The 113,706-nt window shown below is 71.0% G+C and carries 110 protein-coding genes (1 of these 110 only partly in view); 35 read left to right on the top strand and 75 right to left on the bottom strand.

Annotated features, from left to right (window positions below; all coding sequences use genetic code 11):
- The 9 genes from ACGFIM_RS21380 to ACGFIM_RS21340 all read left to right on the top strand — a co-directional run.
- On the top strand, positions 1-175 hold the 3' end of the coding sequence (locus ACGFIM_RS21380) for an SDR family NAD(P)-dependent oxidoreductase (protein WP_393202773.1). The gene continues 716 nt to the left of window position 1, outside the view; the window shows 175 of its 891 coding nt (coding positions 717-891); its start codon lies off the left edge, out of view; it ends in the stop codon at positions 173-175.
- Positions 176-396: 221 nt separating this feature from the next.
- Entirely contained in the window at positions 397-1,782 is a 1,386-nt protein-coding gene (locus tag ACGFIM_RS21375; protein WP_393202771.1) for an AMP-binding protein, read from the top strand.
- Positions 1,779-2,843 (top strand): acyl-protein synthetase, encoded by a 1,065-nt coding sequence (locus tag ACGFIM_RS21370; RefSeq protein ID WP_393202769.1) that lies wholly within the window; start codon positions 1,779-1,781, stop codon positions 2,841-2,843. The genes ACGFIM_RS21375 and ACGFIM_RS21370 overlap by 4 nt, the downstream gene beginning before the upstream one ends.
- A complete protein-coding gene (locus ACGFIM_RS21365; RefSeq protein WP_393202767.1) occupies positions 2,843-4,108 on the top strand; it encodes an acyl-CoA reductase in 1,266 nt (421 codons plus the stop codon). The genes ACGFIM_RS21370 and ACGFIM_RS21365 overlap by 1 nt, the downstream gene beginning before the upstream one ends.
- Positions 4,105-6,222, top strand: a complete 2,118-nt coding sequence (locus ACGFIM_RS21360; protein ID WP_393202765.1) for a hypothetical protein — start codon at positions 4,105-4,107, stop codon at positions 6,220-6,222. Before ACGFIM_RS21365 ends, ACGFIM_RS21360 begins: the two co-directional genes overlap by 4 nt.
- A 241-nt stretch (positions 6,223-6,463) precedes the next feature.
- Positions 6,464-7,600, top strand: coding sequence for a glycosyltransferase (locus ACGFIM_RS21355; RefSeq protein WP_393202763.1), 1,137 nt, complete (start codon positions 6,464-6,466; stop codon positions 7,598-7,600).
- 4 nt (positions 7,601-7,604) lie between these two features.
- The gene (locus ACGFIM_RS21350; protein WP_393202761.1) at positions 7,605-8,303 is read left to right on the top strand and encodes a class I SAM-dependent methyltransferase; all 699 of its coding nucleotides are present in this window, start codon (positions 7,605-7,607) and stop codon (positions 8,301-8,303) included.
- A 133-nt stretch (positions 8,304-8,436) separates the two neighbouring features.
- Positions 8,437-9,117, top strand: coding sequence for a polysaccharide deacetylase family protein (locus tag ACGFIM_RS21345; protein WP_393202759.1), 681 nt, complete (start codon positions 8,437-8,439; stop codon positions 9,115-9,117).
- Between the two features lie 27 nt (positions 9,118-9,144).
- Positions 9,145-10,692 (top strand): hypothetical protein, encoded by a 1,548-nt coding sequence (locus ACGFIM_RS21340; RefSeq protein WP_393202757.1) that lies wholly within the window; start codon positions 9,145-9,147, stop codon positions 10,690-10,692.
- Here the strand turns inward: ACGFIM_RS21340 and ACGFIM_RS21335 are convergent.
- On the bottom strand, positions 10,653-11,087 hold the full coding sequence (locus ACGFIM_RS21335) for a winged helix-turn-helix transcriptional regulator (RefSeq protein ID WP_393202755.1): 435 nt from the start codon (positions 11,085-11,087) through the stop codon (positions 10,653-10,655). The two genes, ACGFIM_RS21340 and ACGFIM_RS21335, sit on opposite strands and share 40 nt — an antisense overlap.
- A gap of 81 nt (positions 11,088-11,168) precedes the next feature.
- Between ACGFIM_RS21335 and ACGFIM_RS21330 the strand changes: the two genes are divergently transcribed.
- Positions 11,169-12,605 (top strand): MFS transporter, encoded by a 1,437-nt coding sequence (locus tag ACGFIM_RS21330; RefSeq protein ID WP_393202753.1) that lies wholly within the window; start codon positions 11,169-11,171, stop codon positions 12,603-12,605.
- A gap of 124 nt (positions 12,606-12,729) precedes the next feature.
- Here the strand turns inward: ACGFIM_RS21330 and guaA are convergent, their stop codons facing one another.
- Positions 12,730-14,277, bottom strand: a complete 1,548-nt coding sequence (gene guaA / locus ACGFIM_RS21325; RefSeq protein WP_393202751.1) for a glutamine-hydrolyzing GMP synthase — start codon at positions 14,275-14,277, stop codon at positions 12,730-12,732.
- 99 nt (positions 14,278-14,376) lie between these two features.
- Here guaA and ACGFIM_RS21320 point away from each other — a divergent pair, with 99 nt between their 5' ends.
- Entirely contained in the window at positions 14,377-15,318 is a 942-nt protein-coding gene (locus ACGFIM_RS21320) for a hypothetical protein (protein ID WP_393202749.1), read from the top strand.
- Here the strand turns inward: ACGFIM_RS21320 and ACGFIM_RS21315 are convergent.
- Together ACGFIM_RS21315 and ACGFIM_RS21310 are read right to left on the bottom strand one after the other, a co-directional pair.
- Positions 15,309-16,130 carry an SDR family NAD(P)-dependent oxidoreductase gene (locus ACGFIM_RS21315; RefSeq protein WP_393202747.1) on the bottom strand — a complete coding sequence of 274 codons (822 nt, stop codon included), beginning with the start codon at positions 16,128-16,130 and terminating at the stop codon, positions 15,309-15,311. The genes ACGFIM_RS21320 and ACGFIM_RS21315 overlap by 10 nt on opposite strands.
- Before the next feature lie 56 nt (positions 16,131-16,186).
- Positions 16,187-17,680 (bottom strand): DUF885 family protein, encoded by a 1,494-nt coding sequence (locus ACGFIM_RS21310; RefSeq protein WP_393202745.1) that lies wholly within the window; start codon positions 17,678-17,680, stop codon positions 16,187-16,189.
- A gap of 89 nt (positions 17,681-17,769) precedes the next feature.
- On the opposite strand from ACGFIM_RS21310, the gene ACGFIM_RS21305 reads away from it, so the two are divergent.
- A complete protein-coding gene (locus ACGFIM_RS21305) occupies positions 17,770-18,513 on the top strand; it encodes an N-acetyltransferase (RefSeq protein WP_393202743.1) in 744 nt (247 codons plus the stop codon).
- A 17-nt stretch (positions 18,514-18,530) separates the two neighbouring features.
- On the opposite strand, the gene ACGFIM_RS21300 is transcribed toward ACGFIM_RS21305, so the two are convergent.
- Positions 18,531-19,511: a PLP-dependent cysteine synthase family protein gene (locus tag ACGFIM_RS21300; RefSeq protein WP_393202741.1), complete on the bottom strand. Its 981-nt coding sequence runs from the start codon at positions 19,509-19,511 to the stop codon at positions 18,531-18,533.
- A gap of 145 nt (positions 19,512-19,656) precedes the next feature.
- Here ACGFIM_RS21300 and ACGFIM_RS21295 point away from each other — a divergent pair, with 145 nt between their 5' ends.
- The 3 genes from ACGFIM_RS21295 to ACGFIM_RS21285 all read left to right on the top strand — a co-directional run bounded on the left by ACGFIM_RS21295 (position 19,657) and on the right by ACGFIM_RS21285 (position 25,304).
- Positions 19,657-21,816 (top strand): protein kinase, encoded by a 2,160-nt coding sequence (locus tag ACGFIM_RS21295; RefSeq protein WP_393202739.1) that lies wholly within the window; start codon positions 19,657-19,659, stop codon positions 21,814-21,816.
- A 31-nt stretch (positions 21,817-21,847) separates the two neighbouring features.
- A complete protein-coding gene (locus ACGFIM_RS21290) occupies positions 21,848-23,887 on the top strand; it encodes a beta-propeller domain-containing protein (RefSeq protein WP_393202737.1) in 2,040 nt (679 codons plus the stop codon).
- A 157-nt stretch (positions 23,888-24,044) separates the two neighbouring features.
- Positions 24,045-25,304, top strand: coding sequence for a S8 family serine peptidase (locus tag ACGFIM_RS21285; RefSeq protein ID WP_393202735.1), 1,260 nt, complete (start codon positions 24,045-24,047; stop codon positions 25,302-25,304).
- A 76-nt stretch (positions 25,305-25,380) separates the two neighbouring features.
- On the opposite strand, the gene glpD is transcribed toward ACGFIM_RS21285, so the two are convergent.
- On the bottom strand, positions 25,381-27,117 hold the full coding sequence (gene glpD / locus ACGFIM_RS21280; RefSeq protein WP_393202733.1) for a glycerol-3-phosphate dehydrogenase: 1,737 nt from the start codon (positions 27,115-27,117) through the stop codon (positions 25,381-25,383).
- A gap of 109 nt (positions 27,118-27,226) precedes the next feature.
- A complete protein-coding gene (locus ACGFIM_RS21275; RefSeq protein ID WP_393202731.1) occupies positions 27,227-27,997 on the bottom strand; it encodes a DeoR/GlpR family DNA-binding transcription regulator in 771 nt (256 codons plus the stop codon).
- A gap of 128 nt (positions 27,998-28,125) precedes the next feature.
- Here ACGFIM_RS21275 and ACGFIM_RS21270 point away from each other — a divergent pair, with 128 nt between their 5' ends.
- The 4 genes from ACGFIM_RS21270 to ACGFIM_RS21255 are packed head-to-tail and all read left to right on the top strand — an operon-like array spanning position 28,126 to position 31,875.
- A complete protein-coding gene (locus ACGFIM_RS21270) occupies positions 28,126-29,001 on the top strand; it encodes an SIS domain-containing protein (protein ID WP_393202729.1) in 876 nt (291 codons plus the stop codon).
- The gene (nagA, locus tag ACGFIM_RS21265) at positions 28,998-30,131 is read left to right on the top strand and encodes an N-acetylglucosamine-6-phosphate deacetylase (protein WP_393202727.1); all 1,134 of its coding nucleotides are present in this window, start codon (positions 28,998-29,000) and stop codon (positions 30,129-30,131) included. Before ACGFIM_RS21270 ends, nagA begins: the two co-directional genes overlap by 4 nt.
- Positions 30,131-31,036 (top strand): 1-phosphofructokinase family hexose kinase, encoded by a 906-nt coding sequence (locus ACGFIM_RS21260; RefSeq protein ID WP_393202725.1) that lies wholly within the window; start codon positions 30,131-30,133, stop codon positions 31,034-31,036. Before nagA ends, ACGFIM_RS21260 begins: the two co-directional genes overlap by 1 nt.
- An 11-nt stretch (positions 31,037-31,047) precedes the next feature.
- Complete coding sequence (locus ACGFIM_RS21255) at positions 31,048-31,875, top strand: ketose-bisphosphate aldolase (protein ID WP_393202724.1); 828 nt, start codon at positions 31,048-31,050, stop codon at positions 31,873-31,875.
- A 311-nt stretch (positions 31,876-32,186) separates the two neighbouring features.
- Here the strand turns inward: ACGFIM_RS21255 and ACGFIM_RS21250 are convergent, their stop codons facing one another.
- The 4 genes from ACGFIM_RS21250 to guaB form a co-directional block, all read right to left on the bottom strand.
- On the bottom strand, positions 32,187-32,360 hold the full coding sequence (locus ACGFIM_RS21250; protein WP_393202722.1) for a hypothetical protein: 174 nt from the start codon (positions 32,358-32,360) through the stop codon (positions 32,187-32,189).
- Between the two features lie 6 nt (positions 32,361-32,366).
- Positions 32,367-32,618 (bottom strand): hypothetical protein, encoded by a 252-nt coding sequence (locus tag ACGFIM_RS21245; protein WP_393202720.1) that lies wholly within the window; start codon positions 32,616-32,618, stop codon positions 32,367-32,369.
- Positions 32,619-33,113: 495 nt separating this feature from the next.
- Positions 33,114-34,223 (bottom strand): GuaB3 family IMP dehydrogenase-related protein, encoded by a 1,110-nt coding sequence (locus tag ACGFIM_RS21240; RefSeq protein WP_393204158.1) that lies wholly within the window; start codon positions 34,221-34,223, stop codon positions 33,114-33,116.
- Between the two features lie 16 nt (positions 34,224-34,239).
- Entirely contained in the window at positions 34,240-35,721 is a 1,482-nt protein-coding gene (gene guaB / locus ACGFIM_RS21235; protein ID WP_393202718.1) for an IMP dehydrogenase, read from the bottom strand.
- Between the two features lie 561 nt (positions 35,722-36,282).
- On the opposite strand from guaB, the gene ACGFIM_RS21230 reads away from it, so the two are divergent.
- Positions 36,283-37,278: a helix-turn-helix domain-containing protein gene (locus tag ACGFIM_RS21230; RefSeq protein ID WP_393202716.1), complete on the top strand. Its 996-nt coding sequence runs from the start codon at positions 36,283-36,285 to the stop codon at positions 37,276-37,278.
- A 39-nt stretch (positions 37,279-37,317) separates the two neighbouring features.
- A complete protein-coding gene (locus ACGFIM_RS21225) occupies positions 37,318-37,695 on the top strand; it encodes a DUF5319 domain-containing protein (RefSeq protein WP_043623573.1) in 378 nt (125 codons plus the stop codon).
- 109 nt (positions 37,696-37,804) lie between these two features.
- Here the strand turns inward: ACGFIM_RS21225 and ACGFIM_RS21220 are convergent, their stop codons facing one another.
- The 4 genes from ACGFIM_RS21220 to groES all read right to left on the bottom strand — a co-directional run bounded on the left by ACGFIM_RS21220 (position 37,805) and on the right by groES (position 42,763).
- Positions 37,805-38,440, bottom strand: coding sequence for a sigma-70 family RNA polymerase sigma factor (locus tag ACGFIM_RS21220; protein ID WP_132334441.1), 636 nt, complete (start codon positions 38,438-38,440; stop codon positions 37,805-37,807).
- Between the two features lie 1,348 nt (positions 38,441-39,788).
- Positions 39,789-40,496, bottom strand: a complete 708-nt coding sequence (locus ACGFIM_RS21215) for a hypothetical protein (protein ID WP_393202714.1) — start codon at positions 40,494-40,496, stop codon at positions 39,789-39,791.
- Positions 40,497-40,758: 262 nt separating this feature from the next.
- Positions 40,759-42,378, bottom strand: a complete 1,620-nt coding sequence (gene groL / locus ACGFIM_RS21210; protein WP_393202712.1) for a chaperonin GroEL — start codon at positions 42,376-42,378, stop codon at positions 40,759-40,761.
- 70 nt (positions 42,379-42,448) lie between these two features.
- The gene (gene groES, locus ACGFIM_RS21205) at positions 42,449-42,763 is read right to left on the bottom strand and encodes a co-chaperone GroES (protein WP_219545199.1); all 315 of its coding nucleotides are present in this window, start codon (positions 42,761-42,763) and stop codon (positions 42,449-42,451) included.
- A gap of 484 nt (positions 42,764-43,247) precedes the next feature.
- Between groES and ACGFIM_RS21200 the strand changes: the two genes are divergently transcribed.
- On the top strand, positions 43,248-44,441 hold the full coding sequence (locus ACGFIM_RS21200) for a methyltransferase domain-containing protein (protein WP_393204155.1): 1,194 nt from the start codon (positions 43,248-43,250) through the stop codon (positions 44,439-44,441).
- Between the two features lie 194 nt (positions 44,442-44,635).
- Entirely contained in the window at positions 44,636-46,576 is a 1,941-nt protein-coding gene (locus ACGFIM_RS21195; protein ID WP_393202710.1) for a hypothetical protein, read from the top strand.
- 181 nt (positions 46,577-46,757) lie between these two features.
- Here the strand turns inward: ACGFIM_RS21195 and tsaD are convergent, their stop codons facing one another.
- The 11 genes from tsaD to ACGFIM_RS21140 form a co-directional block, all read right to left on the bottom strand.
- Positions 46,758-47,789, bottom strand: coding sequence for a tRNA (adenosine(37)-N6)-threonylcarbamoyltransferase complex transferase subunit TsaD (tsaD, locus tag ACGFIM_RS21190; protein WP_393202708.1), 1,032 nt, complete (start codon positions 47,787-47,789; stop codon positions 46,758-46,760).
- Entirely contained in the window at positions 47,782-48,213 is a 432-nt protein-coding gene (gene rimI, locus ACGFIM_RS21185; RefSeq protein ID WP_364068769.1) for a ribosomal protein S18-alanine N-acetyltransferase, read from the bottom strand. The genes tsaD and rimI overlap by 8 nt, the downstream gene beginning before the upstream one ends.
- Positions 48,214-48,224: 11 nt before the next feature.
- Complete coding sequence (tsaB, locus tag ACGFIM_RS21180) at positions 48,225-48,872, bottom strand: tRNA (adenosine(37)-N6)-threonylcarbamoyltransferase complex dimerization subunit type 1 TsaB (RefSeq protein ID WP_393202706.1); 648 nt, start codon at positions 48,870-48,872, stop codon at positions 48,225-48,227.
- A 27-nt stretch (positions 48,873-48,899) separates the two neighbouring features.
- Entirely contained in the window at positions 48,900-49,949 is a 1,050-nt protein-coding gene (locus ACGFIM_RS21175; protein WP_393202704.1) for a hypothetical protein, read from the bottom strand.
- A 5-nt stretch (positions 49,950-49,954) separates the two neighbouring features.
- Positions 49,955-50,500 carry a class F sortase gene (locus ACGFIM_RS21170; RefSeq protein WP_393202702.1) on the bottom strand — a complete coding sequence of 182 codons (546 nt, stop codon included), beginning with the start codon at positions 50,498-50,500 and terminating at the stop codon, positions 49,955-49,957.
- Positions 50,501-50,504: 4 nt separating this feature from the next.
- Positions 50,505-51,131: a hypothetical protein gene (locus tag ACGFIM_RS21165; RefSeq protein ID WP_393202700.1), complete on the bottom strand. Its 627-nt coding sequence runs from the start codon at positions 51,129-51,131 to the stop codon at positions 50,505-50,507.
- Between the two features lie 210 nt (positions 51,132-51,341).
- Positions 51,342-51,800 carry a tRNA (adenosine(37)-N6)-threonylcarbamoyltransferase complex ATPase subunit type 1 TsaE gene (tsaE, locus tag ACGFIM_RS21160; RefSeq protein ID WP_393202698.1) on the bottom strand — a complete coding sequence of 153 codons (459 nt, stop codon included), beginning with the start codon at positions 51,798-51,800 and terminating at the stop codon, positions 51,342-51,344.
- A complete protein-coding gene (locus tag ACGFIM_RS21155; RefSeq protein ID WP_393202696.1) occupies positions 51,801-52,877 on the bottom strand; it encodes an alpha/beta fold hydrolase in 1,077 nt (358 codons plus the stop codon).
- 45 nt (positions 52,878-52,922) lie between these two features.
- The gene (gene alr / locus ACGFIM_RS21150; RefSeq protein ID WP_393204153.1) at positions 52,923-54,044 is read right to left on the bottom strand and encodes an alanine racemase; all 1,122 of its coding nucleotides are present in this window, start codon (positions 54,042-54,044) and stop codon (positions 52,923-52,925) included.
- Between the two features lie 68 nt (positions 54,045-54,112).
- Positions 54,113-55,576: an NAD(P)H-hydrate dehydratase gene (locus tag ACGFIM_RS21145; protein ID WP_393202694.1), complete on the bottom strand. Its 1,464-nt coding sequence runs from the start codon at positions 55,574-55,576 to the stop codon at positions 54,113-54,115.
- A gap of 9 nt (positions 55,577-55,585) precedes the next feature.
- Positions 55,586-55,936 carry a holo-ACP synthase gene (locus ACGFIM_RS21140; RefSeq protein ID WP_393202692.1) on the bottom strand — a complete coding sequence of 117 codons (351 nt, stop codon included), beginning with the start codon at positions 55,934-55,936 and terminating at the stop codon, positions 55,586-55,588.
- Positions 55,937-56,260: 324 nt separating this feature from the next.
- Here ACGFIM_RS21140 and coaA point away from each other — a divergent pair, with 324 nt between their 5' ends.
- From coaA to ACGFIM_RS21115, 5 genes are all read left to right on the top strand, one after another.
- Complete coding sequence (gene coaA / locus ACGFIM_RS21135; protein WP_393204151.1) at positions 56,261-57,163, top strand: type I pantothenate kinase; 903 nt, start codon at positions 56,261-56,263, stop codon at positions 57,161-57,163.
- Positions 57,164-57,453: 290 nt separating this feature from the next.
- Positions 57,454-58,362, top strand: a complete 909-nt coding sequence (locus ACGFIM_RS21130) for an ABC transporter ATP-binding protein (protein WP_393202690.1) — start codon at positions 57,454-57,456, stop codon at positions 58,360-58,362.
- Positions 58,355-59,215: an ABC transporter permease gene (locus ACGFIM_RS21125; RefSeq protein ID WP_393202688.1), complete on the top strand. Its 861-nt coding sequence runs from the start codon at positions 58,355-58,357 to the stop codon at positions 59,213-59,215. Before ACGFIM_RS21130 ends, ACGFIM_RS21125 begins: the two co-directional genes overlap by 8 nt.
- Positions 59,212-60,126, top strand: a complete 915-nt coding sequence (locus tag ACGFIM_RS21120) for an ABC transporter ATP-binding protein (RefSeq protein ID WP_393202686.1) — start codon at positions 59,212-59,214, stop codon at positions 60,124-60,126. The genes ACGFIM_RS21125 and ACGFIM_RS21120 overlap by 4 nt, the downstream gene beginning before the upstream one ends.
- Positions 60,127-60,129: 3 nt before the next feature.
- On the top strand, positions 60,130-60,846 hold the full coding sequence (locus ACGFIM_RS21115; protein WP_393202684.1) for an ABC transporter permease subunit: 717 nt from the start codon (positions 60,130-60,132) through the stop codon (positions 60,844-60,846).
- A 120-nt stretch (positions 60,847-60,966) separates the two neighbouring features.
- Here the strand turns inward: ACGFIM_RS21115 and glmM are convergent, their stop codons facing one another.
- Genes glmM through rplM form a run of 3 tightly spaced genes read right to left on the bottom strand, consistent with a single transcriptional unit; the run spans position 60,967 to position 63,310 of the window.
- A complete protein-coding gene (gene glmM / locus ACGFIM_RS21110; RefSeq protein WP_393202682.1) occupies positions 60,967-62,316 on the bottom strand; it encodes a phosphoglucosamine mutase in 1,350 nt (449 codons plus the stop codon).
- Between the two features lie 2 nt (positions 62,317-62,318).
- Positions 62,319-62,840 carry a 30S ribosomal protein S9 gene (rpsI, locus tag ACGFIM_RS21105; protein ID WP_364068596.1) on the bottom strand — a complete coding sequence of 174 codons (522 nt, stop codon included), beginning with the start codon at positions 62,838-62,840 and terminating at the stop codon, positions 62,319-62,321.
- Positions 62,841-62,866: 26 nt separating this feature from the next.
- Positions 62,867-63,310, bottom strand: coding sequence for a 50S ribosomal protein L13 (gene rplM, locus ACGFIM_RS21100; protein ID WP_393202680.1), 444 nt, complete (start codon positions 63,308-63,310; stop codon positions 62,867-62,869).
- A gap of 309 nt (positions 63,311-63,619) precedes the next feature.
- Between rplM and ACGFIM_RS21095 the strand changes: the two genes are divergently transcribed.
- The 3 genes from ACGFIM_RS21095 to ACGFIM_RS21085 all read left to right on the top strand — a co-directional run bounded on the left by ACGFIM_RS21095 (position 63,620) and on the right by ACGFIM_RS21085 (position 69,908).
- Complete coding sequence (locus tag ACGFIM_RS21095) at positions 63,620-64,384, top strand: CAP domain-containing protein (RefSeq protein ID WP_393202678.1); 765 nt, start codon at positions 63,620-63,622, stop codon at positions 64,382-64,384.
- A 24-nt stretch (positions 64,385-64,408) separates the two neighbouring features.
- Positions 64,409-65,848, top strand: coding sequence for a hypothetical protein (locus tag ACGFIM_RS21090; protein WP_393202676.1), 1,440 nt, complete (start codon positions 64,409-64,411; stop codon positions 65,846-65,848).
- Between the two features lie 355 nt (positions 65,849-66,203).
- A complete protein-coding gene (locus ACGFIM_RS21085; RefSeq protein WP_393202674.1) occupies positions 66,204-69,908 on the top strand; it encodes a hypothetical protein in 3,705 nt (1,234 codons plus the stop codon).
- Positions 69,909-70,113: 205 nt separating this feature from the next.
- Here ACGFIM_RS21085 and truA read toward each other — a convergent pair whose 3' ends face one another.
- From truA to ACGFIM_RS20860, 45 genes are all read right to left on the bottom strand, one after another.
- A complete protein-coding gene (gene truA / locus ACGFIM_RS21080) occupies positions 70,114-70,974 on the bottom strand; it encodes a tRNA pseudouridine(38-40) synthase TruA (RefSeq protein ID WP_393202672.1) in 861 nt (286 codons plus the stop codon).
- Between the two features lie 74 nt (positions 70,975-71,048).
- Positions 71,049-71,564 (bottom strand): 50S ribosomal protein L17, encoded by a 516-nt coding sequence (gene rplQ, locus ACGFIM_RS21075; RefSeq protein ID WP_393202670.1) that lies wholly within the window; start codon positions 71,562-71,564, stop codon positions 71,049-71,051.
- Between the two features lie 94 nt (positions 71,565-71,658).
- Positions 71,659-72,675: a DNA-directed RNA polymerase subunit alpha gene (locus ACGFIM_RS21070; protein WP_055506403.1), complete on the bottom strand. Its 1,017-nt coding sequence runs from the start codon at positions 72,673-72,675 to the stop codon at positions 71,659-71,661.
- A 97-nt stretch (positions 72,676-72,772) separates the two neighbouring features.
- Positions 72,773-73,399: a 30S ribosomal protein S4 gene (gene rpsD, locus ACGFIM_RS21065; protein ID WP_393202668.1), complete on the bottom strand. Its 627-nt coding sequence runs from the start codon at positions 73,397-73,399 to the stop codon at positions 72,773-72,775.
- A 23-nt stretch (positions 73,400-73,422) separates the two neighbouring features.
- Positions 73,423-73,827 carry a 30S ribosomal protein S11 gene (gene rpsK / locus ACGFIM_RS21060; RefSeq protein ID WP_020542285.1) on the bottom strand — a complete coding sequence of 135 codons (405 nt, stop codon included), beginning with the start codon at positions 73,825-73,827 and terminating at the stop codon, positions 73,423-73,425.
- A gap of 117 nt (positions 73,828-73,944) precedes the next feature.
- Positions 73,945-74,325, bottom strand: a complete 381-nt coding sequence (gene rpsM, locus ACGFIM_RS21055) for a 30S ribosomal protein S13 (RefSeq protein ID WP_393202666.1) — start codon at positions 74,323-74,325, stop codon at positions 73,945-73,947.
- A 212-nt stretch (positions 74,326-74,537) separates the two neighbouring features.
- Positions 74,538-74,651, bottom strand: coding sequence for a 50S ribosomal protein L36 (gene rpmJ, locus ACGFIM_RS21050; RefSeq protein ID WP_003956441.1), 114 nt, complete (start codon positions 74,649-74,651; stop codon positions 74,538-74,540).
- Positions 74,652-74,675: 24 nt separating this feature from the next.
- Positions 74,676-74,897: a translation initiation factor IF-1 gene (infA, locus tag ACGFIM_RS21045; protein ID WP_012887858.1), complete on the bottom strand. Its 222-nt coding sequence runs from the start codon at positions 74,895-74,897 to the stop codon at positions 74,676-74,678.
- Between the two features lie 621 nt (positions 74,898-75,518).
- Positions 75,519-75,950: a DUF1707 domain-containing protein gene (locus ACGFIM_RS21040; protein ID WP_393202664.1), complete on the bottom strand. Its 432-nt coding sequence runs from the start codon at positions 75,948-75,950 to the stop codon at positions 75,519-75,521.
- A gap of 18 nt (positions 75,951-75,968) precedes the next feature.
- Positions 75,969-76,778: a type I methionyl aminopeptidase gene (gene map, locus ACGFIM_RS21035; protein ID WP_393202662.1), complete on the bottom strand. Its 810-nt coding sequence runs from the start codon at positions 76,776-76,778 to the stop codon at positions 75,969-75,971.
- A gap of 112 nt (positions 76,779-76,890) precedes the next feature.
- Positions 76,891-77,541: an adenylate kinase gene (locus tag ACGFIM_RS21030; protein WP_364068622.1), complete on the bottom strand. Its 651-nt coding sequence runs from the start codon at positions 77,539-77,541 to the stop codon at positions 76,891-76,893.
- A complete protein-coding gene (secY, locus tag ACGFIM_RS21025; protein WP_393202660.1) occupies positions 77,541-78,845 on the bottom strand; it encodes a preprotein translocase subunit SecY in 1,305 nt (434 codons plus the stop codon). The genes ACGFIM_RS21030 and secY overlap by 1 nt, the downstream gene beginning before the upstream one ends.
- A 171-nt stretch (positions 78,846-79,016) precedes the next feature.
- Complete coding sequence (gene rplO / locus ACGFIM_RS21020) at positions 79,017-79,484, bottom strand: 50S ribosomal protein L15 (RefSeq protein WP_393202658.1); 468 nt, start codon at positions 79,482-79,484, stop codon at positions 79,017-79,019.
- A gap of 2 nt (positions 79,485-79,486) precedes the next feature.
- Positions 79,487-79,669, bottom strand: coding sequence for a 50S ribosomal protein L30 (gene rpmD / locus ACGFIM_RS21015; RefSeq protein ID WP_080043226.1), 183 nt, complete (start codon positions 79,667-79,669; stop codon positions 79,487-79,489).
- 2 nt (positions 79,670-79,671) lie between these two features.
- Positions 79,672-80,301: a 30S ribosomal protein S5 gene (gene rpsE, locus ACGFIM_RS21010; protein ID WP_364068628.1), complete on the bottom strand. Its 630-nt coding sequence runs from the start codon at positions 80,299-80,301 to the stop codon at positions 79,672-79,674.
- 49 nt (positions 80,302-80,350) lie between these two features.
- Positions 80,351-80,734, bottom strand: coding sequence for a 50S ribosomal protein L18 (gene rplR, locus ACGFIM_RS21005; protein ID WP_364068630.1), 384 nt, complete (start codon positions 80,732-80,734; stop codon positions 80,351-80,353).
- A gap of 2 nt (positions 80,735-80,736) precedes the next feature.
- Positions 80,737-81,279 (bottom strand): 50S ribosomal protein L6, encoded by a 543-nt coding sequence (gene rplF, locus ACGFIM_RS21000; protein ID WP_364068632.1) that lies wholly within the window; start codon positions 81,277-81,279, stop codon positions 80,737-80,739.
- 16 nt (positions 81,280-81,295) lie between these two features.
- The gene (gene rpsH / locus ACGFIM_RS20995) at positions 81,296-81,694 is read right to left on the bottom strand and encodes a 30S ribosomal protein S8 (RefSeq protein WP_364068634.1); all 399 of its coding nucleotides are present in this window, start codon (positions 81,692-81,694) and stop codon (positions 81,296-81,298) included.
- 176 nt (positions 81,695-81,870) lie between these two features.
- Positions 81,871-82,056, bottom strand: coding sequence for a type Z 30S ribosomal protein S14 (locus ACGFIM_RS20990; protein WP_364068636.1), 186 nt, complete (start codon positions 82,054-82,056; stop codon positions 81,871-81,873).
- A 2-nt stretch (positions 82,057-82,058) separates the two neighbouring features.
- Positions 82,059-82,634 (bottom strand): 50S ribosomal protein L5, encoded by a 576-nt coding sequence (gene rplE / locus ACGFIM_RS20985; protein ID WP_393202655.1) that lies wholly within the window; start codon positions 82,632-82,634, stop codon positions 82,059-82,061.
- Complete coding sequence (rplX, locus tag ACGFIM_RS20980; protein ID WP_393202653.1) at positions 82,634-82,936, bottom strand: 50S ribosomal protein L24; 303 nt, start codon at positions 82,934-82,936, stop codon at positions 82,634-82,636. Before rplX ends, rplE begins: the two co-directional genes overlap by 1 nt.
- A complete protein-coding gene (gene rplN / locus ACGFIM_RS20975) occupies positions 82,936-83,307 on the bottom strand; it encodes a 50S ribosomal protein L14 (RefSeq protein ID WP_364068642.1) in 372 nt (123 codons plus the stop codon). The genes rplX and rplN overlap by 1 nt, the downstream gene beginning before the upstream one ends.
- A gap of 192 nt (positions 83,308-83,499) precedes the next feature.
- Positions 83,500-83,796, bottom strand: a complete 297-nt coding sequence (rpsQ, locus tag ACGFIM_RS20970; protein WP_364068644.1) for a 30S ribosomal protein S17 — start codon at positions 83,794-83,796, stop codon at positions 83,500-83,502.
- Positions 83,789-84,025, bottom strand: a complete 237-nt coding sequence (gene rpmC / locus ACGFIM_RS20965; protein WP_355425606.1) for a 50S ribosomal protein L29 — start codon at positions 84,023-84,025, stop codon at positions 83,789-83,791. The genes rpsQ and rpmC overlap by 8 nt, the downstream gene beginning before the upstream one ends.
- Complete coding sequence (gene rplP, locus ACGFIM_RS20960) at positions 84,025-84,444, bottom strand: 50S ribosomal protein L16 (protein WP_364068647.1); 420 nt, start codon at positions 84,442-84,444, stop codon at positions 84,025-84,027. Before rplP ends, rpmC begins: the two co-directional genes overlap by 1 nt.
- A gap of 2 nt (positions 84,445-84,446) precedes the next feature.
- A complete protein-coding gene (gene rpsC / locus ACGFIM_RS20955) occupies positions 84,447-85,271 on the bottom strand; it encodes a 30S ribosomal protein S3 (RefSeq protein WP_364068649.1) in 825 nt (274 codons plus the stop codon).
- Positions 85,271-85,624 carry a 50S ribosomal protein L22 gene (rplV, locus tag ACGFIM_RS20950; protein WP_364068651.1) on the bottom strand — a complete coding sequence of 118 codons (354 nt, stop codon included), beginning with the start codon at positions 85,622-85,624 and terminating at the stop codon, positions 85,271-85,273. Before rplV ends, rpsC begins: the two co-directional genes overlap by 1 nt.
- Positions 85,625-85,648: 24 nt before the next feature.
- The gene (rpsS, locus tag ACGFIM_RS20945; protein ID WP_364068653.1) at positions 85,649-85,927 is read right to left on the bottom strand and encodes a 30S ribosomal protein S19; all 279 of its coding nucleotides are present in this window, start codon (positions 85,925-85,927) and stop codon (positions 85,649-85,651) included.
- 11 nt (positions 85,928-85,938) lie between these two features.
- Positions 85,939-86,775, bottom strand: coding sequence for a 50S ribosomal protein L2 (rplB, locus tag ACGFIM_RS20940; protein ID WP_364068655.1), 837 nt, complete (start codon positions 86,773-86,775; stop codon positions 85,939-85,941).
- 105 nt (positions 86,776-86,880) lie between these two features.
- A complete protein-coding gene (gene rplW, locus ACGFIM_RS20935; RefSeq protein ID WP_393202648.1) occupies positions 86,881-87,183 on the bottom strand; it encodes a 50S ribosomal protein L23 in 303 nt (100 codons plus the stop codon).
- On the bottom strand, positions 87,183-87,830 hold the full coding sequence (rplD, locus tag ACGFIM_RS20930) for a 50S ribosomal protein L4 (protein WP_393202646.1): 648 nt from the start codon (positions 87,828-87,830) through the stop codon (positions 87,183-87,185). Before rplD ends, rplW begins: the two co-directional genes overlap by 1 nt.
- Positions 87,827-88,480, bottom strand: coding sequence for a 50S ribosomal protein L3 (gene rplC / locus ACGFIM_RS20925; RefSeq protein WP_393202644.1), 654 nt, complete (start codon positions 88,478-88,480; stop codon positions 87,827-87,829). Before rplC ends, rplD begins: the two co-directional genes overlap by 4 nt.
- Before the next feature lie 14 nt (positions 88,481-88,494).
- Complete coding sequence (gene rpsJ, locus ACGFIM_RS20920; RefSeq protein ID WP_012887830.1) at positions 88,495-88,803, bottom strand: 30S ribosomal protein S10; 309 nt, start codon at positions 88,801-88,803, stop codon at positions 88,495-88,497.
- A 297-nt stretch (positions 88,804-89,100) separates the two neighbouring features.
- Positions 89,101-90,294: an elongation factor Tu gene (tuf, locus tag ACGFIM_RS20915; protein ID WP_393202642.1), complete on the bottom strand. Its 1,194-nt coding sequence runs from the start codon at positions 90,292-90,294 to the stop codon at positions 89,101-89,103.
- A gap of 154 nt (positions 90,295-90,448) precedes the next feature.
- On the bottom strand, positions 90,449-92,497 hold the full coding sequence (gene fusA, locus ACGFIM_RS20910; RefSeq protein ID WP_393204149.1) for an elongation factor G: 2,049 nt from the start codon (positions 92,495-92,497) through the stop codon (positions 90,449-90,451).
- Between the two features lie 84 nt (positions 92,498-92,581).
- Positions 92,582-93,052, bottom strand: a complete 471-nt coding sequence (rpsG, locus tag ACGFIM_RS20905) for a 30S ribosomal protein S7 (protein WP_364068667.1) — start codon at positions 93,050-93,052, stop codon at positions 92,582-92,584.
- Positions 93,053-93,054: 2 nt separating this feature from the next.
- Complete coding sequence (gene rpsL / locus ACGFIM_RS20900; protein ID WP_020542315.1) at positions 93,055-93,429, bottom strand: 30S ribosomal protein S12; 375 nt, start codon at positions 93,427-93,429, stop codon at positions 93,055-93,057.
- Positions 93,430-93,729: 300 nt separating this feature from the next.
- Positions 93,730-94,947, bottom strand: coding sequence for an amidohydrolase (locus ACGFIM_RS20895; protein ID WP_393202639.1), 1,218 nt, complete (start codon positions 94,945-94,947; stop codon positions 93,730-93,732).
- A 24-nt stretch (positions 94,948-94,971) separates the two neighbouring features.
- A complete protein-coding gene (locus tag ACGFIM_RS20890) occupies positions 94,972-96,822 on the bottom strand; it encodes a TOMM precursor leader peptide-binding protein (protein WP_393202637.1) in 1,851 nt (616 codons plus the stop codon).
- A complete protein-coding gene (locus ACGFIM_RS20885; protein ID WP_393202635.1) occupies positions 96,815-98,713 on the bottom strand; it encodes a YcaO-like family protein in 1,899 nt (632 codons plus the stop codon). The genes ACGFIM_RS20890 and ACGFIM_RS20885 overlap by 8 nt, the downstream gene beginning before the upstream one ends.
- Entirely contained in the window at positions 98,710-100,038 is a 1,329-nt protein-coding gene (locus tag ACGFIM_RS20880) for a SagB family peptide dehydrogenase (RefSeq protein ID WP_393202633.1), read from the bottom strand. Before ACGFIM_RS20880 ends, ACGFIM_RS20885 begins: the two co-directional genes overlap by 4 nt.
- Positions 100,035-101,018 carry a lantibiotic dehydratase C-terminal domain-containing protein gene (locus tag ACGFIM_RS20875; RefSeq protein ID WP_393202631.1) on the bottom strand — a complete coding sequence of 328 codons (984 nt, stop codon included), beginning with the start codon at positions 101,016-101,018 and terminating at the stop codon, positions 100,035-100,037. Before ACGFIM_RS20875 ends, ACGFIM_RS20880 begins: the two co-directional genes overlap by 4 nt.
- Positions 101,015-101,923 carry a thiopeptide-type bacteriocin biosynthesis protein gene (locus ACGFIM_RS20870; protein WP_393202629.1) on the bottom strand — a complete coding sequence of 303 codons (909 nt, stop codon included), beginning with the start codon at positions 101,921-101,923 and terminating at the stop codon, positions 101,015-101,017. The genes ACGFIM_RS20875 and ACGFIM_RS20870 overlap by 4 nt, the downstream gene beginning before the upstream one ends.
- A complete protein-coding gene (locus ACGFIM_RS20865; protein WP_393202627.1) occupies positions 101,920-104,379 on the bottom strand; it encodes a lantibiotic dehydratase in 2,460 nt (819 codons plus the stop codon). Before ACGFIM_RS20865 ends, ACGFIM_RS20870 begins: the two co-directional genes overlap by 4 nt.
- A gap of 79 nt (positions 104,380-104,458) precedes the next feature.
- A complete protein-coding gene (locus ACGFIM_RS20860; RefSeq protein WP_393202625.1) occupies positions 104,459-104,608 on the bottom strand; it encodes a thiomuracin/GE37468 family thiazolyl RiPP peptide in 150 nt (49 codons plus the stop codon).
- A 389-nt stretch (positions 104,609-104,997) separates the two neighbouring features.
- Between ACGFIM_RS20860 and ACGFIM_RS20855 the strand changes: the two genes are divergently transcribed.
- The 4 genes from ACGFIM_RS20855 to ACGFIM_RS20840 are packed head-to-tail and all read left to right on the top strand — an operon-like array spanning position 104,998 to position 109,415.
- Positions 104,998-105,729 (top strand): TetR/AcrR family transcriptional regulator, encoded by a 732-nt coding sequence (locus tag ACGFIM_RS20855; protein ID WP_393202623.1) that lies wholly within the window; start codon positions 104,998-105,000, stop codon positions 105,727-105,729.
- A 10-nt stretch (positions 105,730-105,739) separates the two neighbouring features.
- On the top strand, positions 105,740-106,960 hold the full coding sequence (locus ACGFIM_RS20850; protein ID WP_393202621.1) for a cytochrome P450: 1,221 nt from the start codon (positions 105,740-105,742) through the stop codon (positions 106,958-106,960).
- Positions 106,957-108,207, top strand: a complete 1,251-nt coding sequence (locus ACGFIM_RS20845; protein ID WP_393202619.1) for a cytochrome P450 — start codon at positions 106,957-106,959, stop codon at positions 108,205-108,207. Before ACGFIM_RS20850 ends, ACGFIM_RS20845 begins: the two co-directional genes overlap by 4 nt.
- A complete protein-coding gene (locus ACGFIM_RS20840; protein ID WP_393202617.1) occupies positions 108,204-109,415 on the top strand; it encodes a coproporphyrinogen-III oxidase family protein in 1,212 nt (403 codons plus the stop codon). The genes ACGFIM_RS20845 and ACGFIM_RS20840 overlap by 4 nt, the downstream gene beginning before the upstream one ends.
- 225 nt (positions 109,416-109,640) lie before the next feature.
- Here ACGFIM_RS20840 and ACGFIM_RS20835 read toward each other — a convergent pair whose 3' ends face one another.
- On the bottom strand, positions 109,641-113,516 hold the full coding sequence (locus ACGFIM_RS20835) for a DNA-directed RNA polymerase subunit beta' (protein WP_393202615.1): 3,876 nt from the start codon (positions 113,514-113,516) through the stop codon (positions 109,641-109,643).
- Between the last annotated feature and the right edge of the window lie 190 nt (positions 113,517-113,706).

Raw genomic sequence — 113,706 nt, 5'->3', positions numbered from 1 at the left:
CGACATGCTCGCCACGCTCGGCGACGACGAGCGCGCCGCCACGATCGCGGCGACCCCGCTCGGCCGCCTCGGCGAGCCCGGCGACGTCGCGCACGCGGTGGCGTTCCTGCTGTCGCCCGAGGCCGGGTTCATCACCGGCCAGGTGCTCGGCGTGGACGGCGGGCTGGTCCCATGACGGCCCCGCGCCCGCACGCCGCCGGCGGTGCGAAGGCACGCCCCGACGCCGCTCCACATCCGCAGGTCGCCAACGAGCCCGGGAGGTCACCGGTGCGGTCCGAAGCCGATCCCGCGCCCCCTTCGCCGACGCACGCCGCCCGCGAACCCGGCCGGGACACCGCCGGGACCGCCGCCTGGCGTCCGCGGGCCGCGGACGAGTCCGATGCGGTCTCGGGGCGGGTGACGACCGATAGCGCCGCGATCTCACATGCGGGACGCGCGGGGAAGCCCGACGCGTCCCTGGCGCCGCCCGAGGACGTGGTGTTCCCGCATCCCGAAGCGCGGCTGGTCGCGGCCGGTGATCGCGACGGGGTGTCCGGGGACGATCTGGCGCGCTCGATCAGGCGGGCGGCGGCGCACCTCGGCAAACTGCCGCCGGGGCCGGTGTTCTGCGGCATGCGCAACACGCTGGCGTCCGTCTTCTGCTATCTCGGAGCCTGGCACGCGAGGCGGCCGATCGCGCTGCTCGACCCCGACCTGCCGGCCGCGACGCTGGCGGAGCTGGCCGAGCGGTTCGAGCCGTGCGCGCTGATCGGGTTCACGCAGGCGGGGGCCGAGCCGCCGCGCCGGCGCACCGCGCCTGACCCGCATCCCGACCTCGGCCTGCTGCTGGCCACCTCGGGCTCGACGGGCAACCCGAAGCTGGTGCGCATCTCCCGCCAGGCGGTGCTCGCCAACGCGCGCGCGATCGCCACGGCCCTGTCGCTCGGCCCCGGCGAGGTCGCGCCCACCAGCCTGCCGCTGCACTACAGCTACGGCCTGTCGGTGCTCAACAGCCACCTGGTGGCGGGCGGCACGGTGGTGCTGACCGAGGCGGGCCTGCTGGAGCGCTCGTTCTGGAGCGACCTGCGCACCTACGCATGCACGTCCCTGGCCGCCGTGCCGTACCAGTACACGATGCTGCGCCGGATGCGCTTCGACCACACCGAGTACCCGGCGCTCACCACGCTCACCCAGGCGGGCGGGCGGCTCGCGCCGGAGCTGGTGAAGGAGTTCGCCGCGCAGGCGGAGCGCTTCTACGTGATGTACGGCCAGACCGAGGCCACGGCCCGCATCGCGGTGCTGCCGCCCGACCGTCTCGACGACAAGCCGGGCTCGGTGGGCGTGGCGGTGCCGGGCGGGCGACTGGAGATCGACGGCGGCGAGGTCGTCTACCACGGGCCCAACGTGATGATGGGCTACGCCGAGACGGCCGCCGACCTGGCGAGGGGCGACGACCTGGGCGGCGTGCTGCGCACGGGCGACCTCGGCAGGCTCGACGACGAGGGCTTCCTGTACGTCACGGGCCGGATCAAGCGCATCGCCAAGGTCTTCGGCACCCGCGTCAACCTCGACGACGTCGAACGCCTGCTGCGCGGCTCCGGCCCGGTGGCCGCCACCAGCGGCGACGACCGGGTGACGATCTGGACCGAGAGCCTCGACAAGCCCGCGCGGGCGCAGCTGGCCAGGCGGCTGGCGGCACAGCTGCGGCTGCACTGGAGCGGGTTCGACGTCCGCCACATCGACCGCCTGCCGCTGCTCGCGACGGGCAAGGTCGACTACCGAGCGCTGGAGTCGATGACATGACACATCCGCTGCCGGGCGCGGTCCTGGCGCCGGAGCGGTCGGTGTTCACGCTGGGCGCGGCCCGGCGGGAGGCCGTGCTGCTGCCGGAGCTGGCCGCGCTGACCGAGCGGCACCGCCGCGCCTGCCCGCCGTACCGCCGGATCCTCGACGCGATCGGCGCGCACCCGCCGTACGAGCGGCTGGCCGATCTGCCGTGGCTGCCGGTACGCCTGTTCAAGACGCACGAGCTGCGCAGCGTGCCCGCCGAAGAGGTGTTCAGGGTGCTGACGTCGAGCGGCACGACCGGGCAGGCGCCGAGCCGCGTCTACCTCGACCGGGCGGCCGCGGCGGCGCAGACCCGCATGCTGGCCGCCACGATGCGGCAGGTGCTGGGCGGGCGGCGGCTGCCGATGCTGGTGGTCGATCAGCGTGCGGTGGTGCGCGACCCGACGCTGAGCGCCAGGGGCGCGGGCGTGCTCGGGATGATGAACTTCGGCCGCGACCACACCTTCGTGCTCGACGAGCGGGGCGAGGTGGACGCGCGGGCGGTCAAGGACTTCCTCGCGCGGCACGGCGGCGAGCCGTTCCTGATCTTCGGGTTCACGTTCATGGTCTGGCTGCATCTGCTCGGCCTGGGCGAGGACCTGTCGCAGGGGGTGCTCGTCCACTCGGGCGGCTGGAAGCGGCTGGCCGAGCAGTCGGTCGACAACGCCGAGTTCCGGCGGCGGCTGGCGGCCGCGTGCGGGCTGCGCAGGGTGCACAACTTCTACGGCATGGTCGAGCAGATCGGGACGGTGTTCTTGGAAGGACCCGAGGGTGACGGGCTCTACTGCCCGGATTTCGCCGACGTCGTGATCCGCGACCCCGAGACCTGGCAGGAGGCGCCCACCGGCGTCCCCGGGCTGGTCGAGGTGGTCAGCACGTTGCCCACGTCGTATCCGGGGCACGTGCTGCTGACCGAGGATCTCGGTGTGGTACGCGGCGTCGATGACGGATGCTGGCCCGGCAAGCGGTTCGAGGTGCTGGGCCGGCTGCCGCGGGCCGAGGCGCGCGGCTGCAGCGACACCATGGGGCGGGGCTGATGTCCGACGACCTCTCCCCCCGTGACGCCCGCCCCGGGCGCGACCACATCCCCCAGACCGTTGACGTGCTGTTCCCCGCGGGCGCGGCCGTTCCGGTCGAGGAGCTGCTGAAGCAGCTCGCAGGCGACCCGCTCCAGGTGGGCGACGAGCGGATCAAGGAGTTCCTGGCGGCGTTCGGCAGGCGGCTGCTGCGGCCGGCGCTCGCCCGCCGCCACCCCGAGCTGGGCTCGCTGGGCTTCTTCCTGCGCCCGAGCGAGCTGGCCCGCACGGTGGCGGAGCTGGACGGCGGGCACGTACGCGTCCCGCGCGGCCTGATCTTCCACCTGCCGCCGGCGAACGTGGACACGGTCTTCGTCTACTCGTGGGCGCTGTCGGCGCTGATGGGCAACCGCAACGTGGTGCGCCTGTCGCCCCGTTCCGGCGCGGTGGCGCAGGCCATCCTGGAGACGCTGCACGAGACGCTGGCCGCCGCCGACCCGGTGGTGGCGGCGACCCAGCGCATCATCGGCTACCACCGCTGCGACGAGCTGACTGCCGCGCTGTCGGCGGCGTGCGACCTGCGGGTGGTGTGGGGCGGCGACACCGCCGTACGCGAGATCCGCCGCCACCCGCTGGCCCCGCACGCCCGCGACCTGACCTTCCCGGACCGCTCGTCGTTCGCGGTGATGCGGGCGGCGGCCTGGCTGTGCGCGCCGCGGGCGGCGCGGGTGTCGATCGCGGAGGGGTTCGTCAACGACACCTACTGGTTCGACCAGGCGGCCTGCTCGTCGCCGCGCACGGTGTTCTGGGTCGGGGACGAGGACGACTGCGAGGCGGCGCGGGCCGACTTCACCGGGCACGTGTCGCGGGTGGTGACCGTACGCGGGTGGGGTGTCGATGCGGCGATGGCGGTGGAGAAACGGGTCTCCACGTACGGGCTGGCGGCCGACGGGCTGGCGGACAGCGTGGAGTTCCACGGCAACGCGCTGGCCTGCGTGCGCCTGTCGGCCGCGGCGGCGGCGCCGCGGCGCTGGCTGGGCGCGGGCACGTTCGCGCACGCCAGGCTGGAGTCGCTGGCGGAGCTGGTGGCGCTGGTCGAGCGGCGGGACCAGACGATGACCCACTTCGGGTTCGGCAAGGGAGAGCTTGAGGAGCTGGCGCGCGGCCTGGCCGGGCGGGGCGTCGATCGCATGGTGCCGGTGGGCAGCGCGCTGAGCTTCCACCGGGTGTGGGACGGCGTCGATCTGCCGGCCGAGTTCACGCGCCTGGTGACCGTCGTCGCATGACGCTCGCTCCGCCCGCGAGCACGCTGGTCCGCCTGTCGATGTCGAGGGGGCGCGGGCTCGGCTCGGGGTGGGCGCCGGCCGCGGCGGTGTGCGCGCTCGCCGCGGTGGCGTTCCTGTGGTGCGGGGTGTCCTGGCGGGACCTGGCGGTGTTCGCCGCATACGCGGGGCTCGGCCTGGTGCTGCCGGGCACGCTGCTGTGGCGGGCGCTTGCGGGCGGCGGCCGGTCGATGGCCGAGGATCTCGCGGCGGGCCTGGCCATGGGGTACGCGGTCGAGGTGCTCGCCTACCTCCCGGCCCGCGCCGCCGGACGGCCCTTGCTGGTGCTCATCGTGCCGGTCGCGGTGGTGGCGGCGTTCGCGTGCGTGCCCCGGCTGCGGCGGCACTGGCGCGGCACCGCGCTGACTGAGCGGGTGCCGCCGTGGTGCGCGTGGCCGCTGGCGGGGATCGTGGCGTTCCTCATCGTGTGGAGCGCTCTGCACCTGTACGGAGTGCCGGTGCGGGCCGCGTACGTGGACATGCCCTACCACCTGGCCCTGGTCGGTGAGCTGCGGCACCACATGCCGCCCGCGCTGCCGGTGGTGCTGGGCGAGCCGCTGCCCTACCACTGGTTCGTCTACGCCGAGCTGGCGGCCACGAGCTGGGTCACCGGCATCGAGCCGCTGACGCTGGTCTACCGGCTGGGCACGCTGCCCATGGCGGCGGCCACGGTCGTGCTGGTGGCGGTGCTGGGCCGCAGGCTGGGCGGAAGCTGGGGCGCCGGGCTCGCGGCGGCCGGGGTGACGTACTTCCTGTTCAGCCCGGAGCTGGTGCCGGGGGTGGTGTTCAGCTCGCGGTCGATGTTCACGGTCTGGGCCAGCCCGACGCAGACGTTCGGCGCGTTGCTGTGCGCGGCCGTGATGATCCTGCTCGTCGCGCCCCGGATGCGGTGGGCGGCGCTGGTGGTGCTGCTGCCGGTGCTGGGCGGGGCGAAGGCGACGTACCTGCCGCTGCTGCTGGCCGGGCTGGCGCTGGTCGCGGCCGTGCGGTGGGCGGTGGAGCGGCGGGTGCCGTGGCGGTGGCTGGGCGCGGCGGGTCTGGTCCTGGGTTTCCTGGTGTTCGCGCACACCGTCCTGTACGGCGGCGCCGCCCAGGGCACGGTGCTCGACCCGTTCGCCACCATGCGCGCGCTGGGGGGACCCCGCACACCGGTCGCGGTCCTCGCGGTGCCGGCGGTGGTGCACCTGTTCTGCCTGGCCTGCGTGTGGGGCGGTGCGGCCGGGCTGGGGCGGCGGGCGCTGGAGCCGCCGCTGCTGCTCATGCTGGGCGTCGGGGCGGCCGGGATCGGCGCGGCGATGCTGCTCGGGCATCCGGCGCAGTCGCAGCTCTACTTCCTGGAAGGCGCGCGGCCCTACCTGTCGATCGCGGCGGTGTGCGGGATCCTGGCCGCGCGGCCGGTGCCGTGGGCGCGGGCGGCCGGCATGGCCGGCCTGGGTGCGGCGGGCGCGCTGCTGGTCTCCGTGGTGGAGTTCGGCGCCGGGCGTCTTGCGCGGGCGGTGCTGCCGTACGCGGTGCTCGCGGCGGCGGCGGTCCTCGCCTGGTGGCTGCTGCGGCGGCGCGGGCCGCTGCTCGCGGTGGTGGTGCTGCTCATCGGGTACGCCCTCCCCACCTCCGTACGCGTGACGGCCGCGCACGTCACCCCCGGGGAGCGGCGGCCCCGCTCGATCCCCAAGGGCGCGCTGGAAGCGGGGCGCTGGCTGCGCGCGCACTCATCGCCCGGCGACGTCGTGGCCACCGACCTGCACTGCCTCCGCCCCCGCCGGCAGGTGTGCGACAGCAGGCACTTCCACGTCTCGGCGTTCACCGAGCGGCGGGTGCTGGTCGAAGGCTGGGCGTACGCCGAGAGCACGCTGTCCAGGGCGGCCGGCCACCCGTCCTACCTCGCGGTGCCGTACGCCGACCAGGGGCGGCTGGCCGCCAACGACGCCGCGTTCTCGACCCCCACGGCGGAGAACGTGCGGCGGCTCGCCGAGACCTACGGCGTGCGCTGGCTGTTCACCGGCATCAGGCCCGAGCTCGACCGGCACGCCAGGCTGCGCTTCCGCAACGCGACCACCTCGGTCTACCAGCTGCGCTGAGCCCGGCGGCGAAGGTAAAGGCTTGCACCGCGCCGCGGAATGCCGCGGAGAAACCGCATCCGGCGCGCCCGAGCCCGCCAGCACCATCGTCGTGGATTCACGGCAACAAGCAAGATCAGGGGGATCTATGGAGACCCGTGCCGCCCTGGAATCGAGCCCCCGCCTCCACACCCCGGTGCCTCGCCAGGCGTCACGTCCCGCGCGGCGCCCGGCGTACCAGCGAGCCGGCCGCCCGGCGAGCGTGGACATCGTCATCCCCGTGCTCAACGAGGAGCGCGCCCTGCCCGGCTGCGTGCGCACGCTGATCCACTACCTCGACGGCTTCCCGCTGCCGTGGCGCATCACGATCGTGGACAACGGCAGCACCGACGGCACGTGGCGGATCGCGGCGGCGCTGGCCGGCGAGTTCGCCGAGGTGCACGCAAGGCGCCTGGAGGTCAGGGGGCGGGGCGCGGCGCTGCGGGCGGCCTGGCGCTCCAGCCCCGCCGACATCGTGGCGTACATGGACGTGGATCTGTCCACCGACCTCGACGCGCTGTTCCCGCTGCTCGCGGCGGTGGCGAGCGGGCACTCCGACATCGCGATCGGCACCCGGCTCGCGCACGGCGCGCGGACCCGGCGCTCGCTGCGCAGGGAGATCGTCTCGCGCGGCTACAACGCCCTGCTCAGGTACGGCTTCGGCGCCCGCTTCAGCGACGCCCAGTGCGGGTTCAAGGCGGTCAGGGCCGACGTGGTCAGGCCGCTGCTCAGCCGGATCAAGGACGACTCGTGGTTCTTCGACACCGAGCTGCTGCTGCTCGCCGAGCACAACGGGCTGCGGGTGCACGAGGTGCCGGTGGACTGGATCGAGGACGCCGACTCCCGCGTCCAGGTCGTCCAGACGGCGCTCGACGACCTCAAGGGGCTGGCCAGGCTCGCCTGGTCGATGGCGCGCGGCCGCGCCGACGTCGACGTGCGCAGGTCCGGCCCGGCTCCCGTCCACCCGATGCCGGGTGCCCCGCGCGTGGTGACCAGCGCGGCCATCACCTCGTTCGCCGCCGTCGGCACCGTCTCCGCCGTCCTGTACGCGCTGCTCTACCTGCCGCTGCGCGGCCTCTGGCCGCCGGTGCCCGCCAACCTCGGCGCGCTCGTGCTCACCGGGCTGTGCACGCTGGCGGTCAACCGGCGCTGCAGCCGCGGCCTGCGGGCCGCGATGCGGCTGCGCGGTCCCGTGCTCGTGGCCGCCACGTACGTGCTGACCACGCTCGCGGTGCTGAGCGTGCCGCCGTGGGCGGGCCTCGCGGCCGAGGTGAGCGCGATCGTCACCACGTACTGCCTGCTCACCCTGCTCCGCTTCGCCGCGCTCGACCGCTGCGTCCCGTCACGACCGAGGAGTTGACCCGATGGAACGCTCGGAGATCCGCCGGCTGGTCGCGGTGGAGGACACGCACTGGTGGTACCGCGAACGGCGGGCCATCCTGCGCGCGCAGCTCCGCCGGCTCGGCCGGCCGGGGCGGGCGCTCGACATCGGCGCGGCGGGCGGCGGCAACACGCGGGTGCTCGCCGAGGCCGGCTGGGCCGCGACGGCGGCCGACACCTCCCCCGAGGCGGTGGAGTCGGCCAGGGAACGCGGGCTCGACGCGGTGCGCGCCGACGCGCGGGCGCTGCCGTTCCTGACGGGCAGCATGGACCTGGTGACCGCGTTCGACGTGCTGGAACACATCCGCGAGGACGACCTGGTCGCCGCCGAGATCGCGCGGGTGCTCGCGCCCGGCGGGCACGCGCTCATCGCGGTGCCCTGCGACATGGCGCTGTGGTCGGCGCACGACGAGGCCGTCGGCCACGTACGCCGCTACGACCGCGACACGCTCACCGTCGTCGTCGAGAAAGCGGGGCTGACCGTCGAGCGGGTGTGGAGCTGGAACGTGCTGCTGCGGCCCCTCGTCGCCGTGCACCGGCGCCGCTCGGAGGGCAGCGACCTGCGCAGGCTGCCGTTCCTCGTGAACGCCGGGCTCTCGGCGGTCGTCAAGGCCGAGCGGTGGCTGCCGGTGCGGTCGCTGAAGGGCGTCACCCTGTTCCTGCGCGCCCGCCTCCGCCGCTGACCCCCGCCGTCCCGCGCGAAAGCCTCGGGTCCCGCGCGTCGGTAGGTGCGCGGCCGCGTCTTTGTTCATCGGTGTTCAGAACGAGACATCGCCGCCGCATCAGGGGCCGTCGGTTGGCTCTAGGCTTGCGCTCGTGGTGATTCATGCCCTTATCGCGGCCTCTCTGGCCTTGACCTCCGTGCCCGCGCAGGCGCCTGCCGCCACCGACTGCTCCCGGGTCAAGTGCCTGGCCCTGACGTTCGACGACGGACCGGGCACCTACACCCCCGCCCTGCTGAAGACGCTGGACAGGGCAGGCGTGAAGGCCACGTTCTTCCTCGTGGGCAAGCGGGCCGAGAAACACCCCAAGATCGCCCGGCGGATCGCCGCCAAGGGACACGCGATCGGCAATCACACGTACTCGCACGCCGCGCTGCCCCACCGCTCCGACGACGAGATCAACGAGGAGCTGAAGCTCGCCCAGCAGGCCATCCAGAAGGTCACCGGCCGGCGGCCCACGATGTTCCGCCCGCCGTACGGGCAGACCGACGACCGGGTGCTGAACTTCGCGTACCAGAACGATCTCTCGCAGATCCTCTGGACGGGCAGCACGCTCGACTGGAGCCTGCGCGACAAGAAGAAGATCAAGGCGGCCGTGCTGAAGCTGGCCAAGCGCGACGGCGTGATCCTCATGCACGACGTGGTGCCGCAGACCGTGCAGGTGATGCCGGAGATCCTGAAGGAGCTCAAGAAGCGCGGCTATCACCTCGTCACCGTGCCGACGCTGCTGCGTGGCAAGGGACCGGTGGCGGGAGAGAGCTACTTCAGGAGGTAGCCGCTCCCGCGGCACGAGACGGGGACCATGGGGAGTGACACCCGGCCCGGCCGGCCCTGGGTCGCGCTCGCGACCTTCCTGGCCGTCCAGGCGGTGCTCGGCTGCTGGTGGGCGGCGTTCTATCCCGGCCTGTTCAGCCGCGACTCGGTGCTCTATCTCAGCCACACCGTGGCCGGGCCCTGGGTGGCCGACCACTCGGTGCTCTACGACGCGCTGCTGTGGCTGAGCTTCACCGGCACCGGCGACCTCGGGGCCGTGAGCTTCGCGCAGACGACCGCCATGGCCGGGGCGCTGACGTATCTGGCGCGGTCGCTGCAGCGGCTGGGCGCGCCGCGCCTGCCGACGACCGCGGTGGCGATGCTGATGCCGCTCGCGCCGCCGGTGGGCGCGTTCACGGTGACGCTGTGGAAGGACGTGCCGTTCACGATCTGCGCGGTGGCGATCGCCGCCACGTGCGCGCGGATCGCGGCCAGACGCGCCGTCACCGTGCCCGCGCTGGCCGGGCTCGGCGCGCTGTTCGCGCTGCTCGGGCTCTTCCGGGCGAACGGCTTCCTCATCGCGGGCGTCACCGTGCTGACGCTGGCGGCGATCGTCACGGCCCGGCGCGTGCTCCTGCTGCTGACCGGGCTGCTCGCCGCCGCGCTCCCCCTGGCGCTCACCGCGTACGTCTACCCGCAGGCCGGCATCGCGGCCCCGTCGCCGACGTACGTCTACCACACCGCCTTCGGCGACATCGCGGTCGCCTACCGGGAGCGCCCCGGCCTGTTCACGCCCGGGGACATCGGCCTGTTGAGCTCCGTCGCGCCGCTGCGCCGCTGGTGGGAGGGCGGCACCTGCTACACGATCAACCCACTGATCTGGCGGCGCGACTTCGACTGGGCCCAGGCCGACATGCGCGCGGGCGAGCTGCTCGGCCTGTGGCGGCGGCTGCTCGTCACCGACCCCGGGCTGGTGGTGCGGGCCAGGCTGTGCCGGGGCGCGATCGCCTGGCGGCCGGTGGCCGACGCGGCGGCGACCGGCGGCGCGACCTACCGGCTGTCGCTGCGGCCGAACGCCGACACCTACGTCGGCCCCGGCAAGGTCGCCGACTTCCCCGGGCGCGGGGTGTTCTCGCTGCGCCCGCTGTCCATGGAGCTGTACCAGGTCGCCTCGCCGTGGCTGGCCGGCGCGCTCACCCCGCAGTGGGACTGGGTGCTGTGGCGCGGGGCGTCGTGGGCGTACCTGTCGTACGCGGCGGCGGCGCTGGCCGCGCTGGCGCGGCGCGACCGCTACGCGCTCGGCGTCGCCGCCGTGGTCGCCGGGCAGCAGCTCGCGGTCCTCGCCAACATCTCGGCGCAGGACTTCCGTTACATGGCCGCGCCCATCCTCATCGGGGCGCTGATGGTGCCGCTGCTGCTGGGCGGCCTGGTGCCGCGCCGCCGGACGCGACGGCCCTGCTTCAGCCGGCAGGTCGCCACCGGGGAGCCGCCGCCTCCGCTTCAGGCGGCAGGTCTCCGCCGGGGAGCCGCCGTCCCCGCTTCAGGCGCGCCCGGAGGTCAGGGCCGGTCGCGTTCGGCGGCCTGGCGCTCGTCGTAGCGCCGCCTGGCCTCCGCCACGGCGGAGCTGTACTTGCGCGACCAGTTGGTCAGCGTGAGCATCGCCTCGTACAGCTCCAGCGCCATGTCCGTGGCGCGGTACTCCACCTTGGGCGGCACCGTCGGGTAGACCGTGCGTTCGAGCAGGCCGTCGCGCTCCAGGTTGCGCAGGGTCAGGGTGAGCATGCGGCGGCTGATGCCCTCGATGAGCCGCTCGAGCTCGGTGAAGCGCCGGGGCGCGCGGGCGGTCGACACGATGATGAGGATCGCCCACTTGCCCGCGATCCTGTCGAGGATCTCGCGGGGCGGGATGGGACACTCGCCGCTCTCGATGAGACATTCCGCGTCTTCGATCGTCCTGAGCTGCTCTGGTACAGCGATGTTCCCCTGATACATGAAAGTGCCTTCTTCCGGGTGACCTCGATGGTCACACATCATGGCCACCGTTACAAATCGTTCCCTTAGGGAGTTTCGGCCATGAAGAACAAGTGGGCGGCGTTCTCGTTGCTCGCCGCCACCCAGTTCGTGCTCATCCTCGACACCACGATCGTGGGCATCGCGCTGCCGCCGATGGGCCGCGAGCTGGGGCTGACCGCGCAGGACCTGTCGTGGACGACGACGGCGTACTCGCTGGTGTTCGGCGGGCTGCTGCTGCTCGGCGGGCGGCTCGCCGACTACGTGGGGCGGCGGCGGATGTTCGTCGCGGGGATGCTCACGTTCGGGCTGGTGTCGCTGATCGGCGGCGTGGCGTCGTCGGGCGGGGTGCTGGTCGCCGTACGCGCGGTGCAGGGGCTGGCGGGCGCGATCGTGGCGCCCGCGGGCATGTCGCTGGTGATGGAGATCTTCAGGGGTGACCCGGCGCTGAACAAGGCCATGGGGCTGTGGGGAGCGGTCGGCGGCATGGGCGCCTCCGCCGGTGTGGTGCTCGGCGGCCTGCTCACCGACTGGTTCGGCTGGCGTGCGGTGTTCCTGGTCAACACGCCGATCGGGCTCGCCGTCGGCGGGCTCGCGCTGGTGATGCTGCCCGCCGCGCGGGCGGCGGGCGGCGGGCGCGGCTTCGACGTGGCCGGGGCGCTCACCTCGACCGCCGGGCTCGGCCTGCTCATCTACACACTGACGGACGCCACGGAGGCCGGCTGGGCCTCGGCCAGGACGCTGGGGCTCGGCGCGCTGTCGCTCGCGCTCATCGCCGCGTTCCTGCTCGTCGAGCGGCGCTCGGCCAACCCGCTGGTGCCCCTTGACGTCTTCCGCCGCCGTACGCCGGCGGCCGGCAACGTGATCATCCTGCTGGTGGCCGCCTCCATGCAGCCGATCTTCTTCCTGCTCACCCTCTACACGCAGGACGTGCTCGGCTACAGCGCCACCAGGTCGGCCATGTCGGTGGTCGCCATCTCGGTGACGATCGCGCTGACCTCGTCGTTCCTCGGCGGCCGCGTGCTCACCCGGTACGGCGTGCGCGCCACGACCATCGCCGGCCTGATCTCCATCGTCGCGGGCGCCCTGCTCTACCAGCGCATCGACGTGCGCGGCGACTTCCTGACCACGCTGCTCGCGCCCGAGCTGCTCGGCGGCTTCGGCTTCGGCCTGCTCGTCGGCGCGGTCACCGTGGCCGCCACGTCGCAGGCGGCCTCCGACGAGGCGGGCATGGCCTCCGGGCTGTTCAACACGACCACGCAGGTGGGCATCTCGATCGGCATCGCCGCGCTGGCCACGATCGCTTCGGCCGTCTCGGGTGACGCGCCCACGCCGCAGGCGCTGGTGTCGGGCTACCACGCGGCGTTCGCCGGATCGGCGGGCCTCGCCCTGCTCGCCCTGGTGGCCGCGCTGACCCTGCTGCCCAAGCACATCAGGCCCGCCGCCGCCCAGCCGGCACCGGCCTCCGAGCCGGGCGCGGGCAAGGCACCCGTCGCCTGACCCCGCGGGGGCAGGGCCACGTGAAGCAGGCGAACCGGACGGGCCGCGCCAGACGCCAGGGACGAGAGCACAGCAACCGCGCCGGGCACCGGACGAAAGCCGCGGGGCCCGGCTCAGCCCGGGGTCACTCCCACTCGATGGTGCCCGGCGGCTTGCTCGTCACGTCGAGCACCACGCGGTTGACCTCGCGCACCTCGTTGGTGATGCGGGTGGAGATGCGCGACAGCACGTCGTAGGGCACCCGCGCCCAGTCGGCGGTCATCGCGTCCTCGGAGGTGACGGGGCGCAGCACGATGGGGTGCCCGTACGTGCGGCCGTCGCCCTGCACGCCCACCGAGCGCACGTCGGCGAGCAGCACGACGGGGCACTGCCAGATCTGCCGGTCGAGACCCGCCCGCGACAGCTCCTCGCGGGCGATGGCGTCGGCCTCGCGCAGGATGGCCAGCCGCTCGCCGGTGACCTCGCCGACGATGCGGATGGCGAGCCCGGGACCGGGGAACGGCTGCCGCCACACCATGGCGGCCGGCAGCCCGAGCTCCTCGCCGGCCCTGCGGACCTCGTCCTTGAACAGCGAGCGCAGCGGCTCGACGAGCGTGAACCGCAGGTCTTCCGGCAGGCCGCCGACATTGTGGTGCGACTTGATGTTGGCGGTGCCGGTGCCGCCGCCGGACTCGACGACGTCGGGGTAGAGCGTGCCCTGGACGAGGAAGTCGACGGGCCCGTCGGCCATGATGGCGCGCTGCTCGTCTTCGAAGACGCGGATGAACTCGCGCCCGATGATCTTCCGCTTCTCCTCGGGGTCGGTGACGCCTTCGAGCGCCTTGAGAAACCTGTCGGAGGCGTCGACCACCCGCAGCTTGACGCCGGTGGCGGCGACGAAATCGCGCTCGACCTGCTCGGCCTCGCCCTTGCGCAGCAGGCCGTGGTCGACGAAGACGCAGGTCAGCCGGTCGCCGATGGCGCGCTGGACGATCGCGGCGGCCACCGCGGAGTCGACGCCGCCGGACAGCGCGCAGATGGCGCGGCCGTCGCCGACCTGGCGGCGCACGGCCTCGATGGAGTCTTCGACGATGTTGAGCATCGTCCACGTGGGCCGGCAGCCCGCGGCCTCCAGGAAATGCTTGAGCACCGCCTGGCCGTGCTCGGAGTGGAGCACCTCGGGGTGGAACTGCACGCCGTAGAGCCCGCGCTCGGCGCTTTCGAACGCGGCCACCGGAGTCTGCTCGGTGGACGCGGTCACCTTGAACCCCTCGGGGGCCTTGACCACGGTGTCGCCGTGGGACATCCACACGGTCTGCGAGGCGGGCAGCCCGGCGAACATGGCGCCCTCGTCGAGCACCTTGAGCGGGGTGCCGCCGTACTCGGCGACGCCGGTGCGCTTCACCTCGCCGCCCAGCGCCTGCGCCATGGCCTGGAAGCCGTAGCAGATGCCGAACGTGGGCACGCCGGTGTCGAACAGCCCGTGTGGCACCGCGGGCGCGCCCTCGGCGTAGACCGACGAGGGGCCGCCCGACAGGATGATCGCCTTGGGGTTTTTCGCCATCATCTCCTCGACCGGCATGGTCGAGGGAACGATCTCGGAGTAGACGTGGCACTCACGCACCCGCCTGGCGATCAGCTGCGCGTATTGAGCGCCGAAGTCGACCACCAAGACCGTGTCGAATTCAGACACCGTGAGAACCCCCTGACAAGGCGAAGAGCGGTGGACCCAGTCTATCGGCCCTGGCACGAGCACCTGGCCTGGCCGGGTCCGACGTGCTAACACAGAACGATGGATCTTGTCTGGCCGGCCGTCGCGTGGGCCCTGTGGGTCATCGCGACGGTCATCGCCTTCAAGGTGTCGGGCCGCGACAGGGGCGAGGAGGCGCCCCACCTGCCGGTCCCCGCGGCGGTGGCCGAGCTCTTACGCGGCATGCGCCCCCAGGACGTGTTCTACACCGTGCTCTTCGAGCTGGCAGGACGCGGCTGGGTGACGATCGACGGCGACCGGCTGTCGCTGAACCCGATGCATCCGCCGGAGCCGCTGCGCGCGTACGAGATCTGGGTGCTCGAACGGGTGCGCACCCGCATGGCGGGAGCGCCGAAGGCGCCCGTGATCGCCCTCGTGCCCGAGTCGGAGGACCTGGAGCGGGGTTTCGTCCCGCTCGTCCGGGAGCACGCCATCGAGATCGGCCTGGCCCGGCGGCGCTGGCGCACCATGGGCGTCCCCGTGCTGCTGACGCTCGCCCTGTTCATCCCCTGGTTCATGACCATGGTGGTGGCGCTGTTCTCCTGGCCTTCGGGGATCGCGACGGTGGGGGCGATGGTCGCGGGCGTCTCGCTGCTGTCGAACGGCAGGGGCTTCCTGCTGACCCCGCGCGGGCGTGAGGTGGCCGGGTCCGGCTCGCCGCCGGTGAACCGCAACCAGGAGTGGATCTTCACCGGCAGCGGCTGGAAGGGCGTCGAGATCGAGCCCGCCGACCTGCCGCGCCGCTCGGGCCGCCAGGAGATCGAGGGGCACGTCGTCAAGCGCTGGATCGAGGAGGTCACAAGCGAGGAGAGCCGGCGGCGGGATCACTACATCGCGCTGCACGACGGCCGCTCGGAGAGGGCGATCAGCTTCAAGGTCGGCGAGAGCCTCTACCGCGACGTGCTGCCGGGCGACTTCGTACGCCTGCTGGTCAAGCCGCGCGGCACCGTGGTGCGCGTGCTGGCGCACGACCGTCACTGGTGACCGGGCACCTCGCCGCTCAGCAGCGCATCGACGTACCGGCGCAGGCTCGCCGCGTACGAGGAGTCGGTCAGCAGCAGGAACCGCTCCTCGCGGATGCCCTCGATCACCAGGTCGGCCACCTCGGACGGCTCGATGCCGCGCTCGGCCGCCTTGCCGACCCGCTCCCTGACGGCCACCTCGTCAGCGGCGGGCGTGGTGGCCAGGGTGGGCGGGCGCGACCGGTCGGAGTCGGCGATGCGGGTCCTGACCGGGCCGGGGCACAGCGCGCTGACGCGCAGCTTCGACCCCGCCGCGGCCAGGTCCTGGGCGAGCGCCAGGGACGCGGCGAGCGCGGCGTGCTTGGCCATCGCGTACCCGCCGGCCCCCGGCGACACCATCAGTCCCGCCACGGAGACGGTGTTGACGACGTGTCCCTCGGTGTCCTGCTCGATCATGCGCGGCACGAACCAGTGGATGCCGTGCAGCACGCCCCACAGGTTCACGCCGAGCAGCCAGGAGAAGTCCTCCTCGTCGCGCGTCCACATGTGGCCGCCCTGGAAGACCCCCGCGTTGTTGCAGAGCACGTGCACGGCGCGCAGCTCACCGAAGCAGCGGTCGGCGAGGTGCCGTACGGACGAGGCGTCGGACACGTCGGTGATCTGCGTCAGCACCTTCGCATCGCCGCACATGGCCGCCGTCTCCGCCAGCCCGCCGTAGTCCACGTCGGCGAGCATCAGCGTCATTCCCTCTGCCGCGAACCGGAGGGCGAGCGCCCTCCCGATGCCACTGGCCGCACCCGTCACCACCGCGACCTTGCCGGAGAGCTCGCGCACGTACAGACCTCCCTAGGGATACGCCATAGGTCGTTCCCCGATCAGTCCGTGCGACGCTACAGCACCGCGTCCATAAGGCCCAGAGGCGGCGAGCCGAGATCGAACAGGGCCTTGTGGAAACGCTGGAGGGTGAAGCCCGCTCCCCACTCCTTGCGAGCCCGCTCGCGCAGGTCGAGGATGAGCAGCTTGCCCCAGGTGTAGCGGCCGTAGGTCGGGTCGAACGTGGCCCTGCGCGCCTCGGACAGCGCGGCGGGACCGGCCAGGTGGGTGTCCGACTCGAAGCGGCGCGCCCCCTCCTCGACCGTCATCTGGCCGGTGTGCACGCCGATCGCGCAGGCCAGCCGGGTGACGCGGATGAGCGCCTCCACCCAGACGCCGATCTCGAAGCGCGGGTCGCCGTCGCCGAAGCCCTCCTCGACGCACAGCTCCTCGGCGTAGTGGGCCCAGCCCTCGACGAACGCCATCGACTGCAGCAGCCTGCGCACCTCCGACGGGGCCCGGCGCAGCGCCCTGGCGTGCGAGAAATGGCCGGGTGCGACCTCGTGCACGTTGATGGCGGGCAGCGTGGTGCGGCTGAAGACCTGCAGCCACTCCTCCTGCTCGTGCTCGGGCCAGTCGGGCTCGGGCGGCGTGATGTAGTACCAGGACGGCCCCTCGGGCTCGCCCGGCGAGTTCCACGCCATCATGGCCATCGCCCAGCGGCGCGACTCGGGCGCCAGGCCGACCAGGCACTCGCCGTCGTGGTAGGGCACGAGGTCCTTCTCGCGGGTGAACGCGATGGCCTTCTCCGTGCCGATCCGCGCGGCCTCGATGACGCCGTCCGCGTCCGGGTGGTCCTTGACCAGCTCGCGTACGACGTCGAGCGGCGGCCTGCCGGTCTCCCCCAGCTTGGCGCACGACTCGGCGAGCAGGCCGAGCAGCCGGTCGCGTTCGGCGTCGGCCCGCTCGGCCAGCCGGCCCAGGTCCACCGGCAGGCCCTCGGCGGTGCCCATGAGCCGGGCGAGCGCGTCGCCGCCGAGCGCCGCGTCGGGGTCGCCCTCCTGCGCGGCCCGCTCGACGTGGGCGACGAGCCTGGCGTGCGCGGCCAGCGCGGCCTCGTCGGTGATGCCGGCGGCGAGGCCCTTGACCGCGCCGATCAGGGACTTCGCGACCGGGGCCGGCACCTGGTCGAGCGAGGCGAGCGCCTGGTCCACGGCCTCGGGCCAGAGCGCGAGGTGGGCCGCCTTGGCCGCCGCGCGCTCCTCCTCCGGCGCGTAGTCGCGGTCGTAGCACGCGAGGTCGAGGTTGGACAGGTGGATCAGGGGGTTCTTGCGGTGCAGCTCCAGCTCGCCGAACTGGGTGCGCAGACTCTCCTCGAACACCTGTAGGTGCCTGGCGTCGTGTGCGTCGGCGGGCGCGGGTCCCTCGCCGAGCCGCGCCAGCCCGGCGCGTACGCCCTCGGGCGACAGGTCCTGGATCCGGCCGTCGTACTCGTGCCTGCCGCCGCCCTCGCGCGCCTCGGCCACGATCAGGTCGGTGATGGCTCGTAGCCTGGCGTCAAGTTCTGTCATGCCGCCGACGCTAGCGCACCCCAGGTAAGGGGTCTTTTGTGGCGAGATTTCGGGCACTTTCGGTTGACGGGCGGTGCAAGATGATCAGCATGGCTCTCCGCATCACCACGCTCGCCGAGCGTCCCGAGTTCGCCGCGACCCTGTGGGACATGGAGCACACCTGGGCGCAGTTCGTCCTGAACGACCCCATCGCAGATCTCTACTACCCCTTCGTCACCACCCGCCACCAGCACCACGTGCTCGTGGCCGACGACGACGCGGAACCCGGGCGGCCGGTGGCGCGGGCGTGCCTGATCCCGTACGTGTCCGGCGGCGACGGCCTGCCCGACGACGGCTGGGACGGCGTGATCCGGGCGGGCTGGCTGGCCCGCGAGCGCGGCGAGAAGCCCGACGCCGTCTCCGCGCTGGAGATCACCGTCCGCCGTGACCTGCAGGGCAGGGGCCTGTCGGCGCTGATGGTGTCCGCCCTGCGCGAGCACGCCGCCAGGCTCGGCTTCCGCACGCTCGTCGCCCCCGTACGCCCCAACCACAAGCACCTCGAACCGCACACCCCCATGAGCGAGTACGCCTTCAGGACCCGCCCCGACGGTCTGCCCCACGACCCGTGGCTGCGGGTGCACGTGCGGGCGGGTGCCGAGATCGTCAAGGTGGCCCCCCGGTCGATGGTGGTGCCGGGCACGCTGGCCGAGTGGCGGGCCTGGACCGGTCTGCCGTTCGACCGGTCGGGCCCGGTGGAGGTGCCGGGGGCGCTGACGCCGGTGCACTGCGACGTGGAGCACGACCACGCCGTCTACGTGGAGCCGAACGTCTGGGTGAGCCATGCCCTGACCTGAGCGTGCCTTGAGGAGGCTCAGCCGGCCGGGCTGACCAGGCGGAGGCGGTCCGCGTGGCGGGCGGCGTCGAGGCCGCGCCCGGCCGCCCAGGCGTCGTCGTGGCAGGTGGCGAGGTGGCGCTCGGACGCGTCGCCGATCAGCGAGACGATCGTGCCGCTCTCGCCCCGCATGACCATGCGCTCGATCAGCTCGAGCGCCGCCCAGAGCGCGGTGCCCGACGACGGGCCGACGGGCAGCCCGGTGACCTCCCTGATGTGCCGGGCCGCGGCCACCGACGCGGCGTCGGGCACCGGGATCACCAGGTCGATCAGCTCGGAGCGGAAGCCCGGCTCCATGCGCGGGCGGCCGATGCCCTCGATGCGCGAGGGCATGCCGGTGGCGTAGTCGCGCACGTCGAGCGTCCAGCCGGGGAAGTACGCGGAGTTCTCCGGGTCGGCCACCGCGACCCGGCAGCCGAGATCATGCTTCTTGATCCAGTTTCCGAGCGTCGCCGAGGTCGCGCCGGTGCTCGCGCCCGTCACCACCCAGTCGGGGCGCACCTGGGCGAACAGCTCCTCGGCGAGGTCGTGCTCGGCCGCCCTGCCGAACTGGTCGAGGAAGTGCCCCTCGATCCGCCGCGCCGCGTCGTAGATGGCCGACGGCGGCGAGACGAACCTGCACTCGCCGCCCAGCTCCTCCACCGGCCGCGCCCGCTCGGGCCCCGCCTTGCCCGGCATCACCACGATGTAGCGCAGGCCGAGCCGCCGGGCGAACCACGCCTGCGCCACCGCCGCGTTGCCGCCCGTGGCCTCGACCACGGTCGCGCCCTCGGCGACCAGGCCGTCGAGCACGGCCTGCCGGAACAGCGCGCGGGCGTGGCGGTGCCGGAGTGTGCCGGTGGGCTGCCGTGACTCGTCCTTCAGCAGCAGCGTGATCCCGGGCACTCGCACCGGGAACTCGATCAGCGGGGTGGGCTCTCCCGCGGCCAGCACGTCGAGGGCTCGTGCGCTCCAGCTCACGTCTCCACTGTTCCAGTCACGCCACCGCAAGGTCCGTGCTTTCGCCAGAAACGTAGTGAAGCACGGCAACGTGGCGTACGCGATAAGTTCCCTTCTTTCCCGGCGGAGCCCCACGGGAGGGGCGGCATGGGGCCAGAATTCCAGCATGGCCTCCTTCGCTCCGCTCCGCCCGGCAGATCCGCGCACGCTGGGGGGCCTGCGCCTGCTCGGCAGGCTCGGCGAGGGCGGCCAGGGCGTCGTCTATCTGGGCGAGGACGCCGACGGAGGCAAGGCGGCGGTCAAGTGGCTGCGCGCCGACCTGGCGGGCGACGAGTCGAGCGTGCAGCGCTTCCTGCGCGAGGTCGAGGTGGCCAGGCACGTGGCGCCGTTCTGCACGGCCGCCATGCTGGGCACGGGCATCGAGCAGGAGCGGCCGTACATCGTCAGCGAGTACATCGAGGGCCCCTCCCTGCATCGGGTGGTGCAGGAGCAGGGCCCGCGCACGGGGACGGCGCTGCACCGGCTGGCCGTCGGCACCGCGACCGCGCTCGCCGCCATCCACCAGGCGGGCATCGTCCACCGCGACTTCAAGCCGGCCAATGTGATCATCGGCGCCGACGGGCCACGGGTGATCGACTTCGGCATCGCGCGGGCGCTCAACGCCACGACGATCAGCCAGTCGGTGGTGGGGACGCCGTCGTACATGGCGCCCGAGCAGTTCATGGGCCACGCGGTGGGGCCGGCCGCCGACCTGTTCTCGTGGGCCGGGACGATGATCTTCGCGGCGACGGGGCAGGCCCCGTTCGGCAGCGACACGATGCCCGCGGTGATCAACCGCGTGCTCAACCGGCAGCCCGACCTCGGCCCGCTCGACGGCACGCTGCGCGAGGCCGTGGCCGCCTGCCTGGCCAAGGATCCGGCGCGGCGGCCCACGGCCGAGCAGGTGATGGTGCGGCTGCTGCGGCACCCGGCGTCCGGCTCGGGCACGCTGGCGGAGGGCGCCGCGGCGGCATCCTCCGCCTCCTTCCCCGCCCCGCCCGTCTCAGGCCCGCTCTCCCCCGCGGGCCCGCAACCCGCGGGCCCGCCCGCCACCGGCGCACCCGCCGCCGGGCCGCCTTCCCGGCAGCACGTCCCGCCGGGCCACCCCCACGCCTGGCAGCCCACCCACCCCGCCGCCAAGCCGCCCGGCCGCAGGCGGGGGCAGGTGGTGGCGGGCATCGCCGTGACGGTCGCGCTGCTGCTGGCCGCCGGCGCCTTCGTGGGCGTGCAGATGTACCGGGCGACGACCACGGCCGCGCTCGGGTCCGCGTCCCCGACGCCGGACGAGGAGCGGCAGCCCACGGGCTCCGGCGAGGAGACCACCGGCGACGGCACGGAAGACCAGGCAGGGGATCAGACGGGCGACGTGCCCGGCGAGGGCGCCAAGCAGAAGCTGCCGGGCGGCGACATCTTCCTGTACGAGAGCCCGTCCGACCCCATCGTGCTCACCTCGTACGAGGTGAAGGACGCGAAGAAGGACGACTGGATCGACTACGCCAGGGACTCCCTGCACGGCGCGTTCACCAAGTACGCGGGGAACCTGGAGTCGCTGGTCTCCCCCGACGGACGCTACCTCGTGTCCAGGGGCAGGAAGTACACCCCCGACGACCACGACTTCATCGTCATCACCGACCGGCAGACCGGGCGGCGTCACACGATCAAGACCGTCAAGAGCCCTCTGGACGGCGCCATCGGGCGGTGGTCGAAGGACGGCAGGACGGTCCTGCTCAGCATCGTTCGCGAGGTCGGCGACGAGCTGGTCCACCCGGGGTTCATGCTGGTCGACGTGGCCACCAAGCGGGTCAGGCGGGTGGACGTCAACGCCGTATCCCCCAGCGAGAACCACTTCGGCTTCGACGGCGAGAACACCGGCGCGGTCAACGCCTACGGCCCCGAGGAGAACCTGACCCTGCGCTTCTTCGACGCCCAGGGCAAGGTGGTGCGCACGCACGCGAAGATCGGCACCCTCCCCGACGGCACGACGATGGACATGTTCTCGCCCTCGGGCAAGGCGTACGTCACCAACTGCCCCGGCGGCACGTACAACGACCACTGCATCTGGGACGCCGCCAGCGGCAAGCGGCTGCACACGTTCTACTCCGACTGCGACGAGGTGCTCGGCTTCTACGACGAGGAGCACCTGTACTGCTGGGAGAACGACAACGGCGCGAACTCCGAGGTGCGGGTGGTGAACCTCAAGGGTGAGCTGGGGCGCACGCTCATGGAGGCCCCTGGGGAAATGGACATCGACCCCGTCTTCACGAGGAACCCGGCGCGCGGTTCGTGAACCATCCGGCGGATCCAGCCGTGATGGGGGCATGAACACGCTGATCCGCACGACCGTGACGGCCGCCGCGCTGGCCGTGGTCACGTCCGCCTGCACCGCATCGACAGGTGGAGACCAGGCCCCGCCGCCGGTGCGGACGAGTCTCGGCGCGGTGCGCCTGGTGGCGTACGACGGGTGCGACGACCTGCTGAAGGGGCTGCGCGAGCGCAGCGCGGCCAACGTCGGGCCCTACGGCTTCAACGGCGACGCCAGGCCGATGATGGTCGGGCAGGACAGCGTGCGCGCCGACGCGAAGGCGCGCGTGGATACGCAGTCGCCCGAGCACTCGGCCACGAACGTGCACGAGGCGGGCGTGGACGAGCCCGACCTGGTCAAGACCGACGGCGACCGGCTCATCTCCGTCACCGACGGCACCCTGCGCGTCATCGACACGGCCACCAGGAAGATCACCGCCTCGCTGAGGCTGACCGAGCACGATGGCATCCCAGGTGCCCCCGCCGACCTGCTGGTCTCGGGTGACCGGGCGCTGGTGCTGATGCGCGGCGGGGACATCATGGACAAGCGGATCGCGGGGCGTCCGGCCGGCGACACCCGGTACGTGCTGGTGGACCTCGCGGGCGAGCCGAAGGTGCTGGGCACGATCAGGCCACAGGGCTCGTACGTGGACGCCCGGCTGGTCGGCTCCACCGTCCGCCTCGTCACCCGCACCCGGCCCGACATCACCTTCCCCGAGCCGCGCCCCGACGCCCGCGAAGCGGACATGATCGCGGCGAACCGGGCCGCCATCGCGCGGGCCCCCGCCGAGGCGTGGCTGCCCACGATCGAGATCACCGACGCGTCCGGCGAGACCACGACGCGCCGGGTGCCGTGCGAGCGGGTCAGCCACCCGGCCGGCTACACCGGCACCTCGATGCTGACCGTGCACACGATCGACCTGGCCCAGGGCATCACGGCGGCGGGCACCGACCCGATCACGCTGGCCGCCGATGGCGACATCGTCTACGGCACCGGCCAGAGCCTGTACGTGGCCAGCAACCCCCGCTGGTGGTCACCGATCGTGCGGATCGATCCCCCGCCGCGGCCCTCGCCCCGCCCGTCGGCCGTGGCCCCCGCCGAGGAGCCGACGGTGACCGACCCGCCGGTCGAGACGGCCGCCACGGCGAGCACTCCTGCTGAGCCCGCGCCGGTCGAAACGGCACCAGCGGATACGCCCACGCCGGAGCCCACCCCGACGCAGCCGCCCGAGGAGACGGAGGTGCACCGCTTCGACATCACCAGGCCCGGCGCGCCCGTGTACGTGGCCTCGGGCAAGGTGCCGGGCCGCCTGCTCAACCAGTACGCGCTCTCCGAGCACGACGGCCACCTCCGCCTGGCCACCACGCTCAACCAGGCCGGCGGCCGCGACAGCTCGAACGCCGTGTACGTGCTCAAGGCCGACACGATGGAGAAGGTGGGCGAGGTCGGTGGCCTCGGCGAGGGCGAGCGGATCTACTCGGTGCGCTTCATCGGCCCGGTGGGCTACTGCGTGACGTTCCGCAACATGGACCCGCTCTACACGCTCGACCTGCGTGATCCCGCGCATCCCCGGGTGACGGGCGAGCTGAAGATCACCGGCTACTCGGCGTACCTGCATCCCGCCGCGGACGGCCGGCTGATCGGCATCGGCCAGGAGGCCAGCGAGAAGGGCAGGACGCTGGGCACGCAGGTGTCGCTGTTCGACGTGAGCGACCCGGCGGCGCCGCGCCGGCTGTCGCGGTTCTTCCAGCGCGACTCGGGCTCGAGCGCGGAGTGGGACCCGCACGCGTTCCTGTACTGGCCGAAGACCGGCCTGGCGGTGGTGCCGTTGGCGCAGCCGGACAGAACAGGTGTGCTGGTGCTCAGGATCGGCGACAAGGAGATCCGGCGGCTGGGCATGATCGAGCATCCGACGCGGCGGGGTGAGTATCCGTACCAGCCGGGTATTCGGCGCTCGCTGGTCATCGGCGACTCGATCTGGACCGTGTCGTACGAAGGCGTCCAGGTCAACGACATGGAGACGCTCGATTCACAGGCGTGGATCCCCCTTCGTTGAACAGCTAAAGATGCCGATTCGCAATGAGTCGGCATCTTTTTTTATGGACTTATCCCGACACCCGGTGAAAAATTCGCTTACACCGTTTTGTCGGATCCGGCGCGCCCGTCACGAGCCACCGCCGGTCCGCCTTCACGAGAAAGGGCCCCACGCTGCCATGCGATCACGCACACCCCTGCTCGCATCGCTGCTCAGCGCGCTCGCGTTAGCCGCGGCGCCACTGCCCGCCTCCGCGGCGGAGCCGCCCGAGGCGGCTCAGGAAGGCACGTACATCGTCCAGCTCGACCCGTCGCTGCGCGCCCCGCGCGGCGCGGCCGAGACCCAGGTGTCGCAGCTCGGCGGCGAGCTGGTCGGCGTCTACCAGCACGCGTTCAAGGGCTACACCGCGAAGCTGAGCGCCGCCGCCGCCGAGAAGCTCAAGAAGGACCCGAGCGTGCTCAGCGTGGAGCCCGACGCCGTGGTCACGCACTTCGCCCAGACCATCCCGACCGGCGTGAGCCGGATCTTCGGCCCGGACAACCCCAACCTCGACATCGACGGCACCGACGACCACCGCGTGGACGTGGACGTCGCCGTGGTGGACAGCGGCGTCGACCAGACCCACCCCGACCTGAACGTGGTCGCCAGGACCAACTGCGTGATCGGCCTGTGCATCGACAACTCCGGCACCGACGACAACGGCCACGGCACCCACGTCGCCGGCATCATCGGCGCGATCGACAACGCGATCGGCCCGGTCGGCGTCGCGCCCGGCGCCCGCATCCACGCGGTCAAGGTGCTCAACGCCTCCGGCTCCGGCTCGCTCGCGGGCATCGCGGCCGGCATCGACTGGGTGGTGGCGCACAGCTCCACCATCGAGGTCATCAACCTCAGCCTCGGCTGCAGCGGCTGCTCGAGCAGCGCGATCAGCAACGCCATCACGAACGCGGTCAACGCCGGCATCGTGGTCGTGGTGGCCGCGGGCAACAGCAGCGCCAACACCGCCTCGTTCTTCCCGGCCAACCACCCCGACGTGGTCACCGTCTCCGCGCTGACCGACAACGACGGGCAGGCAGGCGGCCAGGGCGGCAACAGGCTGTCCTGCCGCAGCGAGACCGACCAGGACGACACGCTCGCCTTCTACTCCAACTACGGCTCCACCGTGGAGATCACCGCGCCCGGCACCTGCATCTACTCGACGTGGCGCGGCGGCGGCTATGACACGATCAGCGGCACCTCGATGGCCAGCCCGCACGTCGCGGGCGCGGCGGCCCTGCTCACCTCCGGGTCCGCCAAGCCGACGACGCGGGCCGGTTCGCTGGCCGTCCGCAGCACGCTGATCTCGACCGGCAACTACGACTGGACCGACGACTCCGGTGACGGCGTCAAGGAGCCCCTGCTCGACGTGCACGACGCCACCGTCTACAACCCGGCCTGAGCCGGTGCTCGCCTGACGGAGAGCCACTCCGGATGAAGGGCGGTCCGCGGGATCCGCAGCGCCGCGGACCGCTCTTTCAGGCGTTCTCCGGCGCCACCACCGGGACGATCTCCGGCGCGCCCAGCCTGATCGCGTCGGCCTCCTGGTCGGAGTCCTGCTCCTGCGAGCGCCGTTCCGCCTCCACCCGCTTGGTGTAGTACTCGACCTCGCGCTTGACCTGCTCGTCGTCCCAGCCGAGCGGCCCGGCCAGCAGCTCGGCGGCCTCGCGCGCCACCCCCACCCCGCGGTGGAAGGTCTCGATGGAGATGCGGGTACGCCGGGTCAGCACGTCGTTGAGGTGCCTGGCCCCCTCGTGGGTGGCGGCGTAGACGATCTCGGCGCGCAGGTAGTCGTCGGCCCCGTTCAGCGGCCGGCCCAGCGACGGGTCCTGCTCGACCAGCTCCAGGATGTCGTCGATGAGCGAGCCGTAGCGGTGCAGCAGGTGCTCGATCCTCGCCACGTGCAGCCCGGACTCCTGGGCGAGGCGGTGGCGGGAGTTCCACAGCGCCTGGAAGCCCTCGGCGCCGACCAGCGGGATGCGGTCGGTGCACGAGCGCGGCACCCGGTAGTCGAGCCCGTGCGCCACCGCGTCCACCGCGTCGCGCGCCATCACCCGGTACGTCGTGTACTTGCCCCCCGCCACCATCACCAGGCCGGGCACGGGGTGGGCGACCACGTGCTCCCTGGACAGCTTGGACGTCTCGTCGGACTCTCCCGACAGCAGCGGGCGCAGCCCCGCGTAGACGCCCTCGACGTCGTCGCGGGTCAGCGGCACCGACAGGATCGCGTTGACGTGGTCGAGCAGGTAGTCGATGTCGGCGCGGGAGGCGGCCGGATGGCTCTTGTCGAGCGTCCATTCGGTGTCGGTGGTGCCGATGATCCAGTGGCGGCCCCACGGGATGACGAACAGCACCGACTTCTCCGTACGCAAGATGATGCCGGTCAGCGACTGGATGCGGTCGCGCGGCACGACCAGGTGGATGCCCTTGGAGGCGCGTACGTGGATCTGCCCCCTGCCGCCCACCAGCTCCTGGATGTCGTCGGTCCACACGCCGGTCGCGTTGACCACCTGCCTGGCGCGTACGTCGAACTCGTCGCCGCTCTCCAGGTCGCGCACCCGCACGCCGGTGACCCGCTCGCCCTCGCGCAGGAACCCGACGACCTGGGTCCGCTGCGCGATGTGCGCGCCGTAGGTGGCGGCGGTGCGCAGCGTGGTGACGACGTAGCGGGCGTCGTCCACCTGGGCGTCCCAGTACTGGATGGCGCCGGTGAACGCGTTCTTCTTCAGCGAGGGTGCAAGGCGCAGCGCGCGCTTCCTCGACAGGTGCCGGTGCCCCGGCACGCCGCGGGTCAGGCCGGTCGCGAAGCCGAGCGTGTCGTACAGCAGGACGCCGGCGCCCACGTACGGGCGCTCCCAGCCGAAGTGGGTCAGCGGGAACAGGAACGGCACGGGCCTGACCAGGTGCGGCGCGATGCGCTGGAGCAGCAGGGCGCGTTCCTGCAGTGCCTCGCGTACCAGGTCGAAGTTGAGCTGCTCCAGGTAGCGCAGGCCGCCGTGGATGAGCTTGGACGAGCGCGACGACGTGCCGGAGGCGAAGTCCCGCGCCTCCACGAGCCCCACGTCCAGGCCCCTGGTCACCGCGTCGAGCGCGATGCCGGCACCGACGACGCCGCCGCCTACCACGACGACGTCGAGTTCCTGGGCTCTCATGCGCTCCAGCGCCTCGGCCCGTTCGGCGGGCCCGAGACGGGCCGCGCACTTTCCCGACGCCATATTTCCCCCTGAAACGGCTTTGTCGCTGTTCCTGGTACCTACCCGCACAGCGTCCGACCTGTAACGCTTTATGCCATAAGGCGAGCGCAGGCCCGATGGGGAGCCGCTTTCAGGCGCGTACGACCTTGACGCCGGCCTCGGTGAGCCGGGCGGCGAGGTCGTCGCCCAGCCGGGCGTCGGTGACGAGGGTGTCGATCTGCTCGATGGGGCAGATCAGGGAGAACGCCCGCCTGCCGATCTTGGAGGAGTCGGCCACCACCACGACCTGGGCGGCCCGGCTGATCAGCAGGTTGTTGACGCTGGCCTCGCCCTCGTGGTGCGCGGACGCGCCGAGCTCGACGTCGAGCGCGTCCACGCCGAGGAAGGCGACGTCCAGCGTCACCTGTTCGAGCACGCCGGTGGAGAGCGGGCCGATCAGCTCGTACGACTGCGGCCGCGCCACCCCGCCGGTCACCACGATCTTGACGTGCTTGCGGACGGTGAGCTCGGAGGCGATGTTCAGGGCGTTCGTGACGATCGTGAAGCCGCTCTCCAGCGCGGGCAGCGTGGCGAGCGTGCGGGCCAGCTCGGAGGTGGTGGTGCCGCCGTTCATGCCCACGACGGCGCCCGGCGAGACCAGCTCGGCCGCCGCCGTGGCGATGCGGTGCTTCTCGTCGGCGTGGCGCGCGGTCTTGTAGCGCAGCGGCAGGTCGTAGCTGACGCTCTGCGCCACCGCGCCGCCGCGCGTGCGCATGAGCATCTGCTGCTGGGCGAGCTGGTCGAAGTCCCGCCTGATCGTGGCGGTGGAGACGTCCAGCGCCTGCGCGGCCTCTTCCACCGACAGCCTGCCCTCCTGGGCCAGCAGCTCGAGGATGGCGTTCCAGCGGTCGTAGCGGGACACGTCGGCCTCCTATGGGGATGAGGTCAGGAGCAAGCGTGGCACAACCTGGGACCCCAGAGCCACCAATGTTCATTGGTGCCGATTTCTGCTATAAAGCTCGCAGAAACAATCAATCTTGGAGGTAAGTGGTGACCACCCACACCGAAGCCGAGATCGCGTCCCAGCCGTCGTGCTGGCAGCGCGCCGTGGCGAACGTCCCCGCCGACGCGCTCCCCGCCCGGGGCGAGCGGGTCGCCGTCGTGGGCTGCGGTACGTCGTGGTTCATCGCGATGGCGTACGCGGCGCTGCGCGAGCGGGCCGGGCACGGCGAGACCGACGCGTTCGCCGCCTCCGAGTTCCCCATGGGCCGCCGCTACGACCGCGTGCTCGCGCTGACCCGCTCCGGCACCACGACCGAGGTGCTCGACCTGCTCGGCAGGATCGACGGCACCAGGACCACGGCCGTCACCGCCGACCCCGGCACGCCGATCAAGGACGCCGCGCAGGACCTGATCGTGCTCGACTACGCCGACGAGAAGTCCGTCGTGCAGACCAGGTTCGCCACCACCCAGCTCGCCATGCTCCGCGCGAGCCTCGGCGAGGACCTCACCCAGGCCATCGCCGACGCCGAGCGGGCCGTCGCCGAGCCGCTGCCCGACCAGCTCGTGAACGCCGAACAGTTCAGCTTCCTCGGCACCGGCTGGTCGGTCGGCCTCGCCCAGGAGGCGGCGCTGAAGATGCGCGAGGCGTCCAGGTCGTGGACGGAGGCGTACCCGGCGATGGAGTACCGGCACGGCCCGATCAGCATCGCGGGCCCCGGCAGGGTGACGTGGATGCTCGGCACCGCCCCCGAGGGCCTGCGCGCCCAGGTCGAGGCGACCGGCGGCGCGTTCATCGAGGGCGCGCTCGACCCCATGGCCGAGCTGATCCGCGTGCAGCGCGTCGCCGTGGCCCGTGCGTTCGCACGCGGGCTCAACCCCGACGAGCCCATGCACCTCACGCGATCTGTGATCCTTTCTTCATGAGCCTTACTCTTGCCGACGCCAGGATCGTGACGCCCGAGGGAGTTCACGAGGGGTGGCTGACCATCGAAGACGGCCGCATCACGCATGTCGGCCACGGCGCCGCCCCCGGCCCCGGCCTGCGGCTGGGCGGGCGCCACGTGGTCCCAGGGTTCGTGGACGTCCACAACCACGGGGGCGCGGGCGGCTCCTTCCCCACCGGTGAGCAGGACAAGGCGCGCGAGGCCGTGGCGCTGCACCGCCGCCACGGCACCACCACGACCATGGCCAGCCTCGTCACCGACACCATCGACGGCCTGACCAGGGCGGCCGCCGCGCTGGCCGAGCTGTGCGAGGAAGGCCTGCTGGCCGGCGTGCACTTCGAAGGCCCGTACATCGCCAAGGCCCGCTGCGGCGCCCACGACCCCACGCTGCTGCGCGAGCCCTCGCCGCAGGAGTTCGCCGGGCTGGTCAAGGCCGCGCGCGGGCACGCCCGCATGGTGACGATCGCGCCCGAGCTGCCCGGCGCGCTCGACACGATCAGGATGGCCGCGGGCGAGGGCGTCATCGCCGCCATCGGCCACAGCGACGCCGACTACGAGCAGACCATCGCCGGCATCGACGCGGGCGCCACCGTGGCCACTCATCTCTACAACGCGATGCCGCCGCTCGGCCACCGCGCCCCCGGCCCGGTGGCGGCGCTGCTCGACGACGAGCGGGTGACGGTCGAGCTGATCAACGACGGCGTCCACGTCCACGCGGCCATGCTGCGGCTGGCGTACGAGGTGGCCGGGCCCGGCCGCACCGCGCTCGTCACCGACGCCATGTCCGCCACCGGGCTCGGCGACGGCGACTACGTGCTCGGCCCCATGCGGGTCCACGTGCGCGACGGCGTGGCCCGGCTGGCCGAAGGCGGCTCCATCGCGGGCTCCACCCTCACCATGGACGTCGCCTTCCGCCGCGCGGTCCAGGAGCTCGGCATGTCGCTGCCGGACGCCGTACAGGTGACCTCGCTGACCCCCGCCCGCGTGCTCGGCCTGGCCGACCGCATCGGCTCGATCGCCGTCGGCAAGGCCGCCGACCTGGTCGTGCTCTCCGACTCCCTGCAGGTCGACGGCGTACTGAAAGACGGCGTCTGGATCACGGAGCCCTGATGATCGTCACGGTGACCCTCAACCTCGCCCTCGACACCACCTACCGGGTGCCCGGCGCCGACTGGGACGGCGTCAACCGCGTCGCCGGCGTCCACCGGCGGGCCGGGGGCAAGGGCGTGAACGTCGCCAGAGTGCTGCGCGCGCTCGGCCGCGACGTGCTGGTCACCGGCCTGGCCGGCGGGCCGACCGGCCAGGCGATCGAGGCCGACCTGCGGGCCGCCGGCATCCCCCACGACCTGTACGCGGTCGCCGGCGACTCCCGCACCACCCTCGCCGTCACCGACCCCGACGCGGGCCGCACCGCCCTGTTCAACGAGCCCGGTCCCGAGGTGAGCGCCGCCGAGCTGACCGGCTTCACCCGCCACTACGAGTCCCTGCTCGCCGGGGCCGAGGCGGTCGTGCTCTCCGGCAGCCTGCCGCGCGGCGTCCCGTCCGACGCCTACGCCACGCTCGCCGCCATCGCCGCCTCCCTGGGCGTGCCCGCCATCGTGGACGCCGACGGCGAGCCGCTGCGCCACGCGCCCAAGGGACGCCCGTCCGTCCTCAAACCCAACGCCGAGGAGCTGGCCAGGGCCGTGCCCGGCGGCCCCGCCGAGGGCGCCGAGGCCCTGCGCGGGCAGGGGGCCGAGGCGGTGGTCGTGTCCATGGGCGCCGACGGGCTGCTGGCCGTCACCGGCGAGGGCACGTTCCGCGCGCGCATGCCGTACGCGGTGCGCGGCAACCCCACGGGCGCGGGCGACTCCCTCGTCGCCGGCCTCGCCCTCGGCCTCGTCGAAGGCGACCCCTGGCCGGAACGCCTGCGCCGCGCCGCCGCGCTCGGCGCCGCCGCCGTCGCCACCCCCGTCGCCGGCGAGTACGACCCCGACGTGTACGCCGACATCCACCCGCAGATCACCATCAGCTGAAGGAGCCCGCCATGCCCCTCGCCCCCATCGGCGACATCGTGAGCCGGTCACCCGCAGGGGTGGGTGCGTTCAACGTGATCCAGCTCGAACACGCCACCGCCATCGTCGCCGGCGCCGAGGCGGCCGGCCTGCCCGTCGTGCTGCAGATCAGCGAGAACTGCGTGCGCTACCACGGCGCGCTCGAACCCATCGCGCTGGCCACGCTCGCCGTCGCCCGCCGCGCCGAGGTGCCGGTCGCCGTCCACCTCGACCACGCCACCGACCGCGCGCTCGTTGAAGAGGCCGTCGGTCTCGGCCTCGTCTCGGTCATGTACGACGCCTCCGCCCTGCCCGACGAGGAGAACGTCGCGAGCACCGCCGAAGTCGCCGCCTGGTGCCACGAGCGCGGCGTGTGGGTGGAGGCCGAGCTGGGCGAGGTCGGGGGCAAGGACGGCGTGCACGCGCCCGGCGCGCGCACCAAACCGCATGAGGCCGTCGACTACGTGGCGCGCACCGGCGTCGACGCGCTCGCCGTGGCCGTCGGCACCTCCCACGCCATGACCACCAAGGACGCGGTGCTCGACCTCGGCCTCATCGCCGAGCTGCGGGCCGCCGTACCGGTACCGCTGGTGCTGCACGGCTCCTCCGGGGTGCCCGACGACGTGCTGCGCGAGGCCGTACGGCGGGGCATGAAGAAGATCAACATCGCCACGCACCTGAACAAGGCGTTCACCGGGGCCGTCCGCGACTACCTCGCCCGCGACGAGCGGGTCGTCGACTCGCGCAAGTACCTCAAGGCCGGCCGCGACGCGGTCGCCCGCGAGGTCACCCACCTCCTCGGCGTCCTCAACCCGTCGTAGCCGGGGTCGTGCGCAGGCGGGCCCCCGACCCTGGCACGCCGCAGCCGGACGGGCCCTCAGCCCTCCGTGGACAGCCCTCCGGCCGGCGCAGGCCCTCCTCGACGGCCAGGTCCGCCGGTCAACCCTGGGCCGCCGCGCGGCGCACCTGCGCCGTACCCACTCCACGGGTACCAGAGGCGCACGGGAAGGGCCTCCAGGACGTGTAGGGGCACGGCGGTGTACAGCCGCCTCAGCGTCTCGGCCATCGCGGCGACGGGCACGTCACCGGCGGGGCATGCCGCGCAACGGCACCCCGTCGAGCCGCGACATCGTCACCACGCCGTCCTCGTACGCGATCGGCTCGGGGGCGAGGCCGGGGGTGTGCTCGGCGCGACGGTCAGCGCCCGCCACTCCCGCTCGGCCGCGCCGGGCTTGGGCTCGACGCAGCGCTTGACGGCCCGGCCGCCCTCGTACGTCAGCGCGTGGGTGTGGGTGAGGTCGGCCATCCGGGCTCAGCGTTCGGTCGCGTCCTGGCGGCGCTGCATCGCCTCCACCGCCTTTTTGGCGTTCACCAGCGAGGCCCCGGTCTCCTTGCGGTAGATCGCGATGGCCTTGACCAGCTTGCCGTCACGCAGCGCCTGGTGGAACTCCGGCGACAGCCGCAGCCCGCCGCTGTCGTCGAGCCTGATGCCGAGGTACTGCTGAAGCGAGGCCACCTGCCGTTCGAGCCGCTTGACCCTGTCTTCGAGCGATTCCGAATCCATGGACAGGCACTCTATCGGCGCCCCGCCCACCCACACGGGCATCAGCCCCCTGACCCCGGCGAATCCACCCTTGGCCCCAGCATGGCATTGAGCCCAACACCACTCCGGGAAGGCGACACGCCGCAAACCACGACGCACAGCGCCCGCCGCACCCCGAAACGGTGTCACCACCGCCAGCGCCCCTCCACCGCCCCCGAAGCTTCCTATCCTCACCCCCCGAAGACCGGTAGGGGCGACGGCGGGACCGCGAACTGAAGACCGGTAGGGGCGACGGCGGGACCGCGAACTACGGCGCCAAGCGCAGCACCTCAGCCCCGAAACGAAAGCACCGCAGGCGGTGAACCTGCGGTGCCACAAGCGAAAGACGCGGGAACCAGCGCGGGGCACCGGGAGGAAACCCCCGGCACCCAGCGTTCCACTCACTCAGCGCCGGACGGACGCGACGCCTCAACCCCGGACGGGCACGACGCCTCAACCCCGGACGGACGCGACGCCTCAGCGCTGGATGGGAGCGACGACGACCTCGACCCGCTGGAACTCCTTGATGTCGGAGTAGCCGGTGGAGGCCATGGTGCGCTTCAGCGCGCCCATGAGGTTCATCGACCCGTCGGCCACACTGGACGGCCCGTGCAGGATCTGCTCCAGCGTGCCCACCGTGCCGAAGTGGACCCGGCGGCCGCGCGGCAGGTCGGGGTGGTGCGCCTCGGAGCCCCAGTGGAAACCGTGCCCGGGCGCCTCGACGGCGCGCGCCAGCGGCGAGCCGACCATGACGGCGTCGGCGCCGCAGGCGATGGCCTTGGCGATGTCGCCGGAGGTGCCCATGCCGCCGTCGGCGATCACGTGGACGTAGCGCCCGCCGGACTCGTCGAGGTAGTCGCGCCGGGCCGCGGCGACGTCGGAGATCGCGGTCGCCATCGGCACGGCCACGCCCAGGACGTTGCGGGTGGTGTGGGAGGCGCCGCCGCCGAAACCGACGAGCACGCCGGCCGCGCCGGTGCGCATCAGGTGCAGCGCGGCGGTGTAGGTGGCGCAGCCGCCCACGATGACCGGCACGTCGAGCTCGTAGATGAACTGCTTGAGGTTGAGCGGCTCGGCCCGCCCGGAGACGTGCTCGGCCGAGACGGTGGTGCCGCGGATGACGAAGATGTCGACGCCCGCGTCGATGACGGCCTTGTGGTACTGGACGGTGCGCTGCGGCGACAGGCGCACGGCGGTGGTCACCCCGGACGAGCGGATCTCCTCGATCCTGCGGCCGATCAGCTCCTCCTGGATGGGCGCGGCGTAGATCTCCTGGAGCCGCTTGGTGGCCGCCTGCTGGTCGAGGGCGGCGCACTCCTCAAGCAGCGGCAGCGGGTCCTCGTAGCGCGTCCAGAGCCCTTCGAGGTCGAGCGGGGCGAGCCCGCCGAGCCGGCCGATCTCGATGGCGGTGGCCGGCGAGACCACGCTGTCCATGGGAGCGACGACCACGGGCAGCTCGAACCGGTAGGCGTCGATCTGCCAGGCGATCGACACCTCCTCCGGGTCGCGGGTGCGCCGCGAGGGCACCAAACCGATCTCGTCGAGCGAGTACGCCCTCCGCCCGGTCTTCCCCCGGCCGATCTCCACCTGCTGAGTCATGAACTTACCTTCTGTGATAGTTCGGAGCTTCCACGGTCATCTGAATGTCGTGGGGGTGGCTCTCCTTGAGGCCCGCCGCGGTGATCGGCATGAGCTCGCAGTCGGTGTGCATCTGCTCGATGGTGCGGCAGCCCGCGTACCACATGCCCTGGCGCAGACCGCCGACGAGCTGGTGGGCGACGGCGGCGACCGGCCCGCGGTAGGGGACCTGCCCCTCGATGCCCTCGGGGATGTACTTGTCCTCGCCTCCGACGTCCGCCTGCGCGTAGCGGTCCTTGCTGAAGGAGGTGCCGCCGCGCTCGCGGTTGCGTACGGCGCCGAGCGACCCCATGCCACGGTACGACTTGAACTGCTTGCCGTTGATGAAGATCAGCTCACCGGGCGATTCCTCGCAGCCGGCGAGGAGCGAGCCGAGCATGACGGTGTCGGCGCCGGCGGCGATGGCCTTGGCGATGTCGCCGGAGTACTGCAGGCCGCCGTCGCCGATGACCGGCACCCCGGCCGGCGCGCACGCCTTGGACGCCTCGTAGATGGCGGTGATCTGGGGCGCGCCGACTCCGGCGACGACGCGGGTGGTGCAGATGGAGCCGGGGCCCACGCCGACCTTGACGGCGTCGGCGCCCGCGTCGACCAGCATCTGCGCGCCGGCCCTGGTGGCGACGTTGCCGCCGATGACGTCGACGCTGCTGTTGGCCTTGATCTTGGCGATCATGTCGCTGAGGCCCTTGGAGTGGCCGTGCGCCACGTCGACGACGATCACGTCGACGCCGGCCTCGATCAGCGCCTTGGCCCGCACCTCGGCGTCGCCGCCGACGCCCACCGCGGCGCCGACCAGCAGCCGGCCGTCGGCGTCCTTGGTGGACAGCGGGTACTGCTCGCTCTTGGTGAAGTCTTTGACGGTGATCAGGCCGCGCAGCCGGCCGTCGGGGTCGACCAGCGGCAGCTTCTCGATCTTGTTGCGCCGCAGCAGCGCGAACGCCTCGTCACGCGAGACCCCGACCGGCGCGGTGACCAGCGGCATCTTCGTCATGACCTCGCGCACGGGCCGCGTCTGGTCGGTCTCGAAGCGCATGTCGCGGTTGGTCACGATGCCGACGAGCGCGCCCGACTCGTCGGTGACGGGCACGCCGGAGATGCGGTACGTCGCGCACAGCCGCTCGACGTCGGCGAGCGTGTCGTCGGGGCTGCACGTCACCGGGTTGGTGACCATGCCGGCCTCGGACCGCTTGACCAGATCGACCTGCTGGGCCTGCTCCTCGACCGACAGGTTGCGGTGCAGGATGCCGATGCCGCCCTGCCGGGCCATGGCGACCGCCATGCGGGCCTCGGTCACGGTGTCCATGGCCGCGGAGATCAGCGGGATCCGCAGCGTGATGTTGCGCGACAGGCGGGCCGTGGTGTCGGCCTCGCCCGGCTGCAGATCTGAATATGCGGGCACCAACAGCACGTCGTCGAAGGTCAGACCCATCTCGGTGAACTTGGACATGCCGCGGCCCCTCCCTGCCTCGCACGCGTGAATGAGCTAAGTCTAGGGCCTGCCTCCAAACGCATCGATGCAGGGAGGCGGCCTGCCCGATCCGTACGGGAACCCTCCGGCGCAGCAGGACGTGGAATGCGAGCACACGTCCGCCGGGACCTCCGGGCGCGAACACCGCGAACACACGGATGCCGGGAGGACGAAGACCCCCACGGCCTTCGTACTCCCGGCATCGGAGAGCGCCCGGCGATGGGACGGTCGGTGAGCCGCCCCGTCGCCGGGCCATCGGCATCCGGGCGAGGCGGCGCTCCGCACCACCGAACCCCCCTCCGCGTCCTGATGGCCGGCGCCGCCGCGCCGTCCCTGAATGCCGACGCTAGGTAAAGCGTGCGTTACAGAGCGACGTTTAGCAATGTGCAAACGTGCAACTGCACGAAGCTGCAACTCCATCGAATCGAGCCGAAACGAGAACGTGAAATGGCGGGACAGGCGCGGATGGCGGAGTTATCCTCGCGGCACGCCCGTGTCCCCCCTACGGAGCCGCCCATAATGCCCGACGAGTCTCCCACTGTGTCCGATCCCTTCGAGACGCTGGGTCTCGACTCGGCCCAGACCGCCCTCTACACCGCGGTGCTGCGCCTGCACAGGGCGACCCGATCGGACCTCGCCCAGGCGTTGGACGGCCCGATCGAGAAGGTCGGCCGCCAGCTCGACGACCTGGTGAAGATGGGGGTCATCGACGAGCGTTCCGGCCAGTACCTGGCCAGACATCCCGCGGCCGCGCTCGGCCGGGTCATCGCCCAGCGCCTCGACCGGCTCGCCGAGGAGAGCCGCAGGATCGACTCCGCGCTCGGCTCGATCCGCAGCCTGATCCAGGACTACGACGCCGGGCGCGACCTTCGCAACGGGCCTTTCACGGCCGAGATGGCGAGCGGCTCGGACGTCCTGTACGAAAGCGTCATGGGCTTCGCGGTGCAGTCACCCTCGCCACCGGCGCCTTTACTGACCGCGATTCCCGACGAGCGCACCATGACCGATTTTGCGCGTAAATTCGCGGATCCTTGGATTGACGCGCAGAAACGAAAACTTCTGACCGTTCGCGCCATCATTCCGGTGTCCACACTCGCCATCCCCGAGGTGCGCGACCAGATCTCCAACGTCATCGAGGCGGGCGGCCAGGCGCGCACGCTCGACCGGGTGCCGAGCTGGTTCATGACCGTGGGCTCGGAGATGGCCGGGCTGCCCGCGTACTGGGGCGGCAACCTCCCCGACCACGCCTACACGTTTTATCTCGTCCGTACCTCCGTCGTCGTGGGCGTGCTGAGCACGCTGTTCGAGGAGCTGTGGGCCCGCGCCCAGCAGCTTCCGTGGGCGCCCAGGACCGACGGCGTCATCCAGGTTCTGCGCCTGGCGGCCCAGGGCCTGTGCGACGAATCCATCGCCCGCCGGCTCGGCGTCTCCGTCAGGACCGTACGCGCCCGATGGTCCGACGCCATGGCCGAGTTGGGCGCCCAATCCCGCTTCCACGCAGGTGTGGAGGCCGCCAGGCGCGGATGGCTGAGCTAATACTCACCGCGCGGGCCGCATCGGTCATATGGTGGGAAGGTGCTGGAAGACGTTCCCCGCGATCCGTTCGCGGACGATCCGAACGACCCATCGGCGGCGATGGGCGCACTCGACGATGCCGAGCCGCTCACGGCCGCCGAACGCGACGAGGCCATCACCGACCTCGCCGACGTCGAGGTCTTCCGTTCCCTGCTCGAACCGCAGGGGGTGCTGGGGCTCGTACTCGACTGCCCGGAGTGCGGCGAGCAGCACTTCTTCGACTGGGAGCTGCTGCGCGGCAACCTGAAGCAGATGATCGAAAAAGGCCAGCCGCAGGTGCACGAGCCGGCCTTCCACCCCGACCCCGCCGACTACGTCAGCTGGGACTACGCCCGAGGCTACGTCGACGGTGTCATCGACACGGAGGAGCGCCGCTGAGCCACGTCATCTCGTAGTGCGGCAAGCAGCCGCACCGCGGGATCACACGGATCGGGCATCTCTCCGCGACCGAGCGCGTCGAGCAGCGCGTCGGTCTCGTCCTCTGGGGTCAAGCCGACTCCAGCTCGGCCATCTGCCGCAGCCTGGCCAGCGCTCGATGCTGGGCGACGCGTACCGCACCCGGTGACATGCCGAGTACATTACCGGTCTCCTCGGCCGAGAGTCCCGACACCACTCGCAGCAGCAGCAACTCCCGCTGATTCTCGGGCAGCCGGGCGAGCAGGCGCCTGGCGTGCTCCACTTCGATGTAACGGACGACCGTCTCCTCGGGCCCCGGACCGTCGTCGGGGCCGTCGGGCAGATCCTGTGTCGGTACGGCCGAACGTACCGAGCTGCGGAGCGCATCTGCCACCTTGTGCGAGGCGATCCCGAACACGAACGACGCGAACGGCCGCCCCATGTCGCGGTATCGCGGCAGCGCGGACAACACGGCGATGCACACCTCTTGGGCGACGTCATCGGCAATGTGATATTGCCCTGAAACCCTGCCCAGCCTGGCGCGGCAATACCGCACCACCATCGGACGCAACTCGCCGAGCAGGGATTCGATCGCGCTGCGATCCCCCTGTACGGCGAGGCTCGTCAGTTCCCTAAGGTCGGAGTCATCCGTCCGTGCCGGAAGTCTCGACGCGAGCCTTACCCCAATTTTGGCGTCGGCGACGCTTCCCTCGCTCACGATAGGCATGATGCCCGTACTGATCCGGCCTGTCGTCATGGCGAATGGCTACGGATTGGTCACATTGAAGCGACGATAACGAGCAGTAATCAGGCGACCACACTAAGCCTTAATGCTGGCATAATATTTCACCTGATAAGCAGGAATGCAAGACATTTGTCATAGCCCCCGACGCTTATCACCCGCTCCTGGTTTACGACCAACAATCCACCTTTCCGCCCATTTTCCCCCATCACCCGATAAGCCCCCACAGCTCCGCCCTCCGCCAGCCCTGCCCTATCACCCCACCCCGCACCCCGACACCCGACGACCGGCACCACCCTCGGATGGCACGCGCCCGCACCCGACGAACCCCACGCCCCACCGCCCCGGCCCAACCCGCACACCACCCCCGGGGCACCCCACACGGCACGCGCGGGAACCGGCGCGGCGAGACGTGCACGCCGGCACACACAGGGGCCGCCGACAGCGAAGCACACACACCGGCACGCGGGGCCGGCGACAGCGAAACGCACGGCGGCACGTACGGGAATCGGCGGCACATGCGGGAATCGGGCAAGGGCCGGCGCACGCGGCGGCACATGCGGGAATCGGCGGGCTGCGCACGCGGCGGCACGTGCGCCCGCTCGGACCACCCACGCCCGCCACCCCCGCAGGGCACGTGCGCCGAACTACCGCACGCCCGCAACTCGCAGGGCACCAGCGCTCGGACCAGAGCACACCCCGCCGAGCCCGCAGGGCACCAGCGCTCGGACCACCGCACGCCCCGCAACTCGCAGGGCACGAGCGCCACATCGGACCACCACCGCACGCCCCGCAACCCCACAGGACACGCACGCCACACACGGGCGACCGCACGGGTAGCTCTCCACACCCCTGACGGGCCAGATGGTCGGCCGCCCCCTAGCGGGCGCCCGTACCCGCACCGCAGAGCATGTTGTCCCGACACCCGCAGCCGCGACCGCCGCCACTCAGGACGCGCCACGTTCTCGGAAGGCTGCATGACCCACCAGACCCCGAGCACCCGGAACCGCAGAACACGCCACTCCCCCACTCGCACACCACGGCGACCCACACCACGTCCAGGCGCACACCACGTCAGCCGCACATCGCGTCAGCTGCCCAACGCATCAGTCACCAAGCGCGTGGTCCATCGGGCTGACCGGAGGGTGTGCGGGAGGCGGCGGCGCTCGGAGGGTGTGCGCGAGGCGGCGGCGTGCGCCGGGTGCCGTTCTCGCCCCGGTGGCGGTCACCGCGGCCGTGTCGGGGGCCGTACCTCCACGTGCGGGAGCCCTATACCGCCATGGACCCCGGGCCGCATGAGCGACCCGCTTCCACGCTCGACCCGGTTCCGCGCTCAGTCGTGGCGAGAGTCGGGGGCCGGCCCGAGGGTCGGGTCGTGAGCCGAGTCGGAGCGTGCGTCATCGGTGGCCGAGCCGGGGTGGGACGCACCGAGCCGGGCCGAGTCGGGGCGGGCGTCAAGTAGTTCCAGGTAGCCCTGGACGGCCTCCCACAGGTGATGCTCGGGGTAGCGGCCCACTCCCCTGTGCGCGCGTCGCCACCGGCGGTCCCAGTACGCTCCATGCACCGCCCTCAGGTGCTCAAGCGCCGTACGCAACTCCGCCTCGACGTCGGCCACCCCACCACCCGCAGCACCGCTCGCCGAGGCCGCCGCGCGTACCTCGTCGAGCCTCCGCTCCGCCAGCGCCGCGAGCACACCCTCCTCGATGCCGTCCAGCGACCAGAAGCGCACCGGTTCCCGGATGTGATGGTTGGCCACCGGATCCTCGCGGGACCGCCAGACGTAGGCGACCCCGCCCTTGTCCAGCTCCAGGAAGTCCACCAGCCAGGCCGTCCCCGGCGGCTGCGTGCCCCACGCCACCTCCTCGGCGGGCAGGTTCAGCACGAACGCCACCTCAAGGCGCTCGACGGGATCGGCCCCGTCCAGCAGGTCGCCGAACACGTACGCCGCGCGCAGGAACGGCTCGTCCGCCCGCACCTTCCGGGTCTGCTCGCACGCCCGCGCCAGCCTCCGCAGCCGCTCCACCGCCCGCTTGTACAACACGCCCCGCCACCTCCTCACACCGGCGCCCCACACCCGAATGGACCGGACCGCCGCCCAGCGTACGTGCCCGCCCTCACCCCCTCACCCCAGCGCCCCGCCCGAGAACCCCGACCCGGGCGCCGACAGTCCGCCCTCCGCAAGGCGCCACATCCCGCGCGCCCCAGAAGACGGGCGCCCACACGTGACACCCCCGGAAACGCCGTACGGCCCGCACCCCGGGCAGGGTGCGGGCCGTACGGTCAGCGAAAGGAGTGAGGAAGGGTCAGTGACCGTGGCCGTGACCGTGGCCCTGGCCGTTGGCCTGCTCCTCCTCCTCGGGCTTGTCCACCACGAGCGCCTCGGTGGTGAGCAGCATGCCCGCGATCGAGGCGGCGTTCTGGACGGCCGAGCGGGTGACCTTGACGGGGTCGATGACGCCCTGGGCGATCAGGTCGCCGTACTCGCCGGTGGCGGCGTTGAGGCCGTGGCCGGGCTGCAGCTCGGCGACCTTGTGGGTCACGACGTAGCCCTCGAGGCCGGCGTTCTCGGCGATCCAGCGGGCGGGCTCGACGAGCGAGCGGCGCACGATGCTGACGCCGGTGGCCTCGTCGCCGGTCAGGCCGAGGTCGTCGAGGTCCTTGGAGGCGTGGATCAGCGCGGAGCCACCGCCGGAGACGATGCCCTCCTCGATGGCGGCGCGGGTCGCGGAGATCGCGTCCTCGAGGCGGTGCTTCTTCTCCTTCAGCTCGACCTCGGTGGCGGCGCCGACGCGCAGCACGCACACACCGCCGGCGAGCTTGGCCAGGCGCTCCTGCAGCTTCTCGCGGTCCCAGTCGGAGTCGGACTGCTCGATGGCAATCTTGATCTCCTTGATGCGGTCCTCGATGGCCTGCGCGTCACCGGCGCCGTCGACGATGGTCGTGGTGTCCTTGGTGACGACGACGCGGCGGGCCGTGCCGAGCACCTCGAGGCCGACGTGCTCCAGCTTGAGGCCGACCTCCTCGCTGACGACCTGGCCGCCGGTGAGGATGGCCATGTCCTGCAGCATCGCCTTGCGGCGGTCGCCGAAGCCCGGGGCCTTGACGGCGACGGAGGTGAAGGTGCCGCGGATCTTGTTGGTGACCAGGACGGCCAGGGCCTCGCCCTCGACGTCCTCGGCGACCACGAGCAGCGGCTTCTTGGTCTGGGCGACCTTCTCCAGCAGCGGCAGGAAGTCCGCGATGGAGGAGATCTTGCCCTGGTGGAGCAGGATGTAGGCGTCCTCGAGGACGGTCTCCATCCGCTCGGGGTCGGTCACCATGTAGGCCGACAGGTAGCCCTTGTCGAACTGCATGCCCTCGGTGAACTCGAGCTCCATGCCCATGGCATTGGACTCTTCGACGGTGAGGACACCGTCCTTGCCCACCTTGTCGAAGGCCTCGGCGATGAGGTTGCCGATCTGCGCGTCCTGGGCGGAGATCGTCGCGACGTTGGCGATCTCGTTCTTGTCGGCGACCTCGCGGGCGCTCGACAGCAGGCGCTCGCTGATCTCCTTGGCGGCCTTGTCGATGCCGCGCTTGAGCGCCAGCGGCGAGGCGCCGGCGGCGACGTTGCGCAGGCCCTCACGGACCATGGCCTGGGCCAGGACGGTCGCGGTGGTGGTGCCGTCACCCGCGATGTCGTTGGTCTTGGTGGCCACTTCCTTGGCGAGCTGGGCGCCGAGGTTCTCGTAGCGCTCCTCCAGCTCGATCTCACGAGCGATGGTCACACCGTCGTTCGTGATCGTCGGCGCACCGAACTTCTTGTCGATGACGACGTTACGGCCCCGCGGGCCGAGCGTTACCTTGACGGCGTCGGCGAGGGCGTTGACGCCGCGCTCGAGCGCGCGGCGGGCGTCCTCGTCGAACTCCAGGATCTTCGCCATTGCTGAGTCCTCTCCTAGCGTCGAAAGCCCCGGCCGCCCTCAAGAGCGCCCGGGGCTCGACACAACCGGCTTACTTCTCGATGATCGCGAGAACGTCGCGGGCGGAGAGCACGAGGTACTCCTCGCCGCCGTACTTGACCTCGGTGCCGCCGTACTTGCTGTAGAGGACGATGTCGCCCTCAGAGACGTCGAGCGGGATCCGCTTCTCGCCGTCCTCGTCCCAGTTGCCGGGGCCCACCGCCAGAACCTTGCCCTCCTGCGGCTTCTCCTTGGCGGTGTCCGGGATGACCAGGCCGGACGCGGTGGTCTGCTCGGCCTCAAGCGGCTGAACCACGATGCGGTCGCCGAGCGGCTTAACGGGAACCTTGGTGGCGGTCGTCACGATCGGACCTCCCCTTCAGATTTCGATGATCTAGAAGAGGCGACCAGCTGGGCCTGCCGTCGCGGGTGTCAGACCTGCCTCGTCGCACGTTGGCACTCTCAAGGGGAGAGTGCCAACAGGAAACATATGCAAGAGGGGCTTGACAGTCAACACGAACGCGTCTGCCGACAGCGATCGGGCCTCGTGGAAAGGCCCTGTGACCTCGTTCAGTGTCCCACGCGCCGGGATGTCCGGCCCCGCCACCGCGCCGCGTCCGCCCGTGCATCCGCCCGTACGTGCGCTGCGCCCGGTGTGTCCTGCTCCGCCGATGCGCCGCGTCCGTTCGTGCATCCGCACGTCCGTGTTCGGCGCCCGGCGTGTCCTGCCTACCCCGCCCGCACGCCTTCTACTCATAAGGCGCCTTCCGCCTTTGGACAGCCTTCCACCTTCACGTAAGTCAGGCGCCCTCGTGCCGGGGAGGGCGCGCGTGGCGATAACGTCGGGTGGCGTGGACCTCGACGCCTTCACCGAGCTGCTGACCCCGCGCGGCCTGCGGGCGCTCGCCGAGGCGGGCGAGCTGGTGGGGGCCGGTCCCGCGGTCGATCCGGTGACCGCGGCCACGACGCTGCGCAAGACGTACGACGCGGCGCTGACCTCCGCCGCGCTCACCCAGGCGGGGCTGCGGCAGCGGGCCAGGGCCAAGTTCGGCGCGGACGCGGATCGCATGTTCTTCACGCCGCACGGCCTCGAACAGGCCACCCGCGCCGAGGTGGCCGAGCACCGCGCACGGCGCCTGCTCGCCCTGCTCGCCTCTGAAGAAGGGCGGGTGATCGACGCCTGCTGCGGCATCGGCGGCGACATGCTCGCCCTGGCCAGGGCGGGGTGCACGGTGACGGCCGTGGACGCCGACCCGCTGACGGCCGCCGTGGCGCGGGCGAACGCGGAGGCGTTCGGGCTGGGCGACCGGGTGACGGTGCGGGTGGGCGACGCGGCCGAGGTGCGGCCCGAGGAGCACGACGTGCTGTTCGCCGATCCGGCGCGGCGCACGGGCAAGGGCAGGACGTTCGACCCCATGGCGTACTCGCCGCCCTGGCCGGTGGTGCTCGATCTGGTCGCGCGCGCCGGTCTCGCCTGTCTCAAGGTCGCTCCCGGCATCCCGTACGAGTTCATCCCCGATGGCGCGCTGGCGGAGTGGGTGTCGTACAAGGGGGAGGTCAAGGAGGCCACGCTGTGGACGGGAGCCGGCGTGACGGCGGGCAGGCGCGCGACGCTGCTGCCCGGAGGTCATGAGCTGGCCGCCACCGGAGTCACGGCCCCGGTGGGCCCGCCCGGCCGTTACCTGTACGAGCCCGACGGCGCCGCCGTGCGCGCGCATCTCGTCGGCGAGGTGGCCGAGCTGGTCGGCGGGCGGCTGCTCGACCCGATGATCGCGTACGTGACGAGCGACGCCGCGGCGGACACCCCATGGGCCGCCAGATACGAAATAGAAGACGTCATCCCGTTCAACCTGAAAAAACTGCGCGCCGCCCTCCGTGAGCGACAAATCGGCAATGTCACCATCAAGAAGCGCGGCTCCGCCGTCGACATTGAACGCCTTCGCGCCGATTTGCGGCTCAGCGGCGACAACGCCATGGTCATCGTCCTGACCAGGATTCTCGACAAACCCTCGGTAATCCTCTGCAAGCCCTCCTCACCTGCCTGAATCTCCAAATTCGGCCATCGAACCGTTTTCCTCGATCTTTCTCCTCGCGTCTGACGGACCTTGATCCAGCGGCTAAGGTAGCCGGGCGGGAGTTCTCCCCCTATTGCGGTTAACCGCGTTCTCGCTCTTTCAGATATGAACCGGACCTACCCGACCACTGCGCGGCAGTCCGTCGGCGAGCGAAGGAGCTTTCGGTGGACCATTCCAACCACACCACCCTTCTCCAATCGGGCGCGTACAACGCCGACGTCGTCCCCAAGAGGATGCGAGACCTGCTCGCGCGTGCCGCACAGGACCACGTCTACGAGCAACGCACCCAGGGCGCGGTGCTCGACGAGATCCGCCAGCGGCTGGAGGGCATGGAATGGCTGCTGCGCGAGGTGCGCGAGCGCGAGCTCGGCGGGCTGAGCGGCTCCCTTGAGGCGGTGAACGGGCGGCTCGACGAGATCGCCGTCAAGCCGCCGATGTGGGCGGAGGGCCTGGCGCAGCACGTCGAGGCCGTACGCGACCACGTGGACGCCGTGGGCGACAGGGTCGGCTCGGTCGACGCCAGGGTCTCCCCCATCACCGACCTGCCCAGCCTGTGGGCCGACCTCGGCACCGTCGGCGAGAGCGTGGACGAGGCGCTCAGCCGGCTGCAGTCGGTGCTCGACACCACCGACGGCATCACCAAGGGCATGGCCGACTTCGCCGCCACGCTGAAGGGGCTCAACGCCAGCATGGAGGCCGCGGCCGGGCGCTTCACCCGGCTCGACCGGTCGATGGCGGAGCTGACCTCCCGTACGGACCGGGTCGAGGTCGCCGTGTCCGACCTGTCGGAGCACCTCACCAACAGGATCGACGACACCGCCCAGCGGCTCGCGGCCCGGCTCGACGAGACCGACAAGCGCCTGACGTCCCGGCTCGACGAGACCGACCAGCGGCTCACCGCCCGGCTCGGCGAGACCGGCCAGCGGGTGAGCACCCGCCTCGACGAGACCGACCAGCGGCTCGCCACGGCCCTGCTGGAGGCCGACGAACGCCTCGTCGCCCGGCTCAAGGAGGCCGACGAGCTGGCCGGGGCCCGCCTGGCGGGCGTCGAGCAGCGCCTGGCCACCCGCCTGGACGAGACCGACCAGCACCTCGCCGTGCAGCTCGGCGAGAGCGAGCAGCGCCTCACCGCCAGGCTCAGCGGCGTGGACGCCAGGCTCGAACACATCGAGGGCCGCCTTTCCGGCCTCGACTCCCGGCTCATCGGCTTCGACGGCCGCCTCGAATCGGCCGACGAGTGCCTGGCCGAGATCGACACCAGGCTCGACGGGCTCGACGGCCGCATCGGCGGCGTGGACCGGCGGCTGTCGTCCATGGACGGCCAGCTCGGCGCGGTCGACAAGCGGCTCGGCACGCTCGACGCCCACCTCGCCCGCCACGACGACCGCTTCGACGCGATCGACGTCCGCATGGACACCCGCTTCGCCTCGCTCGACGAGCGCCTGCAGGCCGGTGAGCAGCGCGCCGCCGAGATCGCGACCCGCAACGAGGGCCGCTTCAACCGCCTGGACAGCCAGGTCGACGCCATCGACGAGCGCCTGGTCGAGGCCGAAGAGCACATCGCCGGCCGCTTCGACGCGCTCGACGGGCAGCTCGGCGGCATCGACAGCCGGTTCCGCGGCATCGACACCCAGCTCAACGGCCTGGCCGCGCGCGCCGAGCAGACGGGCGAGCATCTCGAGTCGGTCGGCGAGCACCTGGAGTCGGTCGACGGCCGCATCGAGGCGGTCGGCCGCCGCGTCGACGAGCTGCCCGCCGCGCTCGACCACGCCGACCAGGTCACGAAGCAGGTCACCGAGCAGGTCACCGAGCAGGTCACCGGGCGGATCGGCGAGCTGATCAAGAGCCACGTGAGCGAGCAGGCGGAGCTGATCAAGGCGCAGGCGGGCGAGCAGGCCGAGCGCCTGGCCACCGCCACGGAGGCGCTCAGCGAGCTGGTGCGCTCGCGCCCCGACGGCGACGAGCTGGCGGGCACGATGTCGGGCGCGGTGTCCGGGGTCGTGCAGCCTGCGGCCGATGAGCTGACCAAGCGGCTGAGCGCGCTGGAGGAGACCATGCTGGCCCTCGCCGAGGCCCTGCTCCGCCCCACCCGCCCCAAGGACTGACCCCGCGGTCCCCGACACCGGCCCCGCCTCCGCCCGCGCGCCACGGGCGGGGCCGGATCTTGTGAGAGCGGGCGTCCCCGACGAGCGCCCGCGCCTCGAACGCGGGCCTTTCTGAGAAGACCCCTCGCCTCGAAGGCGCGCGTCCCCGACAAGCGCCCGTGCCGTGACCGGGACCGGCGGGTCAGACGTGGACGGTCGTGATCGGCAGCGACGAGTCGGCGGGGATCTGCAGCGACGACGGCGTCACACCGGCCGCCACCATGTCGGAGCCCAGCGCGGCGACCATGGCGCCGTTGTCGGTGCACAGCCCGGGCCGGGGCACCCGCAGCCGCACGCCGGCCGCCTCGCACCGCTCCTGGGCGAGCGCCCGCAGCCGCGAGTTGGCCGCGACGCCGCCGCCGATGAGCAGGTCGTGCACGTCGTACTTGCGGCACGCCTGCAGCGCCTTGCGGGTCAGCACATCGACCACCGCCTCCTGGAAGGAGGCGGCCACGTCGGGCACGTGGATGGACTCCCCGGCGGCCTCGCGCGCCTCGATCCAGCGGGCCACGGCCGTCTTGAGCCCGGAGAAGGAGAAGTCGAGCGTGCCGTCGTCGATCTTGCCGCGCGGGAACGCGATGGCGTTGCCCGACCCCTCGCGGGCGGCCTTGTCGATGTGGGGCCCGCCGGGGAACGGCAGCCCCAGCACCCGCGCCACCTTGTCGAACGCCTCGCCGGCCGCGTCGTCGACGGTGGCGCCGAGCGAGATGACCTCTTCGGCGACGTCGGGCACGAGCAGCAGCGACGAGTGGCCGCCGGAGACCAGCAGCGCGACGCAGGGCTTGGGCAGCGGGCCGTGTTCGAGCTGGTCGACGGCGACGTGGGCGGCCAGGTGGTTGACGCCGTAGAGCGGCACGCCGAGCCCGAGCGCGTACGCCTTGGCCGCGGCGACGCCCACCAGCAGCGCACCGGCGAGCCCAGGCCCGGCCGTGACCGCGATGGCGTCGATGTCGGAGAAGGCGAGCCCGGCCTCGGCCAGCGCGGCCTCCACGGTGGGCGTCATGGCCTCCAGATGGGCGCGCGATGCGACCTCGGGGACGACACCGCCGAACCTGGCGTGCTCGTCCATGCTGGATGCGACGGTGTTGGCGAGCAGCGTGTGGCCCCTGACGATGCCGATGCCGGTCTCGTCGCAGGACGTCTCGATGCCCAGGACCACGGGTGCGTCAGTCACCCAGCCGCCTCCTCATCATGATCGCGTCGGTGCCGTCGTCGTAGTAGCGGCGGCGGGTGCCGATCTCCTCGAACCCGAAACGCCGGTACACGCTCTGGGCGGCCGGGTTGTCGGCGCGTACCTCGAGGAAGATCTCCCGGGCGCCCCTGCGGCGCGCCTCGTCGAGCAGCTCGCTCAGCATGGCGCTGCCGATGCCGGAGCGCCGGTGCTTCTCCAGCACCGCGATGGTCTGCACGTCTGCCTGGTCGGCCGCGGCGGCGAGCCCGGCGTAGCCGACGATCTCGTCGTCGACCAGGGCCACGACGTAGTGGCGGGTGCGGGGCATGTCGGCGAGCTCGCCGCGCATCATGCCCTCGCTCCACGCGTCGAGCGGGAACGTGATCCGCTCGATCTCCATGACCGCCGGCAGATCGGCCTCGGTCATCGGCCTGAGTTTCACGCGGTCACCTTCTTGGGGGCGCCCGGCACGACGGCGTCGGGCCTGCGCAGGTAGATGGGGCGCGGCGGGTCGAGCGGGACGCCCTTGGCCAGCCGCTCGGCCGCCAGGGCGGCCAGCGCTCCCGCGTAGGGGTAGGGCGGCGCTCCCGCGCCGTCGCCGAGCAGGTCGGGATAGAGCCGGGCGCCCGCGCCGACGACCGGCAGCCCTTCGACGGGGACGTCGGCGGGCCGGTCGACGAACGGGCCGTCGGTGCGGGTGCGCATGTCGGCGTAACGCGCCCAGAACACCTCTTTGCGCCGCGCGTCGGTGGCGGCGATGAACGGCTCCGCACGCCCGCTCGCGTAGGCGAGGGCGTCGAGCGTGCAGATGCCGTACGCGGGCACGCCCAGCGTGGTCGAAAGGCCCTGCGCGGTCATCAGCCCCACCCGCAGGCCGGTGTAGGGGCCGGGACCGCTGCCCGCCACGACGGCCGTCACCTCGCGCAGCGCCGCCCGCGCCTCGCCCAGCACCAGCTCGATGGTGGGCACGAGCAGCTCGCCGTGGCGGCGGGCGTCGATCGTGGTGTGTTCGGCGAGCACGCGCTCGCCGTCGTGGAGCGCCGCGGTGACGGCGGGCGTCGCGGTGTCAAAGGCCAGGACCAGCACGACTGTTTAGCCTACCCGCCGGGCGGGTCAGGCCCAGCCGGTACGCCGCTTCAGCCAGTCGAGCGCCACCACGCCCTGCGCCCGCTGGAACGCCCTGAGCGTGGGCAGTCCGGGAGGCGGGGGCTGCCTGGACATGTGGACGAAGAACCCGGTCATGGCGGCCACGGCCTTGGTGACGTCGTCGCCGGGCAGCTCGGCCAGCTCGTGCGGCGGCGGACCGCCCTGCATGCCGACCGACGGCAGCATCGCGACCAGGTCGAACCAGGGCGCGGCACGCGCGGCCCACGGCCAGTCCACGACGTAGACCCGGTCACCGGCGAGCAGGATGTTGTCGGCCCGCAGGTCGGCGTGGGCGAGGGTGTCGCCGGCCGCCGCGGTGTCCCAGCCGGTCTCCAGCTCGGCCAGCTCGCCGAGGTGGCGCAGCGCCCAGGGGTCGAGCCCGGTGGTGTCCTCCTCCAGCAGGCGGCGCCAGCCCTGGAACTGGTCGCCGAACACCTCCCCGATCGGGGGCACGTCGATGGGCGCGGGGGTGAGCGCGGCGGACATCTCCTCGATGGCGGCCAGCACCCGGTCCAGCTCGTCGCGCCGCCAGGGCATGGCGGGGTGGCGGCCTTCGACGTCCTCGAAGACGAGCACGACCCAGCCGTCCAGCTCGAAGCCGGTGAGCAGCCGGGGCGCGGGCACCGAGGCGGGCAGCGCCCTGGCGACGCGCAGCTCCGACCGGTAGATGCGGACGGCATCGGCGTTGGGCTCGGGGCCGACGGCCTTGACGAAGGCGCGCTTGCCACCGCGGGTGCGCAGGCGGCAGGCGGCGGCCGGGGAGAACCCGCCGGGCTGGGTGACGGCCTCGGCCACGCCGTCGCCGAGGAAGTCCTCGACGGCGGCCCGCACGGAGGCGGGCACGTCGGCCCAGGGGACGCGCGCGCCCGTCGCGGGCGGGTTGGGGTCGGTCGCGGCCGGATCAGCGCCGGTCGCAGGCGGGTCGGGGATGGTCGCGGCCGGATCAGCGCCGGTCGCGGGCGGGTTAGGGGTGGGTGCGGGCGGACCGGCGCCGGTCGCCGGGTCGGTGTCCGTCATGGGCCTCAAACCTGGGATGCGTAGACGATGATGTTGTCGACGTACTCGCCCTTGGCGTAGTCGAACTTGCCCCCGCACGTTACCAGTTTGAGCCCGTCTTCCAGGTACACCTTTTTCGCCGGGAACTCGTCCTTGTGCACCTGCTCGATGCGGTCCACCTTGTAGCGCACGACCTTGCCGTCGCTGCGCTCGACCTTCACGGTGTCGCCCTTGCGTAACTCCCTGAGCTTGTAGAACACGGCGGGCGCGGTCTTGGTGTCGACGTGCCCGATGATCACCGAGGCGCCCTTCTCGCCGGGCACGGCGCTGCCGGTGTACCAGCCGGCCATCTTCGGCTTCTCGTACGGCGGCAGCTCGACCTCGCCGTTCTCCAGCAGCCCGAGCTTCATCAGCGGCGCCTCGACGTCGATCGACGGGATGTCGATGGTCTTGGGCACGACGGAGGCCTGCGCGGGTTTCGCGGTGGTGCCGATATCGGTGTTCTGTCCGAACGCGTACAGCAGCAGGCCGGTCACGGCGCCGGCGAGCACCACCCGCCCTGGACGGGCCATGGCGTTATGCCCTGGTACGCCGCTTGACCACGAAGGCGATGCCGCCGGCCGCCGCGAGCGCGATGAGCACACCCGCGGGCCCGATCGACGACTCCTCGGAGGCGTCCTGCGCGTACGTGCCTCCGCCGCCCGCGCGCGGCGCCCTGGTGGGCACGACGGTGGTGGAGGTGGGCTCCGGCTCGTCCGGCTCGGGGGCGACGACGCGCAGCGTGGCATGGCCCATGTCGTTGGTGCCGTCGCACTTGACGTCCACCCGGTACGAGCCGCGCCGGACCGTCCCCGACACCTGCGCCTCGCCGCGCACCCACGGCGAGGGAGCGGCGGGCGTCGCGGTGGCGGTCGGCGAGGCCGACGGCGGCGGCACGGGGTTGAGCGTGACGCCGTTGACGAACGCCTTGGAGGTGGCCGTGCCGGTGTGGGCGGGCCCGCCGGTCGGCACCGGGCAGTTGGCCAGGATCCACACCCTGGAGGTCTCGCCCGCGGTGACCTTGTCGGGGTTGACCTGGACGTTGATGTCGCGCCGCGCGGTGCTCGGGCTGGCCGTCGTCGTCACCGTGCCCGACGGGCTGCCGCTCGGCGTGGGGGTCGGATCGCTGTCGGCCGAGGCCGAGCATCCGGTCAGTCCGATCATGGCGATGGCTCCCGCGTACGCGACTCGTCTGACCCTGAGCACCGGCCGCACCCCACTTTGCCGTTCTGCTACCCAGCATCCACCGAAACGATGGATGTCGCCCCTCCTGATACCCAGAAAATCCGGGCCAATCACTGACCAACGATCATGTTTCAGACCGCCGGCCCCGTACGTCAAGGGTGCCAGCCTTACCGGATTTTGACCTGCGTTTCAGCCTTCCAGCGGATCAGACGGCGTGTCGGCCCATCGGGCGCCCACGCCGCGCAGCGTCACCACGCGGGCGTCGTCGCCCGCCTCACGGTCGATGTGGATCTCCAGCCGATCGTCGGCCAGCCCCTCGACCAGCCCCTCGCCCCACTCGACGACGGTGACGGACTCCTCCAGGGAGGCGTCCAGGTCGAGGTCGTCGACCTCCAGGTCGCCGCCCAGCCGGTAGGCGTCCACGTGCACCAGCGGCGGCCCCTGGTGCAGCGACGGGTGCACCCGGGCGATGACGAACGTCGGCGAGGTGATCGGGCCGCGTACCTTGAGCCCTTCGGCGAGGCCCTGCACGAGCGTGGTCTTGCCGGCGCCGAGCGGCCCGGACAGCACGACCAGGTCGCCTGCGCGCAGCAGGGTGGCGAGGCGGGCGCCGTAGGCCCGCATGTCCTCGGCGGTGGCGATGCGCACTTACGGCTCCACTCTCTTCAGCAGGTCGCGCAGCGCGTCGTTGACGATGCCGGGCCGCTCGAGCTGGATCAGGTGGGAGGTGTCGGGCACCTCGGTGAGCTGGGCCTTGGGCAGGGCGGCGGCGATGGCCTTGCTGTGGTCGGGCGGGGTCAGCCAGTCGCGGTCGCCCACCAGGATCGCGGTGGGCACGGCGTCGAGCACGTGGAGCGCGGAGAGCTTGTCGTGGTTCATCAGCGCGGGGTAGAAGTCGGCGACCACCTGGGTGGGGGTGGCCCTGATCATCGACTCGGCGAAGTCGACCACGGTCGGGCTGACGTTCTTGGAGTCGCCGAAGCCGACGTAACGGGTGATGAGGAACGCGATGTCGCTGCCCGCGTTGCGGGTCCTGTCGATGAGCGAGCCGCGCTTGCCCAGCATCGACACCGTGGCGGGGGCCACCTTGTGGACGACCTTCGACAGCACGGCGGGCAGGCCCAGCGTCAGCTCGGCCAGCTTGCCCGCCGAGGTCGCAAGGAGCGCCACCGCGCGGATCTTGTCGCCGAACAGGTGGGGGTGGCGGTCGGCCAGCGCCATGATCGTCATGCCGCCCATGGAGTGGCCGACCAGCACGCACGGGCCCGGTACGAACGCGTCGATGACCTCGGCGAGGTCGTCGCCGAGCCGGTCGATCGTGCACTCCTCGGCCGAGGCGCGCTGGGAGCGTCCGTGCGAGCGCTGGTCCCACAGCACGAGGCGGTGGGTCTCGCGCAGATCTTTGCGCTGGTAGTGCCAGGACTCCATGCTGAGGCAGTAGCCGTGGCAGAAGACGACGGTCAGCGGCGGGTCCTCGTCTTCCCACGGGTGCTCGCGCTCGGGGCCGTCGATCTCGACGTGCAGCGCCTTGCCGTCGGAGGTGATGAGCGTGCGCTCGCGGCCGCGCAGCTCGCCGAACGGCTCGCTCGCCTCGGTGTCGGGGCGCAGCCGGATGCGGCCGACCGCGTAACGCTTGGCCAGCGCCGCCGCCGCGACGCCTGCGGAGGCCGCGCCGACCAGCGCGCCGGCGATCCCTACCCTGCGCCGCTTGGTCGTCGTCGTCATGTGCACGATCCTTCTTCACTCATGGCCGCCGCGATCCGCCCTTCGTCACGTGTGGTAGACCCTGGGCACTCGCGCACCGATCCTCGTCACGATTTCATGCGTGATCGTGCCGAGGGTATCGGCCCACTCCTGAGCGGTCGGCTCGCCCCCGTCGCCGGGGCCGAAGAGCACGACCTCGTCGCCCGCGGCCACCGGATCGTCACCCACGTCGATCATGAACTGGTCCATGCACACCCGGCCGGCGATCGTCCTGCGCCGCCCGCCCGCCAGCACCTCGCACCGCCCGGTCGCGTGGCGCAGCACGCCGTCGGCGTAGCCGAGCGGCACCAGGGCGAGCGTGGTCTCGCGCGGGGTGGTGTAGAGGTGCCCGTACGACACGCCGCAACCCTCGGCGACCCGCTTGACCAGGGCGATCCTGGCCACCAGCGTCATCGCCGGGCGCAGGCCGAAGTCGCCCAGCTCGGGGATCGGGCTCAGGCCGTACATCGCGATGCCGGGCCTGACCATGTCGAATCGGGCCTCGGGCAGGGTGACGATGGCGGCGGAGTTGGACATGTGCCTGATGACCTCCGAGCCCGCCGCGCCGGCCTGTTCGGCCAGCTTCAGCGCGGCCTCGTACGCCTCCAGCTGCCGCGCGATCGACGGATGGCCGGGGATGTCGGCGCAGGCGAAGTGGGACCAGATGCCGACGATCTCGATGGCGCCCTCGGCCTTGAGCTCGAGGGCCTTGGCCAGCAGGTCGGGCCAGGCGGCGAGCGGCGCACCGCCCCTGCTCATGCCGGTGTCGGCCTCGAGGTGGAGCTTCGCGCTGCGGCCGGTGCGGCGCGCGGCGGCGGCGATCTCGTCGAGCAGATCGGGGTGTGAGGCCGACAGCTCGATGCCGGCCTGCAGCGCCTCGGCGATCGGCTCGCCCGGGGTGATCAGCCACGACAGGATCGGCGCGGTCACCCCGCCCGCGCGTAGCGCCAGCGCCTCCTGGATGAACGCGGTGCCGAGCCGGCCCGCCCCGCCCTGCAGCACGGCCTCGGACGCGGGCACCAGGCCGTGGCCGTAGGCGTCGGCCTTGACCGCTCCCATGAGCTCGGCGCCACCGGCCCGCTCCTTGAGCAGGGCGACGTTGTGCCGGATGGCGGCGAGGTCGACCCGTGCCTCGGCGGGGGTGATCATCGGGTGGTCCATCTCTCCAGTCTGGCAGCTCGCGCCCGCGGCCGGGGACGCTTCGCCCGGCCGGGACATCACGAATCGGTGCTGGTCACGGCCCGGATCGCGGCGGGGAGCGCGGTGACCACGTCGCCGGCCGCGAGCGGCGCGCCGTCCGCGGCCAGCCGCCCGGCCGCGCCGTGCAGGTAGGCGGCGCAGGAGGCGGCGTCGTAGCAGCTCAGGCCCTGGGCGAGCAGCGCGCCCGTAAGGCCCGCGAGCACGTCTCCCGTGCCTCCGGTGGCCAGCCAGGACGTGCCGGTGGTGTTGACCCGCGCGGGGCGGGAGTCCTCGGCGACCACCGTGGTCGAGCCCTTGAGCAGCACCGTGACGCCCAGCTCGGCGGCCGCCCTGCGGGCGTGGTCGAGGCGGGCGGCCTCGATGGCGTCGCGACCCGCGCCGATGAGCCTGGACAGCTCGCCGGCGTGCGGGGTGATGAGGACGGGCGCGGCGCGCCGCAGCAGCGTGCGGTCCTTGGCGACCAGCGTGAGCCCGTCGGCGTCGACGAGCACCGGTACGTCGGATGCCAGCACGGCGGCGGCCAGCTCGTGGGCCCAGTCGTCGGTGCCGAGCCCCGGCCCGAGCACCCATGCCTGCACCCGGCCGACGCGGCCGATCGAGGGCTCGTCGAGCTGCGTCACCACGGCCTCCGGCCAGTGGGAGCGCACCTGGGCGACGGGGGCGGGGCGGCCCGCGTACCTGACCATGCCCGCGCCGCCGCGCAGCGCGCCGCCGACGGCGAGCACGGCCGCTCCGGTGTACAGGTCGCTGCCCGCCGCGACGCCCACCACGCCCCTGCGGTACTTGTCGGACTCGGTGCGGGGGCGCGGCAGCAGCACGTCGAGGTCGGCGTCGGTGAGCGCGGCCACGTCGGGGTCCGGCAGGTACTCCCCCAGCCCGATGTCCACCAGCTCGATCCGGCCCGCGTACCCGGCGCCGGGATCGACGAGCAGGCCCGTCTTGTACGCCCCCATGGTCACGGTCACCTTCGCCCGCACCGCGGCGCCCTCGACCCGCCCGGTGGAGGCGTCGACCCCGCTCGGCACGTCCACGGCCACGACGTGCCCGCGCGCGGCGGCGACCGCCGTGGCCAGCTCCGCGTACGGCTCGCGCAGCGCGCCGGAGACCCCGATGCCGACGAGGCCGTCGATGATCAGGTCGGCCGTCTCGATCGCCGCGCCGGCCGCGGACGGGTCGAGCACCCGGCCGCCCGCGTCGAGCAGGGCCCGCAGCCCGGCCTCGTGCGTCTTGGACCCGGCCGTGACGGCCTCGACTCTGGCGCCGCGCCTGGCCAGCCGCTGCCCGGCATAGAGCGCGTCGCCGCCGTTGTCGCCGCTGCCCACCAGCAGCACCACCCGGCTTGCGTAGACGCGGCCGAGGAGATCGGCGCAGACGGAGGCCAGCCCCGAGGCGGCCCGCTGCATCAGCGTGCCCTCGGGCAGCCGGGCCATGAGCGCCTGCTCGGCCTGCCTGATCTGGTCGGCGGTGTAGGCGGTCTTCATGATTCGACGCTATCCCTCCGCGATCACGTAGGCGATGGCCACCCCCGCGTCGTGGCTGAGCGACAGGTGCCAGCGCTTGACGCCGAGCCCGTAGGCGGCCTCGGCGACCTTGCCGTGGACGTGCAGCTCGGGCTTGCCCAGCTCGTCGCAGCGCACCTCGGCCTCCAGGTGGCCGAGGCCCTTCGGCGCGCCGAGCGCCTTGGCGACGGCCTCCTTGGCGGCGAACCTGGCGGCCAGCGAGCGCACCGGCAGCGGGCGTTCCGTCTCGGTGAACAGCCGCTCCTTGAGCCCGGGGGTGCGCCGCAGCGCGGCCTCGAAGCGGGCGATGTCGACGATGTCGACGCCGATACCCAGGATCATCGTCCCAGCGTAGAGGCTCGTCAGGACGGGCCGCGCTGCCGCGGCCCCCGATGACCGGCGATCTGCCCGGCGGTCCCTGCGGCCACGGCAGATATGGAGCGGATGTGGAGCGGATATGGAGCGGCGGCGGTCCATGGCCATCTCCGTCAGGAGGGTATCCGCACGGTACCCTTCGCGTTCTGGTGCGGAAACCTTGATCCTTTCCCCGGAATCGTTTGTGGTAATCCCACGTTTTCATCCACAGGCTGTGGATCGCCTGGGACAACCCCGGCTCTCATCCGTTTTGTCGCACATCGTTACTCTGCCTAGGTGAACAACGGCTACGTGGAACTGAGCAGGGAGCAGTGGAGCGAGCTCCGCAAGAACACGCCCTTGACTCTCACCGCAGACGAGCTGGAAGAGCTGCGCGGGGTCGACGACCCCATCGACCTGACCGAAGTCACCGACATCTATCTCCCCCTGACCCGGCTGCTCAACCTGCACTTCACCGGGTCCAAGGCGCGCAGCAGCGTGTTGAGCGCGTTTCTGGGACACGAGGAGCGCCGGGTCCCGTACATCCTGGGCATCGCGGGCAGCGTCGCGGTCGGCAAGTCGACCACGGCCCGGCTGCTGCACACCCTCCTGGCGCGCTGGCCCGAGCATCCGCACGTGGAGCTGGTCACCACCGACAGCTTCCTCTACCCCAACGCGGTGCTGGAGGCCAAGGGCATCATGCACCGCAAGGGCTTTCCCGAAAGCTACGACCGGCGGGCGCTGGTGCGGTTCGTGGCCGAGGTCAAGGCCGGCGCGGCCGAGGTGAAGGCACCTGTCTACAGCCACCTCGAATACGACATCGTCCCCGGCGCCACCCAGACCGTGCGCAGCCCCGACATCCTCATCATCGAGGGCCTGAACGTCCTCCAGCCCGCGCCGCCCACGTCTTTGGCCGTCAACGACTACTTCGACTTCTCCATCTACGTCGACGCCAAGGTCGAGGACATCCGCACCTGGTACGTCGAGCGCTTCCACAAGCTGCGCCGCACCGCGTTCGAAGACCCCAAGTCGTACTTCCGGCACATCGCCGACATGTCGTACGAGGAGGCCACGGAGTTCGCGGTCAACGTCTGGCGCGACATCAACGAGCGCAACCTCATCGAGAACATCGCCCCCACCAGGGGCCGCGCCGACCTGGTGCTCAAGAAGGGCCCAGACCACTCCGTACGGCGGGTGCGCCTTCGCCAGACCTGAACGCCTCCTCGTACACGTAACGCCCGAACCTGCCCGCGCACCCCTGGTCGTCGATATCGGCGAACCAGCAATCCTCGCCGTGCTCGTGACACCAGAACCGGATCATGTGAGGAAATCTCACCTACCGGCGTCATCACCGCATTGACATCCGATTGCCGGACCGTCGCGGGGACGACCGGCCGGGGCCGCGGCCACCCCCGCGGTCCAGGCCGGATTCCGGCCTCAAGGAGGACGGCGTTCATCCGTATGACCGAGGCGGCGGTATCGGGCGTACGGGTAGTGTCCGGCACATGCACATCCTCGCCACCGAGGGGCTGACCAAGCGCTTCCCCACCGTCACCGCGGTCGACCACCTCACGGTCACCGTGGGACCCGGGGTCACCGGTCTGGTCGGGGCGAACGGCGCCGGCAAGTCGACGATGATCAAGATGATGCTCGGCCTGCTGACGCCGTCGGAGGGCACCGCCCGCGTGCTCGGCTTCGACATCGTCACTCAGGGCGCCGAGATCCGCCGGCTCGTCGGCTACATGCCCGAGCACGAATGCCTGCCCCCCGACGTCTCCGCCACCGAATTGGTCGTCCACCTCGCCCGCATGTCCGGGCTGCCGCGCACCGCGGCCCGCGAGCGCGCCGCCGACGTGCTGCGCCACGTGGGGCTCGCGGAAGAGCGCTACCGCGCCATCGGCACCTACTCCACCGGCATGAAGCAGCGGGTGAAGCTGGCGCAGGCGCTCGTTCACGACCCCAAGCTGGTCTTCCTCGACGAGCCGACCAACGGCCTCGACCCGCGCGGGCGCGACGAGATGCTGGCGCTGGTCCGGCGCATCGGCACCGAGTTCGGCATCAGCGTGCTGGTGACCTCCCACCTGCTCGGCGAGCTGGAGCGCATCTGCGACCACGTCATCGTCATCGACGGGGGCCGGCTGCTGCGCTCGTCGGCCATCGGCGAGTTCACCCAGGCCACGCAGACCCTGACCGTCGAGGTGGACGAAGGGGTCGACGAGCTGGCCGCCCGGCTGTCCGGCGACGGGCAGGTGGTCTCGCGCCAGGGTCGGCAGCTCGTCGTCAAAGTCGCGGGACCCGGCACGTACGACGCCATCCGCGACGCCACCGCCGAGCTGGGGCTCTGCCTGATCCGCCTCGAACAGGGACGCCACCGCATCGAGGACGTCTTCAGGGATGAGGTCGCGCATGTCTGAGATCTACGACATCGGCTACCGCCACTACGAGGGCCCCAGGCTCGGCCGCGGCTACGCGGCCAGGGCGCTGGCCGTGCACAGCCTGCGCGGCGTCTTCGGTCTCGGCCGCCCCGCCCGCAGCAAGATCGTGCCGTACTCGCTGGTCGCGATCATGTTCATGCCGGCCATCGTGGACATCGCCCTGATGGCCCTGCTCCAGGAGCGCGGCATCGGCTACAGCGGATTCGCGGTCGTCATGCAGGCCGTCGTCGCGATCTTCCTGGCCGCGCAGGCGCCCACCGTGGTCGCGCCCGACCTGCGCCACCGCGTCCTGCCGCTCTACCTGTCGCGCCCCATCTCGATCATCGACTACGTGGGCGCGAAGGTCGCGGCGATGACCATCGCGCTGTTCGCGCTCGTCGCGCTGCCGATCACGGCGGTCTACGTCGGCGAGCTGCTCATCGACATGCCGGGGCCGCCCGCCACCGGCGAATACCTCAGCTCCATGGCCATGGCGCTGGTGCTCGCGCTGCTGCTGTCGGTCTACGGGCTCGCGCTGGCCTCGTTCACGCCCAGGCGCGGGCTCGGCGTGGCCTCGGTGATCACGGTCTACCTGCTGTCGTCGGCCGCGGTCCCGATCATCTACGGCACCCTCTCCTTCTCCGGCGACAAGGCCGCGGCCGCCTACGCCTGGCTGGTCAACCCGTTCTGGCTGGTCGACTCCGTCCAGCACGCGGTGTTCGGCACGCCGTCGCACGCGATCGAGGACGCCGCCTACCCGGGCGGTGTGGCGTCGATCATCGCGCTGCTGGTGCTGCTCGCCGTCGGCCTGGCCGCTCTCGCACTGCGCTACAGGAAGGCGGCCGCGCAATGAAGATCGAGCTTTCGCAGGTCTCCCGCTGGTACGGCAACGTGGTGGCGGTCAACGACGTCACGATGACGATCGGACCGGGCGTCACGGGCCTGCTCGGCCCCAACGGGGCGGGCAAGTCGACGCTCCTGCACATGATGGCGGGCTTCCTCGCGCCGTCGAGCGGCACGGTCACGCTGGACGGCACCCCCGTCTGGAAAAATCACCACATCTACCGGAACATCGGCCTGGTCCCCGAGCGCGAGGGCGTGTACGGCTTCCTGACCGGCTGGCAGTTCGTGCTCTCGGCCGCCCGCCTGCACGGCCTGCCCGACCCCGACGAGGCCGCCCGCAAGGCCCTGGCCACCGTCGAGATGGAGGAGCCCAAGGACCGCCGGGTCGAGACGTACTCCAAAGGCATGCGCCAGCGCGTCAAGGTCGCCGCCGCGCTCGTGCACGACCCGCCCGTGCTGCTGCTCGACGAGCCGTTCAACGGCATGGACCCGCGCCAGCGGCTGCACCTGATGGACCTCATCCGCAGCATGGGAGCGGCCGGCAAGACCATCCTGTTCAGCTCGCACATCCTGGAGGAGGTCGAGCGGGTCGCCCAGCACATCGAGGTGCTGGTCGCCGGCCGGCACGCCGCCTCAGGCAACTTCCGCGAGATCAGGCGCCTGATGACGGACCGGCCCCACCTGTTCCGCATCCGCTCGAGCGACGACAGGAAGCTCGCCGCCGCCCTCGTACGCGACGACTCCACCGGCGGTCTCACGCTGCGCCCCGACGGCCTGGAGGTGCAGGCCACCGAGTTCCGCCGCTTCGCCCGCCTCCTGCCGCAGGTCGCCCGCGCCGAGGGCGTCAGCCTGCACCAGGTCTCCCCCGCGGACGAGGACCTGGAGAGCGTCTTCTCCTACCTCATCAACAGGAGCTCCTGAGCCATGAACACTGTCGTCGCGGGCATCACGTACCGGGCCCTGCTGGGGCGCCGCCGGATCATCCTGCTCCTGCTGCTGCCGCTCGCCCTCATCGGCCTCGCCGTGCTCTTCCGCGTCTTCGGCGCCGCCGACCAGCGCTCGGCCGTGCTGCTGCTGCAGAACTTCGCCATCGGCACCATGCTGCCGCTGCTCGGCCTCATCGCCGGCACGGGCGTCATCGCCCCCGAGATCGACGACGGCACGATCATCCACCTGATGTCGAAGCCGATCTCCCGCCCGGTCATCGTCACGACCAAGTTCGTGGTCGCCGCGTCGCTGCTGGCGCTGTTCGCGGCCGTGCCGACGTACGTGTCGGGCTGGCTGCTGCTGCGCGACGAGGACGGCATCGCGGCCGGGTTCGCCCTCGGCACGCTGGGTGCCGGCATCGCCTACGCCGCGCTGTTCCTGCTGCTCGGCGTGGTCACCCGGCACGCGGTGACGATCGGCATCATCTACGCCCTGGTCTGGGAGAGCCTGATCGGCAACTTCGTGCCGGGAGCGCGCAGGTTCTCCATCCAGCGCTGGGGCCAGTCGATCGCCGACCAGATCAGCGACTCGCCGTTCCTCAAGGCGGACGTCGCGCTCGGCTTCGCCGTCCCGGCCATCCTCGTCGTCACGGTCGTCGCCGTGCTGCTGGCCGGGCAGCGGCTGCGCGCGTTCTCGCTCACCGGCGAGGAGTAGCCCCACCCGGCAGACGCCCGGACATCACGAAGGCCCGCGGGGATCTCCCCGCGGGCCTTCGTCCGGTTCTCTGCTCCCGAACCGGCTCGCACGCCGTCCTCCGGGCCGATCTCGCAGGCGTCAGACGCCGCAGACCTTGCGGACCACGTCGGCCAGGCGGCCCGCCACCATCGTGGCGTGCTCCTCCGAGGCCGCCTCGACCATCACCCGGATCATCGGCTCGGTGCCGCTCGGCCTGATCAGCACGCGCCCGTTCTCGCCCAGCTCCGCCTCCGCCTCCGCGACGGCGGCGGCCAGCTCGGGCGCCGAGGCCCTGCCCTTGTCGACGTCCTTGACGTTGATCAGGACCTGCGGCAGCGCCGTCATCACCGAGGCCAGCTCCTTGAGCGGCACGCCCGACTTGGCCATCACGCTCAGCAACTGCAGCGAGGTGAGCAGGCCGTCGCCCGTGGTGGCGTGGTCGAGCATGATGACGTGGCCCGACTGCTCGCCGCCCAGGTTGTAGCCGTCGGCCTTCATCCGCTCCAGCACGTAGCGGTCGCCCACCGCGGTCTCCACCACGGAGATGCCGGCCTCGCGCATCGCGAGCTTGAAGCCCAGGTTGGACATGACGGTCGCCACCACGGTGTCCTTGGCCAGCAGGCCCTCGCCGTGGAGAGCGGTGGCCAGGACGGCCATGATGTGGTCGCCGTCGACGACCGCGCCCGTGTGATCGACCGCGAGGCAGCGGTCGGCGTCGCCGTCGTAGGCCACGCCGACGTCGGCCCCGCGCGAGACCACCACCTGGCGCAGCTTGTCGAGGTGGGTCGAGCCGTGACCGTCGTTGATGTTGAGGCCGTCCGGCCTCGCGCCGATGGCCTCGACCCGGGCCCCCGCGCGCACCAGCGCCTCGGGAGCCACCATGTGGGCCGCTCCGTGAGCGCAGTCGACCACGACGTGCAGCCCGTCGAGCCGGGCGTTCATCGTGGTCAGCACGTGGGAGATGTAACGGTCGGCCTCACCGTACGCGTCACGCACGCGCCCCACGCCCGAGCCGACGGGAAAGCTCCACTCCTCGCCCAGCCGGCGCTCGATCTCGTCCTCGACCGCGTCGGACAGCTTGAAGCCGCCGCGGGCCAGGAACTTGATGCCGTTGTCCGGCGCCGGGTTGTGCGAGGCCGACAGCATGACGCCGAGGTCGGCGCCGAGCGCGGCGGTGAGGTGGGCGACGGCCGGAGTGGGCAGCACGCCGAGGCGCAGCACATCCACACCGGACGCCGCGAGGCCGGCGACCACTGCGGCCTCGAGGAACTCTCCCGAGGCACGCGGGTCCCGGCCTACGACCGCCACCGGACGGCGTCCGGTGGCGGCGAACGCGCCTGCATCGCCGAGGACATGGGCCGCCGCCACGGACAGGTCCATGGCGAGCTCGGCCGTGAGGTCGCGGCCCGCGACCCCGCGTACCCCGTCGGTGCCGAAGAGGCGCGCCAACGTCAGCGCTTGCTGTACTGCGGAGCCTTACGGGCCTTCTTGAGGCCGTACTTCTTCCGCTCCGTGGCGCGGGCGTCACGGGTGAGGAAGCCGGCCTTCTTCAGCGGCGGGCGGTTGACCTCGACGTCGAGGCTCGCCAGCGCGCGGGAAAGGCCCATGCGCAGCGCACCGGCCTGGCCGGTCACGCCACCGCCGTCGATGCGGGCGATGACGTCGAACGCCTCCTCGGCGCCGAGCACCACGAAGGGCTCGTTGACGATCTGCTGGTGGACCTTGTTCGGGAAGTAGTTGTCCAGCGAACGACCGTTGATCGTCCACTTGCCGGTGCCGGGGACGATGCGCACGCGCGCGATCGCCTGCTTCCGGCGGCCGGTGCCGTACGAGTTGCCCGTGGTGACGGGCTTGCGCACGGGAGCGTCAGCGCTGGCGGCGGACTCGGTGGTGTACTCGGACGGGAAGTCCTCGCCGGAGTAGTCCTCCAGCTCGGCCTCTACGGCCGTCTCGACACCGGTGGGCTCAGCCACGGTTCTCCTCTAACTCTTTCGAACTACTACTGGGCGATCTGGGTGATCTGGAACGGCACGGGCTGCTGGGCCTTGTGCGGGTGCTCGGGGCCCGCGTAGACCTTCAGCTTCTTGGCCATCTTCCGGCCGAGGGAGTTCTTCGGCAGCATGCCCTTGACGGCCTTCTCAACGGCCTTCTCCGGCCGCTTCTCCATGAGCTCGCCGTACGTGACGGAACGCAGACCGCCCGGGTAGCCCGAGTGGCGGTACGCCTTCTTCTGCTCAAGCTTGTTGCCGCTCAGCGCGACCTTGTCCGCGTTGATCACGATGACGAAGTCACCCGTGTCAACGTGGGGGGCATAGATCGGCTTGTGCTTGCCGCGGAGCAGGGTCGCGACGTGGCTGGCCAGCCGGCCCAGCACGACATCGGTCGCGTCGATGACGTACCACTGACGCTGGACGTCGGCGGGCTTCGGTGAGTACGTGCGCACGGTCGTAGCCTTCTTTATGCTCGCGTCTTCGGCGCTGTCGGATGCGACAGCTACACATTGGTCGGTCGGTGCGGGCACACGACGGCCCGGACCTTCCGTCTCCACCACACGGGAGATGACGCCGGACGCGCCGCGCATCGGTCACGCAGGACCTATGCACACAACGAACCTAAGCTACCCGCCAATAGGCGTGCAGGTCAAAAAGACCGGTAACCCTGTGTGAGTCTACCTGACCGCAGAACGGTTAGGTTTCGTTTCCATGGGACCTCTTCTTTCCCAGGACCAGACATCCCTATCGTTGGCGGCGGTATGTGGCAGTTCTCTCGCACCCGGCACACCCAGCGCGGCCTCCGGCGCCGGAACCACCTGGGCCTGCTGACCTGCCTCCTGGCGGTGCTGTTCACGGGAGTGCTGATCGGCCGGCTGAGCAGCGAAGAGGACCCTGCCCCCCACATCTACCTCAGCGAGACCGCGCCACCCGCCGCCGCCACCGCGGGCCCGGGGCCGACCGCGCAGAAGAAGGCGCAGCCGCAGGTCGAGAGCATCCCGCGCGGCATCACCATCCAGAAAGAGGTGGGCGAGCCCACCGCGACGGCCGCGCCGCGCCGCACCCCCGACGGGCGTATCGAGGGCTTCAACTCGCACGACGACCCGAAGTCGGCGTTCGACAACGGGCGCGAGGACGTACGGGTGCTGTCCGACATGGCCTCGGAGGTCGTCACGCTGACGAACTCCGCGCGGGCCAAGCGCGGATGCGGGCCGCTCAGAGTCGACGCGGGGCTCACCAGGTCGGCGCGCGCGCACTCGCTGGAGATGGCCCGCTCCGGCGAGCTCGTGCACAACTCCCCCGACGGCTCCTCCCCCTGGGACCGCATGGAGCGCGCCGGATACCGCTGGGGCGCCGCCGAGAACATCGGCGCAGGTTACAGCACACCCGCCGAGGCCGTGGACGGCTGGATGGCCAGCCGCGACCACCGCAAGAACATCCTCGACTGCCGCCTGAAGGCCATCGGCGTGGGGGTCGCATCCGGGCCAGGAGGCCCATGGTGGACCCAAGACTTCGGAACCCAATGACGAACATCACGGTAATGTCGCCGCATGGTTTCCAACGGCAGTGGGGAACGTGAGCACGGCACCGGCAGCGCCCCCTACGGCATGGGCGACAGGCCCAGGAGCGGCGGCGCGCCCTCGGACGTGACGCCGGGCAGCCTCTTCACGAGCAACGTCCCCGCAGGTGGCGGGGGCGCCGACGCCCCGGGCGGCATGTTCGCCGCCGGCGACGGCCCGGCCGGCGGCGGCCGCAGAGGCAGGCCAGGCGGTGATCCCCTCGCGAGCGGCCCCGGCGGCGCCGAGCCTCCAGGCAGCCTGTTCATGAGCGGCTCGGGCCGCCACGGCGGCGGGCCCGCCGGTCCGGGTGGTCCGGGCGGCGGCGGCCGCCACGGCGGCGGCCCCGCCGGTCCTCCTCCGCAGGGCGGCTTCGGCCCCGACGCCTTCGGCGGCCCCGGCGCCGGTCCAGACGGTCCCGAACGACGGCCCGACGCCTTCGGCGGCCCCGGCACCGGCACAGACGGTTTCGAGCGACGGCCCCCGGCGGGAGCGCCGAACGTACCCGGCCCGAACGAGCCCACCTCCGCTTTCAGCTCTCCTTCCGGGCCCGACGGCGGGAAAGGCGCAGACGACAAGAAGGATAAAAAGGGCGGCAAGCCGTCCAGCCGCCGCGGCCGCAAGGACCGCGGCGCGGCCGCCGAGGACACCGGCGGTGACGACCGCCCCGCCAAGACCGCGCAGAACAACCGCATCGGCTGGAGCCCGTACGACGAGAACAGCCGCTCGCGCGGCCCGCTGCTCGCCGGCATCGGCGGCCTGGTCGTGCTCGGCCTGCTCACCGGCGGCCTGGTCATGATGTACAACGCCGACGACCCCGTCACCGCCGAGACCACCGCGTCCCGCCAGACCTCGGCGCCGCTGCCCTCGGTCCCGCCCGGCAGGTACGGCTTCGCCGCCAGCCGCAAGACCGACCCCGACCCGATCTCGGTCAAGGAGATCTTCGGCAAGAAGCGGAAGTTCACCGTCTCGAAGCGCGGCTACGAGATGACGATCACCAGCAAGGACAAGCAGTGCACCGACGGCGCGCTCGGCGACGCCCTGCAGAAGGCGCTCAAGTCCGCCAAGTGCACCCAGTTCGTGCGCGCGAGCTTCCGTGACAAGGAAGGCGTGGTGATCGGCACGATCGGCGTGGCCAACCTCAGCTCCGAGGCGCAGGCGAAGAAGGTCGCCAAGGCCGGCAGCACGAGCAACTACGTCAAGCCGCTCGCCGGCAAGGACGAGGTCACCAAGCAGCTCGGCTCCGGCGCGGGCGGCGCCAAGATCTCGACGTACGGCCACTACGCGATCCTCGTCTGGTTCCAGCGCAAGGACGGCACCAAGCCCGACTCGAAGGGGTCGAAGCGGATCTCGCAGGCCATCGTCGACATCACCAAGGCCACCGTGTACGAGGCCCTGGACAACCGCGCCCTGACCGGCAGCGCACTCAGCTGAGTGTTCTTTTGGGGCGAACCCCCTGCAAAGGGGCTGGTGATGCCCCTGGGAACGCCCATACCGGCCTAACGATCTCGTCCGGCTCGCTAGGCTCCCAGCTATGCGTGGCCAGGAACCCGGGTCTGAGCACGATCAGAGGGAGGCCGACGGTTCGGCCGCCCCGACGACGCCACCGCCGAGCTTCGGCCAGACCGACGGGCGAGACGTTCCACCGGCGTTCGCTCCCTCTGGCGAGCGGGCGCCGGCCCACCCACACCCATCTCTGAGCGACACGGCGGCGGGTGCCTCAGGGCACCCGTCCCCGCCCCAGCTCAGCGACCCCTATCCCCGCACCCAGCCGTCCCCACCCGCCCCGGTGACCGGCGCTCCGACCCCGCACGCCCAGGCGCCTGCCGGGGACGCGGCCCCGCACACCCAGGCGGGCACCGGAGGCACGGCCGGTCAAGGCGCGACCTCGGGGGCAGTCGCGCACTCCTCCCAGGGCGAGAACGCCCGGCCACCTCAGGCCGCCCCGGCGAACGACGGCCACCCCGGCGCCCCGGCCTCCCAGCCGGGCACGCCGGCATCCGGGCCGGGCTCACCCGAGTCCGGGTCCGCCTCGCCGGCCACCGCCCAGGACCCCGCCGCCGGTGCCGCCCCTGACGCCCACGTCCCGTCTCCCGGGCGACCGGCGGACGCCCAGCCGTGGGAGATCCCCGGCGACGAAGCCGCGCCCTACGACTGGCTCGCCGACCCCACGCAGGCCCAGCCCGCGCCGCAGCCGCCGTTCGGGGCCGCGCCCGGGCACGACCAGCCTCACCTGCCGCCCCGCTTCGGCCAGCCGGCCTTCACCGGCCCCCAGAGCGCCCCGCCTCCGTTCCCGCCCGCCCAGGGCGCGCCGCACGCCTTCGGCCCCCCACAGGGCCGGCCGCCCTTCAACCCTCCGCAGGGCCAGCCCCCGTTCGGCCAGCCCCCGTTCGGCCAGACCCCGGGCGGGCCGGCTCAGGGCGGCCCGGCTCAGGGCGGCCCGGCCGCGCCCTTCGGCCAGGCTCAGGGCGGCCCGCACGCCTACGGACAGGACGGCTCGGCTCAGGCCCGGCCGGAGCAGGCGGACGCGCCGGGGCAGAGCGGCCCGCACGCCTTCGGGCAGGACGGCTCGGCTGCGGCCGGGCCCGGGCAGAGCGGGCCGCACGCCTTCGGGCAGGGCGCGCCTGGCACGCCGCCGTTCGGTGCGCCGCAACCTGACGGCGGGCACCCCGCCCCTGCCCACCCGCCGACCTTCGGCGCGCCTCCCGGCGGCCCGCACGCGTTCGGACAGCAGCCGCCCGCGGCGCCGTTCGGCGCGTCGCAGCCGCACCCTCCGGCGGGCCCCGCACACCCGGGCGGGCCACTCGCGGCCCCGCACACCGACCAGCCCCACCCGGCCCAGGCGGGCCGGCCAGGCCGGCCGGGCCGGCCAGGCCATGCAGGCCAACCGGGCCACCCGCCCCAGGCTGGGCAGCCGGGCCACGCAGCCCAGCCGGGCCAGCCGGGCCAGCCGGGCCACGCGAACCAGCCAGAACAGCCGGGGCGGCCCCACGACGTACAGCAGTGGAACGCGCCTGAAGCCGCCGAGCCGCAGGCCGCTCCCCAGCAGGACGGCCACTCCAACGCCGGACCTCAGCAGGGCCGGCAGCCGGGCGGGCAGGAGAACGGCCGACCCCAGCCCGGTCAGGGTGCGGGCGCCTGGCCTGCGCAGGAGGGCGGTTCGGGCACGCCGCCGTGGGAGCCGCCACCGGCGTTCACGGCGGCGGCGGCCGGCATGCCCGCATGGCCCGCGCCGCAGTCCGACTCGCACGCCACGCCCCCGTGGCCGGCCGCCACGGGCGAGCTGGAGGCGGTGCCCGACGCGGACGAGCCGTTCATGCCGCCGCCGTTCAACCCGAACCCCACCCCGTTCGTGCTGAACCAGGTGGCCGCAGGCGACACGGACTACCAGCCCGACGCCGTCACGACGGACCCGGACGGCGGGGCGGGCGCGGACGCGACCGCCACCGACCCGAACGTGCTCAGCGCGAGCATGCACGCCGGCGCCACGGACCCGAACACGGCAGGCCCCGGCACCGGCCCGAACGCTCCGGACGCCGCAGCCGACGCGGCCGACCCCGACGCGTACGCGACCGACCCTGAAGGCATCCCGGCGGCCGGCCACGCCGCGCAACGCGAGGGGGCCGATCAGGCGCGCGCGGGCGACGTACCGGCGCCCGTCTCGCCGCCGTCCCTGTCGTCCAACGAGCCGCCGCGCAAGACGGCCACCACCGCGGGCCCCGGCCGCCCCGACGCAACGTCCCAGCAGGCCGCAGACGCCGACGCTGCGACCGCGCACGAGGACGACGAGTCGTCGACGACGGCCGTCCACCCGCGCATGGCCGCCCCGCACCCGGCCGGCACCGCACCTCAGGACGGCGGGGAACAGGGAACGCCCGCCGGCACCACGGACCGGCCCACGGCCGCCCACCCCCGCCCGAGCACAGCCACGCAGGCCACCCCGGGGGACGCCCCCGCAGCCCCGGCCGCGCAAGCCGATGCCGACGCAGGGCAGGACGCGCACACGGCCTCCGGCACGCAGGGGGACGCCCAGGCGACTTCCGCGGCGCAGGCGGGCTCGGCCACGGACCCGGACAGCACCCAGCGGGTCGCGAACCAGCGGGCCCAGGGCCACGGCCACGCCGCCGCCCCGCACAACGCGGAGGCCGCCCCGGCCGCCCGATCCGGCTCGGCCGCAGGCTCCAGCCCCGGCACGCAGAACGCCCAGCCCGGCCCGGCCGACCAGGGCGAGCCCGGCGCGCCCGCTGCCGGCCCTGGCAACCCGGTTGCCGAGTCCGCCGAGGGCGGCACGCCGGGTGCCGCGCCCGGTGAGCCCGGCGCTGAGCAGGGCGAGCACGGCACTGGACGAGGCGAGCCCGGCACACCACACGGCGCGCCCGGAGCGGACTCCGGCACGCCGGCCACCGGCGCCGGATCGGCCGGATCCGGCGAACCGGCCACGAGCACTGGACCCACCGGACCCGGCAAGCCGGCCACCGGCACCGGATCGACCGGACCCGGCGGGTCCGGGGCGGGTGGGGCGGCCGCGCCGTCCCATGGCCAGGAAGGCGTTCGCCCCGCCGAGCCCGGTGACGTCCCCGTCTGGCCGCCGACCCAAGCCCCTGCCGCGGCGGCCGGTGAGAGGCCGCCCGAGCTCCCGGCTCCCAGGGAAGCGTGGGGTCAGCAGCCGGCGTCGGCCTTCAACGTGCCCGCCCAGCGGCAGGGCAGCCCGGCCTTCCCGCCGGGCGCGTTCAAGCAGCCGCCGTTCCAGACGCCACCGCCGCCTCCGCCACCGGCCAAGAACAAGCGGGCGCTGCTGGTGACGCTGGGCGCGCTGGCCCTGGCGGGCGTGGCGACGGGCGGTTTCTTCGCGTACCAGACGGTGACCTCGCCCGCTCCGACGACGGCGGCCACCCGGGCGTCGGTGCCGCCGCCCACCGTCCAGGAGACCACCCCGCCGCCGCCCGAGAGCCCGGCGGCCACGTCCGTGCTCGACTCTGAGCAGACCGACCCGGAGAAGCTGTCGCTGACGGAGGCGTTCCCGAAGAAGAAGGTCAGCGCGGCGGGCACGACGTTCACGCGCGTCAAGGCCGGCATGGAGACGACCTGCGGCAAGGCGGCGACGGGCGCGTTCGCCGACGCGTTGAAGGAGCAGCGGTGCAGCCGGGTGCTGCGGGCGACGTACGTCGACGGCAAGCGCCGTTACGCGGTCACCACCGGCATCGCCGTGCTGCCCGACAAGGACGCCGCGGCCGCCGTGGACCAGGCGAAGGACCTGTCGCACAACGTCTGGTTCCGGCCGCTGCCCGGCCCGGACGGCTCGGGCGGCGAACGCGTCCACATCGCGGGCGGCTACGCGGCCGGCCTGGTGTGGGGCCGCTACATCGTCTTCAGCTACGCGACCCACGCCGACGGCCACACGCCGACGGCCGCCGAGAAGACGCTGCCGAAGGTGAGCGCCGCGTTCCGCGACCTGACCTCGGACGTCCTGGAACGCCGCGCCACCAAGAACTGAGCCCCCGCGCACCTCACCCCTTCGGGGGCCACTGGCAACGTCACAGGGTCGCACCGCCGAGGCAGCGCGGCGGTGTGACCCACCGTCGTCGTGGGGGCGTTCGACGCGAGCCCGGCAAGCGCCCCGCCCCACCGGCTCATCCCACGGGCGCGAACGCGACGGCACCAGCGGCGGGCGGCACCGCGTCGTGCGAATGCGGCCGGCCTCAGCCGGCGTCGGCTCCGACCGTGCGGACGCGCCGCGTGGCGGCGGCACGGGCGGCGAGGTCGGCGTCGCCGGGGTAGCCGACCTCTTCCAGGCACAGCCCGTGCGCGGGCGCCACATGCACGCCGGAGTCCCGAACCCCCCGCCGCAGCACCTCGCCAGGCCACTCGACGGGACGCCGGCCGTCGCCCGCGGCGAGCAGCGCCCCCACGAGGGCGCGGACCATCGAGTGGCAGAACGCGTCGGCGACGACGGTGGCGACCAGCACGCCGTCCGGTTCGCGTGCCCAGTCGAGCCGCTGCAGCTCCCTGATCGTGGTGGCGCCTTCGCGCTTCTTGCAGAAGGCGGCGAAGTCGTGCTCGCCGAGCAGCCGCGTAGCGGCGGCGTTCAGCGCGTCGATGTCGAGGGGCCGGTTGTGCCAGACGACCTCGCGCCGCCGCAGCGGGTCCACGCCGCAGGGCGCGTCGCTCACGCGGTACGCGTACCGCCGGAAGAGCGCCGAGAACCGGGCGTCAAAGCCCTCAGGAGCCACGGAGACCCGATAAATCCGCACATCTGGGTCAAGGACACCGGCGAGCCGCCGTACGAGTGCAGAGAGCCGCTCATCGACGCTCAGCGGCCCCCGGTTCCCGTCGAGCTCCCGCAGCGAGGCCTCGGGCACGTCCACGTGCGCGACCTGGCCGCGCGCGTGCACCCCGGCGTCGGTACGCCCGGCCACGGTCAGCATGGCCGGCTCGCCGAGGCGCAGGATCCGCCCGAGCGCCTGCTCGATCTCCCCCTGGACGGTACGCAGCCCCGGCTGCCTGGCCCATCCGGAGAAGTCGGTCCCGTCGTACGCGAGGTCGAGGCGGAGCCGTACCACGATGATCCTCCCTCAATCGAAAACGGGCCCGAACCCCGCGCAGGGGGTCGGACCCGTTTGTCCAGCCTGAAAGATCAGGCTTCGTCCTTCTTCGCCTCGCCCTCGGCGGGAGCGGACTCCTCGGCCGGAGCCTCGGCCTTGGCCTCCTCGGCCTTGGTCTCCTCGGCCTTGGTCTCCTCGGCCTTGGGGGCCGCGGCGGCCGGGGTGGTGCGGCGCGTGGTGACGGCGTTCAGCGGCTCGGTCACCAGCTCGATGACCGCCATCGGGGCGTTGTCGCCCTTACGCGCACCGATCTTGGTGATGCGGGTGTAGCCGCCGGGACGCTCGGCGAACGTCGGCGCGATCTCGGTGAAGAGGTGGTGCACGACGCCCTTGTCCCGAACGACGGTCAGGACCTGACGCCGGTTGTGGATGTCGCCCTTCTTCGCCTTGGTGATCAGGCGCTCGGCCAGCGGACGCAGGCGCTTGGCCTTGGCGACCGTCGTGCGGATCTTGCCGTGGCGGAACAGGTCCGTGGCCAGGTTGGCCAGGATCAGCCGCTCGTGCGCCGGGCTGCCGCCAAGACGTGCACCCTTGGTGGGCTTGGGCATGTCATTTCTCCTTGAGGTTCACCCGCCCCGGCCGTACCAGGTACCGGGGTCGGGCCGCCAGGCCCCCGTCGCGGGGGCCCGCGCTAACTGGGAATCAGTACTGCTCGGTCTCGACGTACGCGCTGTCGTCGTCGTCGTAGCCGCCACCGGCGACCGCGCTCGGGTCGAACCCGGGCGGGGAGTCCTTCAGCGCCAGCGACATCTCGTGCAGCTTCTGCTTGACCTCTTCGATCGACTTGGCGCCGAAGTTGCGGATGTCGAGCAGGTCCTGCTCGCTGCGGGCCACGAGCTCACCCACGGTGTGGATGCCCTCGCGCTTGAGGCAGTTGTAGGAGCGGACGGTGAGGTTGAGCTCCTCGATCGGCAGCGCCAGGTCGGCGGCCAGGGCCGCGTCGGTCGGCGACGGGCCGATGTCGATGCCCTCGGCCTCGACGTTGAGCTCGCGGGCCAGGCCGAAGAGCTCGACGAGGGTCTTGCCGGCGGAGGCCACCGCGTCGCGGGGCTTCATCGCGGGCTTGGTCTCGACGTCGAGGATGAGACGGTCGAAGTCGGTACGCTGCTCGACTCGGGTCGCCTCGACCTTGTAGGTGACCTTGAGGACCGGGGAGTAGATCGAGTCGATCGGGATGCGGCCGATCTCCTGGCCCGGCTGCTTGTTCTGGGCGGCGGAGACGTAGCCGCGACCGCGCTCGACGGTCAGCTCCATCTCCAGCTTGGCCTTGCTGTTGAGCGTGGCGATGCGCAGCTCGGGGTTGTGCACCTCGACGCCGGCGGGCGGCGCGATGTCGGCCGCGGTCACCTCACCCGGGCCCTGCTTGCGCAGGTACATCACGACCGGCTCGTCGTGCTCGGAGGACACGACCAGTTCCTTGAGGTTGAGGATGATGTCGGTGACGTCTTCCTTGACCCCGGGGACGGTCGAGAACTCGTGCAGCACGCCCTCGATGCGGATGCTCGTCACGGCGGCGCCCGGGATGGACGACAGCAGCGTGCGGCGCAGCGAGTTTCCGATGGTGTAGCCGAAGCCGGGCTCCAGCGGCTCGATGACGAACCGGGACCGGGTCTCGTCGATCGACTCTTCCAGAAGAGTCGGACGCTGAGCGATCAGCATGAGCGGGTTCTCCCCTTTTTCGTGTGACGCCCGCTATATGACGCCACTCCGATGAACAGCGTAGCCGGGATGCGGCAGTGCGCATCCCGGCCGAGGCTCACTTCGAGTAGTACTCGACGATGAGCTGCTCTTGCACCTGCGTGTCGATCTGCTGGCGCACCGGAAGCTGGTGGACCAGGATGCGCAGCTTGTCCGGCACGACGCCGAGCCAGGCGGGAACGGTGCGCTCGCCGGCGGTGGCGCGGGCCACCTCGTACGGCATCAGGTTCCGCTTGTTCTCGCGGACCTCGATGATGTCGTGCTCGCGAACGCGGTAGGACGGGATGTCGACCTTCTTGCCGTTCACCAGGAAGTGCCCGTGACGGACCTGCTGGCGGGCGGCGTCGCGCGACTGCGCGAACCCGGCGCGGTAGACGACGTTGTCGAGGCGGCTCTCCAGGATCTGGAGCAGAACCTCACCCGACTTGCCCGACCGGCTCGCGGCCTCCTCGTAGTAGTTGTGGAACTGCTTCTCGAGGACGCCGTAGATGCGGCGGGTCTTCTGCTTCTCACGAAGCTGAAGCTGGTACTCGGACTCCTTGGGACGTCCGCGACCGTGCTCACCCGGCGGGTAAGGACGGATTTCGATGGGGCACTTGGCGGACTCGCACTTGCTGCCCTTGAGGAAGAGCTTGGTCTTCTCCCGGCGGCAGAGCTTGCAGTCGGCGCCCGTGTAACGAGCCATTTCTCTGTATCTCCTGGGCTAAGTCAGACGCGGCGGCGCTTCGGCGGCCGGCAACCGTTGTGCGGAACCGGGGTGACGTCCTGGATCGAGCCCACCTCCAGGCCGGTGGCCTGCAGCGAGCGGATCGCGGTCTCGCGGCCGGAGCCGGGACCCTTGACGAAGACGTCGACCTTGCGCATGCCGTGCTCCATGGCGCGGCGGGCGGCGTTCTCGGCGGCCATCTGGGCGGCGAACGGGGTGGACTTACGGGAGCCCTTGAAACCCACGTGGCCGGCGCTGGCCCAGGAGATCACGTTCCCGTTCGGGTCGGTGATCGAGACGATCGTGTTGTTGAACGTGCTCTTGATGTGGGCGTGCCCGTGAGCGACGTTCTTCTTCTCCTTGCGGCGCACCTTCTTCGGCGCGCCCTGGCGGCTCTTAGGAGGCATTGTTTGCCATTACTCCTGAGGTCTTCGGTCCGCGGCTGTGTGTGACGATCGCGCCGGCCCGGCACTCGCCGGTCAGATGAACGACCGGGTCCGGGCGTCGGCGACCCCCATGCGGGACTACTTCTTACCGGGCTTCTTCTTGCCGGCGACGGTCTTCTTCTTGCCCTTACGGGTACGCGCGTTGGTCTGCGTGCGCTGACCGTGCACGGGCAGGCCCTTGCGGTGCCGGATGCCCTGGTAGCAACCGATCTCGATCTTGCGACGGATGTCGGCCTGAACCTCGCGGCGCAGGTCACCCTCGATCTTGAAGTTCGCCTCGATGTAGTCACGCATCGGGACGAGCTCGTTGTCGGTGAGCTCGTGCACGCGGAGGTCGCCGTTGACGCCGGTGGCCTTCAGGATCTCCTGAGCCCGGGTGCGGCCGATTCCGTAGATGTAGGTGAGAGCGATCTCCAGCCGCTTGTCGCGGGGGAGGTCGACGCCAACCAGGCGAGCCATGGTCGGGCATTCTCCTTCTATGTGGCGGAGGTCTTGCGCCGCACTACCCCTCCCCAATGCCCGGGGTGAGGGCCCCGGCCTCCGACCGGGGGTCTCCTGAGTGGTTCGGCTCGCGCCGCCTTCTCAGGTGTGAGACGCGCTAACTGACTCAGGCTCCTCATGCGTCGAGCCCGCTCCCTTGCGGGGCGGACTCGGAGAAGCCTTGCGGCGACTTAGCCCTGGCGCTGCTTGTGGCGCAGGTTGTCGCAGATCACCATGACGCGACCGTGCCGGCGGATCACCTTGCACTTGTCGCAGATCTTCTTGACGCTCGGCTTTACCTTCATTGTCCTTTGTGTTCCTCAGACGTCTTACTTGTATCGGTAGACGATCCGCCCGCGACTCAGGTCGTAGGGGCTCAGCTCAACGACTACCCGGTCGTCCGGAAGGATCCGGATGTAGTGCATCCGCATCCGACCGCTGATGTGGGCAAGGACTTTGTGGCCGTTGTCGAGCTGCACCCGGAACATTGCGTTCGGGAGCGATTCGACCACAGTGCCCTCGATCTCGATGGCGCCGTCTTTCTTGGCCAAAATTCCTCGCGTTTCACTGATCGGTCGTCTGAGGCTCCGGTTCACTACGCAGCCGCGACCTTCACGCTTCGAAGAGAGCGACGGCCGGCAAAGACCGCCGACGCGTGAGAAGTCATAGTGAGCCGACTAAGGAGTGTACGACACCTGGGCCCAAAACGCGAAACGCGTGCCAGGTGTCCTGACACAACCATGTAGAAGTGTACCCTACGCCGCAACTCATCAGCCCGCACGACGCGGCAGCGGCGCCCTCCGCCGCCACCCGGCGCCTCCGCATCAGACGGAACAGCGCGAGCGCCGGACCGCCACCCGGCGCGCCCGCATCAGGCGGAGCGGCGCGAAAGCCGGACCGCCGCCCGGCGCGTCCCCATCAGGCGGATCAGCGCGAGAGCGCAGCCGGACCGGTGCCGGGCGCGTCCGCATCGACCCCCCGCACGACGCGGGGGACCACCGCGCCGATGCCGGGCGAGGAAGCGGGCGCGTACACCTCGGGCCGTACTACGTGAGGGCGGACGCCCGCACCCACGCCCGCAGCACGCGACGGCGCCCCTGTGTCTCAGCCCGCACCACGCGACGGCCCCTGCGTATCAGGCCGTGCACGACACACAGGCCGCCGCGCGGCCCTCACGACTCCTTCGACTGATCGCCCCCGCCGAAGATCGTGCTGACCAGAAGGATGACGCCCCACGGCCCCATCACCCACAGCGGCCAGGGGTAGATCATTGTGCCCGCCGTGATGCTCACGATCAGCCAGATCACCCAGTTGATGCCGCTGGCCGCGGCCCAGGCGCTCCAGGCCGCCGCCATGCCGGAGTGCATGCCCTTCTTCTCCGGCGCCGAGCTCTCCACTTTGGCGGGCAGGTGGCGCAGGTCCACATCCGGCAGGTCGGAGGTGAGCTTGGCGAGCTCGCCGTACGTCTTGCTCTTGTAGACCTGCTCGAGCCGCTCGTTGAACTCGTCCATCGTGAGGCGGCCCTGCGCGGTGTGCTCGCGGAGGATGGCGGCGACGCGATCGCGGTCGGCGTCGGACGCTCGCATCTCGGGGCTGTTCGCCATCCCACCAACTCCAGGGGGCTAGGGCTGCAGATGAGCGAGGCGCTCTTCGCCCCCATCCAGGGCGGTGAGCACCCAAGGTCCATTATGTGTCACGGCCACGCTGTGCTCGAAGTGCGCCGAGTGCTTGCCGTCGAGCGTGACCACGGTCCAGTCGTCGGCCAGTACGCGGGTGCGCTCGGTGCCGAGGTTGACCATGGGCTCGATGGCCAGGCACATGCCCGCCTCCAGCAGCGGGCCGCGGCCCGGCTTGCCGTGGTTGGCGATCCACGGGTCCATGTGCATCTCGGTGCCGATGCCGTGGCCGCCGTACTCCGGAGGGATGCCGTAGCGGCCCTGAGACTTCACGTACCGCTCGACCTCGTAACCGATGTCCGACAGGTGCCGGCCGGGCCGCAGCGCGGCGATACCGCGCCACATGGCCTCCTCCGTCACCCGGATCAGCTCGGTCAGCTTCGGGTCCACCTCGCCGATCGGCACCGTGACGGCCGAGTCGCCGTGCCAGCCGTCGAGGATGGCACCGCAGTCGATCGAGATGATGTCGCCCTCGCGCAGCTTGCGGGCGTTGGTCGGGATGCCGTGGACGACCTCGTTGTTCACGGACGCGCAGATCGTCGCGGGGTAGCCCTGGTAGCCCTTGAAGGACGGGATCGCGCCCTCTTCCCTGATCGCCTTCTCGGCGATGACGTCGAGGTCGAGCGGCGTCATGCCGGGCTCCACCGTGCGCTTGAGCAGGTCGAGCGTGCGCCCGACCACGAGGCCGGCGGCCCGCATCTTCTCGAGCTGCTCCGGCGTCTTGATCTGGATGCCGTGCCTGTTGCGTTTGAACATGTTCTGCCCCCTGGGGTCTCAACGGGCCACGCTGGGGGCCCAATTCCCCCACAATAACCGCGAGGTGGCACGGAAACCCGTGCCACCTCCGCGAATCAGTCGTACTCGGCGCTCAACCCATGAAAGGCCGGATCGCGTCCATGGCCCGCTGGGTGACCTCCTCGACCGGCCCTGTGGCGTCCACACCGACCAGGATGCCCTCGTCGGCGTAGTAGGAGATGATCGGCGCCGTCTGCTCCTGGTAGACCTCCAGGCGGTGCCTGACGGTCTCCTCCTTGTCGTCGTCACGCTGGAACAACGCGCCCCCGCACGCGTCGCACTTGTCGTCCTTCTTGTCGTCGAACTCGACGTGCCAGATGCGGCCGCACTGGCTGCAGGTGCGCCGGCCGGCGAGCCGCCGCACCACCTCGTCGTCGTCGACGATCAGCGACAGGACGATGTCCAGCTCCTGGCCCCACTCCTTGAGCATGTCGCGCAGGATCTCCGCCTGTGCGACATTCCGCGGGAAGCCGTCGAGCAGGAAGCCGTCCTGCGCGTCGTCCTGCGACAGACGATCACGGACCATGGCGATCGTGACCTCGTCCGGCACCAGGTCACCGCGGTCCATGTACGTCTTGGCCAGCTTGCCGAGCTCCGTGCCGCCGGACACGTTGGCACGGAAGATGTCCCCTGTCGAAATCTTCGGGATGGACAGGTTCGATGCGATGTACTGGGCCTGCGTCCCCTTGCCCGCTCCGGGGGGCCCGACCAGAACGAGACGCACTACCGCAGGAAACCTTCGTAGTTGCGCTGCTGGAGCTGGCTCTCGATCTGCTTCACCGTGTCCAGGCCGACACCAACCATGATCAGAATGCTCGTCCCTCCGAACGGGAAGTTCTGGCTCGCACCGGCCACGGCCAGCGCGACGATCGGGACCATGGAGATGAGACCCAGATAGAGCGCGCCTGGCGCGGTCAGACGGGTGAGCACGAAGTTCAGGTATTCAGCCGTCGGACGGCCGGGGCGGATGCCCGGAATGAATCCACCGTACTTCTTCATGTTGTCGGCGACTTCAGGGGGGTTGAAGGTAATCGACACGTAGAAGTACGTGAAGAAGATGATCAGCACGAAGAACGTGGCCATGTAGATCGGCGTGTCGCCCGTGGCGAGGTTCTGCGAGATCCAGGTGATGACCACGTTGTCGCTGGTCGAGAAGAGCGACGTGAGCAGCTGCGGCAGGTAGAGCAGCGACGAGGCGAAGATGACCGGGATGATGCCGGCCTGGTTGACCTTCAGCGGGATGTAGGTCGAGGTGCCGCCGTACATCCTGCGGCCCACCATGCGCTTGGCGTACTGGACCGGGATGCGGCGCTGCGCCTGCTCGACGAAGACGACCGCGGCGATCATGAAGACGCCGACGACCATGACGACCGCGAAGGTGAACTTGTTCGCCTGGAAGATGTTGGCCAGCTCGGACGGGAAGACCGCGATGACCTGAGTGAAGATCAGGATGGACATGCCGTTGCCGACGCCCCGATCGGTGATGAGCTCACCGAGCCACATGATCACCGAAGTACCGGCGGTCATGATGATCACCATCGTGATGATGCCGAAGATGTTGTCCGGGTCGAGCAGCACGTCCTGCTGGCAGTTCGGGAAGAGCTGGCCCGTACGCGCAAGAGCGATGAACGCCGTCGACTGCAGCACGGCGAGGCCGATCGTCAGATAACGCGTATACTGCGTGATCTTGGCCTGGCCGGCCTGGCCTTCCTTCTTCAGCGCCTCGAGGCGCGGGATGACCACCACGAGCAGCTGCAGGATGATGCTCGCGGTGATGTACGGCATGATGCCCAGCGCGAACACTGAAAGTTTCAGCAGCGCGCCGCCGCTGAAGAGCTGGACCATCCCGTAGATATTGCCGGTGTCGCCGCTGCGAGCTTGGTCGAAACAGGCGGCGAGGTTCTGGACGTGGACTCCCGGAGTCGGAAGAACCGAGCCGAGACGGAATAGCGCGATGATGCCCAGGGTGAAGAGCAACTTCTTGCGCAGGTCCGGTGTCCGGAACGCCCGGGTAAACGCGGTCAGCACGGTCCCTCCTGCGCGCCTATACGGCGATGTGAGTAAGCGATGGTGCGGGGATCTGCCATCTGAAGTCTCATTGTCAAACGAGCCGGACAGAAGCCTGCCGTCTCGCGAACTCTAACGCACTACGGGCGTGGGGGCCCATTGTAAGAGCCCCCACGCCTCGTCATAGCGTCTTTACAGCTCGGTAACGGAACCACCGGCCGCCGTGATCTTCTCCTTCGCGCTGGACGAGAAGGCGTGAGCCTGCACGTTCACCGCGACGGAGATCTCGCCGGAGCCGAGCACCTTCACGAGCTGGTTCTTCCGGACAGCACCCTTGGCGACCAGCGCCTCGACGGTGACATCGCCACCCTCGGGGAACAGCTCGCCGATCCTGTCGAGGTTGACGACCTGGTAGGTCGTCTTGAACAGGGCGTTGGAGAAGCCCTTGAGCTTCGGCAGACGCCTCTGCAGCGGCACCTGACCACCCTCGAAGCCGAGGGGGATCGTCGTACGGGCGCGGCTGCCCTTGGTGCCGCGACCGGCCGTCTTGCCCTTCGACGCCTCGCCGCGACCCTTGCGGATCTTCGGCTTGTTGGCGCCGGGGGCGGGACGCAGGTCGTGGATCTTCAGCGGAGCCGCGTTGTTGGAGCTCTCAGTCATGACTAGTCGACCTCTTCCACCTCGACGAGGTGCGTCACCACGGAGACCATCCCGCGAATCTCGGGCCGGTCCTCCTTGACGACGACGTCGCCGATTCGCTTCAGGCCAAGCGAACGCAGCGAGTCACGCTGGTTCTGCTTGCCACCGATCTTGGAGCGAACCTGAGTGATCTTCAGGCGTGCCATGACTAGCTCACCGCCTTAGCCGCCGCGGCCTCGGCCAGGCCCTCGGCACGAGCCTTGAGCATGGCCGCCGGGGCGACGTCCTCGATCGGCAGGCCACGGCGGGCGGCGATCTCCTCAGGACGCGAGAGCGCCTTGAGAGCCGCCACGGTGGCGTGCACGATGTTGATCGGGTTGTCCGAGCCGAGCGACTTGGACAGAACGTCGTGGATGCCGGCGCACTCCAGCACCGCGCGCACCGGGCCACCGGCGATGACGCCGGTACCGGCCGAGGCGGGCCGCAGGAACACGACGCCCGCCGCCTCCTCGCCCTGCACGGTGTGCGGGATCGTGCCCTGGATGCGAGGCACCTTGAAGAAGTGCTTCTTGGCCTCTTCGACACCCTTGGCGATGGCCGCGGGCACTTCCTTGGCCTTGCCGTACCCGACGCCGACCAGGCCGTTGCCGTCGCCGACGACGACGAGGGCGGTGAAGCTGAAGCGCCGACCACCCTTCACGACCTTGGCCACTCGGTTGATCTTCACTACGCGCTCGATGTACGAGACGCCCTTGTCAGCGGCGCCACCGCGGCGATCGTCACGACGGTCCCGCCGCTCGCCACCGGTGCCGCCACCGCGACGCGGAGCTGCAGCCATCAGTGGTTCCTCTTCTCAGTTGCCATCATTTGCGATCCTCGGGCCCTCATTAGAATTCGAGCCCGCCCTCGCGCGCGCTGTCAGCCAGCGCCGCGATCCGGCCCGCGTACCGGTTGCCACCGCGGTCGAACACGACCTTGGTGATGCCGGCTTCCTTGGCCCGCTGAGCGAGGAGCTCGCCGACCTTCTTGGCCTTCTCGGTCTTGTCCGCCTCAAGGGCGCGCAGCGAGGCGTCCATGGTGGAGGCGCTCACCAGCGTGTGGCCGACGGTGTCGTCCACGATCTGGACGAACATGTGACGCGTCGAACGGTTGACGACCAGGCGCGGACGCTCGGGCGTGCCGACGACCTTCTTGCGGACGCGGCGGTGACGGCGGGCCCGCGAGACGGTGCGGGCAGCCGTGTGCTTGCTGAACGCAGTCTTCGGAGCCATGCCTACTTACCAGCCTTTCCGACCTTGCGGCGGATCTGTTCGCCCTGGTAACGCACGCCCTTGCCCTTGTACGGGTCCGGCTTGCGCAACTTGCGGATGTTGGCGGCGACCTCGCCGACCTTCTGCTTGTCGATGCCGTCCACGTGGAACAGGGTCGGCTTCTCGACGCGGAAGGTGACGCCCTCGGGGGCGTCCACGATGACCGGGTGGCTGAAGCCCAGCGAGAACTCCAGCTGCGTCGGGCCCTTGGCCTGGACGCGGTAACCGACGCCGACGATCTCAAGGCTCTTGGAGTAGCCCTGAGTGACGCCCTGCACCATGTTGGCGATCAGCGTCCTGGACAGACCGTGCAGCGCACGGACCTTGTTCTCGTCGTTGGGCCGGGTGACGGCGATCGAGCCGTCCTCGTCGCGCGAAACCTTGATGGGCTCGGCGACCGTGTGGGTGAGCGTGCCCTTCGGCCCCTTGACCTGGACCTCCTGGCCGTTGATCGTGATGTCTACGCCACTCGGCACAGGGATGGGCAGCCGTCCGATTCGCGACATGCTGTGTTCCTCCCCTCTACCAGACGTAGGCGAGGACTTCCCCGCCCACACCACGCTTGCTGGCCTGCTTGTCCGTCATGAGGCCGTGGGACGTCGAGATGATCGCGACGCCCAGCCCGCCCAGGACTCGAGGCAGGTTGTCCTTCTTTGCATAAACCCGCAGACCGGGCTTCGACACCCGGCGCAGGCCCGAGAGCGACCGCTCACGGGTGGGCCCGAACTTGAGCTCCACCACGAGGTTCTTGCCAACCTTGGCGTCCTCGACGCTCCAAGACTGGATGTAGCCCTCCTGCTGGAGGATCTCGGCGATGTGCGCCTTGATCTTCGAGTACGGCATCGACACGCTGTCGTGGTACGCCGCGTTCGCGTTGCGCAGACGCGTGAGCATGTCTGCGATCGGGTCGGTCATCGTCATGGCCAGTGGCCTTCCTCGCCGGGGTTTCCAGTCGGCCAAGTCAGGGACGCGCACGGCGTCTCCGCTCTGCCGGTGGACCTACGGCGTGGTCGCGGACGCCCCTTCCGGGACGCCCTGTCTCTTCTTCCGGAATATGAATGCCTGAACGGGCGGCACGAGGCCGCCCTTCAGGTTACCTACCAGCTCGACTTGGTGATGCCGGGCAGCTCGCCCCGGTGCGCCATCTCACGGAAGCACACGCGGCAGAGCCCGAACTTGCGGTAGACGGCGCGCGGCCGGCCACAGCGCGAGCAACGCGTGTAGGCACGGACCTGGAACTTCTGCTTGCGCCCCGCCTTGGCGATCAGCGCCTTCTTCGCCATGATCAGGCCTCCTTGAAGGGGAAGCCGAGGAGCTTCAGCAGCGCCCGGCCCTGTTCGTCGTTCTTCGCGGTGGTCACGATCGTGATGTCCATGCCCCGCGGCCGGTCCACCTTGTCCTGGTCGACCTCGTGGAACATGACCTGCTCGGTCAGACCGAAGGTGTAGTTGCCGTTGCCGTCGAACTGCTTCGGCGACAGGCCGCGGAAGTCCCTGATGCGCGGGAGCGCCAGCGACAGCAGCCGGTCGAGGAACTCCCACATGCGGTCGCCGCGCAGCGTGACGTGCGCGCCGATCGGCATGCCCTCACGCAGCTTGAACTGCGCGATCGACTTGCGGGCCCGCACGACGGCCGGCTTCTGGCCGGTGATCGCGGTGAGGTCGCGGACGGCGCCCTCGATCAGCTTGGAGTCGCGAGCCGCCTCGCCGACACCCATGTTGACCTTGATCTTCGTGAGCCCCGGGATCTCCATGACGTTCTTGATGCCGAACTGCTCACGGAGCTGGTCAACGATCTCTTCGCGGTACTTCGTCTTCAGCCGCGGCGTGGGGCGCTCGGTCTCGGTGGTGGTGGCAGTCATCAGCTGTCCTCACCCGTCTCTTCGGCCTTCTTCTCGTCGGCCTTCTTCTCGGCGGGCTTGTCGTCCTTCAGCTTCTTCACGTTGGACACGTGGATCGGAGCCTCCATGGTCTGCACGCCGCCCTGCTTGGCGCCGCGCGGGCCCTGGTGGGTCTCCTTGGTGTGCTTCTTGATCAGGTTGACGCCCTCGACCACCACGCGCTCCTCGCGCGGGTAAGCGGCGATCACCCGACCCTTGGCACCCTTGTCCTTGCCGGCGATGACCTGGACCAGGTCACCCTTCTTCACCTTGAGCTTCGGCATTACAGCACCTCCGGGGCGAGCGAGATGATGCGCATGAACTTCTTGTCACGCAGCTCGCGGCCGACCGGGCCGAAGATACGAGTGCCGCGAGGGTCGCCGCTGTCGCGGATGATGACGGCGGCGTTCTCGTCGAAGCGGATGTAGGAGCCGTCGGGCCGGCGGCGCTCCTTGGTCGTGCGGACGACGACGGCCTTGACCACGTCGCCCTTCTTGACGCCAGTGCTGCCAGGCAGCGCGTCCTTGACTGTGGCGACGATGACGTCGCCGATACCCGCGTAGCGTCGGCCCGAGCCGCCGAGAACGCGGATGCAGAGGATCTCCTTGGCACCCGTGTTGTCGGCGACCTTGAGCCGCGACTCCTGCTGGATCACGTCTACTCCTGTTAGTCGCGCCGGTTCTCATCGCTGAGCCTGGCGGAACCCGTCGTTGTCTTGTTCCCACGGCCACAGCGCCCCTCAGGGCACCGCACCGCAGGCGACGCGGGGTCGAGTGACCCCGCGTCCTTGGACGCCGTCATGGGGGCTCTGAGAGCCCCCACGAGGCGCGGTCTATCGGAGAGGGCCTTACTTGGCCTTCTCGAGGATCTCCACGACCCTCCACCGCTTGGTGGCGGAGAGGGGGCGGGTCTCCATCAGCAGCACGCGGTCGCCGACGCCGCAGGCGTTCTGCTCGTCGTGCGCCTTGTACTTGGTCGTACGGCGGATGACCTTGCCGTAGAGGCGGTGCTTGACGCGGTCCTCGACGGCGACGACGACGGTCTTGTCCATCTTGTCGCTGACGACGAGGCCCTCGCGGACCTTACGGAAGTTCCGCTGGCGCGCGCCCTCGGTGGTCTCAGTGGTGGTCTCGGTCTCAGCCATCGCTCGACTCCTTCTCGACCGTGACGATGCCGAGCTCCCGCTCGCGCATCACGGTGTAGATACGGGCGATCTCGCGGCGGACGGCGCGCAGCCGCCCATGGCTTTCCAACTGACCGGTCGCCGCCTGGAAGCGGAGGTTGAACAGCTCCTCCTTCGCCTCCTTCAGCTTCTGAACGAGGGTCTCCTCGTCCTCGAGCCGCAGCTCGCCGGCGGTCAGGCCCTTAGCCATCACGCCTCACCCACTTCACGCTTAACGATCTTGCACTTCATTGGCAGCTTGTGGATCGCACGCTGAAGCGCCTCGCGCGCGACCGGCTCCGCCACGCCCGACAGCTCGAAGAGCACGCGGCCGGGCTTGACGTTGGCGACCCACCATTCCGGAGAACCCTTACCGGAACCCATACGGGTCTCGGCCGGCTTCTTCGTCAGCGGGCGGTCGGGGAAGATGTTGATCCACACCTTGCCGCCACGGCGGATGTGACGGGTCATGGCGATACGGGCCGACTCGATCTGGCGGTTGGTCACGTAGGAGTGCTCCACCGCCTGAATGCCGAACTCGCCGAACACGACCCTGGTGCCGCCCTTGGCGACTCCGCTGCGGTTAGGCCGGTGCTGCTTGCGGTGCTTGACCCTGCGCGGGATCAGCATGGTCAGCTCCCTTCAGCACCCGGCTGAGCAGCCGGGCCGGTCTCGGGGGCGGCCTGGGCGGCCGCCTCGGTACGGGGGGCGCGGCTACGACGGGAGCGGTCGCCGCCACGACGCGGACGGTCGCCACCGCCGCGACGGTCGTCACGCTCACGACGCTGGCCGGCACGAGCGCCGGCGGCGGCCGCCTCACGCTCGGCGCGGCTGGTCGGAGCCTCGCCCTTGTAGATCCAGACCTTCACGCCGATGCGGCCGAAGGTCGTACGGGCCTCGTAGAAGCCGTAGTCGATGTCCGCGCGGAGCGTGTGCAGCGGCACGCGGCCCTCGCGGTAGAACTCCGACCTCGACATCTCGGCGCCGCCCAGACGACCGGAGCACTGGACACGGATGCCCTTGGCGCCGGACTTCATGGCCGACTGCATCGCCTTGCGCATGGCGCGGCGGAACGAGACACGGCTGGACAGCTGCTCGGCGACGCCCTGCGCGACGAGCTGCGCGTCGATCTCCGGGTTCTTGACCTCGAGGATGTTGAGCTGGACCTGCTTCTTGGTCAGCTTCTCCAGGTCTCCGCGGATGCGGTCCGCTTCGGCGCCGCGCCGGCCGATCACGATGCCGGGACGTGCGGTGTGGATGTCCACCTGCACGCGGTCCGTGGTGCGCTCGATCTCTACCTTGGAGATGCCGGCCCGCTCCATGCCCTTCTGCAGCATGCGGCGGATGGCGACATCCTCAGCGACGTACGACTTGTACAGCTTGTCGGCGTACCACCGGCTCTTGAAGTCGGTCGTGATGCCGAGGCGGAACCCGTGCGGGTTAACCTTCTGGCCCACTATCGGGTCCTTCCCTTCGGCTCGCGGGACTCCACGATCACAGTGATGTGGCTGGTCCGCTTGTTGATCCGATAGGCACGACCCTGTGCACGCGGGCGGAACCGCTTCAGCGTCGGGCCCTCGTCGACCCACGCGCGGCTCACGTAGAGCGTGCTGGGGTCGAGATTGAAGTTGTGCTCCGCATTCGCCATGGCGCTGCTGAGCACCTTGTAGACAGGCTCGCTCGCCGACTGAGGAGCGAACTGCAGCACGGCCTGCGCCTCCGAAGCGGGCAGCCCGCGAATAAGGTCCACCACGCGGCGGGCCTTGAGGGGCGTGACACGGACGAACCGCGCCTGAGCCCTGGCTTCCATCGCTTTCTCCTACTTCCGGGACGCTTACCGCCGGCTGCGGCGGTCTTCCTTGACGTGGCTGCGGAACGTCCGCGTCGGGGCGAACTCTCCGAGTTTGTGGCCGATCATGGCCTCGGTGATGAACACCGGGACGTGCTTGCGGCCGTCGTGCACGGCGATCGTGTGCCCGATCATGTCGGGAACGATCATGGAGCGCCGCGACCACGTCTTGATGACGTTCTTGGTGCCCTTCTCGTTCTGAGCGTCCACCTTCTTCTGAAGGTGTTCGTCCACGAAGGGACCCTTCTTAAGGCTACGTGGCATCTCGGCTGCTCCTACCGCTTCTTCCTCTTGCTCCGACGACGGATGATCAGCCGGTCGCTGGCCTTGTTGGCCTGGCGGGTGCGGCCCTCGGGCTTGCCCTTCGGGTTCACCGGGTGGCGACCACCGGAGGTCTTGCCCTCACCACCACCGTGCGGGTGGTCGACGGGGTTCATCGCGACACCGCGAACGGTCGGGCGCTTGCCCTTCCAGCGCATACGGCCGGCCTTGCCCCAGTTGATGTTGGCCTGCTCGGCGTTGCCGACCTGGCCCACGGTCGCCCGGCAGCGCACGTCGACCATGCGCATCTCACCGGACGGCATACGCAGGGTGGCGTACTGGCCTTCCTTGGCGAGCAGCTGGATCTGAGCGCCCGCGGAGCGGCCGAGCTTCGCGCCGCCGCCCGGACGGAGCTCCACCGCGTGGATGAAGGTACCGGTCGGGATGTTGCGCAGCGGCAGGCAATTGCCCGTCTTGATGTCGGCGCTGGGGCCGTTCTCGATGCGGTCGCCCTGCTTGAGGCCGGTCGGCGCGATGATGTAGCGCTTCTCGCCGTCGGCGTAGTGCAGCAGAGCGATGTTGGCGGTGCGGTTGGGGTCGTACTCGATGTGAGCGACCTTGGCCGGGATGCCGTCCTTGTCATGCCTACGGAAGTCGATGATCCGGTAGGCGCGCTTGTGACCGCCGCCCTGGTGGCGCGCGGTGACTCGGCCGTGTACGTTGCGGCCGCCCTTGCTGTGAAGGGGCGCAAGCAGCGACTTCTCAGGCGTGCTGCGGGTGATCTCGGAGAAGTCCGAGACGCTCGCCCCGCGGCGACCTGGGGTCGTCGGCTTGTACTTACGGATGCCCATCTTTTTCGTTCATCCTTCGTCGGTTACATGGGTGAGCCCGCCGCACCGGAGTGCGACGGTCTCACCCCGCGCGTGACCTGCGGTCCGCGCTCATTTCTCAGGCTGCTAGCCGACCTGACCGAAAATGTCGATCCGGTCGCCCTCCGCCAGGCTCACGATCGCGCGCTTGGTGTCGGGACGCTTGCCGTAGCCGGTACGGGTCCGCTTGCGCTTGCCCTGCCGGTTGATCGTGTTCACGCTGGTGACCTTGACCCCGAAGATCTGCTCAACGGCGATCTTGACCTGGGTCTTGTTCGCGGTCTTCTTCACCAGGAACGTGTACTTGTTGTGCTCATCGATCAGGCCGTAGCTCTTCTCAGAGACGACCGGCTTGATGATGACGTCGCGCGGGTCGGCGATCTTCTCCATCAGGCGTCTTCCTTCCCGCCACTCAGCCGCGCCACGACCTGGTCGTACGCCTCCTGGGTGAAGACCACGTCGTCGTGGACGAGCACGTCGTAGGTGTTGAGCTGCCCGGCGTCCAGCAGGTGGACCTCCGGAGCGTTGCGCAGGCTCAGCCAGGTCAGCTCGTCGTCGGCGTCGACCACGACGAGGACGCGCGGAGCCTGGGTGACCTTGCGCAGGGCCTCCAGCGCCGCCTTGGTCTTGGGCGTGTCACCCGTGACCAGGGACTTCACCACGTGGACGCGACCGCCGCTGGCCCGGTCGGACAGGGCGCCGCGCAGCGCGGCGGCCTTCATCTTCTTGGGCGTGCGCTGCGAGTAGTCGCGCGGCACGGGGCCGTGGACGGTGCCACCGCCGGTGAACTGCGGCGCGCGGGTCGAGCCCTGACGGGCGCGACCGGTGCCCTTCTGGCGGTACGGCTTCTTGCCGCCGCCGGAGACCTCACCACGGGTCTTGGCCTTGTGCGTGCCCTGCCGGCGAGCGGCGAGCTGGGCCGTGACCACCTGGTGGATCAGCGGTACGTTGACCTTGGCGCCGAAGACGTCTTCGGGCAGGTCTACGGTGCCGGTCTTCGAGCCGCTGGCGTCGAGGACGTCAATAGTGGTGCTCACTTGGCAGCCCCCTTCTTGGCAGCGGTGCGAACGAGGACCAGGCTGCCGTTGGCGCCGGGAATCGCACCCTTGATCAGGAGCAGATTCTTCTCGACGTCGACGGCGTGAACCTTCAGGCTCTGCACGGTGGTGCGGACGTTACCCATCCGACCAGCCATGCGCAGACCCTTGAAAACGCGGCCCGGGGTGGCGCAGCCACCGATGGAACCCGGCGAGCGGTGCTTGCGCTGCGTACCGTGCGACGCGCCCAGACCACCGAAGCCGTGCCGCTTCATGACACCGGCGAAGCCCTTACCCTTGCTCTTGCCAGTGACGTCGACGTACTGGCCGGGCTCGAAAGTGTCGGCCAGCAGCTCCTGGCCCAGGGTGTAGTCGCTCGCGTCGTCGGTGCGGATCTCCGCGAAGTAACGGCGCGGGGTGATGTCGTGCTTACGCAGGTAGTCGCCGAGCGGCTTGTTGACCTTCCGGGGGTCGACCTGCCCGAAGCCGAGCTGGATGGCGGAGTAGCCGTCCTTCTCGGGGGTACGGACGCGGGTCACCACGCACGGACCGGCCTCGACCACGGTCACCGGGACGATCCGGTTGTCCGCGTCGAAGACCTGGGTCATGCCGAGCTTCTTGCCCAGGACGCCCTTGATCGTCTTAGCCATGTCAGTGCGTTCCCTCAGAGCTTGATCGAGATGTCGACACCCGCGGGGAGGTCGAGTCGCATGAGCGAGTCGACCGTCTTGGGGGTCGGGTCGATGATGTCAATCAGCCGCTTGTGCGTGCGCATCTCAAAGTGCTCGCGGCTGTCCTTGTACTTGTGCGGCGAGCGGATGACGCAGTACACGTTCTTCTCGGTCGGCAGCGGCACCGGGCCCGCGACCTTCGCGCCAGTCCGCGTCACCGTCTCGACGATCTTCTTGGCCGAGCTGTCGATGACCTCGTGGTCATAGGCCTTAAGCCGGATGCGGATCTTCTGTCCCGCCATAGTGGCCTCGGTGTCCTTCGCTGTCGTCTGAAAAAGTATCGTGCGGCCTGTTGCCGCTGTTCTTGCAGGTTAGAGCCCGCGTAACCCCACTGGCAGACGTCGTCGATCTGCCTTTTCCTTCCGTGATCCGGCAGTGACTTCGGTCACGTGTGCCGGCCGAAGCGACTGCTGGATCACGGTGTCCTGCGTGGGGCCTCCCGCGCCGGCTCCCGCCGCTCTCGCGTACGGGTTCCGGCTGGGACGTGGTGCGGCGGCCGGTCCCGGAGACCGGGGCCGGCCGCCGCCCCGACGGTCTGGCTACTTGATGATCTTCGTGACCCGGCCGGCGCCGACGGTGCGGCCACCCTCGCGGATCGCGAACTTCAGGCCTTCCTCCATGGCGATGGGCTGGATCAGCTCAACGCGCATCTCGGTGTTGTCGCCCGGCATGACCATCTCGGTGCCCTCGGGCAGGTGCACCACGCCGGTCACGTCCGTCGTACGGAAGTAGAACTGCGGGCGGTAGTTGTTGAAGAACGGCGTGTGGCGGCCGCCCTCGTCCTTGGACAGGATGTAGACCTGGCCCTCGAACTCGGTGTGCGGGGTGGTCGTACCCGGCTTGATGACACACTGGCCGCGCTCGACCTCGTCGCGCTTGATACCGCGGAGCAGCAGGGCGGCGTTGTCACCGGCGTGACCCTCGTCCAGCATCTTGTTGAACATCTCGATGCTGGTGACGGTGGTCGAGATCTTCTCCGGCTTGATGCCGATGATGTCGACCTGCTCGTTGACCTTGACGACACCGCGCTCGATACGGCCGGTGACGACCGTACCGCGACCGGTGATGGAGAAGACGTCCTCGACCGGCATGAGGAACGGCTTGTCCGTCTCACGCGGCGGCTCGGGGACGTTCTCGTCCACGGCGTTCATGAGCTCGATGATGCTGTCGGCCCACTTCTGGTCGCCCTCAAGGGCCTTGAGGGCGGACACGCGGACGACCGGCACCTCGTCGCCGGGGAACTCCTGCGCGGTGAGGAGCTCACGGACCTCGAGCTCGACGAGCTCCAGGATCTCCTCGTCGTCGACCATGTCGGCCTTGTTGAGGGCCACGACGATGTAGGGGACGCCGACCTGGCGGGCCAGGAGGACGTGCTCCTTCGTCTGCGGCATCGGGCCGTCGGTCGCGGCGACCACCAGGATGGCGCCGTCCATCTGGGCGGCACCGGTGATCATGTTCTTCACGTAGTCGGCGTGACCGGGGCAGTCGACGTGCGCGTAGTGACGCTTCTCGGTCTGGTACTCGACGTGCGCGATGGAGATGGTGATGCCGCGAGCCTTCTCCTCCGGCGCCTTGTCGATCTTGTCGAACGGCGTGGCGGCGTTGAGCTCGGGGTAACGGTCGTGGAGCACCTTGGTGATCGCCGCGGTCAGCGTGGTCTTGCCGTGGTCGATGTGCCCAATGGTGCCGATGTTCATGTGCGGCTTAGTCCGCTCGAACTTGGCCTTGCCCACTGGTTCTCTCCTTAGAGAATCTGACTGACTTTCGTCTACACACTCGGGCCCGGGTGATCCGAACCCCTTGGCGGTGCGGCGGCCGCTGTGGCCACCGCACCTAGGGACCAGGACGTTGCGCCCGGTCCGCCCGCTCGCGCGGCCGGATCGGAACTTACTCGCCCCGGGCCTTCGCGACGATCTCCTTGGCGATGCCCGGAGGCACCTCAGCGTAGGAGTCGAATATCATGCTGTAGCTCGCCCGCCCCTGCGTCTTGCTACGCAGGTCGCCCACGTAGCCGAACATCTCAGACAGCGGCACGAGCGCCTGGACGACACGGGCGCCGGCCCGCTCGTCCATCGCCTGGATCTGCCCCCGGCGACCGTTGAGGTCACCGATGACATCACCCATGTAGTCCTCGGGAGTGGTGACCTCGACCGCCATCATCGGCTCGAGGAGCACCGGCTCGGCCTTACGAGCGGCCTCCTTGAAGGCCATCGAACCGGCGATCTTGAACGCCATCTCCGAGGAGTCGACGTCGTGGGCCTGACCGTCGACCAGCGTCACCTTGACGCCGACCATCGGGTAACCGGCCAGCACGCCGAACTCGGCGGCCTCCTGTGCGCCGGCGTCGACCGACGGGATGTACTCCCTCGGGACGCGGCCACCGGTGACCTTGTTCTCGAACTCGTAGCCGTCGTTGCCCTCGCCCAGCGGCTCCAGGTCGATGATCACCCGCGCGAACTGGCCGGAACCACCGGTCTGCTTCTTGTGGGTGTAGTCGACCTTCTCCACCTTGCGGCGGATGGTCTCGCGGTAGGCGACCTGCGGGCGGCCGACGTTGGCCTCCACCTTGAACTCGCGGCGCATGCGGTCGACGAGGATCTCCAGGTGCAGCTCGCCCATGCCCCAGATGACCGTCTGGCCGGTCTCCTCGTCACGGCGGACCTGGAAGGACGGGTCCTCCTCGGCCAGCCGCTGGATGGCGGTGGACAGCTTCTCCTGGTCGCCCTTGGTCTTGGGCTCGATGGCGACGTTGATGACCGGAGCCGGGAACGTCATCGACTCGAGCACGACCTGGTTGGCCGGGTCGCACAGCGTGTCGCCGGTCGTGGTGTCCTTCAGACCCATGACCGCGACGATCTGACCGGCGATCGCCGACGGGCGCTCCTCGCGCTTGTTGGCGTGCATCTGGTAGATCTTGCCGATCCGCTCCTTCTTGCCCTTCACAGAGTTGATGACCTGTGAACCGGCCTCGAGCTTGCCCGAGTAGATGCGGATGTAGGTGATCTTGCCCAGGTGCGGGTCGCTCGCGATCTTGAACGCCAGCGCGGAGAACGGCTCGTTCACGTCCGCGTGACGCTCGACGACCTTGTCCTCGTTGCCGACCGCGTGGCCCTTGAAGGCCGGGATGTCGGTCGGCGCCGGCAGGTAGGCGACGATCGCGTCGAGCAGGGGCTGCACGCCCTTGTTCTTGAACGCGGTGCCGCACAGCACCGGGTTGACCTTGCCGGCCAGCGTCGCGCGGCGCAGGGCGGCGACGAGCTGGTCCTCGGTGGGCTCGGTGCCCTCGAGGTAGAGCTCCATCAGCTCGTCGTCGTTCTCGGCGACGGTCTCGATGAGGCGGTCGCGCCACTCGCGGGCGGCATCGGCGTGGTCGGCGGGGACGTCGACGACGTCGTACATCTCGCCCTTCGCCGCCTCGGCGCTCCAGACGAGACCCTTCATCTTGACCAGGTCGATGACGCCCTTGAAGTCGGCCTCGACACCCAGCGGCAGCTGGATGACGGCCGGCGTGGCGCCAAGACGGCTGACCATCATGTCGACGCAGCGGTGGAACTCGGCGCCGACGCGGTCCATCTTGTTCACGAAGCAGATGCGCGGAACGTTGTAGCGGTCCGCCTGCCGCCACACCATTTCCGACTGAGGCTCGACACCCGCGACACCGTCGAAGACGGCGACGGCCCCGTCGAGGACGCGGAGCGAACGCTCCACCTCGATCGTGAAGTCGACGTGGCCGGGAGTGTCGATGATGTTGATGGTGTGACCGAGCCACTCGCACGTCGTCGCGGCAGACGTGATGGTGATGCCGCGCTCCTGCTCCTGCTCCATCCAGTCCATCGTGGCAGCGCCCTCGTGGACCTCACCGATCTTGTAGTTGATGCCGGTGTAGAACAGGATGCGCTCGGTCGTGGTGGTCTTGCCCGCGTCGATGTGGGCCATGATCCCGATATTGCGGACCTTGGCCAGGTCAAGAGCGGTCGTGGTGGCCACTTCTCTCGCGTCCTCGTCGTCTCGTCGGATCCACTACCAGCGGTAGTGGGCGAAGGCCTTGTTGGACTCGGCCATCTTGTGGGTGTCCTCGCGCTTCTTCACGCTCGCCCCGAGGCCGTTGCTGGCGTCGAGGAGCTCGTTCATGAGGCGCTCGGTCATGGTCTTCTCGCGGCGGGCGCGGGCGTACTGCACCAGCCAGCGCAGGGCCAGGGTGGTGCTGCGCGCCGCGCGCACCTCGACAGGCACCTGGTAGGTCGCGCCACCGACGCGACGGCTGCGAACCTCGAGGGTCGGCTTGACGTTGTCAAGCGCGCGCTTCAGGGTGACGACCGGGTCGTTGCCCGTCTTCTCCCTGCAGCCCTCGAGCGCGCCGTAGACGATCGACTGCGCGATGGAGCGCTTGCCGTCCAGGAGCACCTTGTTGATCAGGGCGGTCACCAGCGGCGAGCTGTAAACCGGGTCAGCCATGAGCTGACGACGGCCAGGAGAACCCTTACGCGGCATTGTTAGCTCTTCTCCTTCTTCGCGCCGTAGCGGCTACGGGCCTGCTTGCGGTTGCGCACACCCTGGGTGTCGAGCGAACCACGGATGATCTTGTAGCGAACACCCGGCAGGTCCTTCACACGACCGCCGCGCACGAGCACGATGGAGTGCTCCTGGAGGTTGTGACCCACACCGGGGATGTAGGCCGTGACCTCGATGCCGTTCGTGAGCCGAACGCGGGCCACCTTACGCAGTGCCGAATTGGGCTTCTTCGGGGTGGTGGTGTAAACGCGCTGGCACACGCCGCGCCGCTGCGGACTCCCCTTGAGGGCAGGAGTCTTGGTCTTCGAGACCTTGTCCTGCCGGCCCTTGCGGACCAACTGCTGAATAGTGGGCACTGCCACTCCGTTTCGTGCCTTGGCCGGTACTACGTCATGTGTCTTGTCGCAGGTACTGCCGGTGTCATGACCTGCTGATTTTTCTTGCCTCGGTGCCCCCGCGCTCGGGCGTGTCGCGCTATTCGCACAGACACGTCCGCGAGGATTACGAGCCAGGAAGCCGTCCCGCGCCGCAATGAGCGCACGGTCGAGGGCCCGCTTACGACGGGCACGAAGCACAAGACTACCTACGCCTCTGCGACACGTCAAAGCGGCGCGGCAAAGCGGATAAGCCTTGCCACTCCGGGACGCCAAGCCTGTTCAGCCGGGCTCGGCTACAGCCCCGCGCCCATGATATCGGGACGGCGAGGTGATCCGTGACGTGTTCGCGAGGACTGCCACTGCCGCCGCGTGCATGGCCGTGACCCCGGCTCGCAACGTCGGCACCGGGTCGGGGCAGAAGGCCCCGGTATGGGGGTGTCCGACCCGACCGGACCGCGGGGCCGCGCCCACGTACCAATAGACAGACGGAACACCATACAGGGGAAAGTCCTCGCAGGCGGCGCCGCCCGGGGCGGTGACGACCGCGCCCAGGGCCTTTTCGTGCGCTTTGCGCACCGCGGCGGTGGCCGCCGGGTCGTTCGCTCCTTGCGGCACCCGGGACACCACGGTGACGGCGGCACCCGCGCTCTCCCCCGCGAGCCGCCTGATCAGCGCGACCGCCCCGTCCACCGCGTCCAGCGTGGCGGCCCTGACCGTCAGCCCCGCCTCGGCGACGGGCGGCACCACGTTCGGCAGCTCGCCCGCGCGCAGCGTCCCCACGGTGACGCTCGCCTCGCCGAAGGCCGTCCCGCCGATCCTGTGGACGAGCGCGGCCAGCTCCGGCACCGGGTTGCGCGCCGCCCCCGCCGCGTGCCGGCTGACGTGACCGCCGTCGCCGCTGACGGCGATGCGCAGCTCCGTCCCCGCGGCGGTGGGCGGGTCGGCGTAGGCGATCAGGCCGGCTGGGAAGGGCGAGACGTGCTGGGCCAGCGCCACGTCCGGCGTGCCGAACCTCTCGTAGAGGCCGTCGGCGAGCATCGCCGCCGCGCCGTCCAGCGTCTCCTCGGCGGGCTGGCCGACCAGCAGGACGGTCCCCCGCCAGCCGTCCGACGCGGCCAGCCGCCCCGCGACGCCGGCCAGGCAGGCGAGGTGCAGGTCGTGGCCGCAGGCGTGCGACACGGGCACCGTCCGGCCGTCCGGCAGGCAAGCGGTGGCGGCGCTGGCGTACGACAGGCCGCTGTCCTCCTTGACGGGCAGCGCGTCCAGCTCGGCCCTGAGCATGACCACCGGCCCGTCGCCCCGCGACAGCCGTCCTACGACGCCGTGGCCGCCCACCCCGGTCGTGACCTCGCAGCCGGCGGCGGCCAGCCGCTGCGCCAGGCGGCGGGCCGTGCGCGACTCCTGGTGGGACAGCTCGGGGTGCGCGTGCAGGTCGGCGCGGAAGATCGCCAGGTCGCGCAGTTCGTCCGTCAGGGGAGTCGGCGTGGGAGTCGGCATGGGAGTCGGCATGGGGACGTCACGTCATGGGAAGGGGTGGGGATCGGGGTTCAGGTCGGCGGGCGTCAGGGGCTCGTCGCGGTGGCCCAGCCGGTACGGCACCTCGAGGGGCCGGCTCAGCCCGTGGACCCTGCGGTTGCGGTGGCCGAAGGTCATCGGCAGCGTCCCCGGCACCAGCACCTTGACGCAGCGGAAGCCGCCCGCGCGGTGCTCCGGCGTCGTCTGGTCCACGACGACCACGTCCATGCCCTCGGCGAGGAAACGGCCCACCAGCCCCTCGATGTCGAACGGGCCGGGCACGCGCGCCATGTCCGGCAGCCGCCGCACGTCCGTGCCCCCGGTCAGAAAGGAGAGCCGCTCGAAGGCGCCGTCCGCGCCGTACAGGGTGGAGTGGTCGTGCATGGTGGTCACGAGGTCGGAGTCCGCCACCATCTCCCGCGCCCTGTCCATCTCGTCCGGGTAGCGCCGGATGAGGTCGGCCAGCAGCGGGCCGAGCTCGCTCAGCGCGCTCAGCACGGCCTTCTCGGGGTCGAGGTGCGCGCCCGCCGCGCACACCATGCGCGGCCTGCGCCGGTCGCCGTCCTGCCGCACCCCCATCGCCCACACGCTGGGGATGCCGTGCTCCATCGTCGTGTCGTACAGCTCGACCCGGTAGCCGGTCTCCGCCGTGATGGCGGCCGCCTGGAGCGGGATGGTGCGGTCGCGGGCCGTGGCGAGGTCGATCCGCGGCACGGGCAGGCGGGCGTACCACGTCATGAGGAACGCGTCCCGCTCGACCGTCTCCAGCAGCCCGTACAGCAGCGCCTCGGCCATGCTGCCGCCGAGCGCGCACCCGTTGGAGATCTCGAACAGGAACGGCCGGTCCTTGCCGCGCACGTAGTAATACGCCACGCTCTCCGGCACCAGGACGGGGGCGCGGCGGGCGAAGGAATACCCCCACACCCAGTCGCAGACGGCGTCCTCGGTGAACGGCCGGAAGCCGAAGCCCTCCCTGGCGTACGACGAGGGGTCGTGCACGCCCAGCGTCCGCGGGTCGAGCGCGTCCTTGCCCACCTCCGCGTACGAGGCCCGCACACGGGTGCGCTTGCCGCCGGGCTCGACCCCGCCCCACCGTTCGAGCGCCTCCAGCATGGCGGTGACCTCGCTGGAGCGGTAACCCCGCGTCCTGCCGACGCCCGGCTCGGAGCCGCCGTCGAAGCGCAGCGGCAGCATCGCACCGGCGATCACCAGGCCGCCGAGCGTGTCCCTGACGAGCGGCCTGATCAGGCCGCATTCGCCGTCCACGTACGTGCCGAGCAGCTCGCCGTGCTCGGCGAGCACGTCCCTGACCCGGTAGGCGGGCGGCTGCGGGAGCTCGCCGGGCTCGAACGCGGCGGACTCGCGGTCGTCGTCCGGCAGGTCCCCGCAGCCGGGGCAGTGAGGCTCCGGCAGGAACGAGTGGCGCTCGACCGTGAGCGTGCGCAGGTCGACGTACCAGACGGTGCACGCAGGGCCGTCCACGGCGTGCGCGGCCAGCGCCGCGACGGTGCCCGCGGCCAGCCGCCCGAGGTACGGCGACGGCCGCGCGGCCAGCTCCTCGCCGTGCGCGGCGAGTATGGCGGCCCGGTCGGCGCTGTCGGTCCTGATGCGCTCGCGCCGCGTCTCGAAGCAGGTGAGGCAGCCGGGCTCGCCCGGCCTGTGCAGCGGCCCGATGACGGCGACGTTGTACTCCACCCGCACCGGCAGCCACGCCGCCGCGCCGTCCTCCGGTGTCCTGCCGCACGTCCAGCCGTCTTCCGCGCTGATCACCACGTGGGGTTCTCCCCGGTCGTCGCGGCGCTTCAGCGCGATCTCGATCTCCTGCGCGAGCAGGCCCGTACCGATGACCTCAGCCATGAAGCGGCTCCTGGAGCGGGTAGGTGACGACGCGGACGACGTGCGGCACGAGCGCGTGCACCGCGGCGTCGTGGTCCAGCGGGACGGCGCCGGCCCGCAGCCCCTCGCCGGCCAGCGCGGCGGCGAGGTGCGCGGCGCTCAGCGGCTCCGCGTGCGCGTCCACCGTGACCGGCGACCGGTCGGCGGCGGTCAGGTGCACGTCGGGCAGCGGCCTGGAGGCTGGAATGCCCTGGTACGCGGCGAGCATCCCTTCGAGTGTGGCCCGCAGGGCCGCCAGCGGCGTGACGCCCGCCGCCCGCGCCACGAGCCTGCCGTCCAGCGTTCCCGCGAACACGGGCACGCCGCAGGCGCCGGTGGCGTCCAGCACCTGGTGGTCGCGGCCGGTCGCCTCCAGAAGCGCGAGCGAGCGGTCGATCTCGGTGTCCGCCGACCGCGCGCCGGCCGCGTCCACGGGCGGCAGCGGCCCGTCGCGTCCGGTCGCGGCGACGTGCTCGAGCAGCGCCGCCACCAGCGCCTCCTCGGCCGAGTAGCCGGCGGCCGCCCCGATGGCGTACGGGTCGAGGAACACCTCGCGCGCGGGCAGCAGGACCTCGTCGCCGTTGACGAGGTCCCGGCCGCGGACGAACGCCTCGGCCCGCCCCGCCGCGACGTCTTCGAGCAGGCTCGCGTCCTGTCCGGCGGCCTCGGGGAGCGGCGGCGTGCTGCCGTCCGGTGCGGCGGGCGCGCCGAACAGAGGCTCGCCGTCCGCCGTGAGGAGGCGGCGCGGGTCGCAGGCGAGCAGCCCGTGGACGGCGAGCGCCTTCAGCGCCGCCCGGTACCGCGCCACGGCGAAGTCGTGCCCCACGCCGATCACCCGCGGCCGGGCCCCGCCCAGCACGCCCATGGGGTCGGCCACCGTGGTGACCGACACGTGCAGCGGGAGCTGGCCGTACTCCCCCTCGTCGATCTCGGCGAACACGCCGGTCCGCGAGTCCATCAGCCTGGCGGCCCGCCGGGAGAACTCCTCCTCCGTCAGCTTCTCCCGCTGAGGCGCCGCCTGTGTGCTCCCGTCCGGCCGCGCCACCGCGGGATGCGGCAGGAAGGTGTGCGTACGGGTGTGCAGCTCGGCGAGGTCCACCACGTGCAGCCGGGGGTCGCCGTCCGCCCGCGGCGTCCCCGACAGGCGGCGGCCCAGGTCCGCCGCGACCTGCCCGGCGACGACGGCCGCGGCGACGGACGGCACGCGGACCGGCCCGGCCTCGGGCGGGCGCGCCTCCATGGCGGCCAGCCGCCGCCAGCCCGCGGCCAGCGGCGGGACCTCCCCGCCTGCGATCCCCGCCTCGCTCCACCACGCCTCACCCTCGCGCAGCAGAACGTGCATGACGGGCACCCCGTGCGCGGCGCTCAGCCGGTCGAGCTCCGCGGCGGCGGCCAGCCCGTCCGCGCCGGCCGACGCCAGGTGCACCATCGCATCGCACGTCCCCGCCCGGTCCACCGCGTCCCCGGCCGTTCGGACGACCTCCAGCCCGAGCCGGGTCAGGGCGTCGGCCAGGGCCGCGGGCAGCGCGCCGAAGCGGTCGCCCCCGCCCAGTAACGAGCAGCGCAGGCCCGCGGGCAGGTCGAGCGCTCCGGGCCTGGCACGCCCGCCGGCCCGCGCCGCGTCCTCGACGAGGCCGCGCTCGTGCAGCTTGGTCAGCAGGCCCGTTACGAACGCGCGCCGCTCATCGGGCAGCCCGGCGGTCAGCTCGGCCACGGTCCTGCTCCCGTCGAGGTACGTGGCCAGCCGCTCCATCCACAGGTGGGCGGAGGCGCCGTTCATCCGCACGATGCCCTCCCTGGTCAGGAAGGCGACACCGCCGGAGGTGGGCGCGAAGCGGACGTCGGCCGGCAGTCGGGGCTTGAAGTCGATCAACGCGGTGCCTCCACGGTTCCGATCATGAATTCGCCCACCGCGCACTCCTCCAGCGGGTCCCGTCCGGTCGCCTCGGCGAACGCGACCGAGTCGCCGCTGCCGAGCCCGCAGGCGGCCAGGCCCATCGCCGTGGCCACGCAGTAGAGCGTCTGGTAGAGCACGCCCACGTGCTTGAGCGTCAGCGCGTACCCCATGCCTTCGTACTTCCACAGCAGCCGGCCCGCCCTGCTGGCGATCGAGAGCAGGACCTGGGGACGCTGTCCGGTGGCGGCTCCGTGGCCCGCGACGGTCAGCAGCCTGCGCACGGCGGGATGCGCGGCCTCGCGCACCCGCCGCAGGACGTGTTCGTGCGCGTCGTAGTGGTACATCCCGGGCTCGAGGCCGGCCACGTTCCGCACGACGGGGTAAATCTCCAGCTCGTAGACGGACCCGCCGGAGGGGTACGGCTTGCTGGTGTACTCGACGCCGTCCGCGACCCAGGTCTCGCGCACCCTGGACGTGCGGTAGAGCAACTCGCCGAGCAGGTCGAGGGTGAGCGGGCGGGCGTCGTCGTGCTCCCGCCTCGATCTGCGGCCCTCCAGGACGTCGGTGAGCGTGGGGTCCTTCTGCCGCAGCTCCTCCAGGTCGGGGACGCGCAGCCCGATCGCCTCACCCGGGTACGGCTCCGGCCTGGCGGGCAGCGGCTCGAACCGCCCGCGCGCCCAGAACGTCCCGCCGAAGCCGTCGCCCAGGTAGCCCCGGTAGCCGACGCGGCTGCGTTCGTGGAACTCCAGCTCGTGCGGCGCCCACTGCCGGACCCGCAGCTCGGCCTCCTCCGAGCCGCGCGGCACGGCCAGTCCCGCCCACGCCAGGTCGGCGAGCGGCGCCCCTCCCGGGCTGACCACGTCCGCCACCAGGGCGGGATCGTGGATGCGCAGGTCGCACCAGGCGAGCGGGGAGCTCGCCACCAGCGTCTCGCCGTCCCGCCGCAGCGCGGCGAACCTGGACAGCACCGGCTCATCCGGTACGGGAGGCCGGGGCGGCGGCGGGCGGAGCGGGTCCAGGGTGTAGAGCGGCCGGTCCCCGTCGATCACCGTGATCTTGAGCCAGCCGCCCGCGCGGAGCCGTTCGACGAGCGGCCCCGAGGCCGGGCGGGGCCCCTTGGCCAGGTCGCGGAGCAGGCCGAGCTCGGCCTCGGTCAGGTCGCCGAGCGTCTCGGCGTGCGGCCAGGCGAACAGGCGGGCTCCTGAGCCCAGCCTGGCGAGGTGCACGCCGCCGCGCAGCTCGTACCGCTCCTTTCTTATCCGGTCCTCTCTTATCCGGCTCTCTCTCATGCGGACGCTCACGAGGCCACCGCCCGGTAGACGTCGTCGGCGGCGTTCGCGGCGAGGTAGCAGACGAGGAAGCGCCGGTCGGGCGAGAGCCCGAGCCTGGTGAGATGGAGGTACGTGCAGTTCAGCACCAGCCGGTACGCGGCGAAGGCGGGCGTGTCCTTGACCGCCAGCCAGGTCGCGTCGGTCTCCAGGCGACGGTGGAACACCGAGACCTCGGCGAGCGGCGGCTCCGTGACGGTCCGCCCGGTGGCCGGTGCGGTGGTGCCTCCGGTGTCGTAGCCGAGGCACAGGCGGCCCGCGTCGATGAGCGCCCTGCCGCGGTCGCGGGTGCGGCGCAGCGTGTCCAGCCAGCCGACCGGTCCGGCACTACCGGTCAGGGCCTCGATCCTGGCGGTGAGCGCCGCCCTGTTGCGCTCGTAGTGCGCCCGCCAGCGCTCGCGCAGGCCGGGCGTGCGCGCCAGGTACGCCTCCGCGTGCGAGCGCAGCGACGTCCTGGCGGCGGGCAGGCCGCCATCGGACAGGTGATGCACGGTGGAGACCACCAGGTCGAAGGCGATCCCCGGCAGGGGCGTGCCGGCGCGCACCCGGTCGAGCGCCTCGAAGGCGGCCTCGGTGGTGTCGGCGTAGAAGCCGGCCAGGAACCGGTCGAGCTCGGTGTCGAGGCCGGGCGGCTCGGCGGTGACCGTGTTGTCGGGTGCCCACGGCATCAGCGGCCCCTGCTCGCCTTCCAGCTCGGCCAGGCGCTCGTGAAGGGGAAGCAGCGTCTCCGGCGCGGTGGTGCCCGCGGACGGATGCGCCGCGAGGTACCGCTCGATCGCACGGGCGGTCTGCGTCGCGTCGCCGTCCACGAAGACCCGCAGGTGGGGGCCGCGGATCCAGTGGCGGACGAAGTAACCGCGGGCGCCGTCGCTCCAGGCGGGGCGCAGCGCGTCCAGAATGAGGTCGTCCATCGGGCCGTCGTGGTAGTCGACCCGCAGCCGCGTCCACGTCATCCGACGCTCACCTCCGGCTCGTGTCCAGGCAGTCCGGCGCTCGCCTCCGGTTGTCGTCCGTAGCCGAAGGGAGCGCGTTCGGCGCTCACCTCCGGCTCCCGTACGGCGCCCGTCGCCAGGTGGCGCAGGCGGGCCTCCTCCTGCACGCGGATGCCGAGCCTGTTGGCCAGCAGATGGGCGGCGAGATCGACGGTCTCGCCGGTCCGCCGCGCGTCGAACCCGGCCGCCGCCAGTTCACCGGCCAGCCGGGCGATCGAGGCGTACCAGGTCGCGACCACGCCGGAGGGCTCGCTCGGCGGCGGCTGTGCGGTGACCGTGCGGGCGTGCGCCGCCAGCGCCGCCAGCCGCGCACGAGTCGCCTCGTCGTACGGCGCGTCGACCGGCGCTCCGGGCGGCGGTGCGAACATCCGGCCCTCCCCTGCCACCTGCCAGGCCACCAGCAGCATGGTCAGCCAGGCCGCGCCCCGGCGCGCGGGCGGAAGCCCGGACCTGATCAGCTCGAGGGCGATCCTGCTGGACTCGTGGAAGTGCCGCTCCGCCGCGTCGAGCGAGCGGCCGGTGCCGTAGCGGTGGTGTTCCGGCCGGTACGGGATGAGGTGCACGGAGTCGTTCGGATAGAGGCGGCCGGTGTGCCCGGACAGCCCTTCGCGGGCGGCGAGGGTGGCGGCGAGCCTGGCGTACTCCTCCGGGTCGATCACCGCCTCGGACGGGTGCTCGCGCAGGTACGCCTCCGCCCGCGCGACGACGTGCTCCGCAGGGTGCGACTTGACCCTGATCCGCAGGTGCGGGCCGCCCTCCCAGTAACGCAGGAAGAAGCCGTCGTCCCCGAGCAGCGGCCCGGCCAGCTCCGTGATCATGTGGTCGAGCGGTCCCTGCGAGAAGACGTGCACGCTCACCCAGCTCATCGGCCCCCCATCTCGATCAGGTATTCGGTCACCCGATCCGGCCCTGGATCGGGCAGCGCCTCCTCGAAGAGCGCGAACGCGCAGCCGCGTATCTGGCGCTCGAAGTTCTTGACCAGGAACAGGTCGGCCAGGTCCAGGAAGAGCGGCTTGCGCGCCTTGTCCTGGCCGGCCTGTCCCGTCTGCTCCGGCCAGGCCCGTACGAACGAGCGATGCGGCACGCCGTGCTCGTCCGCCCACGCGATCAGCCGTACCAGGTACGCCGCGTCGTCCTCGCCCTTCGGCCGGACCGGCAACGTCGCGGCGGGCGCCAGCCAGCGGCGGCGCTGCACGACCACCCGCCCGGCCTCGACCCGCGGGTAGCGGGTGACCTGCGACGGCACCCTGCCCATCCGGACCAGCGGCGGCGAGCTGGGATGGAGCAGGTAGCCGGGCCCGAAGACGCGTTCGAGGAAGCGCGCGGCCGGTGGGAGCTGGAACTCGGCGGCCATCCCCAGGTGCAGCGGGATCACCCGGCGGCCGAGCCGTTTGGAGCGCAGCTCGGGCAGGCCGGTCTCGGAGCCGAGCGTCACGTGCAGGTCCGTGAGCGGCAGCCGCAACTCGGGCGGGCGGGTGCCGGGCGAGTGCGGGTAGTCGATCTCGTAGCGGGTGCTCGGCGGGCGGGCGTTGAGGCTGGAGCCCAGGTCGCCGGAGATCTCGGCGTACACCGCGTCGGGCGGATCCTCGACGCGGGGCGGTGTTGCGTGCTCGCCCGGACGGCCGGCGCCGGTCCACCCGGCACGGCCGGCGGCGCGCTCGGTGAGGTGGTCGAGCCTGCGCAGCGCCCTGCCGTGGCCGCAGTGGATCACGTTGAGCACCAGCGAGCCGTCTGCCGCCTGCACGTAGCAGGCGGAGGACTCGGGGATGGCGATCCAGGAGGGCCAGGACGCCGACTGCGCGGCCAGCATGTCAGTCGCGACGCGGCAGGTGCCGTCGGGGTCCTCCGCGCGCAGCGCCAGCTCCCGCGCCTCGGCGCGCAGGCGTTCCAGCTCGCGGATCCTGGGCACGGCCGACGCGGCGAGCGGCTGCGTCCACGCCGCCGCCGGGCCGAGGAAGGCCCGCAGCTCCCTGCCCGCCTCTCCGGTGCCCGCCAGCTCTTGCTGTATGTGGCGATGCAGGGTGAGGAACGGCACCGCCGGATCGGGGCCGTAGCGCGCGGTGAGGTAGCCGGCCACGGCCAGGCGCATGGCGTGCTTGGGGTCGAAGACGGCCAGCCAGCGGCGTACGACGTCGAGGTCGGCCAGCCTGTCCCGCCACCGTTCGGGGTCGAGCTCCGCGACGGGCCGCGTCCTGACGGTCACCTCATGGACCACCGCCCCCTCGCCGCTTTTCTCCGCACCGCCGTCGTCCTTCTTCGCGCCGTAGGCGTGCGCCTGGGCCGCTGCGGTGAGCCGGCGGAGCTCGTGGCGGTAGGCGGCCGGATCGGCGGCGCGCTCGGCGCGGGCGATCCCCTCCCGCAGGCCGGCGGGCAGGCCGGCCGGGCGGGCTTCGAGCAGCCCGGCCGCGATCAGCTTGCCGACGAACGCGGCGACCGCGGCGGGCTCGGCACGCAGCTCCTCGGCGAAGCGGTCCCGGTGCACCCAGTCCCCGCCCGCCGCGACGCGCAGGCACGCGGCGACGGCCTCGGTCGTCCCGATCGACACCAGCGCCTCTCCCGGTGGCGGCCCGATGAACTCCACCTTGCCGCCCGCGACCGTGGCCGAAGGGTTCAGCCGCACCCATTCGCCCGCGTACGTCCTGACGCCGTCGAGCTCCAGCACCGGCACCGGCTCGCCGGCGTCGAGCGGCCGCTCAGCGCTCCCCCAGACCGCGGGCCCGGTACTGGTGAACGTGCTGTAGGGGCTGGTCTTCACCGCCGCCCGGGCCAGGTATTTCGCCAGCCTGAGCAGCTTCTGCGGCTTGGGGCGGCGGCGGGGGTCGGCGATCCAGCGCTCCAGTTCGGCCGCGAGCTCGGGCCCGGCGAGCGACAGCCCGCGGCGGAAGGCGGGGTCAGCGGCGACCGAGCGCAGGCGTTCCTCCCGCTCTGCGCTCTCCCTGGCGACCACCTCGGGCAGCCGCGAGCGCAGCTCCGCGCACTCACGCGCCCGCCGCACCCATGCGGCCACTTCTTCCTTCAGCTCGTACGGCAGCGCCGCCTCGACCTCCGGTCCCCACTCGCGCCCCGCAGGCAGCCGCCCCGCGTGCAGCGCCCTGCGCAGCCCGACGAGCAGGGGCCGGGGCCCGGACGCGCCGAGGCCGCCGATGACGTCACCGATCCGCACGGCCAGCCGCCGCCCTGCGGCCTCGACGCCGGCGGTCTCGGCGAGCAGCCGGGTCGCCAGCGCGTAGGACTTCTCCCAGCGCAGCGACCCCAGCTTCCGCGTCGTGACCCCGCACGTACGCACGGCGACCGGCGGACCTTCCCGTTCGGTAAACGTCATTACCTGTGCCCCATTCGCTCCTTCACCGGCAGGAAAAAGGGCGCGGACGCCGCGGCGACACGGCGTCCGCGCCCGCAGGTCAGGCGCTCGAGCAGGAGCAGCAGATGTAGCAGAAGCAGTTGCACGAGGCGCCGACCTCGGTCATGCCGTGACCAGCGGTAAGGGACTCCACGGCGAGGTCGTCTCCGGAGAGTTCGAAGACGTCCATGGGCAGGTCATTGAGGTCCATTAGGACTCTCCTTCCCGGGGGTGGATACCCCCATCGACTTTCCACGCAAACGCACAGATGTGCATCGCTGGGGGATGATCGCCGGGTATGTAACACCCTTGCGACATCGCAGACGCTAGGTGTACATATGGATAAGAGTCAATAATGCGAACTATCTGACTGAAATCGAAGATTGGTCAGACGGTCAGAGGGAGGACACACGGGGGACATCCGGCTGGCGAGAGCCGGACATTTCGGCTTATTTGAAAGCAACGCTCTGTCGGGAACAGAGCCGCCGTCTGCTGCTGACATGCCGCTATCTCGATAGACACAAAGGGGGCCCATTAGCGATCGGAACTGTCGGGATTTCGACCGGCGCACCAGCTCTTACGGGGAGGAGTCACCCAGCCATGAGCACCGTCTCGACCGGCAGCACGGGCGGGAGGACCAGCGATGATCGCGTACGCAGGACGATGGACGTCACCAGGAGCCTGCTCCTGCGGTCCGGCTACAAGCGGACCACGATGGACGAGATCGCCCGCCGAGCGGACATCGGAAAGGGCACGATTTATCTCAGCTGGGACACCAAAGACGATCTGATCAGAACACTTGTCATCCAGGAAATTGCCGGAGTATGCCAGGACATATCCCGGATCACGTTTCTTCGGCCCGCCGTCGCGCGGCTTTCCGAACTGACCCGGGAACTCTTCACGCTGGTTTTCAAGTATCCGCTCTTCCGAGCGCTCTACACCCACGACAAAGAGATCCTCGGAAAGGCCTGCGACGACCCGCGGTTCGACTTTCAGTGCTACCGCTTCACCACGTTCGCGCCATTCCGTGAGTACCTCCGGATGCTGCACGACAAAGAATTGTGGAACCCCTGTGACGGTTTCGCGCTCGACGCCGTTCTCTCCGGATTCATCAAACTCCATCTGCACGCAGAGATCGCGGGGGCGACGTTAGACGCGGGTGCCCGCGCCGACTGCCTGGCCGGCGTGGTCAGGAGCTCGTTCGAACCCGCAGACCGGCTCCCCGCCGAGGAGCTGAGCGAGGCCGCCCGGCGTACCGTCGAGATCTTCGACGAGGCGGCGGCGAATTACCGGGCGAAACTGATCCGCCGGCCCATGGCCGCCTCCGTCTAAGGAGCCGAAAGTGAACGAGACCCACGTGCGACCCGACGCGACCATGCCGATGCCCGCCGATGCCCGGCCCCGAATCAAGGACGGCGGCGGCGCGCTGCTCGAGTGGCTCGGCACTATGCGGGACGAGCAACCCGTCTGGCGCGACGCGTTCGGCATCTTCCACGTTTTCCGGCACGCTGACGTACAGCGGGTGATGTCGGACTACGCGACGTTCTCTTCGGACATCAACCGGCTGCGCCCCGGAGGCGACCCGTTCAGCGCCGGCAGCCTGATGCTCACCGACCCCCCGGAGCATCGCAAGCTCCGCAAACTCATCAGCCAGGCGTTCACCCCGAAAATGTCGGCCGACATGGTCCCCCGGATCGCGGAGCTGACGACGGTGCTGCTCGACGACATCGACGAGGACGAGTTCGACCTGGTCGAGAAGATCGCGCACCCGCTGCCCGTGATGGTGATCGCCGAGCTGCTCGGCATCCCGATCCACGACAGGGAGATGTTCCGCTCCTGGGCCGACCGGCTGGTCGCGCTGCACGTCGAGGACCCCAGGGACATCGAGATCGGGCGCATGGTCGGCCAGGCCATGCGCGAGATGGGCGAGTACGTCCTCACGCACGTGCACGAGCGCCGCGCCCGGCCGCAGGACGACCTGGTCAGCCGGCTCATCGCGGCCGAGGTGGACGGCGACCGGCTCACCGACGCCGAGATCGTCAACTCCTCGTGCCTGCTGCTGCTCGCCGGCCAGATCACCAGCACCATGGCGCTGGGCAACGCGTTCCTGTGCTTCCGCGACGCGCCCGGCGTCGAGAGCGCCATCAGAGCCGACAGGGAGCTGATCGGGGCGGCGTTCGAAGAGGTGCTCAGGCTGCGCCCGCCGCTCACCCAGGCGGCCCGGCTGTGCACGACCGACGTCGAGGTGGCGGGCACGCCGATCCCGGCCGGATCCATGGTCATCAACTGGCTGCTGTCCGCGAACTACGATGAGCGCCAGTTCCCCGACCCGTACCGGCTCGACCTGACCCGCCAGCCCAACCGCCAGTTCGCCTTCGGCCACGGCATCCACTTCTGCCTGGGCGCCCCGTTGGCCAGGGTCGAGGGCAAGGTCGCGCTGGACCTCGTGTTCGACCGGTTCGAGCACATCGAGATCCGGCCGGACGCGACGCTGGAGTACTACGAGGACCCGATGTTCGGCGTGAAGAGCCTTCCGGTACGCGTCAAGCGGGCGGCCCGATGACGGCCGCCCACTCCCCCGCACCGGGAAAGTCCCCGGCCGGGCAGCCCTCGCCCAACCCGGCAGCACCCTCAGCAGGGCCCTCAGCAGGGCTCCCCGCCGGGCCGCCATCCTCCGCCGACGGCGGCACCGCGCTGTTCGCCTGGCTGCGCACCATGCGGGACGAGCATCCCGTCTGGCGGGACTCGTACGGGATGTATCACGTCTTCCGCTACGACGACGTCCGCGCCGTCCTGGCGGACCACGAGCGGTTCTCCTCCGATCGCACCAGGCTCATGGGGCAGCAGCCGTTCGGGCAGGGCGGCATCACGATGATCGACCCGCCCGAGCACCGCCACCAGCGCCGGCTGATCACCGCCGCTTTCACGCCCGCCTCCATCGCGGCGCTGGAGCCGCGCATCGCCGCGATCGCCGACGAGCTGCTCGACGCCCTCCCCGGCCCGGACTTCGACCTGGTCGAGCACCTGGCTTATCCGCTGCCGGTCATCGTCATCGCCGAGCTGCTCGGCATCCCGCCGGGCGACCGCGACCTGTTCCGCACCTGGTCGGACCGGCTGATGTCACTGCAGGTACCCGACTTCACCGACCCCTCGCTCGCCCGGCGGGTGGCCGAGGCCATGGCGGAGATGAACGCCTACCTGCGCGAACACTGCGCCGAGCGCCGCACCCGCCCCCGGGACGACCTGCTGAGCCGCCTGGTCCACGCCGAGGTGGACGGCGAGCGGCTGGAGGAGGAGCAGGTGGTCAACACCGCGAGCCTGCTCCTCCTGGCCGGGCACGTCACGACCACGGTGCTGATCGGCAACACCGTGCTCTGCCTGGCCGAAGCCCCCGAGGCCGAGCGCCGGGTCAGGGCCGACGTCTCGCTCGTACCCCAAGCGCTGGAGGAGAGCATGCGCCTGCGCTCGCCGTTCATGCAGGCGGGCCGGGTGACCACGCGGGACGTGGAGCTGGCCGGCGAGACGATCCCGGCCAACAGGTTCGTCATGGCCTGGCTGCTGTCGGCCAACCACGACGAGCGCCAGTTCACCGACCCCGAGCTGTTCGACCTGGACCGGCGGCTCACCGGCCAGCTCGCCTTCGGCCACGGCGTGCACTTCTGCCTGGGCGCCCAGCTCGGCCGCCTGGAGGGCCGCATCGCACTGGAGCGGCTGCTCGGGCGCTTCACCGAGCTGCGACCGGCCAAGCTCGCCTTCTACGAAAGCCAGATCTTCGGCGTCAGGGAGATGCACGTGAGAGGTTCCTCATGACCAAGCCCCTGCTCATCTACGCCAACGTCCCGTTCTGCAACTCCAAGTGCCACTTCTGCGACTGGGTGGTCCAGGTCCCCGTACGCGACCTTCGGCTGAACGAGCAGAGCCCGGGGCGGGTGGCGTACATGGAGGCCATCAGAACCCAGATCCGCGTGCAGGCGCCCGCGCTGAAAGAGCACTATCACCCCGAGATCGTCTACTGGGGCGGCGGCACCGCGAGCATCCTCGGCCCCCAGGAGATCGAGTCCCTGTACGGCACGCTGTCGGCGGAGTTCGACCTCAGCACGGTCAAGGAGGCGACGATCGAGGGCAGCCCGGAGTCCCTCGACCCCGCCAAGCTGCGCCTGCTCCGCGAACTGGGCTTCAACCGGATCAGCATCGGCGTCCAGTCGTTCGACGACACGCGCCTGCGCCGCCTGGGCCGCGCCCACGCCGCCGCCCAGGCCGTGGCCGCCGTCGAGAACGCCCGCGACGCCGGCTTCACCAACATCAACATCGACCTGATCGTCGGCTTCCCCGGCCAGACCGGGGACGAGGTCGCCGAGTCCGTACGCACGGCCCTGGCCCTGCCCATCAACCACTTCTCGATCTACCCGTACCGGGCGAGCCCCGGCACGGTGCTGCGCAAGCAGGTCCACAGGGGCGCCCGGCTCGACCTCAACCAGCAGCTCCAGGCGTACGGCATCGCCAAGGAGCTGCTGGAAGGCGCGGGCTTCCCCGAGTACGCCATGTCCTACTTCGGCGCGCCGCGCTGCCAGTCGGACGAGGCGTACTACCAGCTCCGCATGGACTGGATCGGCTTCGGCTCGGGCGCCAACTCCCTGATCGGCCGCCGCTACCTGAGCTACCAGAAGGGCAAGCTCGCCCACTACAACGCCAACCCGCTCGCCTTCGACGTCAACGCGCCCGCCGATGCGCCGCAGCTCACGCTGCACTTCCTGTCCCAGGCGCTGACCACGGTCGAAGGCATGGACGCCCGGCTCTACCAGGAGCGCACCGGCGTCCCCCTCCGCATCGCCTGCGAGCAGCCGGAGGTCATGGCGTACCTGGAACGCATGAACAGCCACGGCCGGGTCATCGTGGACCGCAACGGCATTCGCATCCACCCCGACGACCTGGCCCGGGTGTTCATCGCGCTCAACTGGATCGACACCCCCGACACCACGGCCGGCGAGGTCATCCACCTGGAACCGACCCGCGCCTGACCCCGCCGTCCACACCGCCCGGCGCCCTGCCGGGTGCGCCGGGCCACGCTCCGCAGCGCACCTCGCCACAAGCCGGGAGTCACACCCCGAACCCACCACAACGCCCGGGCCCACCACAACGCCCGGGCCCACGACAGGCGCAGGGCATCACCGAGCCGGAACAGCAGCGCGCCCGGGCCCCTCATCGAGGGACCCGGGCGCGTCGCCTTGGGCTATGTCAGCCGCTTACCGGTTGTACTGGCCGAAGTCGTACTCCTCCAGCGGCACGGCCTCGCCGCTGCCGGTGCCGAAGGTGTAGTCGGCGGCCGAGCCGTCGTAGCCGCCGACGGTGTACATCGCGGCCTTGGCCTCCTCGGTCGGCTCGACCCGGATGTTGCGGTACTGCGGCATGCCGGTACCGGCCGGGATGAGCTTACCGATGATGACGTTCTCCTTCAGGCCCAGCAGCGAGTCGGACTTGGCGTGGATCGCCGCGTCCGTCAGCACCCTGGTCGTCTCCTGGAAGGAGGCCGCCGACAGCCAGGACTCGGTGGCCAGCGACGCCTTCGTGATGCCCATGAGCACCGGGCGACCGGCGGCCGGCTGGCCGCCCTGGGCCACGGTCTCGCGGTTGATCTGCTCGAACCGCGGGCGCTCGACGAGCTCGCCGGGCAGCAGGTCGGTGTCACCGGACTCCAGCACGTTCACGCGCTTGAGCATCTGCCGCACGATGATCTCGATGTGCTTGTCGTGGATCGACACACCCTGCGAGCGGTAGACCTGCTGGACCTCGGCCACCAAGTGCAGCTGCACGGCGCGCGGACCGAGGATGCGCAGCACCTCGTTCGGGTTGACCGCACCGGCGACCAGCTGCTGGCCGACCTTGACGTGCTGGCCCTCCTGGACGAGCAGGCGCGAGCGCATCGACACCGGGTAGGCGACCTCCTCCGACCCGTCGTCGGGGATGATCACGACCTTCCTGGTCTTGTCGGTCTCGTCGATCCGGACGCGGCCCTCGGCCTCGGAGATCGGGGCGACACCCTTGGGGATGCGGGCCTCGAAGAGCTCCGTGACACGCGGCAGACCGTGGGTGATGTCGGCACCGGCCACACCACCGGTGTGGAAGGTACGCATCGTCAGCTGCGTACCGGGCTCACCGATGGACTGGGCGGCGATGATGCCGACGGCCTCACCGACGTCCACCAGCTTGCCGGTGGCCAGCGAACGGCCGTAGCACTTGGCGCAGACACCGATCTTGGCCTCGCAGACGAGCGCGCTGCGGGTGCGGACGGTCTCGACGCCCGCCTCCACCAGCTTCGTCACGTGGCTGTCGTTGATGTCGACGCCCGCCGGGACGATGACCTTGCCGTCGACCACGACGTCCTCGGCCAGGATGCGGCCGTGCACGTTGGACTCGGCGTTCTCCGCCTTGACCAGGTTGCCCGCGGCGTCGCGCTCGGCCACGTTGAGCGGGACCGCGCGGTCGGTGCCGCAGTCGACCTCGCGCACGATGACGTCCTGGGCGACGTCGACCAGACGACGGGTCAGGTAACCCGAGTCGGCGGTACGCAGAGCGGTGTCGGCGAGACCCTTCCGCTGACCGTGGGTGGAGATGAAGTACTCCAGCACCGACAGGCCCTCGCGGAACGAGGCCTTGATCGGCCGCGGGATCGTCTCACCCTTGGTGTTGGACACCAGGCCGCGGATACCGGCGATCTGCCGGACCTGCATCTTGTTACCGCGGGCGCCGGAGTTGACCATCATCCAGACCGGGTTGGTCGCCGGGAAGGCGTTGACCATGTCGGTCTCGACGTCGGCCGTGGCGTGGGTCCAGATCTCGATGAGCTCCTGGCGGCGCTCCTCGTCGGTGATCAGACCACGCTCGTACTCGCGCTGGACCTTGTCGGCCCGGCGCTCGTAGTTCTCCATGATCTCGGTCTTGTTCGGGGGCGCGACGACGTCCTCGATCGAGATCGTGACACCGGAGCGGGTCGCCCAGCGGAAGCCGGCGTCCTTGAGCGCGTCGAGCGCGGCGGCCACCTCGATCTTGGGGTACTTCTCCGCCAGCTCGTTCACGATCTGCGACAGCTGCTTCTTGCCGACCTGGAAGTCGACGAAGGGGTAGCTGTCCGGCAGCGTCTGGTTGAACAGGCACCGCCCGAACGTGGTCTCCAGCCGGACCGGGTCGCCCGGCTCCCAGCCCTCGGGGGCCACCCAGTCGCGCGGCGGCAGGACGTCCTTGAGCCGGATCTGGATCTTGGCCTGGATGTCCAGCTCGCGGCGGTCGAAGGCCATCTGCGCCTCGGCCACCGAGCCGAACACGCGGCCCTCGCCCTTCGCGCCCTCCTTCATGGTGGTCAGCCAGTAGAGGCCGATCACCATGTCCTGGGTGGGCATGGTGACGGGCTTGCCGTCGGCCGGCTTGAGGATGTTGTTGGTCGAGAGCATCAGGATGCGCGCCTCGGCCTGGGCCTCAGCCGACAGCGGCAGGTGCACCGCCATCTGGTCGCCGTCGAAGTCCGCGTTGAACGCGGTGCAGACGAGCGGGTGGATCTGGATGGCCTTGCCCTCGACGAGCTGCGGCTCGAACGCCTGGATGCCCAGACGGTGGAGCGTGGGCGCGCGGTTGAGCAGGACCGGGTGCTCGGTGATGACCTCTTCGAGCACGTCCCACACCACGGGGCGGGCGCGCTCGACCATCCGCTTGGCCGACTTGATGTTCTGGGCGTGGTTGAGGTCGACCAGCCTCTTCATCACGAACGGCTTGAACAGCTCCAGCGCCATCTGCTTGGGCAGACCGCACTGGTGCAGCTTGAGCTGCGGACCGACGACGATGACCGAACGGCCGGAGTAGTCGACTCGCTTGCCCAGGAGGTTCTGGCGGAAGCGACCCTGCTTACCCTTCAGCATGTCGCTGAGGGACTTCAGCGGCCGATTGCCGGGACCGGTGACCGGGCGACCGCGGCGGCCGTTGTCGAACAGCGCGTCGACGGCCTCCTGCAGCATCCGCTTCTCGTTGTTCACGATGATCTCGGGCGCGCCGAGGTCGAGCAGACGCTTGAGGCGGTTGTTCCGGTTGATGACCCGGCGGTACAGGTCGTTGAGGTCGGAGGTCGCGAACCGGCCACCGTCGAGCTGCACCATCGGGCGCAGGTCCGGCGGGATGACCGGGATGCAGTCGAGCACCATGCCGCGCGGCGAGTTGGTCGTGTTGAGGAACGCCGACACGACCTTGAGCCGCTTGAGGGCGCGGGCCTTCTTCTGGCCCTTGCCGTTGCGGATGGTCTCGCGCAGGCTCTCGGCCTCGGCCTCGAGGTCGAAGTTGATCAGGCGGTCCTGGATCGCCTGCGCGCCCATGCCGCCCTTGAAGTAGCGGCCGAAGCGGTCGCGCATCTCGCGGTAGAGCAGCTCGTCACCCTCGAGGTCCTGGACCTTGAGGTTCTTGAAGCGGTTCCAGACCTCCTCGAGCCGGTCCAGCTCGCGCTGGGCGCGGTCGCGGATCTGCCGCATCTCGCGCTCGGCGCCCTCGCGGACCTTGCGCCGCTGGTCGCCCTTGGCGCCGGCGGCCTCGAGCTCGGCCAGGTCGGCCTCGAGCTTCTTCTGCCTGGCCTCGATGTCGGCGTCGCGGCGCTGCTCGATGTGCTGCCGCTCGACGGAGATCTTCGCCTCCAGCGAGGGCAGGTCGCGCTCACGCATCTCGGTGTCGACATGCGTGATCATGTACGCCGCGAAGTAGATGACCTTCTCCAGGTCCTTCGGAGCCAGGTCGAGCAGGTAACCGAGGCGCGACGGCACACCCTTGAAGTACCAGATGTGCGTGACCGGGGCGGCCAGCTCGATGTGGCCCATCCGCTCACGACGCACCTTGGCTCGGGTCACCTCGACACCGCAGCGCTCACAGATGATGCCCTTGAACCGGACCCGCTTGTACTTACCGCAGTAGCATTCCCAGTCGCGGGTCGGGCCGAAGATCTTCTCGCAGAAGAGCCCGTCCTTCTCCGGCTTGAGGGTGCGGTAGTTGATGGTCTCCGGCTTCTTGACCTCGCCGTGCGACCACTGACGGATATCGTCGGCCGTCGCCAGCCCGATCCGAAGCTCGTCGAAGAAGTTGACGTCCAGCATTTGTGCGATCTCCCCCTCAGACTTCTTCCACGCTGCTCGGCTCACGCCGGGACAGATCGATACCGAGCTCTTCCGCCGCGCGGAAGACGTCCTCGTCGGTGTCGCGCATCTCGATGGACATGCCGTCGCTCGAGAGGACCTCGACATTCAGGCACAGCGACTGCATCTCCTTGATGAGGACCTTGAAGGA

Source organism: Nonomuraea sp. NPDC049309, from assembly GCF_043196965.1.
Classification (GTDB): domain Bacteria; phylum Actinomycetota; class Actinomycetes; order Streptosporangiales; family Streptosporangiaceae; genus Nonomuraea; species Nonomuraea fastidiosa.
The sequence above is the reverse complement of the archived record's forward strand: the minus strand, read 5'-3'. Positions and strand labels throughout refer to the sequence as shown.

Coding starts and splice junctions, on each gene's coding strand:
- ACGFIM_RS21370 (WP_393202769.1), top strand. CDS start 1,779: ATGACACATCCGCTGCCGGGCGCGGTCCTGGCGCCGGAGCGGTCGGTG.
- ACGFIM_RS21365 (WP_393202767.1), top strand. CDS start 2,843: ATGTCCGACGACCTCTCCCCCCGTGACGCCCGCCCCGGGCGCGACCAC.
- ACGFIM_RS21360 (WP_393202765.1), top strand. CDS start 4,105: ATGACGCTCGCTCCGCCCGCGAGCACGCTGGTCCGCCTGTCGATGTCG.
- ACGFIM_RS21350 (WP_393202761.1), top strand. CDS start 7,605: ATGGAACGCTCGGAGATCCGCCGGCTGGTCGCGGTGGAGGACACGCAC.
- ACGFIM_RS21340 (WP_393202757.1), top strand. CDS start 9,145: ATGGGGAGTGACACCCGGCCCGGCCGGCCCTGGGTCGCGCTCGCGACC.
- ACGFIM_RS21335 (WP_393202755.1), bottom strand. CDS start 11,087: ATGTATCAGGGGAACATCGCTGTACCAGAGCAGCTCAGGACGATCGAA.
- ACGFIM_RS21330 (WP_393202753.1), top strand. CDS start 11,169: ATGAAGAACAAGTGGGCGGCGTTCTCGTTGCTCGCCGCCACCCAGTTC.
- ACGFIM_RS21320 (WP_393202749.1), top strand. CDS start 14,377: ATGGATCTTGTCTGGCCGGCCGTCGCGTGGGCCCTGTGGGTCATCGCG.
- ACGFIM_RS21310 (WP_393202745.1), bottom strand. CDS start 17,680: ATGACAGAACTTGACGCCAGGCTACGAGCCATCACCGACCTGATCGTG.
- ACGFIM_RS21305 (WP_393202743.1), top strand. CDS start 17,770: ATGGCTCTCCGCATCACCACGCTCGCCGAGCGTCCCGAGTTCGCCGCG.
- ACGFIM_RS21295 (WP_393202739.1), top strand. CDS start 19,657: ATGGCCTCCTTCGCTCCGCTCCGCCCGGCAGATCCGCGCACGCTGGGG.
- ACGFIM_RS21290 (WP_393202737.1), top strand. CDS start 21,848: ATGAACACGCTGATCCGCACGACCGTGACGGCCGCCGCGCTGGCCGTG.
- ACGFIM_RS21285 (WP_393202735.1), top strand. CDS start 24,045: ATGCGATCACGCACACCCCTGCTCGCATCGCTGCTCAGCGCGCTCGCG.
- glpD (WP_393202733.1), bottom strand. CDS start 27,117: ATGGCGTCGGGAAAGTGCGCGGCCCGTCTCGGGCCCGCCGAACGGGCC.
- nagA (WP_393202727.1), top strand. CDS start 28,998: ATGAGCCTTACTCTTGCCGACGCCAGGATCGTGACGCCCGAGGGAGTT.
- ACGFIM_RS21260 (WP_393202725.1), top strand. CDS start 30,131: ATGATCGTCACGGTGACCCTCAACCTCGCCCTCGACACCACCTACCGG.
- ACGFIM_RS21255 (WP_393202724.1), top strand. CDS start 31,048: ATGCCCCTCGCCCCCATCGGCGACATCGTGAGCCGGTCACCCGCAGGG.
- ACGFIM_RS21250 (WP_393202722.1), bottom strand. CDS start 32,360: ATGGCCGACCTCACCCACACCCACGCGCTGACGTACGAGGGCGGCCGG.
- ACGFIM_RS21245 (WP_393202720.1), bottom strand. CDS start 32,618: ATGGATTCGGAATCGCTCGAAGACAGGGTCAAGCGGCTCGAACGGCAG.
- guaB (WP_393202718.1), bottom strand. CDS start 35,721: ATGTCCAAGTTCACCGAGATGGGTCTGACCTTCGACGACGTGCTGTTG.
- ACGFIM_RS21220 (WP_132334441.1), bottom strand. CDS start 38,440: ATGCCTATCGTGAGCGAGGGAAGCGTCGCCGACGCCAAAATTGGGGTA.
- groL (WP_393202712.1), bottom strand. CDS start 42,378: ATGGCGAAGATCCTGGAGTTCGACGAGGACGCCCGCCGCGCGCTCGAG.
- rimI (WP_364068769.1), bottom strand. CDS start 48,213: ATGACCGAGGCCGATCTGCCGGCGGTCATGGAGATCGAGCGGATCACG.
- ACGFIM_RS21175 (WP_393202704.1), bottom strand. CDS start 49,949: ATGACGGACACCGACCCGGCGACCGGCGCCGGTCCGCCCGCACCCACC.
- ACGFIM_RS21170 (WP_393202702.1), bottom strand. CDS start 50,500: ATGGCCCGTCCAGGGCGGGTGGTGCTCGCCGGCGCCGTGACCGGCCTG.
- ACGFIM_RS21165 (WP_393202700.1), bottom strand. CDS start 51,131: ATGATCGGACTGACCGGATGCTCGGCCTCGGCCGACAGCGATCCGACC.
- ACGFIM_RS21155 (WP_393202696.1), bottom strand. CDS start 52,877: ATGACGACGACGACCAAGCGGCGCAGGGTAGGGATCGCCGGCGCGCTG.
- alr (WP_393204153.1), bottom strand. CDS start 54,044: ATGATCACCCCCGCCGAGGCACGGGTCGACCTCGCCGCCATCCGGCAC.
- ACGFIM_RS21145 (WP_393202694.1), bottom strand. CDS start 55,576: ATGAAGACCGCCTACACCGCCGACCAGATCAGGCAGGCCGAGCAGGCG.
- ACGFIM_RS21140 (WP_393202692.1), bottom strand. CDS start 55,936: ATGATCCTGGGTATCGGCGTCGACATCGTCGACATCGCCCGCTTCGAG.
- ACGFIM_RS21130 (WP_393202690.1), top strand. CDS start 57,454: ATGCACATCCTCGCCACCGAGGGGCTGACCAAGCGCTTCCCCACCGTC.
- ACGFIM_RS21125 (WP_393202688.1), top strand. CDS start 58,355: ATGTCTGAGATCTACGACATCGGCTACCGCCACTACGAGGGCCCCAGG.
- ACGFIM_RS21120 (WP_393202686.1), top strand. CDS start 59,212: ATGAAGATCGAGCTTTCGCAGGTCTCCCGCTGGTACGGCAACGTGGTG.
- ACGFIM_RS21115 (WP_393202684.1), top strand. CDS start 60,130: ATGAACACTGTCGTCGCGGGCATCACGTACCGGGCCCTGCTGGGGCGC.
- ACGFIM_RS21095 (WP_393202678.1), top strand. CDS start 63,620: ATGTGGCAGTTCTCTCGCACCCGGCACACCCAGCGCGGCCTCCGGCGC.
- ACGFIM_RS21090 (WP_393202676.1), top strand. CDS start 64,409: ATGGTTTCCAACGGCAGTGGGGAACGTGAGCACGGCACCGGCAGCGCC.
- rplQ (WP_393202670.1), bottom strand. CDS start 71,564: ATGCCCAAGCCCACCAAGGGTGCACGTCTTGGCGGCAGCCCGGCGCAC.
- ACGFIM_RS21070 (WP_055506403.1), bottom strand. CDS start 72,675: ATGCTGATCGCTCAGCGTCCGACTCTTCTGGAAGAGTCGATCGACGAG.
- rpsD (WP_393202668.1), bottom strand. CDS start 73,399: ATGGCTCGTTACACGGGCGCCGACTGCAAGCTCTGCCGCCGGGAGAAG.
- rpsK (WP_020542285.1), bottom strand. CDS start 73,827: ATGCCTCCTAAGAGCCGCCAGGGCGCGCCGAAGAAGGTGCGCCGCAAG.
- rpsM (WP_393202666.1), bottom strand. CDS start 74,325: ATGGCTCGCCTGGTTGGCGTCGACCTCCCCCGCGACAAGCGGCTGGAG.
- rpmJ (WP_003956441.1), bottom strand. CDS start 74,651: ATGAAGGTAAAGCCGAGCGTCAAGAAGATCTGCGACAAGTGCAAGGTG.
- ACGFIM_RS21040 (WP_393202664.1), bottom strand. CDS start 75,950: ATGGCGAACAGCCCCGAGATGCGAGCGTCCGACGCCGACCGCGATCGC.
- map (WP_393202662.1), bottom strand. CDS start 76,778: ATGTTCAAACGCAACAGGCACGGCATCCAGATCAAGACGCCGGAGCAG.
- rplO (WP_393202658.1), bottom strand. CDS start 79,484: ATGACTGAGAGCTCCAACAACGCGGCTCCGCTGAAGATCCACGACCTG.
- rpmD (WP_080043226.1), bottom strand. CDS start 79,669: ATGGCACGCCTGAAGATCACTCAGGTTCGCTCCAAGATCGGTGGCAAG.
- rpsE (WP_364068628.1), bottom strand. CDS start 80,301: ATGGCTGCAGCTCCGCGTCGCGGTGGCGGCACCGGTGGCGAGCGGCGG.
- rplR (WP_364068630.1), bottom strand. CDS start 80,734: ATGGCTCCGAAGACTGCGTTCAGCAAGCACACGGCTGCCCGCACCGTC.
- rplF (WP_364068632.1), bottom strand. CDS start 81,279: ATGTCGCGAATCGGACGGCTGCCCATCCCTGTGCCGAGTGGCGTAGAC.
- rpsH (WP_364068634.1), bottom strand. CDS start 81,694: ATGACGATGACCGACCCGATCGCAGACATGCTCACGCGTCTGCGCAAC.
- ACGFIM_RS20990 (WP_364068636.1), bottom strand. CDS start 82,056: ATGGCGAAGAAGGCGCTGATCGCCAAGGCGGGGCGCAAGCAGAAGTTC.
- rplE (WP_393202655.1), bottom strand. CDS start 82,634: ATGACTGCCACCACCACCGAGACCGAGCGCCCCACGCCGCGGCTGAAG.
- rplX (WP_393202653.1), bottom strand. CDS start 82,936: ATGCCGAAGCTCAAGGTGAAGAAGGGTGACCTGGTCCAGGTCATCGCC.
- rpsQ (WP_364068644.1), bottom strand. CDS start 83,796: ATGGCTGAGACCGAGACCACCACTGAGACCACCGAGGGCGCGCGCCAG.
- rpmC (WP_355425606.1), bottom strand. CDS start 84,025: ATGGCTAAGGGCCTGACCGCCGGCGAGCTGCGGCTCGAGGACGAGGAG.
- rplP (WP_364068647.1), bottom strand. CDS start 84,444: ATGCTGATCCCGCGCAGGGTCAAGCACCGCAAGCAGCACCGGCCTAAC.
- rplV (WP_364068651.1), bottom strand. CDS start 85,624: ATGGAAGCCAGGGCTCAGGCGCGGTTCGTCCGTGTCACGCCCCTCAAG.
- rpsS (WP_364068653.1), bottom strand. CDS start 85,927: ATGCCACGTAGCCTTAAGAAGGGTCCCTTCGTGGACGAACACCTTCAG.
- rplB (WP_364068655.1), bottom strand. CDS start 86,775: ATGGGCATCCGTAAGTACAAGCCGACGACCCCAGGTCGCCGCGGGGCG.
- rplW (WP_393202648.1), bottom strand. CDS start 87,183: ATGGAGAAGATCGCCGACCCGCGCGACGTCATCATCAAGCCGGTCGTC.
- rplC (WP_393202644.1), bottom strand. CDS start 88,480: ATGGCTAAGACGATCAAGGGCGTCCTGGGCAAGAAGCTCGGCATGACC.
- rpsJ (WP_012887830.1), bottom strand. CDS start 88,803: ATGGCGGGACAGAAGATCCGCATCCGGCTTAAGGCCTATGACCACGAG.
- fusA (WP_393204149.1), bottom strand. CDS start 92,497: ATGGCCCACATCGACGCGGGCAAGACCACCACGACCGAGCGCATCCTG.
- rpsG (WP_364068667.1), bottom strand. CDS start 93,052: ATGCCGCGTAAGGGTTCTCCTGGCCGTCGTCAGCTCATGGCTGACCCG.
- ACGFIM_RS20895 (WP_393202639.1), bottom strand. CDS start 94,947: ATGCCGACTCCCACGCCGACTCCCCTGACGGACGAACTGCGCGACCTG.
- ACGFIM_RS20890 (WP_393202637.1), bottom strand. CDS start 96,822: ATGGCTGAGGTCATCGGTACGGGCCTGCTCGCGCAGGAGATCGAGATC.
- ACGFIM_RS20875 (WP_393202631.1), bottom strand. CDS start 101,018: ATGACGTGGACGCGGCTGCGGGTCGACTACCACGACGGCCCGATGGAC.
- ACGFIM_RS20870 (WP_393202629.1), bottom strand. CDS start 101,923: ATGAGCTGGGTGAGCGTGCACGTCTTCTCGCAGGGACCGCTCGACCAC.
- ACGFIM_RS20865 (WP_393202627.1), bottom strand. CDS start 104,379: ATGACGTTTACCGAACGGGAAGGTCCGCCGGTCGCCGTGCGTACGTGC.
- ACGFIM_RS20860 (WP_393202625.1), bottom strand. CDS start 104,608: ATGGACCTCAATGACCTGCCCATGGACGTCTTCGAACTCTCCGGAGAC.
- ACGFIM_RS20855 (WP_393202623.1), top strand. CDS start 104,998: ATGAGCACCGTCTCGACCGGCAGCACGGGCGGGAGGACCAGCGATGAT.
- ACGFIM_RS20845 (WP_393202619.1), top strand. CDS start 106,957: ATGACGGCCGCCCACTCCCCCGCACCGGGAAAGTCCCCGGCCGGGCAG.
- ACGFIM_RS20840 (WP_393202617.1), top strand. CDS start 108,204: ATGACCAAGCCCCTGCTCATCTACGCCAACGTCCCGTTCTGCAACTCC.
- ACGFIM_RS20835 (WP_393202615.1), bottom strand. CDS start 113,516: ATGCTGGACGTCAACTTCTTCGACGAGCTTCGGATCGGGCTGGCGACG.